Source organism: Pseudomonas imrae, assembly GCF_046352735.2.
GTDB lineage: Bacteria > Pseudomonadota > Gammaproteobacteria > Pseudomonadales > Pseudomonadaceae > Aquipseudomonas > Aquipseudomonas imrae.
The window spans coordinates 748,791-864,133 of sequence record NZ_CP110853.2 but is presented as its reverse complement, the minus strand read 5'-3'; the positions used below and the strand labels follow the sequence as shown (position 1 = coordinate 864,133).

Genomic DNA, 115,343 nt, shown 5'->3' with positions numbered 1-115,343 from the left:
CCTGGGAGAAATCATCAAGGCCTGGTCGCCGTTCCTGATTCTGACGGTGCTGGTTACGATCTGGACCCTGAAGCCGTTCAAGGCAATGTTCGCCGCTGGCGGATCAATGTACAGCTGGGTGTTCAACTTCGCGATCCCGCACCTGGACCAGTTGGTGGTCAAGGTCGCGCCGATTGTCAGCAACCCGACCGCCATTCCAGCGGTGTTCAAGCTGGACCCGATTTCCGCCACCGGCACCGCGATTTTCTTCTCCGCACTAATCTCCATGCTGGTGCTGAAAATCGACTTTAAAACTGGTCTTACCACTTTTAAAGAAACTTTCTACGAACTGCGTTGGCCAATCCTGTCCATCGGCATGGTGCTGGCGTTCGCGTTTGTCACCAACTACTCCGGCATGTCATCCACCATGGCCCTGGTATTGGCCGGTACCGGCGCGGCATTCCCATTCTTCTCGCCATTTCTCGGCTGGTTGGGCGTGTTTCTTACAGGCTCGGATACCTCTTCCAACGCATTGTTCAGCTCCCTACAAGCCACGACCGCGCACCAGATTGGCGTCAACGACACCTTGCTGGTGGCAGCCAATACCAGTGGCGGAGTGACTGGCAAAATGATTTCCCCACAATCGATCGCCGTGGCCTGCGCCGCGACCGGCCTGGTGGGCAAAGAATCGGATCTGTTCCGCTTCACCCTCAAGCACAGCCTGTTTTTCGCCACGATTGTCGGCCTGATCACGCTGGTCCAGGCGTACTGGTTGACCGGCATGCTGGTGCATTAATCACACCCAGGTAAGAACCGGCGCCGCACAAGACTTGCGGCGCCAGCTATTTATCACCTGATCGGCAGGTCCGGCGCAGGTGCTAGCCTATGGCAGCGCCCACGGCTCCCAAGACCTGGCGCTGCTGATTCTGGAGGACCAATGAGTCTGCCCGTCACGTTCCTTGATGCTGTCGCACGACTGATCCCGAAAGATCGGCGCTTCGACGATCCACTTTCCACTCTAGCTTTCGGTACAGACGCCAGTTTTTACAGACTGATCCCACAACTAGTGATCCGGGTCGAGTCGGAAGATGAAGTGGTCGACCTGCTGAAGCTTGCTCAACACGACCAGGTACCGGTGACCTTTCGTGCGGCCGGCACCAGCCTCTCCGGGCAAGCCATCAGCGACTCGGTCCTGATCGTACTTGGCGATAACTGGAACGGCCGCGAGATACGTGGCCAAGGCACACAAATCCGCCTGCAGCCCGGTGTGATTGGCGCCCAGGCCAACGCCTGGCTTGCGCCGTTCGGACGCAAGATCGGTCCAGACCCGGCGTCGATCAATGCCTGCAAGATCGGCGGCATTGTCGCCAACAACGCCAGCGGCATGTGCTGCGGCACCGCACAGAATACCTATCACACCCTGGCCGGAATTCGCCTGGTGCTGGCCGACGGGACACGTCTCGACACAGAAGACGCTGCGAGCGTCTCGGCGTTTCGCCAGCAGCACGCCACACTGCTTGAGCGCCTGGCGACTCTTGGGCGAGAAACCCGCGCCAATGCGCAGTTGGCAGCAAAAATCCGCCATAAATACCGTCTGAAAAACACCACCGGCCTGTCGCTCAATGCCTTGGTGGATTTCGACGAGCCGCTGGATATCCTCAGCCATCTGCTGGTCGGCTCCGAAGGGACCCTGGGGTTTATCAGCGCGGTGACCTATGACACCGTGATCGATCATCCGCATAAGGCCTCGGCGCTCATTGTGTTCCGCGATGTGGAAACCTGCTGCAACGCCGTCACAGTACTGAAGACCCAGCCAGTCGCGGCGGTCGAGTTACTGGACCGACGCAGCATGCGCTCGGTGCAGGACAAGCCCGGCATGCCAGCTTTCGTACAGCATCTATCGGAAAACGCCTGCGCTCTATTGATCGAGTCCCGTGCGGCTTCATCTTCACTGCTCCACGAGCAACTGGCGCTGATCATGGCCTCACTGGCCCACTTCCCAGTCGAGCAGCAGGTCGACTTCACCGAAGACCCGCTGGAAAACGCCCGCCTGTGGGCAATCCGCAAAGACACCTTCCCAGCCGTCGGCGCCGTACGTAAAACCGGTACAACAGTCATCATCGAAGACGTGACCTTCCCGGTTGAACAACTGGCCATCGGCGTGAATCGTCTGATCGAGTTATTCGACAAACATCACTACAGCGAAGCCATCCTTTTCGGACACGCCTTGGAAGGCAATCTGCACTTTGTGTTCACGCAAGGCTTCAACAGCGCGGAAGAAGTCGCACGCTATCAAGCATTCATGGATGACGTTGCACAGTTGGTTGCGGTGGAGTTCGGCGGCTCACTGAAGGCTGAACATGGAACGGGCCGCAACATGGCGCCATTTGTCGAACTGGAATGGGGCAGCGAAGCCTATCAGTTGATGTGGCAACTCAAGCGCCTCCTCGACCCGAATGGCATTCTCAATCCGGATGTGGTTCTCAGCGAAGATCCGCAAATCCACCTGAAAAATCTCAAGCCACTGCCGGCTGCCGACGAGATTGTGGATAAGTGCATCGAATGCGGTTTCTGTGAACCTGTGTGCCCATCCAAGGGACTGACCCTGAGCCCGCGCCAACGCATCGTGATCTGGCGCGATATCCAGGCTAAAAAGCACGCAGGCATCGACACCACCAAATTGGAAGCCGCTTATCACTATCAGGGCATCGATACCTGCGCTGCGACCGGGCTTTGCGCCCAGCGTTGCCCTGTAGGCATCAATACCGGTGACCTGGTGAAAAAACTGCGCAGCCAAGAAGCCGACCGTACGAAAAGCGCTGAATGGCTCGCCGCGCATTTCGCCACTGCGTTGCAAGGCGCCCGCTTCACCTTGCATGTGGCCAACGGTGCGCGAATGCTGTTGGGCGCGCCACGCCTGGCAAAACTGTCCGCCGCGCTGACCAAGCTGTCCAAGGGACATGTCCCGCAATGGAACAACGCCATGCCGCAGCCGGAAAAAGCCATTCGTTTCAGCCCGGCCGTCAGCGATGAGCGCCCGCGCGTGGTTTACCTGGCAGCCTGTGTATCGCGCGTAATGGGGCCATCGCCAGGAGATAACGAACAGACGTCGTTGTACGAAAAGACCCGCGGCCTATTGGAAAAAGCCGGTTATCAGGTAGTCATTCCCGACAATCAGGACAGCTTGTGCTGCGGCCAACCCTTTGCGTCCAAAGGTTATGCCGAACAAGCGGAGCACAAACGTCAGGAACTACTCGGCGCCCTGCTCCACGCCAGCCGTGGCGGCCTCGACCCGATCTATTGCGACACCAGCCCTTGCACCTTGCGCCTGGTACAAGACTTGGGGCAGACGCGCCTGGACCTCTACGACCCGGTACGTTTCATCCGCACCCACCTGATGGATCGCCTCGACTTCACACCGCAAGAAGCGGCCATCGCGGTGCATGTCACCTGCAGCACCCAACATCTGGGCGAAAGCCAGGCCCTGATCGATCTAGCCCGGCGCTGTAGCAAAAACGTAGTGATCCCCGAAGGCATCCATTGCTGTGGTTTCGCCGGAGACAAAGGATTCACCACCCCGGAACTGAATGCTCACTCACTGCGCTCGCTCAAGGACGCCGTGCAGTACTGCAGCGAGGGCATCTCTACCAGCCGCACCTGTGAGATCGGCCTGAGCCAGCATGGCGGGATTGATTATCACGGGCTGGTGTACCTGGTAGACCGGGTGACCCAGGCAAAAGCCCTATGACCACGCAATAAAACCGAACCCCTATGCGCCGGCGCAGTCACTTGCATAACCCCCCGACAACGGGGCTGACCAATGACCTCGCCGGCTGCCCGCACGTACCGCACAGCATCGAGGCCTCTTTGCACAAGGAGATACCCATGAAGCGTTCCGTACTTGCTGGCGTATTCGTTACCGCTGCGATACTGGCATCCCCCGTATTTGCCGCAGGCAGTGACAAGGACCTGTGCCAGATCAATCTGGATAAAATCAACAACGGCAAGGCGCTGCTCGCCACCGGCTCCAGTGGTATAAGCGGTGAGATTGATACAGCCGTCTCCCAAGCCAAAGCTGCCCATGCCGCAGGTGATGAGAAGAAGTGTATCGAGATCACCTCCAAAGCCCTGCAACAGTTGCAGAACACCGATAAAGGCGGCAACCCGTAAACCCGCCAACCGCTCAAGACCAACCTTCGGGTTGGCCTTCTGTGACGGTTTGGCGTACACTGCGCTGGCTTGTCGCTCATGATGATACCGAGCAACAAGCACGGGGCCGTTTAGGATTCGACGCCGGTTGCGAACCTTTAGGTGCATGCCGAGTTGGTAACAGAACTCGTAAATCCACTGTTGCAACTTTCTATAGTTGCCAATGACGAAACCTACGGGGAATACGCTCTCGCTGCGTAAGCAGCCTTAGCCCTTCCCTTCTGGTACCTTCGGGTCCAGCAATCACGAGGGGATGTCTGTAAACCCAAAGTGATTGTCATATAGAACAGAATCGCCGTGCAGTACGTTGTGGACGAAGCGGCTAAAACTTACACAACTCGCCCAATGCACCCTGCCCGTCGGGCGGCTGAGGGTTAACTCAATAGACACGGCTAAGCATGTAGTACCGACAGCGGAGTACTGGCGGACGGGGGTTCAAATCCCCCCGGCTCCACCACTTGATCATCTAAAGACGTCCACGGACGTCTTTTTTTGTGCCTGAAACCCAGTAAATACAGGACTTTAGCGGCTATTGATGTCTCTCTAGCTTTTGGGCGTTCCAGAAGTTCTGGTATTCCAAACAGTATTCCAGCCCATCCGGTGATAACCTCTGGAATACCAAATCAGTGTCTGAGGTAAATCTCATGCCTGCTCAAACCCTACGTCTCTCCGATCGACAGCTTAAGGGAGTCAAACCCGCGTCCAAGGACTACGTCCTCACCGACGGGGACGGTTTGCAACTCCGAGTACGCAGCAACGGCTCTCTGCTGTGGAATTTCAACTACCGTGAACCGGTGACTAAAAACCGAATTAACATGGGCTTGGGTACCTACCCAGAGCTTTCGCTGGCGAACGCCCGAAAGATGGCAGTGCAAGCCCGCGAGCTGCTCGCCCAAGGCACCGATCCGAAAGTGCAGCGCGATACGCTAAATGAGGCCAAGCGCGCAGAAACGAAACACACTTTCGAGAACGTAGCCACTGCCTGGTTCGAGCTTAAGAAAGACTCGGTCACGCCGGCCTACGCCGAGGATATTTGGCGGTCGCTCACGCTGCATGTGTTCCCCGATTTGAAGACGACGCCACTCGCGAAAATCACCGCGCCGATGGTGATCGAGCTGCTTCGTCCAATCGAAGCGAAAGGCAGCCTAGAGACGGTTAAGCGCCTTAGTCAGCGGCTTAACGAGATCATGACCTACGGCGTAAACTCCGGCCTGATCTTCGCCAACCCACTCAGTGGCATCCGGGCGGTATTCAAGAAGCCCAAGAAAGAAAACATGGCCGCGCTCCCGCCCGAAGAGCTACCCGAGCTCATGCTGGAACTCGCAAACGCCAGTATCAAACGCACGACCCGCTGCCTGATCGAATGGCAGTTGCATACCATGACTCGCCCTGCAGAAGCGCGACCACTCGCTGGGCAGACATAGATTTTGAAAGACGTATCTGGACCATCCCTCCGGAGCGGATGAAAAAGCGCCGCCCACACAGCATCCCGTTAAGCGATCAAGCCATGGCATTGCTGGAAATACTCAAGTCCCATAGCGGTCATCGAGAGTATGTCTTCCCGGCAGACCGAAACCCACGTACTCACGCCAATAGCCAGACCGCCAACATGGCGTTGAAGCGCATGGGTTTTCAGGACCGCTTGGTCAGCCACGGCATGCGCTCAATGGCCAGCACCATCCTAAACGAGCATGGGTGGGATCCGGAACTGATCGAAGTCGCGCTGGCGCATGTCGATAAAGACGAGGTTCGAAGCACCTACAACCGGGCGGATTACATCGAACGCCGGCGTCCGATGATGGCCTGGTGGAGTGAACATATCCAAAAGGCGGCCACCGGCAGCCTGTCGGCAGCCGCGATCAATCACACCCGAGACCTCAACGTCGTGCCGATACGCTGAGCATCCAGGGACTGGTGGTGCCGGCGAAAAAACCTGTAACCGAGTCGTGCAGCATGGCGACAGACTTCACAACTATCACCAGATTTCTCGCAAGCCTGCGCTCCTAAGTCAAAGTCCCTGAGTATGGGAAGGCTCTGCATTCCCATACTCAGGGACTCACGCTTAAATGATCTATCAGCCAGCCACGATTTGCGCCTTTCTGCGACGGATCAATTCTGCCGTTAACTCGTAGTAGTAGACGGTCGCAGGCGCTGAACAACGCAGAGAGTGTTCCAAAAACCATCTCACGTGCTTTTCCTTCCAGGACCAAGGAGTCGCGCAACCCCAGCGCTCACGAATCGCCTCTTGCATCTTTTCCGCTTGCCTGATGTGCCGCTGCCGAGTGGAATGCGCGCCTTTGAGCACCGGAGTCAGAAACAACGCCATATCGAACTCGGACCTCATCGCCGACCACCGATGTAGGCATTCACCACATCGATGCGACTGTGTCCCAACTCATGGCTGATTTGCTGGCGGGCTCGTAGATCAAGCTCTCGATCTTCTCGATGGCCACGACCGCCATTGACGGGGGCATGGAAACCGGTCAGTTGCTCATAGCGCTCACAGGCGTACGCAGCCCGCAGTTCATGAAAGCCTTTCAATCCATGCTCATGCAGAATGTCCCGCGCAGGTCGCACAACTGTCTGTAAGAAGACTTTGTAGCTTTCGTCGGGCGCTAATAGATTCCGACTGCCGTTGGGTGAGGCTTCACTTGCTCTGTAGAGGGCATCGCGAACTTGATCCGTGACCGCAATCCAACGCGGCGCGGATGCGCCTGATCGACCGCCTTTGGTGCCGTCCTGGATGTTGATTTTGCCCAGTTGCCTGGCCTCTCGTTGCAGTCGGGGCAGGTCCGCTAGGATCACTTCACGCAGACGCATGCCGATCTCCCGGGCCAGGTGCACAATTGCGCTTACTCGTTGCTGGCCGTGCTCTGACAACGCCTGTGCGATCTGCTCGACCTGCACACGGTCTTGGCCCTGCGGTGCCTCACTGCGCACGCCTGAGCGCTGAAGGCCCAACACCTTGCTCGGACTGGGAATTTTGACGTACTGATCACCGCGTAGCGCGGCCATCGTTCGGTTTACACTGGACAGGCGGTTCTGCGCGGTGGCAATACCGACGTTGCCCTGATCAACCTGCTCACGCACGTGGCCGGCGTACCGCATGAGGATCTCGCGATCAATCTGTCGCGCATCATTGAGCCTCGGTCCTTCATCGGATCGACACCATTGCACAAATGCCTGCCAGCGATCGCTATGGGCTTTGACCGTCGCGAAATGGCCGTCGCCAAACAGATCTTTCAGGGCTTGAGGTCCGGCGTAGCTCAGCTGACGACCGAAGCCGAAATTGCGCCCCGCTCGCTTACCGACCCGAGCCATTTTCCTGCTCCTGATCGACTGCAGCGAGCTCATGCAAAAGCGCTCGCCAGTTCCCACCCACGGCGGCAAGCTGGGCCCAATCAGTAGGGCGAAAACACAGCGTGTTGCCGGCGACGTAAAGATGCGCACCCTCCTCTTTCAAACATTGAATAATGGCTGTCAGCGAGGCGCTAGCTTCATGGGTAGTGGCGACATCGGCGACAGCGGCGACAACGCTTGTTCTGCCTGGCTTTGAGCGTGGCGACAAAGTGGCGACTCCGGCGGCGACAAAACGCGCTTTCGGCTCCTTTTGGCGTTGAGCCAGGTGGTTGCGCAGTGCTTCATCAAGATTGAACATTGCGCACCTCGAACGTCTGGCCGTCAGTGATCAGCCACTGATGATCAATCAACTCGACCAACAGCTTGGTGGCATGGAGGCTGCTCTTACGCGCAAAGCGGGGCCCGTTGCGATTTAGCTCTCGAACACTGAAACGCTTCCACCCCTTGACCTGAAGCCAACGCAGCAACCGATCCGCTTCTTCCTTTACCCGACACACCGGCTCCTGTTCGGTCAGGCGCTGAATCTCGGTGAGGTAGTAGCCCATCAAGGTCGAGGCGCGCTGGATATGGTCAACCTCCACCACACTGCTCTCCTCCAGAACCGCAAGGATGCCGGCGACACGCAGTAGGTTATCGGCGGCCTTTGATCCACTGGGCCGCACATTGGCCAGCTCGCCAAACTCACCCAACTGAGCCTCGATGGCATCATGCAGATCAATCCAGCGACGACGAGCTAACGAACTGAGAGTCAGCGGTGACAGCAATAAAGCACCGTCAGCGGACAGTGACCACGGCTGATGAAAGAGGGCGGAAAGGCGGTGGTGATATCGCTTCAGGGCGGGATCTTTGGACAAGTCGACAGATTGATAGCTACGTTGCCCGGCAAGGCTAGTGGGCCAGGTCATCAGGCAGCGACCAAGTATGCCTTGCCCTTGCAGCAATGGATCTCCGAGTAACTGCATCGCCAAATACGGTTGGAGCATTAAGTGCAGGCTCAAGCGTCGGTCGTAGGCTCGCAAGCTTTCACCAACCATAGAGCGCGCGCGATCTATCGGACTGCCATCCCAGAGTGACGACAAGGTCGTAACCGCTTTCAAACGGTTATCCCGACTCATGGTGCTGCTGCCGAGGAATTGTCCGCCTTCGTCACAGAACAGGCCCATGCTCGGTAGGTCATGACAGAGCCCCTTGATCAGCGCCTCGATAGTCGGATCCGTGGTGATCAACCTAGGGGCCGAGGGCTCCTCTTCTAAGAGAACGCGGTTTGCGGAGTCAGGATCGCCAGGGGTACCAGGCTGAGCCTGTTTTTGTACGGCACGGTATCGAGCAAGCTGTTCACGGTAGCGTTGCCACTGTTCACGCTCCCACTGCCTTGCTGGCAGCAAGGCAAATCGATCTGCTGCTGTCTTACGATCACCTGACGCGGCCACCGTGATCAGGAACAGCGACAGGGGATAATTTCTTCCGTCGAGCTGTAAGCCCGCATGGCCCTGGGTGGCCAGTGCTGAGGCGGCCAACACCGATTGTGCGGCCAGCGCCAGGGGCACGCCGATGACTTCGGCCATGCGCTCGACCGCAGGCCCAAGAATCCCACCCAGTGCCTGGACCGGATAAGTCTCGGCGACAGGATTCAACTCGATTAACGGTCGAGGTGGCCGTGGTAGCTCAAGCTTCGGATCTAACTGCTGCATGGGTCCTCTCCTCGTTCATTGCTGGTTGTCCTCACGTAGCCCCGCCACGGGTGTTGAGTGTTATCAGGGATCAAGGCCCCTGCGGCCTGTGAGGTGTTCACTGGCGCGGAACGAACGGCTCCTTACGACCGGGAGAGAGGGCATGAACCCATGAATCTGGCCTCCTTGACACATCCGAAGATGCGGGCGGGTGTAGGCTGTGCCGACTGACTAGTTCGGCACCTGGAGATCCTGGGTGGGAGAAAGCAAAGACCTGGACAACTCGTGCATGCCTGACTGTCAGTCAGGTGCAGCCCTTCCGTAGGCTGCGGCACCGGTGCCTATGTCGTTGCGGATGGCGACGAATCGGATTTGTCAGTCCGATTGTCACGAGGAGAGTTGCGGCAATGCCATGTACGACGGAGCTTGCAGCAATGGTACGAGCGCCCGTCTCTTTCCAGGAGAAAGAGACGGGCGAGGTCTGTCGCAGCGAAGTGTGCCAAGAGGTGAGGTTGCTGCAATGCAGCGAGGTAGGTCCATCGTCGGCCGCAGTGGACAGATTGGTCGAGTAGGCATCCATCACTCTTGGGGAGTGACCGTGCGAGCCGCCGGACGCTAATCGCACTTGGGGAAGAACCACCACGCGAGGCGCGTAGCCTTAAAGGTTCTGGCTACCTGGGCAGGTGCTGTCAACGACAGCGATCCGTGCACCAATTTTTATACCCACTCGAAAAGGTGGTCAAGCGTCACAGCCAATGCGCTGAGAAAGTGGCGACTGTCGCCACTTCTGTCGCCATCCCCCAGACCACGTTATACGTGGGTTGTCGCCGCCGTCGCCGCTGTCGCCACACCTACATCCATGCCCAACGAAAAGATTCGGACACACACTGAATAACGTTGCGCTCGATGGAAATCGTGGGGAAATACTGATGGTGGAAGTAGGCGTGGTGTGAATTAAATTTGAGCATGGAGGGTGGAACGCGGCGGCTTCGAGAAAAAGCGAGTGAACCCTCCGATCGGCGCGATCAAAGATCGCTTGATCGGAGGGTTTGGCGGGAAAAGCAAATCTCAAACGTCAATTACAAACTCAGGCATCGAAGCGGGTTGATTGGGAAGTGACGGCCTCACGTCGCATGATCAGCGTCTGCTGCAACCGCAGCAAAAAACCTGCTTCAAATGCCTCTTGTGGATCACCTGGACGATGACGTTTTCGGTTCTGAGACAGCGCCCACCATAACGGTAATGATGATCCCTCAAGCCAAGTCTCTGCGCAACGAACGCCCTCCTTGATTACCGGAGCGAACTCATCGCCCCACGGAGTTTGGATCGCGGGAGCCCCTTCAACTGACGGGACAGAGACATATTCATGGATCTGTTGATGGACACTTTGAGCTGGGATGCCAGTCAGATTCCGGAACGCCCTGTCGTACAACACCGCGGCGTCATCCAACAGCTCTACTGCCAGCTCAACCTCTTGCGGAAAATGAAGCAGAATACTCTGGGCTCCGTTAAGCCGGAGAGTGGCAGCCTGCCGCAGTTTAATCGCAGCATCTTCAGGGGTAAGCACTGAAGTATCGATGCTGTTGGGTTGAGGATCTTTCATGCAGCACAAAGGCGATTTGATTGTCACCGACCATCAGCAAACGTCCGGGCAGATCACCTCCAAAGAACCGGGGGTAGCAGCTATCCAATTTGCTTTACGAACTGACGACGGGATGCGGTTCTTGCGGATGTTTGATGAGCGCGACTTCGACGCTATCCGGCGCGAGTGGCCAGATGCACCGACGACGATTTTTGGCGGTGTTTAACCTCCGCACAAACCAGCCTAATTGTTCAGGGAAACTCGGTGCCGCCCAAGCTCAGCCATCCGCTGGGCCGAGGCAATAAAGACGCCGCGTCGGCGCCCAGCAACCAATCGAGGCCACGGCCATGAGCGCAGCAGTAGAGTTTGAAGCACAGATTGACAGTGAACAGATCAAAGGTTGGTTAGTGAAGGACGGAAGCTCGTACCGGGCGTATGGAGACTTTCGTAGCGAATTGATCGAGGCCCGCTGCACTACCCAGTCGGGAGCTACGAGTAAATGGCGTGAAAAGGCCAATCACAAGGCGAACGAGTAGGAAGAATATGGGACGCCAGATCTACGCAAAAACCACGAGGGAAATCCTCAAGGACATGCTGTTGGAGTGGGACATCCAGCCTGGTCAGGTATTCACTGTTGCTAGGGCGCTGCAGTGGTTTACTGATCGTTGGCCTCTGTTGGCTAAAGGAAGCATTCGCGCTCATCTGGTTCAAGCCTCGACGAATGACCCGAGCAGGCTGCATCACCCGTCAACGAAAACGTCAGATGATCTTCTTTTCAAGGTGGGCCCCGGCCAATACAGGCTTTATGTAGCCGGTCAGGACCCCGCACCGATCCGCGAGCTCGTGAAAGGCGATGCGGTACAACAGATTGAGCAAGGGGAAGAGCAGGAAGCCGAGTCAGATCTGTCAGAGTCCGAAGCCGAGCCTGGATCAAGTGAATTCTTGCTGGAGAGAGATCTACAGCGCTACCTCGCCGAAAACTTGTCAATCATCGAGCATGGGCTGCGCCTTTACATCGATGAGGATGACGTGCGTGGTATCGAATACGATGCTGACGGCCGTCGTATCGACATTTTGGCTGTTGATCGCGACAACAGTCTGTGCGTTATCGAACTGAAAGTGAGCAAGGGTTATGACCGCGTGATAGGCCAGACTCTGCGATATGTGAACTGGGTTAAGCGCGAGCTTGCTGAGCCAGGTCAGAAGGTGCGTGGTCTTATTATCTGCCGCAAAATGAGCGACGACATTCGCTTGGCCGCAGCCGGCATTCCGGGAATTGAACTCTATGAGTATGAGCTCAAGGTGGCCGTATCCAAGGTTGCTGCTATGGACCTTCCACAGTAAGCCCCCCAGCATTGCTGGCGAGTTCAACGAAAACCCCGATGAGCCCGCGGCTGGCCATCATCGCATGAAATGCTTTTGCATCACCTCACTCGGCCCAGGCGCGCAAGCGCTGGATGAACTCAGCCAGCGGCACCCGTACTTCCGGCCAGTCCGCCACGTGGTGGTGGCGCAGCACGGCGGTGTCCGCCACGAAGGTCACTAGGAAGGCGTTGCCACTGTAGGTAACGTCGGCCGATCCGTAGCGAACGGCTTCTGCCTTTTCCAGCAGGGTATAGATACTTTCGCGAGTCACCTCTTCGGCGATGAATGCCTGCAAGCCATCGGAAAAGGTCATGGGCGTACTCCTGTCGCAGAGTGAAAAACAGTCGCCACGGGTACCTGCCCCGTGGCGACGAGTGGATGCAATCAGGGTTTAGGATAGGCGGTATTGATCAGATCGCCGTTCAGATAGAACACGATATCGAACGCAGCGGCAGGTGTGCCCGTCTGGCACTCGGTCCCCGAGGAGCCGACATACTTGCTCTTGTTCGAGGCATCCTGAACCTTGGTCGCGTAGGCATTGCGCACCGCAGCGATCACCTGGGTCTCGGTGCAGCGATCGGGGAACATCGTGGAAATGCTCTTCGTCCCGCTTCTCGCACCTTCGGCGATAGTGAAGTTTTTCAAGGTGTAGACATCACCCGCGCCATGCGTCCCCGCCGGTGCATTGCTGACGCTGTCGGGGTTGATCCCGCCCGGACGGCTGTGGAAGCCCTTGGCAACGTCGGGTGCACTTACCTCACCGCAGAAGATGTGCTGGGCATTGATCCGCGGAGTGCCGGCCAGGGTTCCCTTGCTGCAGGTCGGGTCGGCTTGGGCGGCACCGATGCCGGCCAGGGTCACCAGGCTGACAAAGGCTAGGCGCGTGCAGTTTCTGACAATACGCTTGTTCATCGTGAAGCTCCTTTTCGTTGGGTTGAATCATTCATGCATTGCTCGGGCGAATGCCCGGCAAACCGGTCACAGCCCCAGCAGCCACTTGGCGCGGGTCAGGTAGGCGATGCGGTCGTCGAGGCCGTTGAAGCCACCGTTGATGCGGCGGGTGACTTCCTTCACGTCGTCCTTGTCGGCGTAGGTGTTGAGCTTGCGGCTGTCCCAGAACCAGCCGGCGACATCCACCGCCAGGAACGGGTCGGTACTGACCAGGGTGGGCGCGTCCTTGAGTTCGAAGTCGCGCCCGCAGGCCTGGCCGTAATGGCGATAATTGGCCCGCCCGGTCAGCTGGATCAGACCACGTCCCTTGAAGCGCTTGCCGTCGCCCGACTGGGTGTTGCCCAGGTCCTTGCGCCCTTCATAGGCGCTGCCGCTGGCGATTTCCTCGGTGTAGAGCAGGCACCCGCTTTCATGGGCGATCTGCGCCAGGAAGTGCGCCTGGCGCAATGGCGTGTCGATCTTGTAACGGGCGAACACATCGAGGATGGGCTGTCGAAACGCCTCGACCTTCGCGCCGGTGGCATCGATCAGCACCGCCCACAAGGTCGCCGTGCCGATCGTCGATGGCAGGCCTGCCCGCAGGGCCTTGATGATGTCGTCGTTGGCGCTGACCGTCTTGCTCTGGGCAATGCCCTGGAGTTCCTGGTAGCGCTTCAGGGCCGTGCGCGAGCCCGGCCCCCAGAGTCCGTCGGTGACGAGGGCACAGACGAATTCGCCGCGCCCGCTGTTCATGTTGAGCAACAACTGCACGGTGCGGACATCACCCTTGTCGTTGTTGCCACCTTCACCAACCGATTGCTTGATGCACATGCTTGCCTCCTTGCAGCGGGCACGACTTTCCCGTCGGCGACGGCCAATGCCTGCCTTGCGCTGGTTTCGATAGGGGTTGCGGTGGTCGAGCGGGTCTGGGCGCTACTTGCGAACGAGGTTCAGCCGAGTGCCGAACCTGTCCTTCTTGTAGCGATTGAACACCTGGATCTGAAGGTTCTTGCCGACCTGCCAGCCAAGTACGTAGCCCTTGTCCAGGTCGGCGCAAAGGCCAGCATCAGCCTTGATGATGGGATAGCGGGTGGCATCGGCGACCGCTGCTGGGGATGGTGAGCCCAGTGCCAGGTTGCACGACCAGGTCTCGATGCGCAGTCGGCCTGGCCCTTCACGTCCCTCGTCGGGAATGACCAGGATCAGGTCAAGGAACTCGTCCTCGGTCTCGAACTGCCCTATGTACTTCTGCTCGGCGAACGCCGGCAGCAGTGTCGCCAGTGCCAGTGCTCCGACCAGTGTTGCGAGGGTGGATTTCATCTCGACTCTCCTTTTTGAATGAATGCACATGCTCAGAACGCCAACAGCAAGCCCGCCCATTCGGCGATGGCGATCGACAGCTCCGGACGCACCAGGCCCAGCGCCATCAGCGCAACCAGCAAGCCGGCACCGATACCGATCACCAGTCGCCTGGGGCCGGATATCCTGCGGTTGCGAACCGACTGCAGATCGATGATCGATTTCAAGGCACTGCCCTCCTCCTGGGATAGAACCAACAGCATCGAACGGTCATTGCGCCTGCTCATCGCCTGGCCTCCTGTAGATACCCAGCAACTCGCCATCCACGCGCACGACGATGGCCTCGTTGCCACAGCCCGGCACCTCGAGGCTCAACGCATGGCTGCGCTGTCCACGTGTGCGCGTACCGCCGACACGCAACGCCAGACCTTCCCCGACCGGCTCAACCGTGGCGTCCACCACCATGTTCAACGAAGCCACCTGGGTGCCTGGCCATAGACGGTCGCAGGCTTGCTGCGCACGCTGTATCTCGGCCCCCAGCGACATCACGAACTGTTCCAGGCTGTCCATCACGATTGCTCCGTTTCGTCCGTCAGCCAGTAGGGCCTGCGGGCGAAACCGACGTGGTAGGTCAACGCCTGCAGCACGACCTGGTGCTCGCCGATGTTGAGCAGCTTGAAACTCTTCTCGATGCCCAGCACCCGCCCGCGCGGCGTGCCGCTCAGGCAGCGGTTGAGCAATGCGGCCTGGGCCTCGACCTCCTCCTCCGGGGTCAGTTTTTCCGGATCGAGGCTGCCGACCACGATGCGCTTCACGTATCCAACATCCGTCAAATCAAACATCACGGCATTCCCTCTCCGGAAAAACTGGTTGCCAGCGTCGGCCTGCGGATCAGGCCTCTCCCTCGCCAGCGTGTCGCTCAGGACATCCGCGCGTCACGCGGCGATCTTGGGCGTGACCGACTGGGCGATGATGTCCATCACCCGTGCCAGGCCTTCAGGCATACCATCGTCGACGGCATGAACCTCGACGTGGTACTTCGCCGACTGGTCGGTGGAGCGGGTGTTCTCCTTGTGCGAGGCCACCGAACCGGACACGTTGACCTTGGCGCTGAACGGTCCCCAGCCCAGCTTGGCTTCGGCGGAGAAGCTGCCGGAGCGGTCTTCGGTGTCGCGTGACTGCTCGGAGTTGCGTACCTCCATGTCGAAGGTGATGTCCACCTTGTTGATTGCAAGGTTGGGCACCTTCACCACCGCCAGCAGCGGCAGCTGCAGCTCGACTTTCTCGATGGCGGCCGGATCATCTTCGGTCGGTGCCGAACGGTCGTAGCGGAACGACACGTTGCGGATGTCGCCGACGTCATTGGGGCCGGCGTTGGCCGGGTCGGCCGGGGGCAGGAAGCCAATCACCTTGATGAAGTTCGCGGTGGCATTGGCCAGGCGGACCTGAGCGTCGCAGGCGGCGCTCAGGGGGGCACCGATCAGGTCTGCCATCGGCAGGCCGCTGAATTGGTTACCCATTACAAAGTCAGACATGATGTCTCTCCTAGATCAATTTATCGAGGTTGTGGATCAGTCGCGCCATGCCCTCGGACGAGGGCTGGGTTTCGACTCTGATGGTGACGCGCGCCAGTGGCCCGCTTTCACCATTTCGGAGAACGCCCATATCGACGTTCAAAGGCGTGTGTGTATCGGTCGGCCACGGCGAGTCGGGGTCGACATCGCCGGCCTGTGCCGCACTCGGTTCACGGTGATCGGCATACAGGCCGACCTCGAAGTCGATCTGCATGTCCTTGACGGTCAGCAAGCGCGAGCCGACCAGCGACAGCAGGGGCACCCGTACCAGGCGTTCCTCGCCGTCCTTGGCGTCGGGCGACTGCAGCGGCAGGCGCACATCGACGCTGACCGGACGGTTGTCGTCATCGAAGTACTGGCGCACGGTCGCCATCTGGAAGCGCTGGATCTTGTCCTGGGCCTCGGCCACGGCACCGGCAATGCTCTGGATCAGGTGATGAAGGGAGTGATTCGCCACGACAGACGCTCCTTGTCGATTGTCGGTGCCGGGCGCGGGCCGTCACGGGAACGGGCCATCATCGGCTGACACCTGTTGTGGTTGGTGAGCTCAGGTTATGGCCAGGGGCACGTGCCGTCTCGGTATCGGCGTCCCGAATACCTGGATGTGCGTCCCAGGTTCATCCGGCCGCTCACTCAGCCATGGATCAGTTCCCTGACCCAGTGATCGAGCACGGGCCGCTCGCCCTTGGCCGGCACCAGGCAACAGAATCCAGAGACCCCACCATTGTTCAGCGCCGTACGGGCAGCCCGCGGCGAGAGACCGAACGCCTTGCGGAACAGGCGACTGAAATGGGTTTCGTCGACAAAGCCATGGTCGTAGGCCAGGTCGCCGATGCGCCGATCGGCGTTGGTGCTATCGCACAAGGCGAGCAGGCATCGGCGCAGGCGGCGTTGCAGCAGGTAGTGGCGCACGCCGCCGAAGCGCTTGAAAGAGCGGTACAGCTGGCTACGCGAGGTGCCGACCTCCTTGGCCAGTACCGCGGGGGTGAGGTCTTCACGGTGCAGGTTGCGCTCGATGTGCAGGCGCACACGGCGCCCCAGGTCAGCCTGGCCTGCGACCTGAACCTGCGTCTGGCCAGCCATGGGCTTGGCTAGGCAGGCCGCGACCATCCCCAGCAGCGGCAAGGCCAGACGCAGTGCTTCATCCATGCCCAGGTGCGGCGCGGTGGCCGCCAACGACGACAGCAGGCGGGCCAGCAACATGCCCGCGGCCGTCTCCCGACGTAGCACTAGACCATGCAACTGACCAGCGTCGAACAACAGCAGCGACAGTGCCGTACGCGGCATGAGCAGGCTGATTCCTTCGCTGGCCGCCATGCTAAACGTGGCCGGTTGCGCCAGGTCGAGCAACACCACGTCCCACGGGCGTACCCGCAGGCCGTTGGCACAGGCCAGACCGCGCTGCAGTGGCAGGTGCACAAGGTAGTGATCGAGGTCGCACCAACTCAGGCGCGTGGTATCGCGTCGATAACGGGCAGCGTCCAGATAGCCGCTGCAGAACAGAAAGCGGCTAAAGTGGTAGACCGTCAGGGAGGTGCAAAAAGGCGTTGGTGTGCGGGCACCGACATCGAACAGCACGCTGGCGATCAACTGCCAGTGGGCCAGGTCCTGGGCCGCAGTGTGCGTGGCAGAACTGCTGAAGGTGGGTAGCGACGTAGTGTCCTGCGCCGCTGCAAGGAGGGATTGCGGGGTGAAGGTTGGTTCCATGGTTCCGACTCACTGTCCATAGTGGAGCCGGTAAGTTGATTTACTTCCGAGGGGCCTGCATCATTTTGCCATTACCGCTTCCTGGCTCATTCGATCCGCGGATACTGCTGAATCAGCACCTTGCGCTTGTGGAAACAAGTTGGACTGGGTTGAGTGGAATGAAGACAACTACATGACCCTTCTTGGGCGCAACGTAGATGCGTTGGCAGGATTCAAAGCCTGGTCTGATGACCAGGCGTCGAGTTAAGGGAAATCGCCATGGCTATCCAGTTGCCATCTAAGGCTAAGATCAAGCAGGAATGCCGGCACAGTGATAGATGAGATCGCCATCAGATTGCGCCAAGAGATAGACCGCAGCGGGCTTAGCCTCGCGGCCGCGTCACGAGCTGCAGGTGAACCTAGTCCACAACGTCTTAAAGACGTGGTTTCTGGACGTCAGAAATGCACGGCTGAGTTGCTTGCAGGACTGATCAGCATCGGCGTGGATAGCTGCTACGTGTTGTCTGGGCGAAGGTCAGCAGCAGCCAGCAACTCGGAGGAATCGCGACTTTTGGAGTTGTTCAGGGCAGCAGATAGCCAGGTTAAGGGTGCTGTTCTTCGAGCGTTGAATTTCTCCGATCAGGTCAACTAGGAAAAAGTTGGTATGCAATTTTTAATGAACGCTGTGGTTTGCGCGTCAATGGCCGTCGGTGCCCCATGCCACACAGTAAACTCAAAAGCGGGTACGCCGTACCCGACACGCGAGGCATGTGAAGACATGGTCTACGTCTACAACAACGAGGTGTTTCAGTTGACGTCTGAAAAGCTCGATGCCGATGGCCAGCCTAGAAAGGTTTGGACTTACTACTGCCGAGCAGTCACGGATCAGCCGTCATAGGAAAAACGAATATGAACAGCTTTGGCCCACTTGCCATTTTCGCGATAGGAGTAGCGGCTTTTTACCTCTACCGTTCTCACAAGCGGAAGGTAGATTACGAGTCTGTATGTGAGGTAAGCCAAGCCTTGAGTAGCTTGGCTGATAAAGCTGGGGCGTACCGAAGTGAAAAGGCTATCGTGAGAGTCATTTTAGCCTAGGGGCCAAACTCCCTACGCTAAAATGGCACCATATAATTCTAACGATCTTGACTTTCTAGACACATCTAACTGGCCGGTTTTTGCCATTCACCACTTTCAGCCTCTTATCAAGCGTCACCTGTGTCCTGAGAGCGGCAGGAAGATCACCCCTGATCATAGATGAGAAGCAAGGCCGTAAAATCGATTACGAGCGACGTGTCAGAGCATGGATATGCTCGTTGGGCATTCCAATTGGTATTCCAATGAAAATAAAAAAATAAATTTAAATATAGTAATCAATACTATAGGAGGCCAGTTCAGATTACCCCGGCACAAACGTCTTTTTTTGTGCCCGAAATCAAGGACCTCAAGGCCATTGGCTTCCGTGAGCGAACTTTGAGTTCCAGTGGTTTTGGTATTCCCACACCCTCGTCCCAGATACCACAGATCACCTGCAAGCGCTTGCTACGAAGAAGGTTTCTGGATTGATCTATGAAAATCAGAATCCGGCTCCCCCACCGAGTGCCGCTATCGCATGGGCTATTTCGCTGCAGGGCAGTTGTTCATCAATTCAGGCGCTGGCTCATGTCCAGTGCATTCCTCCCCTCCCGCCGACCAGTCCCTCCCACGCTTCACCGCATCAAGAACGCAACGCAGGTCGGCATACAGCGCCATTTGATTGGGCGCGCGCAGTATCACCGTGACGATGCGACTGCCATTCGGTGCCTCTGACACAACCGCGACGTTGTAACAGCCGGGCAGGAGCGTTCCTGTCTTGCCGCCCAAGACGTCGTAGTCGCTGATGACCTTGAGGGTCGATGTGATCTTTTGTTGCCGGGAGGTCGGTCCAAGCACCTGCATGACATGGCTCGGTTTGCCCCAGCTTTCTGTGATTTGCGGATATTGCAGCGCTGTCAGCATCAGCTTTGCCATATCGGCTGCGGTCGTCAATTGCCCGCGTGCCGATTGCCCGCTCGGGTTCTGGAACTGCGTATCGTGCATTCCAAGCTGTGCGGCCCGGGCATTCATCTGGGCAACGAACGGCTCTGAAGCGCTGTCTCCCGGGCTGTCCTCGCTCTCGACAAGCAAGCGGTCGAATGCACGTGCAATCGCGTTTGCAGTGACGTTGGAGGACGGCAGCATCAGATTGAGGATCGCATCGCCAAACGTGATCTTCTCGCCTGGCTTGACGTTGGTACCGGACTCTCCGACGACGTCCGTCTCATCGATGTCCAGATAATCGGTGAGAGACTTTCCGAACCTTGGCATCAGTTCGAGCATGACGAGCGCAGTCATCAGTTTCGTCAGCGAAGCCGGCGGCAACCGCTTGGCCGGAGCCTTGTCGAAGAGCAGTTCATGCTCACTCTCTGTGCCCTGTGCAGCGTTCAGGCTGATGGCGCTCGGCGCGTCGATATCGGGAGGCGAATACCGCTCGAAAGGACGACGCGCAGCCGCATTTTCGTTGCAGGCTTGCTCCCGGTCGAGCTTGTTGAGCTGGGTGCGAATCGCCTGCGGCGTTGCGCCTTTGGCAATCAACGTGGCCGCGCGCCGCGCATGGTCGGTAAGGACATGGTGTGCGGGCGCCTTCGCATGGGCGAAGACATGTTGCGGCTTGAGTTTGGCTTTGCGCAGGTGGCGCACATAGCGCAACTGCGTGTTGAAGGGGACTACCTGATCCTCGGGATCGGAGATCACATAAATGATCGGCGCCGGCGCCTGGGGGATGCGTTCAATATCATCGAGGGGATCGTAAAAGCGCGTGGAATCCTGGTGGAGCCGTGCCGGGATATCCCGCTGATATTCCCAGTAAGCGGCTACTTGCCTGACCGAAAGCAGGGATGAGGCCAGTACGGCAGCCGTGATGTCCTCGCGCCGGCTGAGCAGCGCGGCCACGATCAGGCCGCCGCCGGACTGTCCGGCCAGGATGAAGGCGCCGATATTGTATTGCTGCTTCAACCCATCGAGTGCCTGATCCATCAGGGCAATCTCGAGCGGTTGCCGCCGCATCAGATGACTGCCCGAGGAGCCGTACAGACCGGGACGCGCAAGGAAGATGGCGGGGGCGTTCGCCTCGCAGGACCATTCGGCCGTGGCCGCTTCGATCTTGGCCGGGCTCTGGGACTGATAGGACGTTGAAATATGGCGTACACCCTTGGACGACGTAAGCAGGGCATCGCCACCGAAATAGACCAATACCCGCGAGTTATCCTGGCTCGCCAGGCCGTATGCATAATATCTGATGCAATAGCCCTGGCCCTCGACTTCGACCCATAGTCCATTGGGGACTTGCGCACACAGTGCTTCGCTGGCCACTGTTCCATGAAGTGCTTCGTCAGCCGGAAATGGGGTATCGCCCGTTATGACACTGAGGGCTTTCGGCTCAGGTTTCTCGAAGGGGCCAAGGATGGGCTGGTTTGGGAGATGCGGAAGTGCAACCCGTGGTCGCCCCGTAACCTTGTAGCAGTATTTGAGACATTTCCATTTGAAGACTCGCCAGAGCCTGTTCCAGGATATGGCCAGCGATCTTGTGAGAATGCCCAATCTCTACTCCTCTTTATATTCATATGGCGACGACCTCGTTAGTTCTGCGGAGCAAACAACCGGGTGTCCATGTCGATCAGACTCTTGACTCTTTGGTCTTTGAAACTGCCTGGCGAACTGCTTTGCTGCAAGGCCCTCATAACTGCGTGAAAAATCTCTTCATTATGCGCAGGCGATTTCTGGTCGGCTTCTTTCCAGTTGTATCTGCTCCACCCATTGCGAGATGAGACGCTGATGCTCAGGTTTTCCAGCTCTTCGAAAGTTGCCCGGATGAAAGCGGAGCCGTGAAGAAGATCGTCGTGGATGACGGCGCTTCCATCCACATAGGTCGTCCCGGCAAGATCTTTGGGCAAGCGCAGGCGTCCGGGCGGATCGGTAATCGCGGCCAGGCGATTCCACAAGCCACTGGCTCGGTATGTCTGGGAGAAAACCTGGGCCTGGACGGCCTTCCCTGTGGTAGGCAGCGGTGTTTGCGGCCCGGCGCCGGGTTTCAGGGCATATTCGACCCACCGTGCGGTTCCCTCCAGGAACCAGCGCGCCTTGAACATGGAATAGCCGTATTGATAAAGGTGAAACAGCTCATGTGCCGGCGATACGTTTTGCCTGGGAAGGCTATTCTTGAGGTCGATCCGCAAGGTGCATCGACCATCGTTCCCATCAAAGCCCAGCCGGTAGTTGATCGCCTCGTCATAGGCCAATCCGTTCCCCTTCTTCATATCGAGAAGAAACACATCGACTGATTTCACACGGGCGTAGCGCGGCATGCTCAGCGGATGCTTGAGGCCGATCGCCTGGGAATAAATGCGCCGCGCCGTGACCATCTGAGTGGCGATATCTTCCACCTGGTCGGGAATACCGTTCTCATTGAGATCATCGCCGCTGGGAAGAGCATGTTGCCCGTGGGTGGCATAGATGATCCGGAACTCGTCACGTACATAAATGCGGTCCAGCCCGGACAGCACGCGCGACTTTTCATTTCGACAATAACCGGCTGCGTCCTTTTGGCTGGGCAGCGGATCAGCACCGAGGGCGAGCCCAGAAGCCAGCGCAATAGCAACCGCAACGGCATAGATCGCGAGCAGCCGGTCAGGAACGGACGAAAGGAAAGGCATTAGGCTGGTGCCGCTCAATAACTGAGCGACGGATTCCAGCAGCGCCACGGTTGCGTCACTTGTCGGCTCCTTCCAATAACATCTTCACGATCTTTTCAAGACGAGTACCGTGTGAGGCCTTGATGAGCACTACATCCCCGTCATGAATCCATGATTTCAGCGCTGGCGCCAAGGCTTCGACATCGGCAAACCACTCGCCCTTGCCCTCACGCAGCACCCGCTCGGCAACAGCCTGCATCAGAGGACCGCAAAACAGTATTCGGTCCGGCCTTGCAGCCAGAATGTCGCCTTCCATACCCAGGTGCATGCCCTGTGCGTCAGGGCCCAGCTCGAGCATATCGCCCAGCACCAGGAGGCGAGATGACGGCGCAATGGCGGTCGAGGCCTGCATCGTCTGGAGCGCAGCACGCATGGATGTTGGATTGGCATTATAGGAATCATCCCAAACCTCGATCCGCTTGCCGTCAAAGGTGGCGTTGCTGCGCTTGCCTCGGCCTGTCAGGGGTTTGAAACTCGCGAACTGCCGAGCAGCCACAGCCACATCGAGCCCGAGCGCAGCGACAGAGGCGAGTACCGCGATGGCGTTCATTGCCATATGGCGCCCCGGCGCGCCCAGCTCGAAAACATGAGTCTTGCCTAGAACAACTGCGCGAACGCTGTTGCCGTCCAGTTCGAGGAATCTTGCATCACAATCCTCGGTGCTGCCGAAACTCACGATCCGCAACTGCGCGGCAAGTGCGATCGCCTCGAATATATGAAACTCCGGCATGTCCCGGTTGATGACGGCTATCCCACCGGGCTTCATGCCCTGATAGATCCTGGCTTTCAGCTTGGCGATATTGTCAGTGTTGCTGAAGTCTTCCAGATGGGCGGGAGCAATAGCCGTCACGATTGCAACGTCGGGTTGGACCAGAGCGCTGCAGATGTCCATCCGGCCGATCGCCATTTCCTGGACCCAGAATTGCGCATCCCGGCTCATCGATGCGAGGTTCCAACCGATCCCGTAAGGGGAGTTGGCGGAGGTCCGGCTACGGTCGCTTTTACCGATGCCGGCGAGCGCGTGTGCTGCCATTGCGACCGTAGTCGTTTTGCCGACACTGCCCGTTACGGCAAGGATAGTCCCCTGAAAGTCCAGACGGGCGGCCTTTGCGAGGGTTGTCACGGTCTTGCGCAAATCGGGAACCTTCAACACCGGCAAGCCAGAGCGGACATATCCGCTGCCATCTTCGGCGATGATACCGAGCGACTGCGGTGCCAGGCGCTCAACGACAATAGGCCTGAGACCGGCAGCCCCGGCAGGCGCGAGAAGCATCTGGCCCGGCCCGAATTGTGTGGCCTCTGCGCATATACCTGTAGTGCTCCAGCCCTCATCCGAGGGTGCGACAAGCCATTCCCCCCCGGTCAACTGCGCCATTTCCGCAGCCGACCAACCTGCACCTCTAGGCGTTGCGCTCATTCCTTGAACTCCTTCAGATCTTGATAAATGGCTCTGACAGCATGTCGGTCTTGAGACCCTCGGCGCACCCCATGAGCAGATGAACCCTGCTCGCACTTCCCGTGTTTTTATTGACCGCGCGATGGTGGACATCGACCCGAACCAGCCACGCCGAGCCGTCAGCGGGAAGATGTACGGACTCAATGGTCCCGTCATCCCTTTGCCATTCGAAGAAGCAGGCAGGGTTGGTCGTGATCGGTATATGAAGGCGCCACGTTTCCTTGGTTGCGTCAATATGGAACGGCATTTCTTCGCCTTCGCTTTCCAGTTGCATCATCCGCGCGCGGTAGGGAGCGACGCCTGCGTCCCTCAGGCCGTCCATCACCTCAAGCAGATACCCCGAGCACACCTTGGTCGGCGTCACCCCGCGAACGCTGGCGGTCTTGCCCGATATTCTCTTGACGCCATCGTCGATGCTCCCATCGCGACTGGTGACAGCCCACCCATAATATTTAACGTTATTGTCCTTGTATAAGATGGGCTCGGTTTTCGTGACCTCCTCAAGAAAATGCTTCCTCAACAAGTCAACATCCGCTGAAAAACCCTTGAGCTTAGCGAACATGTAATCACCGGGTTTCATACTGTAGCCTCCGCCTTCCTGACGCGATTGGAATTTCCAATAAGCTTGCTTCGGTAAGCCACCATTCCGGAGAGGTAATGCTCCACATCGTCGATGCGGACCCGGAAGGCATGGTGCCGAATGAAGAACGAACCGACGATGCGCTGCGGCTTTGCGTAGAACATCGCCAGTTCCGGCCAGAAATAGCCGTTCAAGAGGTAACGGGCACGGAAATGCAGTGCCCGATGGAATTTGGACAGATCGATCTCACCGAGCAGATGGCGCATGTCGGGCATGGCCTCGATCCGCGCCAGCATTGCCTCGCTGGCCATCATCAATTCCAGCAGGGTCGGAAAAGTGGTGATCCGGTTCAGGACGAAATCGAGATGGTCGCGCACATTCTCGATGCCAAAGCGCAGGTAGCGTTCCTGCGGCCTATAACGCGTGAGTTCATTGACGCAGTAGCTCAGCCAATGGTCGTTGTGCCGCCAATGCTCCTTCGCGATAAAATGGTCGAAGGCTTTTTCCACGGCGCTCAGCCAGCGTTCATCGCCAGTCAGGCTGTACAGACGCATCAACCCAAAGGCCGCCTCCCCTTCGTAATAAATCGTACGGAAGGCCTCTTTCACAGTGAGGTCCGGATAGTTCAGTACATGGACGAATGATCCGTCCTTGCTCTGCTGCATATGCAGGACGCCCTGGGCCAGCTTTTCGAGCAACGGCAGGTGGTCAATGCAGCCGCCCACCACCGCGTGCTGTGTGAAGGCGAGAATCGCGACGGCATTGGCACCCAGCTTGATCTCATTGCCGACATCAACCAGAAATGCAGCTTCAGTTCCGTCAGGCAGGGTTACGGTGCAGATTGCCTCCCGCAGGAGCCAGGCCAGCGAGCGCTCGATGGCGGCCCACAGAGCAGCGTCCTGTGTCACCTCCCACGCTTCGATCATTGCATACGTTGTGCTGGCATGCCGAAGGCTGTTGTAGGCCTGGATTTCCCGGTCAAAGCAGGGGTGCCATCCATAAATGAACCGGCCGTCGTCGCCCACTTGCCCGGTCAAAAACGTGCTGCTGCTTTTGATCACCTTGGACAGTAGGTCGTCATCCAGCGCTTCGACGATGCGACAGCCCGCCGACCTGCCCGGCCCTGCGATTTCGTGCACTTCATCGGGCCTTTCCTTGTCGAGGAAAAAACCACGGGATGAAAACATCCAGACCAATGTGGCGTCTTTCAGGTCCACATCCCCAAGGCCATGGCGAAGCTTGGCGTAAAGGCGGAAGTTCTTTTCGTTGACCACACAATGAGGATATTCGACGCCGCCATAGAACATGGCATTGGCGTTGATTTCGGTCTCCAGGAAGGCATGACGACAATTGCGGTCAAGGGAAATACCCTGACGGCAATAGTTACGCTTGACCTCGGTAAGCTGGCGCTTCAGCTCTGCCCAATTACTTCGACGCATTTCGTCAACGGTATCCACGCGCAGCCAACGAATCATATCCGGATGCTTTGCCACCACCTTGCGTAGCCGTGCAAGCCCTCGGTGCCAGGCATCGGCAAAGGTCGGCCCGCGAAATGTCTCAACCCGCGCACGGTTGCGGCCATCGGTATAGGAGAAAAAGAGGATGTACTCCGATCCCGCCCCTCCCGCGGGAACAGCAGTTTCCTGCAAACGAACATAGATCGGATGCAACAGTGCAGAAACAACATCATCAGTCATGTCCACCTCATTGAAGTCATCTCGACGGGCAATTCCATCCCTCAACAAGGGGCGGCACGGCTAATCGTTCGCGCGGCGCCACACGGGTGCGGGGCGTTGGCTTGGGGAGTATAGCCAAGTAATGGCTTACTGCCGGTGCGTGCTTCGAGAGTGGCGGACCTCGTCACGAGGCCAGCCAAGGGCAGGGTGTTTTTTCGTTTGGCGTCGTAGGTCTTTTCGAAATGAGTTGTAAAACTCTCTGCGAAATACCTCACGTTTTTTTCACACCATGATCGATAGCCTGATCCCATCAAGATAGTGACCCAAACGCGCAAACTTGCCTGACAAGGGACTGCAGGTGTCTTTTCGTGCGTGCGACTTACGCCCGCAGTTGATTAATCCGAGTAATCGAGTATGAGAACCTCCAGTCCTTTATCCAAAGAACATCCAAGCTACAGCATCGTTCTAGTCAATTATAAGACGCTGGGCATCACCAAGATCTGCCTCGAGTTGCTCAAGCAGCATGTCGAGAACAAGCCCGTCACCGTGTGGGTTGTGGATAACTACTCTGCCGATGAGAGCACTGAATATCTTCGGTCATTGGACTGGATCAATCTGATTGAACGCCCCCCGTCCCAGCCCGAGGCAGGCCATATAGCGCATGGACGGGCACTGGACCTGGCCTTGGAAAAGATCCACACCGACTATGTATTCTTGCTGCACACCGATACATTTGTATTCGACAAGACTGTATTTTCGATGATGCTCGACCGCAGCCTGAGTAATCCGAATATCGCCGCAGTCGGCTGCGTAGAACAGCTCGACAGGGGATTGCTCAGAACGGCGTGGCGCTTCAGTTCGCGCCTGTGCAAACACTATTTCAGACGTACAAAGCGGTCTTTTGGCCTGCGCACCAAAGACCCAAAGCCCTATAAAGAAGCGCATTTGAAAAGCTTTTGTACGCTGTGGAACGCCAAGCTTATAAAGCTGCATGGTTTGAACTTTCAGATGGGCAATGACGTACCGGGCTATGCACTACAGGATCGCATGGTGGAAATGGGGTACTCCATTGACTTCCTGCCGCCACGCAAGATTTTCCAATACCTGGATCATATGCAATCCGGAACGGTATCAGCTGCAGGTGGCTATGGTGCCAATCATCGCAGGACCAAGATGTACAACGACATCTTGCAGCGTTTGAATGCCGGTGGGTATGGGAGCTAGTCTGCATAACGGCAGCGCGATCTGCGCCATATATCAGTTTTCCATCTTCAGGTAGATCATTAACGATGTCCGCAGATACCAGGCTTCCCATTTCCTTGCACCCTGAATTGCAGTTTGATTACGAGGCCTCGGCGGCGCTTGGCAGTTCGTTGGCCGACACCTATTCACAGGCCTTGCCTTTTCCTCATGTTGTAATTGACGACTTCCTTGCGCACGACCTGATCGAGAGCATTCGCGCAGGGTTTCCGGAGGACCAGACGCGTCACGAAATGCAGTATGAGCGCGGCTACAAAGGCCACCACAAAAGGCAAATCAACCCAAATCAATGCGCCCCTCATCTGGTCAAGATCTTTAACGCGTTCAATTCGGCGCCCATGCTGCAGTTCCTTGAAAAGCTCTCGGGTATTCAGGGCTTGATGCCCGATCCGTATTTCCAGGGCGGTGGTCTGCATGAGACGAAAACCGGCGGATTCCTGGGAGTGCATTCTGATTTCAGATTGAATAAAAGCCTGAATGTGGTGCGCAGGATCAATGTGATCATTTATCTGAATATTGACTGGCGCGAAGAATACGGTGGGCACCTGGAGTTGTGGGATACCGGGATGAAGCGTTGCCTGAAACGAGTCCTGCCCGAATACAACCGGTGCGTCATCTTCAATACAGACAAGGACAGCAATCATGGGCATCCCGAGCCGTTGACCACGCCTGACGGGGTTTTTCGACGCTCCATCGCTCTTTATTACTACACCGCGACTGCCACTGAATTACCTTCTGGAGACAGGAATAAAACCCACTACAAACCCAGGCCCAAAGATCGCTTCAGCTTGAAGTATTACCTGCGCAAGTTTCGCAAAACCAAATAGGTTCGTATTTTTTACCATGCCCGCCCGAGCTCCCGAGGAGCTCCAGTGGTGCCTGCATCGATTTGCCCCTCCTCCCGCTTTCTATAAGCCCCCGCTGCAAGCTTTATCGTTCAGACAAATCCTGAGATACTAATTGCGAATCATTCTCGAAATCACTAGTAATTCAGGATCCGCCCATGTCGACTCGTGCCACACCGCCGCGTTATTTCAATCCTGCCCGCGACCTTTTAGCCATGGCAATTTGCATGACCACCGCGGCTCCAGCCTTTGCCGATGACAACGGCGGCACGACACAGCCCCTCCCATCAGGCACCCTGGAACTAGGCGCGACCGAAATCACCAGCAGCTATATGGGCAGTACTACCGAAGGCTCCAACTCCTACACCACTGGCGCGATGTCGACGGCAACCAAACTCCCGCTGACCATGCGGGAAACCCCTCAAGCCGTGACTGTCATTACGCGCCAGCGCATGGATGATCAGGCCATGACCAGTATCAACGACGTGGTCAACGCGACCCCCGGGTTGTTCCTGAACTTTTCCGGCGGGCCTGGCCGGCAGAAATATACTGCGCGCGGCTTCGATGTCGACAACCTGATGTATGACTCGATCCCGTCTGGCTACAACGGTGTATCGGTCGGCGCCCAGCCTAACCTGGCAATGTTTGATCGAGTCGAGATCGTGCGCGGCGCTACCGGCCTGGTGACGGGTGCAGGCAACCCTTCGGCTGCCATCAACCTGGTACGCAAGCGGCCGCTGGACGAGCAGAAAGTCACTCTGACCGGCGCCGTTGGCAGTTGGGATGACTACCGTGGCGAGGTCGATGCTTCCAGCCCGCTCAACGACAGTGGCACTTTGCGTGGCCGGGTCGTGACGTCTTACCGCGACGCCAACAGCTTCATCGACAAGGCCGAGGAAGATCACGGTCTGTTCTATGCGATCACCGAAGCGGACCTGAGCGAAGACACGACCCTGAGCCTTGGCTTTTCCCATCAGAAGGACAAGACCAATTACTTCTGGGGCTCTTCGATGGTCGGCGTGGACGGTCGTCACCTGAACCTGTCGCGCTCTTACAATCCGGGCAGTGACTGGGAGAACAAGGATCAGGAGATCAATACGGTATTCGCCGAACTCCGTCAGCGCCTGGTCAATGACTGGAATCTTCAGGTCAACGCCAACTACTCCGAACAGAACGCGTTGTTCTCCGGCTCTTACCAAACGCGCAAGGCCGACAACTCACTGACCCGCACGGTTTACCAGGCCAGCTACGATGAAAACCAGGCTGGCGTAGACGCCTTTGCCAGCGGGCCCTTCGAGGCATTCGGGCGCACGCATGAACTGGTGGTGGGCGCCAGCAAGCGCATCTACGACATGACCACCCACAACTACAACCCGTACGACGCCAACTGGCCGATCAATGCGGGCAAACCGGACTTCGTGCATACCAACAACAAGCGCGAAGTCACCACTCAGGATGGCGTGTACGTCACCACACGCCTGAGCCTGGCCGATCCGTTGAAGCTGATCCTCGGCGGCCGCCTGGACTGGTACGACTACGACAACCGTGATGGCGACGGCGACTACAAGGTCACCCGCAACCTCACCCGCTACGCAGGCTTGATCTACGACCTCGACGATCATCACTCGGTCTACGTCAGCTACAGCGACATCTTCACGCCACAGACCTCCAAGGATCTCACCGGCAACCCGGTCAAGCCGATCGTCGGCAAGAACTACGAAGTCGGAATCAAGGGCGCATACCTTGATGGAGCACTGAATGCGAGCGTAGCGTTGTTTCGCGTAGACCAGGAAAACCGCGCCGTGAAGCTGCCCAAAAATCCAAGCTGCCTACAAACAGACTGCTATGAAGCTTCCGGCGAGATCCGCAGCCAGGGTATCGACTTCGAACTGCAAGGCGCCTTGACCGAAAATTGGCAGGTAGGCGGTGGTTATACCTACGCGCGTACCCACACCGTCAAGGATGCCGCCAACCCGCAGAAGGTGAACAAGCAGTTCGACACTGACACTCCTGAGCATCTGTTCAAGCTGACCACCCGCTACCAGTTCCAGGGCCCCCTGGAAAAACTGCGCGTAGGTGGCAACGTCTCTTGGCAGAGCCGCATGTACAACGACATAGCGCTGGCTGATGGCAGTAAATACCGCCTCCAGCAGGGCGGGTACGCTGTCACAGACCTGATGGCCGGCTACCAGGTCAACCCGCACCTGGACCTGCAGCTCAACGCCAACAATATCTTCGACCGCACGTACTACTCGTCCATCTCTAATTCCGTGAGCTATGGTGGTGACAACTACGGCAGCCCGCGCAACATGATGCTGACTGCCAAGTACAGTTTCTGAGTTGCCCAGGCACAGGGACAGTCGCATTTGACTGATAGCGACCGTGTTGTGGGGGTAGTCGAGCATTAAAAAATGCTGTGCTTGCAGTGAAACAATGAGCCCCCCTTCACCCTAGCCGTCAACGCAGTATTTTTTAATGCTCGATTCCACGATGTGTTTTTACTTCGCAAGCAGATCTTCGTCTATCGACGGACCGGTATCAGCGACTCTAAGAGCCTCGAATAACTTGTGCCAATCGACCCGCCATCGTCCAAGCCTGCTCAGCACTGGCAATGTTCGTGAAGCCAAGCAACAGGCCGCACTTGGGTTCGGCTTCCAGGTACCACTGCGACAGCGGTTCGACGGCGATGCCAACAGCCCGGGCACGCTGAGCGAGCTCAACATCATCGCCTTCGCGAAGCCCCGCGACCAGGTGCATGCCTCCCGCTTGCAGGTTGATCAACATACGCTCGCCCAGATGTTGCTGCAGAGCGTCGAGCAGCCACTGCCGGCGGCGTGCGTAAAGGCTTCGCATTTTCTTTAAATGCCGCGCGAAGTGCCCTTCATAGAGAAATACACTGACAGTCGCCTGAAGCAGCTGCGGGCAATGGTTGTGCAGGCGATCTGCCTGACGGGCGAACGCGTCGCCCTGCTCGGCCGGCACAACCAGATAGGCCAGGCGCAGGCCTGGAAACAGTACCTTGCTGAAGGTCCCGGTATAGAGCACTCGGCCTTGCAGGTCGAGGCTCTTGAGAGCAGGCAAGGGCCGACCCTGATAGCGGTATTCGCTGTCGTAATCATCCTCGATGATCCAGCTACCTCGGCGGTTTGCCCAATCCAGCAGTGCCAACCGACGCGGCAGTGACAGCGACATGCCCAGCGGGCTCTGGTGGGTCGGCGTGACCACTGCGAAGCGAGCATCCGGGGAACGGGCGATGCCTTGCGCGACGTCCAGCCCCTGCTCATCCACTGGAACCGGCACCAACTGCAAACCGGCTTCCAACAGGGCATTCCTGGCCATGAAGTAACCGGGCTCTTCCAGCCAGCAGGCATCGCCCTGGCGCATCAATGTGCGGCTGATCAGGTCCAGGCACGCGCGATAACCCGCGCACACGAACACCTGCTCCGGGTGGCACGCAATGCCCCGTGAAATCCCCAGGTAAGTGGCAATGGCCGCACGCAAGGGAGCATGGCCTCGCGGATCCGGGTAGACGAGCCCTTCGAGGCCGGCCTGGCGCAGCTGTCGGCCCGCCAGTTTTGTCCAGAGTTTGCGGGGGAAGGCATCGAGCGCGGGCAGCCCCATCTGCAGGCCGAGTGGAAGTGCCCCGCAATGGTTGTACTGGTACCCCGGCGAAGCAACCGGGTCGTCAAGGACGGGCGAAGAAACGACGACCAGTTGCGGCGAAACCACTGTCCCGGCGGCTCCGCGTGCGATCAAGTAGCCCTCCCCCATCAGTAACTGATAAGCCGCTTCCACAGTGCCACGGGCCAGGTTCAACTGCGCTGCCAAAGCGCGAACCGCAGGCACTCGGTCGCCCGGCCGCAAGCGGCCGTCGGCAATGGACTCACGAAAGCGCTCATAGATCTGACGATAGATCGGCACAGAGTGGCTGCGATCAGGCTTGAAGGGATGAATCATGGCCCAGCCATTTATGCATTTTTCGGCCCTGTAGATTATGCCAATACCCGCCTAAGGTCAGCTATATCTATAGAGCGGATGATGGACATGACTTACACACTTCAACACCTCGAAGATCAGCAGGCTTTCCAGGCCAGTTTCGACCTGATGCGCGTTTTGCGGCCGCACATTGCCAACCCGGCCAGTTATGCAGCGCAACTGGCTCGCCAGACTGAGCAGGGTTATCGTTTGCTGGCGGCGTGGGACGGTGACTACATGGCCGGCCTGGCCGGCTACCGCGAACTGGAAAACCTGCTCTACGGACGTTTCATCTACGTCGATGATCTGGTGGTCAGGCCCGAGCTGCAACGCAGCGGCCTGGGGGGGCAATTGTTGGCGGCGGTTCGCCAGGAGGCCGAGCAGTGCCATTGCGATCACTTGGTGTTGGATACCGGCCTGCATATGCCATTGGCCCAGCGCTTCTATTTTCGCCAGGGGTTGTTGGCCCGTGGCATGCATTTCATCCAGGACCTTCGGGTAGAGAGTCAAGTATGAACAATGTTTTGCTGATCAATGCCAGCCCGAATGGCCAGGTTTCCCATGCGAATCAGTTGGCACTGGAGTTAGTAGCGTCACTGCGACACAAGTACCCAAGACTCGAACTGGTCGAGCGCGACCTGGGCACACATCCGCTGCCACCGCTCGGTATGGACTACGCCCGTGCCTTGGCGACCACCACACCGTTCAACTCACCCGAGTTCGGCGTCTCCGAAGCGCTGATCAGCGAACTGGAACAGTGCGACATGCTGATCATCGCGACCCCGATGCACAACTTCACACTGCCCGCCGCGCTCAAACTCTGGATCGACTACGTCCTGCGTATCCACCGCACATTCAGTTCAGGCCCGGACGGCAAGACCGGTCTGTTGAGCAACCGTGCGGTGTACGTGCTGGTCGGTTCCGGTGGTTTTCACCAGGGCCAGTCGGCACGGCAACCGGATTTCCTGACGCCTTACCTGTGCCAGGTACTCAGCACCCTCGGGCTGCACGACCCGCACTTCACTTACCTTCAGGGATTGGTGTTCGGTGAGGAGGCTGTACAAACGACCGTCCAGCAAAACCGTGCCCGCCTGGCACAGGAACCACTGTTCAAACATCTGCTGCCCCAACGATCAATGCCCACTGCATAACTGTCAGACGCTGCCTTCAATGCACGGTGACGCCACATCGGCTGGCCTGTTCGCCGACTGAAAGTGGCCACTGCACATCGATCCCCTCCCCTCTTGACCTCATGTTTACCTGAGGTTTTATAAAGGATGCCAGTTTGCCCTGGGAAGCCTCATTCGCGACTGCGCGCAATCTCAAAGTGGAGCCCACATGAGTAAGCATCACGCTTCATCTGATCAATATCCGCAATCGGTGCCAGAGGGGCAGATACCTCTCGAGGGTCATTCTTCAGATACCCGTTGGACAGCCCTGCTGTCTGGTTCCAATGGCGTGCGCTCGCTCGCGCTGGCGGGGGGCGTGGTGCTACATGCAATCAACGTCTACATTGCAACCACGATTCTGCCGTCAGTGGTCCGCGACATCGGCGGCATTGACTACTATGCCTGGAACACCACGCTGTTTGTCGCAGCGTCCATCCTCGGTTCGGCATTGTCGGCCAGGCTGCTGATCGGCGCGGGACCACGCAACGCCTACATCATCGCCACACTGGTGTTTGCGATCGGCGCACTCATCTGTGCGTTTGCTCCCTCCATGTCGATCCTGCTGGCCGGTCGCCTGATCCAGGGGCTGGGCGGCGGATTTCTGTTCGCGCTCTCCTACGCGATGATCCGCCTGGTGTTCAGTGAGGCGTTGTGGCCGCGCGCGATGGCGCTGGTCTCCGGCATGTGGGGGGTCGCAACATTGGTCGGTCCTGCTGTCGGCGGCGTCTTTGCCGAGCTTGGGGTATGGCGGGCGGCTTTTTGGTCGCTGATTCCGGTCGCAGCATTGTTTGCCCTGCTGGCTGCGCTGGTGCTGCCAAAGCGCATCGCTGAACGGGCGCAAAGCTCACCGCTGCCACTTGCCCAACTGGTGTTCCTGACATCGGCAGTGCTCGCCGTTTCGGCAGGCAGCGTCTCGCCAATCTTCCTCTGGAACATCGCGGGGCTTGCCGCAGCCGCTATTCTGACGGCGCTGCTGATAATCACCGAAAGCCACGCTCGCCACAGGCTGCTGCCAGCCAGTGCATTCAAAATCACATCAGCATTGGGAACGCTGTATGCAACGATGTCGTTACTTGCAGTCGCCGTTACCAGCGGCGAAATATTTGTGCCGCTATTCCTTCAAGTCCTCCACCATCAATCCCCACTCGCCGCCGGCTATCTCGCAGCGCTCATGGCTGCGGGCTGGACGCTGGGGTCCATCGCAAGTTCCGGCGCCAGCGGCAAGGGCATCAGTCGTGCGATCCTGACTGGCCCGATCCTTGGGTCAGCCGGCATGGCGGCGCTTGCCGTTTTGATTCGAATCGAAAGCGCAGGCAGCTGGCTGACAATCACGCCGATCTGCCTTGCACTCGGCGCCATCGGTCTTGGCATTGGACTGGCTTGGCCGCACCTGCTGACCCGTATATTCCAGGTCGCGCCGGCTGGCGAGCAGGATTTGGCGGCTGCATCGATTACGACCGTGCAGTTGTTCGCTACCGCGCTCGGTGCCGCTCTGGCGGGCATGGTGGCGAACATTGCCGGGCTCACGGATCCCGGCGGCATCACGGGCATGGCAAGTGCCGCGGGCTGGTTGTTTGGAATATTCGCGCTCGCCCCGGCTCTCGCAATTTTTACTGCACTGCGCGTGGCTCGGCTGCGCTCGAAAACCGCACCTGAGTGAACAACCCGCTCACTGCAAAACCGAGGCAATCATCACGGCAGACAGGTAGAGGCCCACACCAAAAACGCCATGACTGATCAAACTGCGCATGCAATTCATGCCAGGCGTCGGCGTTCTGGACGAAGCAAAACCTGCGCCCATGGCCGGTTGTATAACAAACAGCGGGACGGCCACCGTCGCGACGCCCACAGCAAAAGCCGGCAGGAAGGAGGGCTCCCGCAGCCAGGCAACACCCTGGATGCACACCAGCAACGCCGCGAAAACAACGCCCGTGGCGTAGTGCGCAATCCAGCCCAGGGCCACTTCAAAACGCACTGGTGTCGCTTGGCCAATACTGGGATGTGCGAACGTACCTTGGCACGCATGGCCTACCCAACGCCCGACAAAAGCAAAACTCAGCGTCGGGGCGCCTAATGCCTTCCTGAAAAACATCCACATATCCATGACGACGGTAGCGCCGACGCCCAATAGAAAAACCTGTGTGGCCACCTGCAAAAAAGTCATACCTACCTCTTATCAATAGACCCGTTTAACTTCCGGGGTATGATAAAAGTTGAAGTCAACTTCAAGTCAATGGTCTGAAAATGGATATCACTGAGGTCGTCAAACGCACCGGGCTTGCGGCCCACACCCTGCGTTTCTACGAGAAGAAAGGGTTGATCGCATCCGTCAGCCCGCCCGGAGCCCGCCGCCAGTATGCGTCTACAGTGCTGGAGCAACTGGCAATCATCGCGCTCGGCCAAGCGGGAGGTCTCTCGCTGGAGGAGATAGGGGTGATGCTTTGCCCCAAAGGCGGGGCTGTGGTGGATAGAGACGTGCTGCTGGCCAAGGCCGACGAGATTGATGCGACCATCAAACAACTCCAGGCAATGAGTCGGGGCCTGCGGCACACAGCCACATGCCCAGCAGCGAACCACGCTGAATGCCCGAACTTTCGCCGATTACTCAAGGCTGCCGCGGCGGGGATCTTGAAGCGCGGGCGGCATTTGGTGGCTGCGCCGGGGCGAACTTGAGTACCGACCGCCTCTCGATGTCAGTACTCGGACATCACTACCATCACTTCAGCGTCGCAGCCTTCCTCGCCTTCGGCCAGATAAATATGACCGATCGCGCTGTTGAAATAGGCGGTTTCCCGGCAGCCAATGCTCAGGGATTCGCCTGTTTCGAATTGAATGCGCACGCGCCCTGACAGGACCACAGCGAACTCTTGCCCCGGGTGCCGGATGTAATCTTCGAACTGATCCAGCGCGCGCGCGCAGATCCGCGCATACATGGGCGTCATGCTGCGTCCGGGGAAATCCCCCGCCATCGGGTGATATTCATAGTTACCCGTGCTGTAACCCGCCGCACCGTCAATGGCGGTGCTGACCACCGTGGGCTGTACCAGATTGACGCCCGCCCGGGCCGGGCTGAAAAGCTGGGCAATATCCACACTCAGGGCCCGAGCTGCGGCCGCGAGTTTTTCATAACTTACCGACACCTGCGCCAGCTCCATCTTCGACAAGGTCGACAGCGCCACGCCTGAACGCTCAGACAGCTGCTTGAGCGTCAATTTCTGACTCTTGCGAATCAACCGCAGGCGCGCGCCCACTTGTGCGCGGTCTATCAAGGAATGGGGCGTAGAACCCGAGGCTTGGTCGGAACTCATGCAGACTCTCTGTCGTACAAAACGGTGCCAGGATCTGGGGCCAAGGCATGGCCGGGAATAATACCTCAAGAGAATAGGTTGACTGGCAAATTCTCATATCTTACATTTCTCTTATCTGAGAATTATAAAAACAAGGGAAGAATCATTTCTTCCCATCCCCAGAGAGAGGAGTTACTTGGGCATGCACGACAGCGAATGTTTCGATTTCGCCATCATCGGCGGCGGCATTGCGGGGGCCTCCCTGGCCTATCGCTTGGCCGGGCAAACCAGCGTCGTGGTGCTCGAGCGCGAGAGCCAGCCGGGCTATCACGCCACCGGGCGCTCCGCCGCGATGTTCATGGAAACCTATGGCACACCGCAGATCCAGGCGTTGACCCGTGCCAGCCGGGACTTCTATGAACAACCGCCAAATGGCTTCACCGAGCATGCGCTGCTTGAGCCTCGCGGCTGCCTGTACATCGCGGGCGAGGAGCAGCAGGACCTGCTGAAACAGACTTTCGACCTCAGCCACGCACAAGCTGGCAATGTTTCATTGATCGATACCGAGCACGCCCTCGCGCTGGTACCCTGCCTGCGCCCAGAGGCAGCCGTCGCAGCGATGCTTGAAACCGATGCGCGCGACCTGGACGTGCATGCGCTGCACCAGGGATTTTTACGGGCCATGCGCCGTGCCGGCGGGGTGCTGCAGTGCGATGCGCAACTGAGCGGCGCCACTCGCTCAAGTGGCCACTGGCACCTGACCCTGGCCGACGGCCGCCAGTTGCGCGCGCGCAATCTGGTAAATGCCGCAGGCGCCTGGGCCGACCAGGTGGCACAGCAATGCGGCGTGAAACCCATCGGGTTGCAGCCCTGCCGACGTACAGCCTTTACCTTCGACGGACCCGAGGGGATGGATTTCGCACGCTGGCCGGCAGTGATCGGCATCGACGAAAGCTTTTATTTCAAGCCAGACGCCGGCCAATTGCTCGGCTCACCGGCCAACACCGATCCTGTCCCGCCACAGGACGTGATGCCCGAAGAGCTGGACATCGCCACCGGGATCTACCACATCGAGGCAGCCACCTCCCTGACCATCCGCCGCCCACGCCACAGCTGGGCCGGTCTGCGCTCGTTCGTCGCCGACGGCGACCTGGTGGTCGGCTGGGACAATCAGCGCGAAGGCTTCTTCTGGCTGGCGGCACAGGGTGGCTATGGCATTCAGTCGGCGGCCGGCGTATCGCAACTGGCCTGCGCGCAATTGCTCGATCAGCCCCTGCCCGAATCACTGCGTCGCCAAGGCGTCGAGCCACAACGCCTGGCACCTGGTCGCTTGCGTTAATCATTCATCCCAACGAGGTTCCATGCCATGACCGAACACTTTCAGCGCTACCCCAGCCACCTGCCCTATCCGTTCTCCAAGGCCATTCGGGTCGGCGATTTTTTGTTTCTTTCAGGGCAGGTCCCCATGAACCCTCTGGGCGAGGTGGTGCTCGGTGATATCCGCGAGCAGACCGAGGCCGCCATGGCGCGCATCGGCGAAACCCTGGCCGAATGCGGCGTGGGTTTTGACCAAGTGGTGAAGGCCACGGTGTGGCTGACGGACATGCAACATTTCGCCGGTTTCAACGAGGTGTACAAGCGCTACTTCCAGAACGGTTTTCCGGTGCGCTCAACCGTCGGCGGCAGCCAGTTGGCCCTGGGCGTCGATGTAGAAATCGAAGTTCAAGCGTGGGTTGGCGCCCACTGATCCACTTCTGCTGTCTGCCAGTGCGATGCCCCGGGACGGCCATGGACAGTGGTCTTCCCCACAAGCCCTAACAAAAACAATTCGAGGGAAATCGTCATGAAGGAAAGTCTGAAAATAGCCGGCGCATTTGTCGGTGTGATTGTCGGTGCTGGGTTCGCTTCCGGCCGGGAGCTGATGCAGATGTTCGTCGTTTTCGGCGTATGGGGATTGCTCGGGGCGGTAGTCAGCGCCGCGCTCTTCATCTTTCTCGGGATGGCATTGGCAGGCATGGGCAGCCGGCTGCGGGCAAAGTCCCATAAGGACGTCGTGTATGCATTGTGCGGGCGTTACCTGGGCGCCTTCGTCGACCTGATGATCACCTTTTTCATGTTTGCAGTAACCGTGGTCATGCTGGCCGGTGGCGGTGCCGTGCTGGAACAACAGTTCGCCATCCCCTCCATGCTCGGCAGCGCGGCGGTGACCCTGATCGTGGTCGCCATCGTGTGCCTGGATGTACAGCGGGTTATCGCCATGATCGGCGCCGTCACTCCGCTGTTGATCCTGATGGCGGTAGCAGTGGCGCTGTATGGCGTCGCCACCCGGGGGTTGGGTTTCGGTGAACTCGATCAACTGGCCAGCCAGCAAGAAGCCGGCGCCAGCCATTGGCTGCTGGGAGCATTGTTGTACGTGTCTTACAACATCGTGGCCGGGGTGCCGTTTCTGGCGATCATGGGCGGCGCCGCGAAATCCGAGAAGCAGGCCATGTGGGGGGGTATCCTGGGAGGCACGCTGCTGGGACTGCTGATGCTGGTGATGAGCCTGGGACTGCTGTCGCGCCTGGACAGCGTGGCGGATTTGCCGATGCCTATGCTGTCCATCGCTACGGAGGTTTCGCCGGTCCTCGGCCTGTTGATGGCCGTGATCATTTTCCTGATGATCGTCAACACCGCCGTCGGGACCTTGTACTCCTTCTCGGCCCGAATGTTGCCGGCAGGCACCCGTAAATTTCGCATCGGTTCGGCGGCCGCTGGCGTGCTGGCTTTCATCGGCAGCCTGGCGGGGTTTGTCAGCCTGGTGGGCCAGGTCTATCCATTCTTCGGCTACCTGGGCTTTTTGCTGATCGGCGCGGTAGTCGTGGGCTGGCTACGCGCAGGACGCCTGGCCCAGGCTTGAGCGGGCGACATCGCCGTGCCGAGTTCAAAAATCAGTGCGGCATTCCAATCGACGATAAAGGAGCATTATCGTTATGGCTCAACTTTTCTTTACTCTCTCAATCGTTGAAGGCTCATGATCCGCGACATACAAAACCGTGACCTGGAGCCAGTACTGGATATCTGGCTACAAGCGTCTATCCAGGCGCATCACTTCATACCCGCCGAATTCTGGTGTAACCAGCTTGAAGCAATGCGTGAGATCTACCTGCCCGGCGCCATGTCCCGCGTGTTTGAGGAAAAGGGCTCGGTCGCAGGATTCTACTCTGTCCATCAAGACACGCTCGCGGCGCTATTCGTATCACCCGAGCGCCAAGGACACGGTATCGGCAAGCAGCTACTCACCGACGCCATGGCCTCCAGGTCGATTCTTCAGTTGACGGTGTATTCGGCAAATACTCCCGCCATCGGTTTCTACCAGAGCCAAGGCTTTGTAGTGCTCGACGAACAACCGGACGAACACACCGGCCACCTGGAGAAACTGATGCGCTGGTGCGCCTGACCTGTTTAGCCACCGCAGCGCAATGTGCTCTGGCCGCAGCACAGCTCCCCCCATAAACACAACAAGCATGAGAACTGCCGAGTTGACCTGACAGAAATGTAATCACTCTTGCGCCCGATATATGGCAATTTCATGTTCCCCGCCAACGCCACGATTTGTGCAGTTGCAAACGTCGGCAAAGAGCTATGCGGGACACCTGCCGAGGCCGAGTTATGCAAATACATCAGCCTTGTAATCAGCGACTATCTGACTGACTGGACACAACGGCATGCATAGCAAAACCACTCGGCGATCATTCGTCAAAGGATTGGCCGCCACCGCAATATTTGGTGGATTAGGCATGTGGCGCACGCCGGTCTGGGCCATTACCAGCCCAGGCCAGCCCCATGTGCTGACAGGCACTGATTTTGATCTTTACATCGGTGAACTGCCGGTAAACATCACCGGTGCAGCGCGTACAGCCATGGCGATCAACGGATCGTTACCCGGTCCGGTTCTACGATGGCGCGAAGGTGACACGGTCACCCTGCGTGTGCGCAACCGCTTGAAGCAGGACACCTCGATCCACTGGCACGGGATCATCCTGCCGGCGAACATGGATGGGGTGCCTGGGCTGAGCTTTCACGGTATCGCGCCGGATGGCATGTACGAGTACAGATTCAAGGTCGGCCAAAACGGCACTTATTGGTATCACAGTCATTCCGGGCTCCAGGAGCAGATTGGCGTATACGGAGCGCTGGTCATTGACGCCAGGGAGCCCGAGCCGTTCGCCTATGAGCGGGACTATGTAGTGCTGCTGAGCGACTGGACTGATGAAGACCCGGCCAAGGTAATGTCCAAGCTCAAAAAGCAGTCTGATTACTACAACCACCATAAGCGCACGGTCGGCGACTTCGTCACTGATGTGAGTGAAATGGGCTGGTCGGCCGCACTGGCAGATAGAAAGATGTGGGCCGAAATGAAGATGAGCCCGACCGATCTGGCAGATGTCAGCGGCTCTACCTACACCTACCTGATGAATGGCCAGGCGCCGGATGGCAATTGGACCGGCATATTCAAGCCGGGCGAAAAGGTACGCCTGCGCTTCATCAACGCCTCGGCCATGACGTACTTCGATGTGCGTATTCCAGGCCTGAAGATGACGGTAGTCGCTGCGGATGGACAGTACGTCAAACCGGTAAGGATCGACGAGTTCCGCATCGCCGTGGCGGAGACCTACGACGTCATCGTAGAACCCGAGGATGAACAGGCCTACACCATCTTTGCGCAATCGATGGACCGCACCGGTTATTCCCGCGGCACTTTGGCTGTGCGCGAAGGGCTGCAAGCGCCCGTTCCGCAGGTCGATCCGCGCCCACTGATTTCAATGAACGACATGGGTATGGATCACGGCAACATGGGAGCAATGGACCATAGCGCCATGCCGGCCATGGACCATAGCAAGATGACGGGCATGGATCACTCATCCATGTCAGGCATGGGGGCGACCATGCAGGCTCACCCAGCTTCCGAGACCAATAACCCTCTGGTCGACATGCAGACAATGATGCCAACGCCGAAATTAAGCGATCCGGGAATCGGTCTGCGTGACAACGGTCGCCGCGTGCTGACCTACTCGGACCTGCGCAGCACTTTCCTTGATCCAGACGGTCGCGAGCCTGGCCGCACCATCGAACTGCACCTGACAGGTCATATGGAAAGGTTTGCCTGGTCATTCGACGGGATCAAGTTCTCCGATGCTCAGCCCCTGCTTCTCAAATATGGCGAGCGGCTACGCATCACGCTGGTCAACGACACCATGATGACGCACCCGATCCATCTGCACGGCATGTGGAGTGACCTGGAGGATGAGAACGGTAACTTCCTGGTTCGAAAACACACGATCGACATGCCACCGGGCTCCAAACGCAGCTATCGCGTCACCGCTGACGCCTTGGGGCGTTGGGCCTATCACTGCCATCTGCTCCTGCATATGGAAATGGGCATGTTCCGGGAAGTCCGTGTGGACGAGTAAAGGAGATCGCAAATGAGCCATCAGATGAAACAAAGCGCACTGTTCTGCGCTGCCACAATGACAGGGCTGCTTGCGGTATATGCGCCCTCTTCGCTAGCGGCGCAGAAAGCCCAAGAGATGGATCACTCGGCGATGGGTCACGGTTCCATGCAGATGGACCACGGCTCACCCCAAGGCAGCATGAAGGGGATGGATCACGGCGCCATGGATCATTCGAAGATGAATCACGGCGCCGCTCAAAAGCCACCCACTACCAGTCGCACGCCTATCCCGGTGCCGACAGATGCTGACCGCAAGGCGGCTTTTCCACCGCTGCCCGGGCACCAGCTACACGACAGCGGCATTAATAGTTTCTTTTTGCTCGATCAACTCGAGTATCAGGACGCGGATGAAGGCAGCACCCTGGCATGGGATGCCTCTGGCTGGGTGGGCGGCGATATCAACCGGCTCTGGTTTCGCTCTGAAGGCGAGCGCACAAATGGCGTAACCGAGCATGCCGAGTTGCAGCTCCTCTACGGACGAGCGATTGGCCCCTGGTGGGACGTGGTCGCCGGTGTGCGCCAGGACTTCAAGCCTGAATCACCTCAAACATGGGCTGCTTTTGGCATCCAGGGCATGGCGCTTTACGCCTTCGAAACCGAGGCGACCGCCTTCATTGGTGAAAATGGGCAAACTGCAGCGCGACTGGAGGGCGAATACGACATTCTGTTGACCAATCGCCTCATCCTGCAGCCAACTGCCGAAGCGAATTTCTATGGCAAGAATGATCCCCTGCGCGGCGTCGGTTCCGGGCTTGCCAACACCGAGGTCGGATTACGTTTGCGCTACGAGATCGTCCGCCAGTTCGCCCCATATATAGGTATCTCGTGGAGCCGCTCCTACGGCAAGACTGCGGACCTGGTTCGTGACGAGGGTGGGGATGATGACCAAACGCGTTTCGTCGCGGGTGTTCGTATGTGGTTTTGACCCTCGCAAATGACTCCGGCTCCTGGTGATGCCCTTCAACACTGCTCTTCGCCATATGGCTATATGCATCACCCTCAGGTTATCTCCGGGTTTCTTGTTACTTGGCCTGCATGCTCCTATCCGGTGAGCCAAGCTCTGGAGATAACAGCTCTTCAACAGGCCGAGCCAGCCTCCACCCATGCGTTGATTTCGACTACAGTAGGAAGACTCTGCATAAAGCCATAACAAGACGGAGCTCTTTCCATGCGCATAAAAAAACCCCTCAGCCTCCTGGCCGCCACGGCTGCGTTGACAATCTCGTGTGCAGCCAATGCCGCACCCGTGTTCATAAACATCCTGACAGGGGGCACCAGCGGGGTTTATTACCCTATCGGTGTCGGGCTGTCACAAATCTACAGCGAAGGGATTGAAGGCTCGAAGACCTCAGTCCAGGCGACCAAAGCCTCGGTTGAGAACCTCAACCTTTTACAAGCCGGTCGTGGCGAGCTGGCCTTTGCGCTTGGGGATTCTGTGGCTGATGCAAAAAACGGGGTCGAAGAAGCCGGGTTCAAGACGCCGCTGACCAAGCTGCGGGCCATCGCAGGTGCCTATCCGAATTACATCCAAATCGTTGCGAACAAAGAGTCGGGCATCAAGACCCTGGCCGACCTGAAAGGCAAGACCATCTCCGTCGGCGCCCCGAAGTCCGGTACCGAGCTGAACGCTCGTGCAATCTTCAAGGCCGCAGGCCTGACTTACGATGATATGAAAAAAGTCCAATACCTGCCCTTTGCCGAGTCGGTCGAGCTGATCAAGAACCGTCAACTGGACGCCACATTGCAGTCCTCGGGGCTGGGGATGGCGGCCATCCGTGACCTGGCTTCAACCATGTCACTGAACTACGTCTCCATCCCCGCGCAGGTCGTGACGAAAATTGGCAACGCCGCCTATCTGCCCACCCAGATTCCCGCCAACACCTATGACGGCCAACCCGAACCCGTGCCGACGGTGGCGATCACCAATATTCTGGTGACACACGCCGATGTGCCAGATGAAGTTGCCTACCAGATGACCAAGCTGATGTTCGACAACCTCAAGCGCCTGGGTAACGCCCACTCGGCAGCCAAGGACATCAACCTGCAAAACGCTGCGAAGAACCTGCCTATTCCCCTGCATCCCGGCGCCGAGCGCTATTACAAGGAAGTGGGTGCGTTGTAACCCAACAACCCGCCACGGGGATGGTCGCTGCAGCGACCTCCCCTTCCCTGTAGTTTTCTAAGGCAGGTTCCCAATGAGCGTAGATCATCAAGGCATCGCGGCGAACCCGCGCGACTGGCCAAAAACGCTGTTCTATGTAGCGTTGCTGTTCTCTATTTTCCAGATAGTCACTGCGGCATTTGCGCCTGTTTCCAGCCAGGTGCTGCGCGCGGTGCATGTCGGTTTTTTGTTGTGGGTCGTGTTCCTGAGTTATCCCGCGCATGGGCAAGCCCGGCCCTGGCAGCCGCTGGCCTGGCTATTGAGCCTCGCCGCGATTGCCACCGCCGCGTACCAATGGTACTTCGAGGCGGATTTGATCCAGCGTTCGGGGGACCTGACGCCTGCAGACATGGTGATTGGGCTGATACTGATCGTATTAGTGTTCGAGGCCGCTCGCCGGGTGATGGGGATCGCATTGCCGGTTATCTGTGGCGTGTTTTTGGCTTATGGCCTGTTGGGTGAATACTTGCCAGGTGACCTGGCCCATCGCGGCTACGGCTTCGATCAAATCATCAACCAGCTGTCATTCGGCACTGAAGGCCTGTACGGCACACCGACCTATGTTTCGGCGACCTATATTTTCCTGTTCATTCTGTTCGGTGCCTTTCTCGAACAGGCGGGCATGATCAAGTTATTCACTGACTTCGCGATGGGCCTGTTTGGCCACAAACTGGGTGGGCCGGCCAAGGTATCGGTGGTGTCATCGGCCTTGATGGGGACGATAACGGGCTCAGGCATCGCGAACGTCGTGACGACCGGCCAGTTCACGATTCCATTGATGAAACGCTTCGGCTACAAGGCAGCGTTTGCGGGCGGCGTGGAAGCGACGTCCAGCATGGGCAGCCAATTGATGCCACCTGTGATGGGGGCGGTGGCCTTTATCATGGCGGAGACCATCAATGTACCTTTCGTGGAAATCGCCAAGGCAGCGCTGATTCCCGCCTTGCTGTATTTCGGTTCGGTGTTCTGGATGGTTCACCTTGAGGCCAAACGCTCCAACCTTAAAGGACTGCCCAAAGACCAGTGCCCCAGCGCCTGGGGCGCGGTAAAGGAAAGCTGGTATTTGCTGATTCCGCTTCTGGTGCTAGTCTACCTGCTGTTTTCCGGACGTACCCCGCTGTTTTCCGGCATGGTCGGGCTGGCATTGACGGCCATCGTCATTCTCGGCTCGGCCATTATTCTCAGGGTCTCCAGCTTTGCGTTGCGGTGCGCGTTCTGGATTGCCCTGGGGATTCTCTGCGTCGGATTCTTCCAGTTGGGGATCGGTGTGATCTTTGCCGTCATCGCCACACTGGTGCTCATTTGCTGGTTCATCAAGGGCGGTCGGGAAACCCTGAATATTTGCCTGCACGCGCTGGTCGAGGGTGCTCGGCATGCCGTGCCGGTGGGGATTGCCTGCGCGTTGGTGGGGGTCATCATCGGCGTGGTGTCATTGACCGGAATAGCATCGACCTTTGCCGGCTACATATTGGCCATCGGCAGGGACAACCTGTTGCTGTCGCTGATACTGACGATGATTACCTGCCTGGTGCTGGGCATGGGGATCCCGACGATCCCCAACTACATCATCACCAGTTCGATTGCCGCGCCTGCCCTGCTGGAACTGGGGGTGCCGCTGATCGTGTCGCACATGTTCGTGTTCTATTTCGGCATCCTTGCCGACCTCACTCCGCCAGTTGCGCTCGCATGCTTTGCCGCAGCGCCCATCGCCAAGGAAAAAGGCTTCAAGATCAGCCTGTGGGCGGTGCGTATTGCCCTGGCGGGGTTTGTCATTCCATTCATGGCGGTCTACAACCCAGCACTGATGATGCAAAGCGACAATTACTGGATGACGGCCTACATGCTGGTGAAGACCACACTGGCCATTGGCCTCTGGGGCATGGCGTCCACCGGCTATCTACAACAGAAAATGCCGGCATGGGAGCGCTTCTTGTGCTTTGCCGCAGGTGCTTTATTGGTCGTCGCGCTGCCGATAACTGACGAGATCGGTTTCATGCTGGGTATCTTGCTGATAGTTCAACATGTCTGGCGGGCGCGCCGGGCCGGGCTTGCCCAGGCATGATGGGTTTGTGCCTGGGGCTGGCGGGCGTGGTGTGGGCGCAACTCCCCGTCTCCAGCTTCACCCTGGGCTGGGATCACACGATAGAAAAAGTTCGTTGGGAAGAAGACTACAACGTTTCGCAACAAGGACTGGTGCTAACGCAAGCCAGGGTCAAGGGAAATGGCGCAGGCATGGAAATCCCCCCTGGGGCCAGGCTGGAAAACGGCAGTTGGCACTATCAGCGCCAACTGCCGCCCTTGCAGCCTTTGAAACTTGGACGCACCCCGCAGGCAGGTGACTACCAGTTGTGCTTCGCTCAGCGCTGCCACGCGATGAGCGAATGGCTAGGCCCTCCTGTCAACAACCCATCCTCAATAGAGCTATGGAGTTGCTGGATGGGCTCTTGAAGGCATCAGTTCATACCCAGCCAGTTTGGTAGCGCCAGGGAAATCCACGGCACGTAGGTAATCAGCATCAGGAACGTCAGCAGAATCATCAGCCAAGGCGCAGCAGCCCTGATGGTTTGCGGCAGTGTCATCCCTGTCACGGCAGAGGTCACGAACAGGTTCAGCCCCACTGGAGGTGTGATCAAGCCGATCTCCAGGTTCACCACCATGATGATGCCCAGGTGAATCGGGTCAATACCCAGCTGCATGGCGATGGGGAACAGAATCGGTGCCAGGATCAGGATGATTGCCGAGGGTTCCATAAACGCCCCGGCAATCAACAGCACGATGTTCACGACCAACAGGAAGGTCACCGGAGTCAGACCTGCGTCAATCACCCACGCGGTGATCTGTTGCGGCAATTGCTCGGTGGTCAGCACATGAGCAAACAGCATGGCGTTGGCAATGATGAACATCAGCATGATGCTCAGCTTGGCCGATTCCAGCAGCACTTTCGGGGTTTCGCGAATGGTCAGGTCTTTGTAGACGAACAAGGCGATAAACGCCGAATACACGGCGGCCACCGCAGCGGCTTCGGTGGGGGTGAACATTCCCGAATAAATTCCGCCGAGGATGATGACCATCAACAACAGGCCCCATATCGCCTTGCGCGCCGTGCCGAGCCATTCACGCAATGTCGCACGTGGCATGGCGGGCAGGTTTTTCTTCACCGCGACAATGTAGATTGCCACCATCAACGCCAACCCCAGCAGCAGGCCGGGAATCACGCCGGCCATGAACAACTTGCCCACCGAGGTTTCCGTCGCAGCGGCGTAGACCACCATCACGATCGACGGTGGAATCAAGATGCCCAGGGTACCGGCGTTACACACGATGCCCGCGCCAAACGCCTGTGGATAACCCGAGCGCACCATCCCGGCAATGGCAATGGAACCGACCGCCGCCACTGTTGCCGGGCTTGAGCCCGACAGCGCGGCAAACAGCATGCAGGCCAGCACCGCCGCAATCGCCAGGCCGCCGCGGATATGTCCGACGCACGCGTTGGCAAAGTCGATCAACCGCCGCGCCACGCCGCCGGTGGTCATGAACGCACCGGCCAACAGGAAGAACGGAATCGCCAGCAACGTGTAGTGTTCGGATGTTTCGAACAGCTTGATCGCCAGGGAGCGCACCGAGTCCGGACTGAAGAAAATGATCGTCAGCGAACCGGCCAGCCCCAACGAAATAGCGATGGGCACACCGATAAACATCAGCACGAACAGCGCTACGAACAGGAAGGCAATAGTCATGGCTTGTCTTCCTCGTGTTCAGTCAGCTTGATGGCTTGAGCCGCTTCATCGGCCAGGCCCAGGCCTGTCTGACGATTCATCAGGATGCGTACGAGAATTTCGGCAAACCGGATAAACACCAACGTAAAGCCCACCGGCACGATCAGGCCGATGTGCCATTGCATGATGCCAAAGTGGCCCAGATCTTCGGCGCCGATCTGAGCAATCATCAGGGTATTGATCCACTCATAACTGGCGACAGCGAGCATCCCGGCGTAGGTCAGGCAGCACAGGCACGCGATGACGCCGATAAAGCGCTGTACCGGCTTGCTTGCCAGTTTCACCAATGCATCGACGCCGATGTGGCCAGCCGTGCGCACGCCGTACGACAAGCCGAAAAAGATCAGCCAGCCAAACAAGGCCTTGGTCAGCGAGCTGCTCCAGGTCATCGCCTGGGCCAGGCTCATGATGCCGTCGCCAATGGCAAACGCCGGCTCGCTGGCGGCTGGCCAGTTGTCGCCGAGGCTATAGAAAACGGTGTAGAGGTTGTTAAGCACCACGTAGACGAATGTAACCAGGGTCATGGTGGCCAGAAGGAAAGCAATGAAACCTTCCTCGAAGTGTTCCCAGATGCGCCGAAGGGCGTTCATGGATGACATCTCCTGCAGGGGGACGACAGGCCGGCACTGCCAACGCGGCAGCACCGGCCACCCATTACTGAGCCTTGTTGGAGGCTTCGGCGGCTTTGATCAGATCGGCACCGATGTCACCTTCAAACTTCTTCCATACCGGCTTCATCTTGTCGCGCCATTCGCCGCGCTCTTGAGGCGTGAGGGTGATGATCTGGGTGGTCTTGGCGTCGAGGATGCGTTGTTTGTCTTTCTGGTTCAGTTGAGCCGCCTCGTTGTTAACGTGAGCGGTGACTTCAACCAGGATCTTGTCCAGCTCGGTGCGGATGTCGGGTGGCAGGCCATTCCAGAACTTGGTGTTGGTGATCAGCATGTAGTCGAGTACACCGTGGTTGGATTCGGTGATGTACTTCTGCACTTCATGCATTTTCTGACTGTAGATGTTCGAGTACGGGTTTTCCGCACCGTTGACCACCCCCGTCTGCAAGCCCTGGTACACCTCGGCGAAACTCATTTTGCGCGGGTTGGCGTTAACCGCCTTGAATTGCTCTTCCAGCACCGCAGACGCCTGCACCCGGAACTTCAGGCCACGGGCATCCTTGGGCAACCGCAGCTCCTTGTTCGCAGACAGTTGCTTCATCCCGTTGTGCCAATAAGCCAGGCCAGTGATATTTTTGTCTTCCATGGACTTGAGCAGTCCCTGGCCCTGGGGGCTGAGCTGGAAGCGATCAACTGCGGTGATGTCGTCGAACAGGAAGGGCAGGTCAAACAATTGAACGGTCTTGGTGTAATGCTCGAACTTGGCCAGCGACGGTGCAATCATCTGCACGTCACCGAGCAACAGGGCCTCCATCTCCTTGCCATCGCCAAACAAGGAGGAGTTGGGGTAGACATCGACCTTGACCTTGCCCGGCAGCCGCTCCTCCACCAGTTTTTTGAACAACAGCGCCCCCTGGCCCTTGGGCGTCTGCTCTGCAACGACGTGGGAGAATTTTATGACGATCGGGTCTGCGGCCATGGCCGGGCCCATGGCGCCAAGCGCCAGGGCGCAGACGACTGCTTTCCACATAGGTTTGAACATTGGGAAACTCCTGGTGTTTTTATTTTTGTGCCGTTAAATGCTCTGGAAGCATATGCACGACAGACGAAGCAAGTCTAGGCAGAAAACGGCCACTTGAGCCGTGACAAGTGGGTTAGTTATAAGACTTGCAGTTGTGCGGCACCGCCATTGCAATATTTTCTTACAACATAGGCAAGCGAAGCCCTGGAGACCACCCGCGGCTAAAACCCGTTGCAAATATCTAGCGGATGGGGCCAGATCGCGGTGAAACTGCTGCCCTCTCGCTCCTCTCAGGTACCAAGCATGCCGCTGAGCTTTCATAAAATGCACGCCAATGGCGACGATTTCGTCATTGTCGATGCGCGGCACTCAGCCAATCCCATGACAGCCGCCCTTGCCCGGCGCATGGGCGATCGAATCCAGGGGATCGGCTTCAATCAACTCGCCGTAATGCTCGATTGCGATGATGCAGCGGCCCGCGTGATGTTCTGGAATGCCGATGGTTCCGAGCTGGAGGTATGTGGCAGCGCTACGCGGGGTGTGGCAGCCAGGCTGATGTGTGAATCAAACAAAACGTCGGTGGTTCTGCGCACCGTCCGCGGCCTGCATACCTGCGAACGCGCTGCAACCGGCACGATTACTGTCAGCATGGGCGAGGCGCGTTTCGGATGGTCGGACATTCCCCTGGCCCGGCAGCTGGATACCGCGTTCCTGCCACTGGAAGGCACGCCCGCCGCGTGTAGCATGGGCAACCCGCACTGCACCTACTTTGTCGATGACCTGGCGGCCCTCGATATCGCGAACATCGGGCCGGCTATCGAAGCCCACCCTTTGTTTACGCTCAAGACAAATGTGCACTTCGTGCAGATCATCAACCGCCGGCATGTTCGGCTACGTATCTGGGAACGCGGCGGTGGCATACCGCAAGGCTCAGGCTCCTGTTCGTGTGGCGCAGTCGTCAACGGAATCCGTCGTGGTTTGTTGGATGATTGCGTTGAGGTCCAGTGCGATGGCGGAACCGTGACGGTCCAATGGAGCGGCACCGGCCCGGTATTGCTCAGCGGCCCGGTTGAGGCGACGTTTTCGGGAACATTTATCCACAGCTGATTGCAGGGGATGCAATGCTTATCGTCTTCAGCGGTCTTCCGGGCACCGGAAAGACCACGATTGCGCAAAACCTGGCGACTCAAATAGGCGCCGTGTATCTGCGGATCGACACCATTGAACAAGCCATCCGCAATGCCGAGGTGCTGGCGCAGGACGTAGGGCGCAGCGGTTATCGGGTGGCCAATGAGCTGGCCCGAAGCAACCTGCGAATAGGTAACCGGGTCGTGGTCGACTGCGTTAACCCCGTAGCTGAAAGCCGACAGGCCTGGCGCGATATAGCCGCAAGTTGCGGGAGCTCGTTGTTGAATATCCAGGTGATCTGCTCCGATCAACAGGAGCACCGACGACGCGTGGAAAACAGGCAGGGCGATATTGCAGGGTTGGTGCCTCCTACCTGGCAATCGGTATTGGAACATGACTATGAAGCCTGGGATAACGCGCCGCTGACGCTAGACACGGCCGTGACGTCCGCAGCCAAGGCGGTGCAACTGATTACCCGACGGTGTACATGACGTCACGGCGCTCTTTGTCACATAACGTGTTGAGCATCTTCCCTTAACAAACGTGAAAAATGATTGTGGGAGTGGCAAGCACCCATCAGTCCAAGGCGACCTTTTGCCCACCGTGAATCAGCACATGCACCAACAATCCCGCCGCCAACCCCCAAAACGCACCCCCGACTCCCAGCAAGGAGACGTTGGCGGCTGTCGCCAAAAAAGTGATCAGCGCCGTTTCCCGCGTGCGAGTGTCGGCCATCGCACCGGCCAGGCTCGAACCGATTGCGCCGAGCAAGGCCAGGCCTGCCAACGTCGTGATAAAGGTACGCGGCAGAACCATGAATAACGTTGCGAGCGTAACGCCGAAGATGCCGACGGTGATATACAGCGCGCCGCACACCAGCCCCGCGATATAGCGTTTGGACGGATCTTCATGGGCGTCGCGGCCGGTGCAGATCGCCGCCGTGATCGCGGCAATATTGAAGGCGTGCGCGCCGAACGGCGCCATCAGCAGCGAACCCAGCCCGGTAGCGGTGATGATCGGATTGGCGCTGGTACTGAAGCCGTCGTTGCGCAGCACCAACATGCCGGGGATGTATTGCCCGGTGAGGGTGATTACGAACAGGGGTAACGCAACGCCCAGCAATGCGCCGACGGAAAAGTGCGGCATCTGAAACACCGGTGCCGCCAGCTGCAGTTCGACGCCGCTCAAATCAATGCGCTGCTGACCGATAAGCAATGCCAGGCCAATCAACAAAATCCCGACCATCGCATAGCGCGAAGTGAAACGCCGCAGCACGGCGTAAGACACCACCAGGATAATCACCAGTACCGGATCGGCGCTGGCACCGCCAAACGCTGCCACGCCAAACTGCAACAGGATACCGGCCAGCAAGCCAGCGGCAATGCCGCCAGGGATCAACCGCACCAACCGATCAAAAGCGCCGCACAGGCCCAGCACCACAAAACCGGCAGCGCACATGACATATGCGCCGATCACTTCAGCGTAAGGCGTAAAGGGCATGACCGTCGCCAGGAAGGCCACGCCCGGGGTCGACCATGCCGTGATGATTGGCGCGCGGTAGCGATAACTCAACCACGCTCCGGTCACGCCCACCCCGATGCTTACCGACCAGACCCAGGACGCGGTTTGCGCTGCACTGAGTTGCGCCAATTGCGCGGCCTGGAACACCAGGATGAAGGTCCCGGCGTAGTTGACGATCACCGAAATCAGCGCGCTGATGGAAGGGGAAATGAAGTCACTGAGAAGCAGTCTTTTAGCTGGTTGGCTCATGAAGGCGGCCTTGGCTGGGAGGATTGAGGGCGCCAAGGCTAACTCTCGATGGATCACCCTTTCAGTCCACTTCCTGACTATCTACCAGACCACATCCCGTTATCTGAGCGCCTTGGCCAGCGTCCGGGCAGCCACCTCGATTTCACTGGGCGCCAGCGCCGAAAAGCCCAATAGCCAACCGCCTGTGGCAGGTGGCTTGGCGTAGAGACGACTGAGCCCTGGTAACTGGATACCCACCCGCGCCCCTTGGCGAATGGTCTCGAGCTCTGTCCATCCCTCGTTCAGCAAACAGGGCAGCTGTAAACCTCCCGGCGGCAAACTGGCCGTGACGACCGCGCTCAAATGGCGCTGGACAGCGTGCGCCATTGCATCGCGGCGCTCGCCGTAGATTTTGCGCATTGCACGGATATGGCTGCCGAAATGCCCGTCGTTCATAAAGCGCGCCAGCGTCAGTTGGGCGATCTGTGGGGTGTGCCCATCGAGAATGCTGCGCGCGTAGGTCATCGGTTTGACCAACTGCGGCGGCAACACCATGAACCCCATGCGCAAGCCGGGGTACAGCGACTTACTGAACGTGCCCAGGTAAAGCGTGCGCTGGTAGCGGTCCAGCCCCTGCACGCAGGCCGTCGGCAAACCCTCGTAGTGAAACTGGCTGTCGTAATCGTCCTCGATAATCCAGCCTTGGCGCTCGGCGGCCCAGGCCGTCAGTTCAAGCCGTCGCTCCAAGGCGAGGGTCGCTCCGGTGGGATATTGATGGGACGGCGTCACGTACACGGTGTTGGCGCCGCTGCGGTCGGCGCGCAGTTGATCGATGCACAAGCCCTGCTCATCCACCGCAATCGGCACGACCTTGAGCTGGGCCATTTCGAAAGCCTTGCGTGCGCCAAAGTAGCCTGGGTCTTCCATCAGGATCGGCTGGCCGGCATCGACCAAGACCTGGGCGCACAAATACAGGGCCTGGCGCGTACTGGACAACACCAACACCTGGTCAGGCGTAACCCGTGCCCCACGCTCCAGGTTCAGGTAATTGGCGATGGCCTGGCGCAGAGGTTCGGCGCCTTGCGGGTCGCCGTGCAACAACAGGCCTGGCGGGTAGTCCTTCAGCGTCTGGCGGTGCAGCCGCTCCCAGGTACCGACGGGAAAGGTGCGGGTTTCCGGCAAGCCCGTGGCAAAGGCCTTGACTACTTGCTGGTCGTTGACTCCACCACTGGCAAGAATATCCGCGCCCCGGACACTGAGCGTGGGGGCCACGTTCACTGACACCGGTTTGCGCTGGCGCACACCCCGCAGGCCAGGCCCGATCTTTTCCGAAACAAAGCTGCCCGAGCCCTCGCGCCGACAGAGGTAACCGTCCAGTTGCAACTGCACATAGGCAATCTCTACGGTGTCCCGCGAGATACCCAGCGAGCGTGCAAGCGTACGCGTCGCGGGCAGGCGGCTGCCCGGCGCAAGGACGCCTTCCAGGATCAGTTGGCGCAGCACACGCTGCACACGCACACGTAAATCCAGCGCGGCGATTTTCGGCTCGGCGAGACGAATCTTGAGGGTGTCCAACTCGAGGTTTTGAGTCATGTAGTTGCCAGGTATGAAAAAGACGGCGCGCCAAACCCCACATCTTTGTTCGGCATCGCCGATATGTCCATGTGCAATATCGGCGGTGCAGGACGAGCGTTGCGTTACAACGTCATGCGGTACTCGATAAAGCCCGAATCCTCGGCGACCCAGTTGTAGAGTTTTTGCGCGCGCTTGTTGGTCTGGTGGGTATGCCAATACAGGCGTGAGCAACCCTGTTGCCGAGCGAAATCGCGGACCTGTTCGATTAGCATCTTGCCGCTCCCGCCACCACGGACAGTGGGCGCGACATACAGGTCTTCCAGATAGCAGTAATCGGCAACCGTCCAGGTTGAACGATGCAGGACGGCATTGACCAACCCCACCAGATCCTCACCTTGAACAGCCACGAAACCCGACACCGGCTCATCCGGATCGAAAAAGCGACTGAACGTACACCGTGATACGGCCTCTTGCAGCGTGACCTCATAAAAGTCCTGATACGCCAGCCACAATGCCAGCCACTGCTCGTAGTCGTCGGGCCGAATCGCTCGCACGGTCACGGTCTGTAGATCATTACCCATTGCACTCTCCTGCTGAAAAAACCGAAACCGGGGCCGGATCGGGACAGTGCAATGGTAGGTTCTGCAGCCTGCTCGCAACCGACCACTTCAGTTGCCTCGAGCAGGCCAATCCCGCGCGCGCGCTGAAATGCCGGGCCAAGCGAAACTTTACTTCAGTTGACGGTTTTCTAGCCGATACCTCCTTACACCGTTGTGCTGGGTCTTAAAAACAAAAACCTCCAGCGACACAAACCGATAACAACTGCGTGCCTGGAGGCATTCGATGAACAACTGGTTCGCCAACCTCAGCGTCAACTTGAAACTGGGCCTGGGCTTCGGCCTGGTGCTGACCCTTACCTCGATCCTGGCACTGACTGGCTGGACCAGCCTGGGCGGTCTGATCGACCGCAGCAACTGGATGAGTGACATCACCCAGCTCAACGCCTCGCTGACCAAACTGCGCATCGTGCGTCTGCAGTACATGTTGGCCAACGGCGACGAAAGCGTGGCTCAAGACGTGCAAGCCAGCCTCGACAGTTTTTCCGCCCAGCAGCAGAAGCTGATCAACCGCTTCAAGAGCCCGGAAAACCTCAAGTTGCTCAACGAGCAGAAAGACATCATCACCGCCTACCAGCAGTCGTTGACCAAAATGCGCGAGGCATACCGCAACGGCAATGCCGCACGCCAGACCATGGGCGACCGCGCCGACGCCGCCAGCCTGGTGATCACCGCCCTGGAGCGCAATGTGCGTCAGTTGCCAGAAGGCACCGAACGCTCTGCCCAGTTCGAGGCCCTTGCCCGTGCCAAGGAACAGTTCCTGCTGGCCCGCTATGAAGTGCGCGGCTACACCGGCAGCGTCAATCCGGACACCGAGGCCCGCGCAGCGGCACAGATCGAGACCGCGATCACCAGCCTGAAAGCCCTGGACAGCGTATTCGACGCCAGCCAGCGAACCGAGCTGGCGGCCCTGGAAAATGCCCTGGGTGCCTATCGCAACGCGGTGCAGGCATATAAAGCGGCCAACGCCAATATCGTCGTCGCCCGCCAGGAAATGACCGTACAGGGTGCCGGCATTGTTTCGCGCAGCAACGCGCTGTATGACATTCAAGTGCAACGTCGCGATGCCGAAAGCGTCCAGGCTCGCAGCCTGCAACTGATCAGCACACTCCTGGCATTGCTGGTGGGCATCATCGCCGCCGTGATCATCACCCGGCAGATCACCCGTCCACTGCAAGAGACCCTTGCCGTGGTCGACCGCATCGCCTCCGGTGACTTGAGCCACGACATCCAAGTCACCCGACGCGACGAGTTGGGAGTGCTGCAACAAGGTATCCAGCGCATGGGTACCACGCTGCGCGAGTTGATTTCGGGTATCCGTGACGGTGTTACCCAGATCGCCAGCGCCGCCGAAGAGCTGTCGGCCGTGACCGAACAGACCAGCGCCGGGGTCAACAGCCAAAAGATCGAGACTGATCAAGTGGCTACCGCCATGCACGAGATGACCGCCACCGTGCAGGAAGTCGCGCGCAATGCAGAACAAGCCTCCCGCGCCGCATCGGATGCCGATGGCGAAGCCCGCGCAGGCGACAAGGTGGTGGCCGAAGCCATCGCCCAGATCGAACGCCTGGCCGCGGAAGTGGCACGCTCCACCGACGCGATGGCGCACCTGCAACAAGAGAGCAACAAAATCGGCAGCGTGATGGATGTGATCAAGGCCGTGGCCGAACAGACCAATCTGTTGGCGCTCAACGCGGCGATCGAGGCTGCCCGTGCCGGTGAGGCCGGGCGTGGGTTTGCCGTGGTCGCCGACGAGGTCCGTGGCCTGGCCCAGCGGACACAGAAATCCACCGAGGAAATCGAAGGCCTGGTCGCCGGCTTGCAGAACGGCACCCAGCAAGTCGCCAGTGTGATGAACAACAGCCGCAGCCTCACCGACAGCAGCGTCGAACTGACCCGCAAGGCCGGCCTTTCACTGGAGAGCATCACCCGCACGGTGTCGAATATCCAGTCAATGAACCAGCAGATTGCAGCGGCGGCCGAACAGCAAAGCGCCGTGGCCGAAGAGATCAGCCGCAGCATTGTCAACGTACGCGACGTGTCGGAACAAACCGCCACCGCCAGTGACGAAACGGCCAAGTCGAGCGTGGAACTGGCGCGCCTGGGCAGCCAGTTGCAGCAGATGGTCAGCCATTTCCGGGTGTAGATGCCCTGGCGCAAAACGCAAAAAAGCCGCCCTGGCCAAAACCGGGGCGGCTCCCGCTGATCAGACCTTTACGGTCATCAAAGCTGTCCCGCAGGTACTTCCACACGTGATAAACACGCAGGGAGTTCACTACGAGGTTCCACGTACGTCGTGCAAACTTAGACATACTCGGCCCTCCATCAGTTGGGCCTTACCTCCAGCACACTTACCGGAACACGTGGGCCTTCGGATTCAGGTCGTTGTTTCCTGTGAGGTGGCCAGGTGGGTGGTCCTTCCGCATGACTCCGGCACGGATTACAAGCCCGTGGCGGTCGGTCCAAATTTTGCGCGCGACCCCAGCCAACTTACATAACAACGAACGCAGAACGGGGAAGATACTAACTCGACCTCTGGGCTTAAGGTGTTACAGGCGGGGACCAAACGCACTGTTTGGTTCCTTGAAATCTGTTGCCATTTTTTGCAAAACACAGTTCAGTAGAATTTAATTACTACTCATCTTCATGGCTTGCACGAAGCCTGAAGCGACAGTAATATCGCGTTCATGTCGTTGTTTCCTGTGAGCATGCAAGCTCAGCCAAAAGCTGGGACTGCAATAAAAAACCGCCCTACTAAGGCGGTTTTTTATTGCCTGCAACTCCGCGATCAGCCCTTGCCCTCCTCGACAAACACCAGCCGATTGCCAAACGGATCCTTGATGCTCATCTCCCGGGTACCCCAGGGCGTTTCTTCGACCTCGGGCTTGGCATAGCGGTAATCCCTGGCCAACAATTGTTGCTGGTACGCGTCGATGCCTTCAGCCTGGATCCGCACCGCTGCCCCCGGCGAAGCATCGCCATGGTGCTCGGACAAATGCACTACACACGCCCCCGACGACACCTGCAGGTACAACGGGAAGTTTTCTTCGAATCGATGCTGCCAATCGACCTTGAACCCCAGGAAACCGACGTAGAATTCAAGGGCCTTGGTCTCGTCGAAGATCCGCAGGATGGGGGTGATGCTTCCTAAGTGCATAGTGATGGCTCCCTGTTTATGAGCGGCCACTATAGAGCCTTGAAACCCTGCCGCAAATCCCCGCTGCGCGCCAGGAATCGCCCCGGTCGCTGACCGTTGGCCTGACCGTCGCGATAACTCAACACCCCGTTGATCCACACACCATCGATGCCTTCAGCGGCCCGCTGGGGATCTTTGAAGTCAGCGACATCCCGCACCCGCAACGGGTCGAACAGCACCAGGTCAGCCCAATGTCCTTCGCGGATCTCACCGCGCTGCGACAAGCCAAACCGCGCCGCCGACAGACCGGTCATCTTATGTACCGCCGTGTGCAACGGGAACAGCCCCAGGTCACGACTGAAATGGCCGAGCACCCGTGGAAAAGCGCCCCATAACCGCGGATGAGGAAACGGGTCCTCTGGCAGGCCATCGGAACCCACCATCGACAGCGGATGTGCAAGGATGCGTTGCACATCGGCTTCATCCATCCCGTAATACACCGCCCCTGCCGGTTGCAGGCGGCGGGCCGCGTCGATCAGCGGCACGTCCCATTGCGCGGCGATGTCCTGCAAGTCCCGCCCGCCCATATCCGGGTGCGGTGTCGACCAGGTGATGGTGATACGAAACGCATCGGTGACTTGCTTGAGGTCAAGCGTCGAGGAACTCGCCGCATAGGGATAGCAATCACAACCTACCGGATGGGTTTTCGCCGCCTGCTCCAGCGATGCCAGCAACTGCGGGCTACGCCCCCAGTTTCCGGCGCCCGCGCATTTGAGGTGGGAAATGATCACCGGCGCCTTGGCGTGACGGCCGATCAGGAAGGCTTCGTCCATGGCCTCCAACACCGGTTCGAATTCGCTGCGTAAATGGGTGGTATACACCGCGCCAAACGCGGTCAGTTCTTCGCTTAGTTGCAGCACTTCATCCGTCGCGGCGCTGTAGGCACTGGCGTAGGCCAGCCCGGTGGACAAGCCCAGGGCGCCGGCCTCCAGGCTTTCTCGCAACTGCTCGCGCATCGCGGCGATTTCTCCGGATGTGGCGCTGCGATACAGATCGTCCATATGGTTGCTGCGCAATGCGGTGTGGCCGATCAGGGCGGCCACATTCAGCGCTGGACGAGCGTTTTGCACCGCGGCGCGATAGTCGGCAAAACGCGGGTAGACGAACGCCTCGGCCTGGCCCAACAAGTTCATCGGGTCGGGTGGATCGCCGCGCAGACTTACCGGTGAGGCACTGATACCGCAGTTACCGACAATCACCGTGGTCACGCCTTGACTGAGCTTGGGCAGCATCTGCGGCTGGCGGATCACTACCGTGTCGTCATGGGTGTGGACGTCGATAAAACCTGGGGCCAGGACCTGCCCCGCAGCGTCGATCTCATGCTCGGCGCTGGCACCCGACAAGTCGCCGATCCTGGCGATGCGCCCATCCAGCAACCCCACATCGGCGACGTAACCCGGCGTATTACTGCCATCAATCACCCGCGCGTTACGGATCAGCGTGTGGTACTTCATCTCAGTCTCCAAGCGGCAGGCAATCGGCGCCGCCGCGATAATCGTCAAGGGCCAGCTTGATCCGACGCAGGCGCTCCTGGTTGTCATCCGGTTTGTCCAGCGCCAGCTCGGTGGCGAGCACATCGATGGCCAACAACATGCCGTAACGCGCCGCCGTGGGTTTGTAGATAAAACTGGTTTCGGCCGGTTGCAGCGCCAACAACACATCCGCTAATTGCGCCAGCGGCGAATCGGCCAGGGTGATAGCGATAATCCGCGCGCCATAGTTGCTGGCCAGTTCCACCACGCCCAGCAGTTCAGGCGTGAGGCCAGTCAGGGAACACACAATCAACACGTGCTCCGGCCCCAGCGTGGCGGCCGTCACGCGCATCATCACCGGGTCGTGACAGGCGGCGATCGGATACCCCAGGCGCACCAGGCGTACCTGTAACTCCTCGCTGCACAGGTTGGATGGCCCACCCATGCCAAAGGCATGAATCATTCGAGCCTTGCCCAGCAAGCTCACGGCGTCGATAAAGCTGCTCTGGTTAAAGCCCGACAAATGCTGGCGCAAGGTCACTTCGATATCACCGAGGATCTGCCGATGAAACGCCGACTGCTCAGGCAATCCCGCCGGGTCCAGGAAGCGACTGCCGACGCCGCTGGCCTGGGCCAGTTGCAAGCGCAGGTCACGCAAGTCACGGCAGCCCACGCTGCGGGCAAAGCGCGACAAGGTGGCGGTACTCACCTCGGCCCGTTGGGACAACGCTTCGAGACTGGCGGACGCGGCAAAGCCGACATCCTCGAGCATCAACCTGGCGATGCGCCCTTCGCCGGCGCTGAACGAATCCTGGCGGGCGCGGATCTGGTAGAGGATATCCATGAGGTCTCCGATTACAGCAGGCAGGACAGACCGTAAGTCAGACCGAACGCGACCAGTGAGATCAGGGTCTCCAGCACGGTCCAGGTTTTGAAGGTCTGGATTACCGTCATATTGAAGTATTCCTTGATCAGCCAGAAGCCGCCGTCATTGACGTGGGAAAAGATTACCGAACCAGCTCCGGTCGCCAGCACCAGCAATTCCGGGTGCGGATAACCCAGGCCCAGGGCAACGGGCGCGACAACACCTGACGCCGTGGTCATGGCCACCGTCGCGGAGCCCGTGGCAATCCGCATCAATGCCGCAAACAGCCAGCCCATCACCAGCGGCGATAAGTTGAAGGCATTGGCCAGGCCGAGAATTTCATGGGTAACGCCCGCATCCACCAGAATCCGATTGAGACCACCACCAGCGCCCACCAGCAAGGTAATGCTGGCGGTCGGCGCCAGGCATTCGTTGGTGAACCTGAGGATCGATTCACGATTGAAGCCTTGGGCCAGACCCAGGGTCCAGAAACTCACCAGCGTCGCCACCAGCAAGGCGATCACCGAGTTGCCGATAAACAACAGGAACTGGTTGAACGCCGTGCCGGGTATGGAGATGAGATTGGCCCAGCCGCCAATCATCATCAACACCACCGGCAACAGGATAGTGCCCATGGTCAGGGCGAAACTCGGCAGGCGGGTACGCGGCTCGCGATCGATGAACTGGCGTTCCAGCGGGTTTTCGGCGGGCAGGTGGATGCGTGGCACGATGAACTTTGCATACACCGGGCCGGCAATGATCGCAGTCGGGATACCGATCAGGATCGCGTAGAGCACGGTCTGCCCGACCGAAGCGTTATAGGCCAGTACGGCCATCATCGCCGCCGGGTGCGGCGGCACCAGCGCGTGTACCACCGAGAGACCGGCAACCATCGGCAGGCCGACCATCAGGATCGACACGCCCACACGCCGGGCCACGGTAAAGGCAATCGGCACCAGCAGCACGAAACCGACTTCGAAGAACAGCGGCAGACCCACCAGGAACGCGATGCACACCATGGCCCAATGGGCATTGCGCTCGCCGAAGCGGTCGATAAGCGTGCGCGCCACCTGCTCGGCGCCACCGGACTCGGCCATCATCTTGCCGAGCATCGTGCCCAGGGCCACCACCAGCGCGATATGTCCCAGGGTCTTGCCGACGCCCGCCTCGTAGGAACCCATGATCGTATCCGCCGGCATTCCGGCCAGCAGCGCCAGGCCAATGGACACCAGGGTGATGACGATAAACGGGTTAAGCCGGTAACGTGCGATCAGCACGATCAATGCAATGATGGCGATGGCAGCGTATGCCAATAACCAAACGCCCGGTGATGCGGCCATGCGGTACTCCTCGGAAAGGGTCACGTCGAATACGTCGTGAAACTCTTAAAGCATTACCGATGAGCACTTTCAAACTTTATGAAAGTAATTTTCGCCTTCAGGCAAGTACTGTCGCGTCGAGATATGCCTGCAGACAAAAGATGAAAATCAGGGGACCGTTCTTACATGAGGGTTGGCAACAACACAGGAAACTCGAATGCCTACGCCAGGTCATACCTTGCGTACCGAATCACCCTAAGGATTAGCAGCCATGAAACCTAAAGCCCTCGTCGCCAGCGCGCTACTGCTGGCCTTATGCGGCCCTACATCAGCCGCGGCCAGCAACCCGGCGCTGCAAAAATGCATGGACAGCGCCAACACCACGGCCGCGATGGTCGGCTGTAACGCCAATGAAACCAAGGTTCAGGACAAGCGGCTGAACACGGCGTACAAAACCGCCATGGCCGCTCATGAAGGCGCGCGCAAACAGCAATTGCAGGATGTGCAGCGCTTGTGGATCAAGTATCGGGATGCCAATTGTGCGTTTGCCGGCTCCGCCACGGGCGGCAGCATCGATCAGGTCAACGGCTCCAGTTGCTTGCTGGACATGACCCAGACCCGCGCCGATGAACTGGAAAACCTCGTCGGACCATAACCCGCGACATTCTGCAGGAGCGAGGGGCTGTGGTCAGTCGTGGCCCACTCGCGCGCGCTTGAGCAGTTTCTTGCAACGCTCGGACAGATACAGCACCCGCAGATGCTTGCCGGCCTTGGTGTAGCGCTCGCGCAGGGTCATCAGCGCCGCAATGGCCGAGTAGTCGACAAAGCTCAAGTGACGACAATCCAGGGTCACCTGCTGCGGATCGTTGGCCGGGTCGAACTGATTGAGAAACGGCGTGGTCGAGGCAAAGAACAAGGTGCCGTGCAGCCGATAGAGTTTGCTGCCATCAGCCTCCAGATGTTGGTCGGCGTACAGCTCGCGGGCCTGTTGCCAGGCAAAATTAAGTGCGGCAATCACGATCCCGCAGAGCACGGCAGTGGCCAGGTCGGTGAATACCGTGATCACCGTCACCGCGATGATCACCAAAACGTCGTTCAGCGGGACCTTGTTGATCACCCGCAGAGAGGCCCAGGCAAAAGTCTGCTGGGACACCACGAACATCACCCCGACCAGCGCTGCCAGGGGTATCCGCTCGATCAGCGGTGACAGAAACAGAATGAACAACAGGATCATGACCCCGGCCAAAACCCCGGAAAACCGCCCGCGCCCACCGGAACTGAGGTTGATCACGGTTTGCCCGATCATCGCGCAACCGCCCATGCCGCCGAACACTCCGCTGACCATATTGGCGGCTCCGAGGGCCACGCTTTCACGATCAGGGTAGCCGCGGGTCTCGGTAATTTCATCGGTGAGGTTCAAGGTCAGCAGGGTCTCCAGCAGACCGACCATGGCCATCAGGATCGCATAGGGTGCGATGATCCCCAGGGTTTCCAGGGTCCAGGGAATCTGCGGCAATGCGAAGCTCGGCAGCCCCCCGGCGATATGCGCCATATCACCCAGGGTGCGCGTGGGCAGGCCCAGCAAGTAAACCGCCAGGCCCACGCCAAGGATCGCCACCAAGGCCGGCGGTACCGCACGCGTCAGGCGCGGCAGCAGGTAGACGATAGCCATGGTCGCGATCACCAGCCCGCTCATCACATACAGCGGCGTACCGCTGAGCCAGGTTTCGCCGCTCTTGAAGTGCTCGAGTTGGGCCAGGGCAATGATGATCGCCAAGCCATTGACGAAGCCCAGCATCACCGGGTGCGGCACCATGCGTATCAGCTTGCCCAGGCGCAACAGGCCGAAGACAACCATGATCAAGCCGCCCAGCAACACTGTGGCCAACAAGTACTCAACACCGTGCTGCACCACCAGGGCAACGATCACCACGGCCATCGACCCTGCGGCACCGGAGACCATGCCCGGCCGGCCGCCGAACAACGCGGTCAGGGTGCAGATGATGAATGCGCCATACAGCCCCATCAGCGGATTGAGGTGGGCCACCAAGGCAAAGGCGATGCATTCGGGCAACAAGGCAAAAGACGTGGTGAGTCCGGCCAGGGCGTCAGCGCGCAGACGAGCGAGTTTCATGGAATTACCGGGGAGTTGCGGGAAATGAGCGGCGGATGGTACGGAATTGAGCGAAGTGCGGCTAGTGCGGCCGATCGCGCGCGCCTCAGCAAGCGTAACGAGCCAGTTTGTCCTGGATGAAGTCCAGAAAACACTGAATGCGCAGGGCCAGTTGCGAGTTGCGGTAGTACACAGCGTTGATCGGCTGACGATAGCCGCTGTTGAACTGCGCCAGGATCACCTGCAGGCGCCCGGTCTGAACGTCGTCGTTGGTCATGAAATGCGACAGGCAGGCGATCCCCTGTCCTTGCAGCGCCAACTGGCGCACCGTTTCACCGCTGGAGGCGGCAAGGCCTGGCTGGATCTGCCAGCGATCGCCCTCGGCATGGCGCAACGGCCAATGATTGAGGGTTTCGGTCTGGGTGAATCCCAGCAGCGTGTGGTCCGCCAGCTCCGCCACCGTGGTCGGTATACCGTGCTGCTCCAGATAAGCGGGGCTGGCCAGAATATGCAGAGGACTGCAACCCAGCGAGCGGGCGTGCAGGGTCGAATTTGCCAGGGTGCCGATGCGGATCGCGATGTCGGTGCTTTGCTCCAGCAGGTCGATGATCAGATCGTTGCTGTTGAGCTCCAGCTGGATGTGCGGGTACAAGCGCCGAAACTCGGCAACATACGGCACGATGGCGTGCAGCATGAAGGGTGAAGCCGCGTTGATCCGCAGCCGCCCCGAAGGGGTTTGCTGGCGCGACGACAAGCGCTCTTCCAACTCGTCCATTTGCTCCAGGATCACCTTGGCCCGCTCGAAGAAATACTTGCCCTCCTCGGTCAGGTCCATGCGCCGGGTGGTGCGGTTGATCAACGTGGTGTCGAGCTTGGCTTCCAGACGCGACAATGTGCGGCTGACCGCCGAGGGGGTTTGCCCGACCTGTTCGGCAGCGGCGGAGATCGATCCGCACTCAATGACGCAGACGAATATCTGTAGCTCATCGGATCGGGCTTTCAAGGTGAACTCTCTTTAATACGCCAGCCTGGATACTAGCCGTATTACAGACTCAGGTTAAACACCTGGGCCAGATGTTGCTCGTAACGGGCCACATCGGCCTCGATGGCCGGGCGCTTCATCACGTCCACACAGAGGAAGGTCGGCAAGCCGGTCATGCCCAGGAACTGGTTGGCCTTGTGGAACGGAAAGTACACCGCATCCACACCTTTGGCTTCAAAGAAATCGCTGGGGTCGTCGAATGCTGCCTGCGGGGCGTTCCAGGTCAGCGACAGCATGTATTGCTTGCCCTGGATCAAGCCACCGCTGCCGTATTTCTGCGAGGCATCGGAGCGGGTGCGGCCATCGCTGGCATACAGGCTGCCGTGACCTTCGGTGAAGACCTCATCGATGTATTTCTTGACGATCCATGGTGCGCCCATCCACCAGCCGGGCATTTGATAGATGATCACATCAGCCCAGAGAAACTTCGCCACTTCTTCAGCCACGTCGTAACCCTGGTCGATGTGGGTCACTTTCACGTCGATGCCACCACGGTCCAATATCGCCAGCGCAGCATCGTGCAGGGTGTTGTTATAGCGACCGTCCGAATGGGCGAATTTTTTGCCGCCGTTGAGCAACAGTACTTTTTTCATGGGAAACGAACCTGAAGTCGAGAATGTATGGACTCAGGTTATCGACGACGCCACGGCAGAATAAGCCTCGACGGGGTAAAATACTTTTGACAAAAACGCACGAATCAAAAGTCGATTATTGCACGACATGCCTCAAGCGTTTAGCAACAAATGTCCGCCCAACGCAGCCATGCCGATGAAGAACATGCGCTTGAACAGTACCGCGCTGATGCGCTGGCGTAGGGTTTGCCCCAGCCACATACCCAGCAGCGCCGGTGCCAGGGCCAGGAACGAGGCGTTGAGTTCGCTGGCGCCCAGGTTGCCGCGCCAGTACAGGCCGATCGCCAGCGCCAGGGTAGATACGGTGAAGGATAAGCCCAGGGCTTGTACCAACTGATCGCGACTCAAGCCCAGGGCTTGCAGATAAGGCACCGCCGGGATCACAAACACACCGGTGGCCGAAGTGATAAGCCCTGTGACAAGGCCGCACATCGGTCCCAGCCAACGTTCGGTCGCAGGCTTGAGCTTGAGAGTCGGCAAAAACAGCCCGCTCAGGGCATACAGCAACAAGGCGGCCCCCAATGCCCGCACCACCTGCTGCCCACCGTTCATGCCCAACCATAAAGAACCAAGCACTGTGCCGAGAAAGACCAACAGGAGCATGGGCCACACGCGTTCGATCAATCCCCTTAAATGGCCACCGGACGCCAACTGCCAAAGATTGGTGATCGTCGAAGGAATGATCAGCAAGGCAGCAGCCTGCGCCGGCAACATAGCCAAACCGAGCAGGCCCATGGCGACGGTGGGCAGGCCCAGGCCGATCACACCCTTCACGGTGCCGGCCACCAGGAAGGTGCCGAACACCAGCAGAGTCAGGGCTGGCCCCAGATTTTGGTAGAACGCGAGGAAGGTGGTCATGGGACGATTCTGCGGGTTTGGCGCGGGGTTGGAAATTCACCATATACTGAGACAGCCTCTTGTTTTATGTGAGGCTGATGGTTTCATCGCAAGCAAGCCCGCTCCCACATTTTTATCCGCGAACACATTCAAAATGTGTGCGGGCTTGCCCGCCCCGGCATCCGAGAACTCAAGCCATGCACTTTGACCTGACCGACCTGCGCCTCTATCTGCACATCCTCGACACCGGCAACATCACCGCCGGTGCTGCCCGTAGCCACCTTTCCCTGGCCGCCGCCAGCGCGCGCATCCGGGCAATGGAGGCGTCATTGGGCATTGAGTTTCTGCAGCGTGGCCGCCGTGGTGTGACCCCGACTGCCGCAGGCAAGGCCCTGGCTCGCCATGCGCAGTTGCTGTTGCAACAGGCCGCGCGCATGCAACAAGACCTGGCGGAATACGCCAATGGGGTCAAAGGCCAGGTGCGCTTGCTGAGCAATACCACAGCCATCAGCGAATACCTGCCGGAACGGCTGGCGGATTTTCTTTGCCAGCACCCCAACCTGGAAATCGACCTGCAGGAGTTGCCAAGCCTGCGTATCACCCACGCCCTGCGCCAAGGCGCGGCTGACCTGGGGATCATTTCCGATGCGGTAGATACCCACGGCTTGCAGACCCGACCGTTTCACGATGACCCGCTGGTATTGATCGTGCCCAATGCTCACCCGCTGAGCGCGACACCCACCCGCTTTATCGAGAGCCTGCAATACGACTATGTGGGTTTAGCCGCAGGCAGTGCGCTGGCGGTGTACCTGGAAGAGCAGGCGCTGCATGCCGGCTTTCGCTTGCAGACGCGGATTCGTGTCGATGGCTTTGATGGATTGATTCGCATGGTCGCCCGTGGCGCAGGCCTGGGCATTGTGCCGCAGGCCGCGCTGCAGCGCTGGCCTCATCCACAAGGCTTCAAGGCCCAGCCCCTGACTGAGGACTGGGCCTGCCGCACCTTGCTGTTATGCGCCCGCTCGTTCGAGCAATTGCCGGGTTACGCCAAGGCCTTGCTTGACGCCTTGTCCGCACCCTTGCGGAAAAATGCGTAATACACCGCCGAAAGAATCACCAAAAATGGCACTCCAAACACCAGGGTCATCTTGAAGGCGTCGGTAAAAAAGGTGGTGATCATCACCGCGCCCATCAACACCAGGCCCAGCAGTGTGCTGTAGGGAAACAACCGCAGCTCGAATGACAACTTCGGTCCGCCGTGGCGCTTGCGATAGCGGCGGAAAAAGAAGTGGGTCAGGAAGATCATGAACCAGGTGAAGATCGCGCCAAACATCGAAATCGCCATCATCAGCGTGAACGAGCTTTCCGGGTACACCACGTTGAGCAAGGTGGCCAGGGCGATACCCGAGCTGGACAATAACAAGGCGTTCAGCGGGATCCCGCTTTTGCTCAGCGCCCCCATGGATTTTGGCGCGAAACCGGCGCGGGACAGACTGAACATCATCCGGGTAGTGATGTAGAGCTGGCTATTCATCGCCGACAGCGCGGCGATCAGGATCACGAAGTTCATCACCCCGGTGGCTCCCGGAATGCCAATGGTCTGCATCACCGTAACGAATGGGCTTTGGGTGTGGCCGGCCTGGGTCCACGGCACGATGGCGAGCATCAGCGCCAGGGTCAGCAGGTAGAACACCACCAGGCGCACGATGGTTGCGCGGAAGGCTTTCTTCACCGCCTGCTCCGGGTCTGCTGCCTCACCGGCCGCCACCGCGATCATCTCCACGCTCAAGTAGCTGAAGATTGACACGATCACCGCGATCCACATGCCGCTCAAACCGTTGGGGAAAAAGCCGCCGTGGGCAGTGTAGTTCTGTACGCCGTACTCTGGATTGCCAGAGCCGAATACCACATACACCGCGAGGATGATGAAGCCGACGATGGCACTGATCTTGATCGTGGAGAACCAGTATTCAAAAGTGCCAAACGTCTTCACACTGATCGCATTAAGTACAATCAGCACGCTGGAGAACGACACGATCCATACCCATTCCGGGACGTTGGCGAACCAGTATTTCATGTACATCGCCACCGCCGTGACCTCGGCGCCCACCGCCAGCACAATCGCCGCCCAATAGGCATAGCGCACCAGAAAACCGGCCAAGGGGCTCACGTAGAACTCGGCATAGGCACCGAACGAGCCAGAGGTTGAATGCGCCACGGTCATTTCCGCCAGGCAGCCCATCAACAGCAAGGTGATGAGCGCGCCGATGGCGTAGCTGACCAACACGCTGGGCCCGGCATACCCGATAGCGTATGCACTTCCCATGAACAGCCCGGTGCCGATGGCGCCACCGATGGCAATCATGCTCATTTGCCCGGAGGTGAGCTGGCGCCGCAGGCCCAGTTCGCGATTGGTGATTTCTGCAAAGCCGTTGTCTGGCGTGGTCACGTGGCGTGCCCCTTTATTATTGTGATTGCACTGTTTACTGCACGATGGAAACACTCAATCCCACATGAGGGTTGTGATGTTTTCAGGTGACGCTGTGGCGCACTTTGAATTGCGGTTGGTCCCAGGTTTCGCCATCAAGGATTTCGCCAAGGATGTCTACCGCATCCCACACCTCGGTGAAGCTGGTGTACAGCGGAGTAAAGCCAAAACGCATGATCTTCGGCTCGCGATAATCGCCAATCACGCCACGGGCGATCAGCGCCTGGACGATGGCGTAGCCTTGCGGATGTTCAAAGCTCACATGACTGCCACGCTTGGCATGGTCGAGCGGGGTAATCAGCGTCAGGCCGTGGGCGGCGCAGCGGCTTTGCACCAGTTCGATAAACAGGTCGGTCAGCGCCAGGGACTTGTTGCGCAGGCTGGCCATGTCGGTCTGGGCAAAAATATCCAGGCCACATTCGACCATCGCCAGCGATGTAATCGGCTGGGTGCCGCACAGATAGCGGGTGATGCCCTGTCCCGGTGCGTATTGAGGCTCCATCGCGAACTGCCGGCTATGCCCGAACCAGCCCGACAATGGCTGGCGCGCAACCTCCACCAGTGCCGGGTTGACCCAGACAAACGCTTGCGATCCCGGGCCGCCGTTAAGGTATTTATAAGTGCAACCGATGGCGTAATCCGCGCCAGCCTGATGCAGATCAATCGGCACCGCGCCGGCCGAATGCGCCAGGTCCCAGATAGCCAGCGCGCCACATTCGTGACTCAGGGCCGTCAGCGCCTGCATGTCATGCATGTAGCCGGTCTTGTAATTGACATGGGTGATCATCACCACCGCCGTGTCCTGGTCGATAACCTGGGGCAGTTCCTCAGGACTGTCCACCAGACGCAGGGCGTAGCCCTGTTGCAGCAGCTCGGCCAGGCCCTCGGCAATGTAAAGATCGGTCGGGAAATTGCTCGACTCGCTGACGATCACCTTGCGCTGCGGCTGGCGCTCGCGCTGCACGGTCAGGGCCGCGCTGAGGACCTTGAACAGGTTGATGGAGGTGGTATCGGTAATCACCACCTCACCGTCACCCGCGCCGATCAGCGGCGCCAGGCGATTGCCCAGGCGCTGGGACAGGTCAGCCCAGCCGGCACTGTTCCAACTGCGGATCAAACCATCGCCCCACTCCTGGGCAATCACTGCCTGCGCTCGCTCCAGAGCCGCCACCGGGCGCGCGCCGAGTGAGTTGCCGTCAAGGTAGATCACCCCGTCAGGCAGGGCGAACTGGTTGCGCAGCGGTGCCAGAGGATCGTGTTCGTCGAGGGCCAGGCAGTGGTTTCGGGTAGTCATGATCAATCCTGTTCTTATAGTGACAATGAGCCAAATAATGAACGAAGCTTTGCAGAATTTTCGTGCAAAGTGCGTTACAACTGGCTTAATAAGCCGTAGGAAATTCGAATTTAAACTCTAAAACCGCGGATTAATTCAAACCATGATTCTCGACGCCACCGACCTGCGCCTTCTGCATTTCCTGCAACAGGATGGCCGTATCAGTAACCAGGAACTGGCGGAGAAAGTCGCCTTGTCACCCTCAGCCTGCCTGCGCCGCCTGCGCTTGCTGGAAAGCGAAGGCGTGATCAGTGGTTATCGCGCAGTGCTCAACGCCGAACAGTTGGGCATTGAGCTGGAGGCCATCGTCCATCTGTCATTACGCCAGGATGCGACGGACTGGCACGAGACATTTATCAAGAAGGTCCAGGGCTGGCCCGAAGTGGCGAGCGCCTATGTGATTACCGGTGCCAGCAACTATGTGCTGCGGGTGCAGGCGCGCAATCTCAAGCACTTTTCGGACTTTATCGTGAACCACCTGAACCGTACGGCGGGGGTGATGGATATACGTTCAGAGATTGTGCTGCAGAAGATCAAGGACCGGGATGAACTGCTGGACTTGGTGGTCCGCAAGTAAGAAGGGGCCCTCTCCCCATAGGGGAGAGGGTTAGGGTGAGGGCCGGCCTAAAGCCCGGCACCAACCCCACATCACTCCTCCAGTGCCCTGACCCGCTCCATGCGCGTCTGTTCCAGCGCCACCACTGCCGGCTGCAACTCAAAGTCAAAATCAATCTGCGCAAACCGACCCTGCACGCCAAACTCCCGTGCCAGGTCCTGATCCTCGCTGAAACGAATCTCGGCAATCAGCTCATCGCGCGTGGCATAAGCAAAGTCATCGTGCAGGTACGGATCGCCCGACAGGTTGATCTGGGTCGTCAGGTGCCGATGGCCCGGCGCCGAGATGAAGAAGTGGATATGCGCCGGCCGCTGTCCGTGGCGCCCCAATTGATCAAGTAATTGCTGCGTCGGACCATTCGGCGGGCAGCCGTAGCCGGACGGCACGATGCTGCGAAAACGGTAATTGCCCTGGGCATCGGTTTCGATCCGACGTCGCAGGTTGAACGCCGATTGAGTGTCGTCGAACCAGGAGTACGTGCCGCCGGTATTGGCTTGCCACACATCGACAACGGCTCCAGCCACCGGTTTGCCCTGGATGTTCCGCACCTGGCCGCGCATGAACAGCGGCACGCCCGGGTCGAGCCCGTCATCCAGCCGCGCCTCGTATTTGCACAGCGGCGCGCCCGCTACATACAGTGGCCCTTCGATGGTGCGCGGTGTACCGCCGGTCTTGCCGGCCTCCTTGTCCGCCTCATCCATCAACAGGTCCAGATAATGCTCCAGGCCCAGGCCTGCGACCAGCAACCCGGCTTCCTGGTTTTTGCCCAACTCGTTGAGGTAGTTGACCGCCTTCCAGAATTCTTGCGGAGTGACTTCAAGGTCTTCGATGATATTTACCGTGTCCCGCAGGATTCGATAGATCAGCGCCTTGGCTCGCGGGTTACCGGCATCATTGAGGTTACCGCTGACCTCTTCGAGAAATTGTTGGGCATGGGCAGTCTGGGACAGTCGGATAGACATGGTGCAATCCTCATCTTGTAGTTATTGGGGGCTAGACAGACTCAGCGATCATCCTCATGGATCGAGGAGGGATGCCGGCACAGGGCATTCACTTCGATAGCCATGTAGGGATAGAGCGGCAGTTGCATCAGCAGGTCATGCAGTTCTTGCACGCTGTCGACGTCAAACACGCTGTAGTTGGCGTAGAGCCCGGCGATACGCCACAGGTGCCGCCATTTGCCTTGTTGTTGCAGGCGTTGCGCGAGGGCTTTTTCGTCGGCCTTGAGGGCAGCGGCGCGCTCGGGGTTCATGTCGAGGGGCAGGTTCACGGTCATTTTTACGTGGAACAACATCGCAGGCGTCCTCTTGTTATTTGTCACGACGAAAGAACGCCAGGCGCTCTTCATCGATAGCCAGGCCCAGGCCGGGCGCGGTCGAGACATGCAGCTGGAAATCGCGGTACAGCAGTGGCTCGGTAAGAATGTCTTCGGTGAGCAGCAGCGGGCCAAACAGTTCGCTACCCCACGCCAACTTGTTCAGCGTGAGGAAGGCATGGGCCGATGCCAGCGTGCCGATACCGCCTTCAAGCATGGTCCCGCCATACAGGCCGATGCCAGCCGCTTCGGCAATTGCCGCCGTGCGTAGCACCGCGCGCGGGCCACCGTTTTTCGCAATCTTCAGGGCGAACACCGAAGCAGCGCCCTCGCGGGCCAGATTGAAGGCATCTTCGACACTCTCGATGGACTCATCAGCCATGATCGGCGTCGGGCTCGACAGGTTGAGCCGCGCCATGCCGCCGCGGTTATTGCGAGAGATGGGCTGTTCGATCAGGTCGATTCCGTTATCCCCCAATACCTTGCAGGCACGTAGCGCAACGGCTTCGTCCCAGGCCTGATTCACGTCAACCCTGACACTTGCGCGCTCGCCCAGGGCTTTTTTGATCGCAATGACATGTGCCAGGTCCTGCCCCACTTCTCCGGCACCAATCTTGAGTTTGAAAATGCGATGGCGGCGCAGGTCGAGCATTTTTTCGGCTTCGGCAATGTCTTGCCCGGTGTTGCCGCTGGCCAGTGTCCAGGCCACGGGCAAGGCATCGCGCACGCGTCCGCCGAGCAGTTCGCTGACCGGCAGGTTCAGGCGTTTGCCGAGGGCATCGAGCAAAGCGCTCTCGACACCGGATTTGGCAAATGTATTGCCGCGAATGCAGCGCTCCAGGCGCAACATCGCCGCGTTGATGTTGTTGGCGTCCTGGCCGATCAACAACGGGGCGAAGTGTTGGTCGATATTGGTCTTGATGCTGTCGGGGCTTTCGTTGCCGTAGCTCAGGCCGCCGATGGTGGTGGACTCCCCCATGCCTTCGGTGCCATCGGCGCAGCGCAGGCGAATGATTACCAGCGTCTGGTTCTGCATCGTGTGCATCGCCAGTCTATGCGGGCGGATGGTGGGGAGATCGACGATGATGGTCTCGATCGATTCGATGGCACAAATCGGCATGACAATACCCATTGGGTTCTTTATTGATTGAGGTCGATTCTGTTCCGGTTCTTTTGCGGGTTCCAATATAGAATGGGTCTCGAACAATACCCTTGAGGTATGGAAGGAGTCCGCATGGAGCTGCGCCATCTGCGTTACTTTCAGGTGTTGGGAGAAACCCTGAACTTCACCCGTGCCGCTGAACGCCTGCACATCGCCCAGCCGCCATTGAGCAGGCAGATCCAGCAATTGGAAGACGAGTTGGGCGTGGTATTGCTGGAACGTGGCCGGCCGTTGCGGCTGACCGAAGCCGGGCGTTTTTTCTATGAGCACGCCAATGTGCTGCTGGAACAACTGGGCAAGGTTTGCGACAACACCCGACGCATCGGCCTGGGGCAGAAAACCTGGCTGGGCATCGGTTTTGCGCCGTCGACGTTGTACGGCGTCTTGCCTGAGCTGATTCGTCGCCTGCGCAGCCATGACGTACTGGAACTGGAGCTGGGGTTGTCGGAGATGACCACCCTGCAACAGGTCGATGCACTCAAGGCCGGGCGGATTGACGTGGGCTTCGGGCGGATTCGCATTGACGACCCGGCCATCGTCCAGCGGGTATTGGTGGAGGACCGCCTGGTGGCCGTGTTGCCAGCCGGCCATTCGCTGCTGGGCGCGCCGGTGACCCTGGCGCAACTGGCCGGCGAGCCACTGGTGCTCTACCCCGGCAATCCACGGCCCAGCTATGCCGACCATGTGATCGCGTTGTTCGACACCCATGGCCTGCCGATCAAGGTCGCGCAATGGACCAATGAATTGCAGACCGCTATCGGCCTGGTCGGTGCTGGCATGGGTGTGACACTGGTACCGGCCTCGGTGCAGATCCTGCATCGGGCGGACATCGACTACACGCCGATTGTCGAAACCACCGCGACCTCGCCGATCATTCTCAGCCGACGGGTCAACGACCAGTCGCTGGGCCTCAGTCACTGCCTGCAGTTGGTCGAAGAGTTGATCTGATACTTCCCTCGACATCGCGCCGAACCCGCTCCCACATTTTTGTCTTCAGTGTGTTCATGTACCGCGCATGCGCCGGGCATCGTTGCGTTGCAAGGTCTGGCTGGGCGACTCATCGAACAGCTTGCGGTACTGCGCAGAGAACCGTCCCAGGTGGGTGAACCCCCAACCCAGGGCAATTTCGGAAATGGTACGAATGGCGCCGTGTTCAAGGATCTCCTGACGCACGGCGCTCAAGCGGTACTTCTTCAGATAGGCCATCGGCGACAGGGCGAAGTATTTACGAAACGCATCGAACAGCTTGAACCGCGACACCCCCGCGGCGATTTCAAGGTCTTCCAGATGCACGGCGTCGCGTGCATGGTCATGGATGTACTGGCGGGCGCGGATCAGATAATGCGGCAACTTGGCCCCCAACACGCTGATCAGCTCTTCGGAGTAGTTGTTCGGCTGGGCGAGGATCAGCCCTTTGATCAGCGAACTTTCCAGATCACGGGTAAACGCCGCCTGCTCATACAGCTCACTGCCCAGCTCCAGCTCGGCAATAAAGTAGCGCGCCATGCGCCACCACGCCGCTGAAGTGCCGCCCACCGCGTCCATCACCGACTCGAAGCGCAGCGGCGCATCAATCGAGCGTTGCAACAACCCTTCCAGCGACTCACTCATCGCGGCACGGGTGATCACCACTTGCAGCTTGCGGCAGTCACCGGAGATCGCCAGCACCTGATGTTCGTTGGGCGAAATGATCACGCCCTGGTCGCGATTGGAACTCAGGCGTTCACCGCCCTTGCTCAGTTCCTGCTCGCCCACCAGCGGCAGGCTCAAGCTGTAGCTGCTGAAGTGCTCGGCGTCTTCAATGTCGATGGTGACGTCGGTACCGTATTCAATGATCCCAAGCGTAGTCGCACGGGACTTGAACACATTGGCGCTGTGGTGGAAGCGCAGGCGCTCGGGCGTCGCGGTTTCCAGGCGGTGCGGCCCGCAAATGCCGGACATCCAGGTGCGGGCGCCCTCAAGATCGAAACGTTCAATACGTATATCGCGTGTATGGCTACTCATCAGGCTGCACTCACGGCGGTTGTGGCCAGCGCGCTCTGACGGCGCGTCCGTTGGATCAAGGCAAGTTCTGCGCCATGCCAGCGGCTTGGCCACTGAGTGGATAGCAATCGCAGACTATCTGGATAAGAAAACGACTCTTGCGACAATTGCCTGGCAAGACAGTAGCGCATAGCGTCACCGCCCTGCACCACCGTGGGTATTTGATCCCCAACTATCCGGCCCACCTTCCCCCACTAACCGGATAGCCCCACACCCTTGCCCGCCCGCTAAATGAGCCACCGATCAGCCACACAATAAAAGGTGCCTCCCATGAGTGGTGCAAGAAGCGTCGAACAGTGGAAAACATTTATCGAAAGTTGCCTGGATTTCCGGCCGGCCGACCAAGTGTTCCGCATTGCCCGTGACATGTTCACCGAACCCGAACTGTTCGATCTGGAGATGGAGCTGATCTTCGAAAAGAACTGGATCTATGCCTGTCACGAAAGCGAACTGGCCAACAACCACGATTTTGTGACCATGCGCGCCGGGCGCCAGCCGATGATCATCACCCGTGACGGCGAAGGCCAGCTCAACGCCCTGATCAATGCTTGCCAACATCGCGGCACTACCTTGACCCGCGTCGGCAAGGGCAACCAGTCCACCTTCACGTGCCCGTTCCATGCCTGGTGCTACAAGAGCGATGGCCGCCTGGTGAAGGTCAAGGCGCCGGGGGAATACCCGGAAGGGTTCGACAAGGCCACCCGCGGCCTGAAAAAAGCGCGGATCGAGAGTTACAAGGGTTTTGTGTTTATCAGCCTCGACGTGGCGGGCACCAACAGCCTGGAAGACTTCCTCGGCGACGCCAAGGTGTTCTTCGACATGATGGTCGCGCAATCCGCCACCGGGGATCTGGAAGTGCTGCCGGGCAAATCTGCCTATACCTACGACGGCAACTGGAAACTGCAAAACGAAAACGGCCTGGACGGTTACCACGTCAGCACTGTGCACTATAACTACGTGGCCACCGTGCAGCATCGCCAGCAGGTCAATACGCAAAATGGCACAGGCGCAGGCACGACCCTGGACTACAGCAAGCTGGGCGCCGGAGATGCCAACACCGACGACGGCTGGTTCGCCTTCAACAACGGGCACAGCGTGTTGTTCAGCGACATGCCCAACCCCAGCGTGCGTTCGGGCTACGCCACGATCATGCCGCGCCTGGTACAGGAACACGGCCAGCAAAAGGCCGAGTGGATGATGCATCGCCTGCGCAACCTGAACGTCTATCCCAGCCTGTTTTTCCTCGACCAGATCAGCTCCCAGTTACGAATCATCCGTCCGGTGGCCTGGAATAAGACCGAGATCATCAGCCAGTGCCTGGGGGTGAAGAACGAGAGCGACGCCGACCGCGAAAACCGCATCCGCCAGTTCGAAGACTTCTTCAACGTGTCCGGCATGGGCACACCTGACGACCTGGTGGAATTTCGCGAAGCCCAGCGCGGCTTCCAGGGGCGCCTGGAACGCTGGAGCGATATCTCCCGCGGCAGCCACCGCTGGGAAACCGGCCCGACGCCCAACAGCGAAGCAATCGGCATCCAGCCGGCCATGACCGGTACCGAATTCACCCACGAAGGGCTGTACGTCAACCAGCACCGCAACTGGCAGAAGTTCCTGTTGGACGGACTCGACGCTCAGGCGCTGAAACTGCAGGAGGTGAAATGATGAATGCGCAATTGCAGTACCAGATCGAGCAGTTTTTCTACCGCAAGTCCGAGCTGTGTGACGCCCAGGATTGGGACGCCTATGTGCAGCTGTTCGACCCGCAAAGCGAGTTCCATTTGCCGCAGTGGGATTCGGAACACGTTTACACCCATGATCCCAAGCGCGAGATGTCGCTGATCTACTACGCCAACCGCTCGGGCCTTGAAGACCGGGTGTTTCGCCTGCGCACCGGTAAGGCCGCGTCAGCCACCCCCATGCCGCGCACCCTGCACTTGATCAGCAATGTACGTATTGCCGAGCAGGCAGACGGGCAACTGCAAGTACAGTTGAACTGGCACACGCTGTTTTATCGGCTGGCCACTTCGGAGCAGTTCTACGGCCACGCCACCTATAGCCTCAAACCTGAAGGCGAGAGCTGGGTAATCACCCGCAAGCACGCGCTGCTGCTCAACGACACCATCAACTCGGTGCTGGATTTCTATCACCTGTGACGGTGGCTTGCCCCTACAGGTATTACCCCCAACTTCGGAGAATGGTGGATGAATCATAAAGTGGCCTTCAGCTTTGCCGACGGCAAGACCTTGTTCTTTGCGGTGGGCGCCAACGAAATCCTGCTGGACGCCGCCTTGCGCAGCGGCATCAAGATCCCGCTGGACTGCCGTGAAGGCGTATGCGGCACCTGCCAGGGACGCTGCGAATCCGGTGACTACAGCCAGGATTATGTAGATGAAGAGGCCCTTTCCAGCCTAGACCTGCAACAGCGCAAAATGCTCAGTTGCCAGACCCGGGTCAAATCCGATGCGGCGTTTTACTTCGACTTTGATTCAAGCCTGTGCAACGCACCGGGGCCACTGCGCCTGACCGGCAAGGTGTGCCAGGTGCAACAGGTTTCGTCCAGCACAGCAATCATGCATATCCAGCTCGAGCAGCCATTGGACTTTTTGCCTGGCCAATATGCGCGACTGTCGATCCCCGGCACCGAGCAACAGCGCTCGTACTCTTTCGCCAATCGACCGGGTAGCCGCTTGCAGTTTCTGATCCGCCTGCTGCCTGACGGGGTTATGAGCAATTACCTGCGTGAGCGGTGCCAGGTGGGCGACGAACTGCAATTGGAAGCACCGTTGGGGGCATTTTACTTGCGCCACGTGACCCGGCCGCTGGTGCTGGTTGCAGGTGGAACCGGGCTTTCGGCCTTGCTGGGCATGCTCGATCAATTGGTCGAACGTGGGTGCGAGCAGCCGGTGCACTTGTACTATGGCGTGCGCGGGGCCGAAGACCTGTGCGAAGCCGAGCGCATCCAGGACTACGCCCGAACCCTGCAGGGTTTTCGCTACACACAAGTGCTCAGCGACCCATCGCCGCAGTGGACCGGCAAGCGCGGCTACCTGACCGAACATTTCGACATGGCCGAATTGCGGGATAGACCGGCCGATATGTACGTATGCGGCCCACCTCCAATGGTCGAATCCATCAAAAACTGGCTGCTGGATCAGGCACTTGATGGCGTTCAACTGTATTACGAAAAGTTTACCGAGAGTAATATCTGACCCCTCAGCAATGAGGGGCGGGTCTGGCGTGCAGGATCAACCCTGAAAAAAACAAGTAGAAGGGAATGTTAATGGCGGATGACATGGTTAACCCGGTGGGCCTCAAGCGTGGCCTGAAAAACCGGCATATTCAGCTGATTGCCCTGGGAGGGGCGATTGGTACGGGCTTGTTCCTCGGTTCGGCCGGGGTGCTGAAGTCGGCGGGGCCGTCGATGATCCTGGGCTATGCAATAGCCGGCTTCATTGCCTTCCTGATCATGCGCCAATTGGGTGAAATGATCGTCGAGGAACCGGTTGCCGGCTCCTTCAGCCACTTCGCCCACAAGTACTGGGGCGGCTATGCGGGCTTCCTGGCCGGCTGGAACTACTGGGTCCTGTATGTGCTGGTGGGCATGGCCGAACTGACGGCAGTGGGCAAGTACATCCAGTTCTGGTGGCCGGAGGTTCCGACCTGGGCCAGCGCCGTGGTGTTCTTCATCGCAGTGAACCTGATCAATACGTTGAACGTGAAGTTTTTCGGCGAGACCGAATTCTGGTTCGCGATCATCAAGGTGGTGGCAATTGTCGGCATGATCGTGCTCGGCTGCTACCTGCTGTTCAGCGGCACCGGCGGCCCGCAAGCGTCAATCAGTAACCTGTGGGACCACGGCGGCTTCTTCCCGAATGGCGGCATGGGGCTGTTGATGGCCATGGCGTTCATCATGTTCTCGTTCGGCGGCCTGGAACTGGTGGGTATTACCGCCGCCGAAGCCAGCGAACCGCGCAAGGTGATCCCCAAGGCGATCAACCAGGTGGTGTACCGGATCCTGATTTTCTACGTCGGTGCGCTGACCGTGCTGCTGTCGCTGTATCCATGGGACCAGTTGCTGCAAACCTTGGGCGCGTCCGGCGATGCCTATAGCGGCAGCCCGTTCGTGCAGATCTTCTCGCTGATCGGCAACGACACCGCTGCGCACATCCTCAACTTCGTGGTGCTGACTGCGGCCTTGTCTGTGTATAACAGCGGCGTGTACTGCAACAGCCGCATGCTGTTTGGCCTGGCCGAACAAGGCGATGCACCCAAGGCGCTGATGAAGCTCAACAAGCAAGGCGTGCCCTTGCGTGCGCTGGGCATCTCGGCCGCCGTGACCTTGCTGTGCGTGGTGATCAACTACGTCGCCCCGCATGACGCCCTGGAGCTGTTGTTTGCCTTGGTGGTCGCGTCGCTGATGATCAACTGGGCGCTGATCAGCCTGACCCACATCAAGTTCCGCAAGGCCATGGCCGAGCAAGGAGTGGTGCCGTCGTTCAAGACGTTCTGGTTCCCGTTCAGCAATTACCTGTGCCTGGCGTTCATGGCGATGATCATCTGCGTGATGCTGGCGATTCCGGGCATTCGTTCATCGGTGTATGCGATGCCGGTGTGGGTGGGGATCATCTTTGTCGCGTACTGGCTGCGCATGAAGAAAGCCCGGGCCGTAGCCACGGCACAATGACCCGCGCTTATCGCTGAATAAAAAAGCCCCGGCATTCGATGAATGCCGGGGCTTTTTATTGCAGCCGGGTTACAGCGAAGAGCGCACTCGCCACAGTTCGGGGAACAGCACGGTGTCGAGCATCTTGCGCAGGTAACCCACGCCTTCGGTACCGCCGGTACCCGGCTGGAAGCCGATGATCCGCTCCACCGTGGTGACGTGGCGAAAGCGCCACTGGCGGAAGGAGTCTTCGAGGTCGATGAACTTCTCGGCCAATTGGTACAGGTCCCAATAACGGCTCGGGTCGCGATAAACCTCGCGCCATGCCGCCTCTACCGAATCATCATGAACAGTGGCTGCCGTTGGATCGCGCTGCGCACGTTGCGGGTCAATCGCCAGCCCGGCCTTGGCCATCAGGTTGATCGCCTCGTCATACAACGACGGTGTGGCAATCGCCACCTGCAGTTCCTTCAACAACTCCGGGCGATGGGCATGCGGGCGCAACAGTGCCGGGCTTTTGTTGCCGAGGATAAATTCGATTTCACGGTACTGGAACGACTGGAACCCCGACGACTGGCCCAGGTACGGGCGGATCGACAAGTACTCCGACGGCGTCATCGTGGCCAAAACCGCCCAGGCGTGTACCAGTTGATCGAAGATCCGCGAGACCCGCGCCAGCATCTTGAACGCCGGCGGCAGTTCACCCAGGCGCACATGTTCACGGGCGGCCTTGAGTTCGTGCAGCATCAGCTTCATCCACAGCTCCGAGGTCTGGTGCTGGATGATGAACAGCATTTCGTTGTGGTCCGGCGACAGCGGATGCTGGGCGCTCAGCACGCGGCCCAGGTCGAGGTAGTCGCCGTAGCTCATTGACTCGGAAAAATTCAGCTCGGCGTTATGCCACTCTTCCGGTGGCTGGTAATCGGCAGAGAAAGGACATTGGCTCATCGCGTGGGCTCCTTGAGCGGGCGCAGGATTGCTCGTACCGGGCTGGCATCGAGGTTGGCAAAACGTAGCGGCAGCGCGATCAACTCGTAATCGCCCTCGGGCACATCGTCGAGGACGATACCTTCGAGAATTGCCATGCCGTGACGGGCTACGGCGTTATGGGCATCCATCGTCTTCGACTGCTGCGGGTCCAGAGAGGGGGTGTCGATGCCGATCAAGCGCACGCCGAGGCTGGCCAGCAACTCGACCGATTCCTTGGCCACGGCGGTAAAATCCGCATCCCAGGTGGTCAGAGGGGCCTGTTGATACGTACGTAGCAGGACCCTCTCCGGCAGGTTGTCCAACCGCCCCCGCAACTGCTGCGGTTGCACCAACGCGCCACTGCCCAGGCAGTGCAATACCCGGCACGGGCCGAGATACACATCCAGCGAAACCTCGCCGATGGGCGCGCCGTCGGCGCTGTAATGCAGGGGCGCATCGACATGGGCGCCGGTGTGGGGCGACAAGGTAATGCGCCCGACATTCACCGGGCATTCAGGACCGAACTGCCAGACGCGTTCTTCCTGGAACGGCGTATCTCCCGGCCAGGTCGGGGTCGCGGCACTCAAGGGCGGGCTGATATCCCACCACGTTTTTATTGGATTCATACAAGGCTCTCGGTTGTCTCTGTAGTGAATGATACGAGGGCCAGCCGTGAATAATCTTGCGAATTCCAGCGCATTGCCTGATTTTTTTCGAACTTACTGCGGAATAATCGGGTTTTCATGGAGGGATATTTCACAATGCCAAGGGTACTCAACAGCAGCGCTCCTGAGCATATGGATGTCGAGTTCAGACCACTGGCAAACAGGCAGGCGCTATAGGGTTCCAATTCCCTTTTTCTGCCTCGGAGTCATCATGTCCCAGCCGATCACCGTTCTGCGTGATACCCATCCCCTGCCGGTGCTGGACGCCTGCAAATGGGAAAAGCTCGAAGGCGACCCGCACACCGTCAACCTCAACGCCTACACCAGCGAAGACGGCAGCAAAATCATGGGCACCTGGATCTGTACACCCGGCAAATGGCGAGTGGAATATGTGAAATGGGAGTATTGCCACTTTCAGGAAGGCTACTGCGTGATCACCCCGGATGGCCTGGAGCCGATTCACTTGAGAGCCGGTGACATTTTTGTGGTTGAACCTGGAATGACGGGGACGTGGGAAGTGGTCGAAACCGTGCGCAAATATTTCGTTTTCGCCTGAAGAACACCTGCAAGAACGAGGGGCCGCAGAGGCTAATTCCAGTCAGTTAAGAAGCAGAACCTGTGGGAGCGGGCTTGCTCGCGATAGCGGCGGATCAGTCAACCAAAATGTCGACTGACTCACAGCTATCGCGAGCAAGCCCGCTCCCACAGGAATTTTGCTTAACTGATCGGCATTAGCCGCAAAGGCCCCTTTTTTTATGCGCCATTTATGGGCTCAGGCCAATAAACCATCACAAGTCGAACACCACTACTTTAGTGATAAATAGTATTTCATTTTGACATCATTGAACGTCTCGTCTAACTTCATTAAAACCGAGTTAACGAACTACGCACATGTGATTATAACAAAATTATAACGATTGCCGCAGCGAAAGGTGGTTGACTTCACAGTCTGAAAACTTTCCTGCAGCCTTCGTGGAAAACGGCTAGTGATTGAATTAGACTTTGAGCCGATCAAGTTACAACTACATAGGCTTAGGTTTAACACACATCACTTTATTTAGCAGTTACTGTACGTGGCAGTTGAGACCGCGCTTTTGCAAAAGGATCAAGAAAATGTCTGAAAAAACTACGCGCCTGACAATACTCATCGACTCTCCAACCAAACAGAGACTGGAGCATTTGTCAGAAGAAGTTGACCTTACAATTTCTCAGGTTATTCGCAAGCTGATCAGGGACCATCTACAGCAATATGAAACGCAGATCAAGCCTGCGACCACAGAGCATTCGCGTGAGGATTCATCCACGTACTCCTGATACATTTAGTTTGAACTAATACTTTCGTATATCAATATACGCATTGGCTTGCCTGTACCGCTTATTGATCGAATGCTCAAATAAATCGCATTCACCTTCAACTACTTAATTGATAGGTTCGCCATGCCTATGGAACAGCAATTACTCGCTTGTTATACACTGCTGAGTAACGATGCCAAAGACCAGGACGTCTCATCTAACATGGTACGTTCGTGCACTTTATTTTTCTCGTTCAGCGACAGCACAAAACGCGCACAGACTTTCCATATTACCGCCGACAACTTCGAAAACGCGTGGCAAACAGGTGCAGCCGAACTACAGAGATTGCATGACAAGCGGGTAAAACAATCGGGCAATGCGCTCGAACGTACGTGGATTCGTATCGAACGTGCGATTAACGTGAAACCCCAGACCTGGGCAACCTTCAATGAGCGCCTCAAGCAACACAAGCGCAATTATTTCAGGCGCGGCATTGCCTTCGACAGCGGCCTGCACATCGCGCTGACCGAACAGGAACTGAACGCCAATGCCATTCTCTATGGCGGCGGCAACATCGTTCATGCAACCTTCAATGCCGGGAATTTTGCTGTCTACGCCAAGCGCCGCTTTACAGGCCCGTCAGCCCTCGATGCATTGGCTGCGCTACAGCCCGACAGCCTGATTTATCTATTCGATACAGCAGGGGTGTTCTGCGCAGAAGACGGCGTGGCTCACCGGCTCAACAGCAGCGGTACGCAAGTGGGCTGGCGTACCCTGGCAGCCCTGGAGCCAGGCGACGTCAAGGCACGCATCTGCAGTGCAGCCACTTACCTGAGTGCACAGGTGCAGGACAGCGGCCAATTCGTCTACGGTTATTTCCCCTGCTTCGATCGCCCCATCCAGAATTACAATACTCTGCGCCATGCCAGCAGCACTTACTCGATGATCGAGGCATGGGCACTCAACGGTGATGAAACGTTGATGGCCGCAATCAAACGATCGCTGGACTTCCTGACCCAGACACTGATCAAGCCCAGCCTGCTGCCCGACGGCAGAGTGGCAGCCTTCCTCGTGGACACCGGCGATGAGATCAAACTGGGCGGCAACGCGGTCTGCCTGTTGGCCTTGGTCAAATACAGCGAGGTAACTGGCACCCGCCACTACCTGCCACTGCTCGAAGCCCTAGCCAATGGCATGGCCTCGATGCAGGACCCGGCGTCCGGCGCTTTCGTCCACGTCTTGCACGCCAACGATCTGAGCGTCAAAGAGCCTTTTCGCATTATTTACTACGATGGCGAAGCCGCGTTCGGGCTAATGCGCCTCTACGGGCTGACCCGCAACGAGCGCTGGCTCAATATCGTGGAAAAGGCCTTCGATCACTTCATCCTCAAAGAACATTGGCGCGAGCATGACCACTGGCTCAGCTATTGCGTGAACGAGTTGACGCGCTATCGCCCACATGAAAAATACTTCCGTTTCGGCCTGAACAACGTCGCCGGTTACCTGGGGTTCGTCCAGCAGCGCATCACCACCTTCCCCACGCTGCTGGAGTTGATGATGGCCGCCCAGCAAATGCTTGAGCGGATCGCGCAACAGCCCTCCTTGCAGCACCTGCTCGAGGAGATCGACCTGCACGCGTTCTATCGGGCCCTGCACCATCGCGCCCGCTACTTGCTCAACGGTTATTTCTGGCCGGAAATAGCGATGTTCTTTGCAAACCCGGCACGTATCGCTGGCGCTTTTTTTATTCGACATCACGCGTTCAGGGTTCGTATCGACGACGTCGAACACTACCTTTCCGGGCTGATTGCCTATCATCGATACCTGCTCGATGGCGCCCCGCAAGTCAACCTGCCCCCGCGGGCCGAATCCCGGCCCGACTGGATCTGGGATGCCGAAACCCTGGCCCGTGCAACGCAGGGTACCTGGGCCAGGCAGCCACCATCGGGCTGGCGGGCCGCTGGCCTGTCACCTTCGATGCAGTTCTTCAAACCACAGCGCATGCTTTGCCGCCCGCCCACCAAGGTCGGTCCGAACGAAGTGCAATCGGCCACGCGCTGGGCGCAAGCCAGTCCTGAACGACGCCCCTCGGCCTTTTTGTGCGTGGACCCGACACCCTATCTGGACAGCGGTTTGCCGGTGCTGCAGGTGGCTGACACCAGCGAAGCGACAATGCAATTGGGCCGCTATGCCCGGCAGCATTTCACAGGCCAGGTGTTCGGTGTGACCGGCAGCTCGGGCAAGACCACGGTCGTCTCAATGCTGACTCATGCCTTGAAACACTGGGGCGAAGTCGGGCAAACCGAAGCCAATGCCAACCTGCCTCCGGGTATTGCCTGGAACCTGGCGTGCATGCCACCGACCGCAAAGTTCTGGGTCCTGGAAATGGCCGTGGGACGGATGCCGATCAACTCGGAGCTGGTTCGCCCGCAATTCGCCATCGTCACCGGCCTGGCTCCTGCGCATCTGGAATACCACGGCACGCTGGAAAACCTGGCGCGCAAGAAAAGCGCGATCTTCCGCTCCATGGCGCCCGGAGGCCATGCCATCCTCAACCGCGACATGCCGTATTACGAGCTATTCGCCCAGGCGGCACAAACCGCACGCCTGAAAGTCACCAGTTATGGTGAGCACGCCGATGCGGACTTGCGGCTGCTGGATTGGCACAACGAGGCGAACCTGGTGTACGTCAGGGCGCAACGAGGTTCACAGACACTCGAGTTCACCCTGCGAGCCCGCGGCCGGCATATGGTGCTCAACGCCTTGTCGGTGTTGGCCTCACTGTTTGCCGCAGGCCTGCCAGCCGGCGAAGCGCTCAAGGTCCTGACCGGGTTCGAGCCCGTCGACGGACGGGGTAATGTCATGCAGATCCAGTGCCCAGGCGGTCATTTCCACCTGATCAACGATGCCTACAACGCCAACCCCGGCTCCATGACTGCAGCGCTGCACTCTATCGCCGACCTGCCCGTCACTTCCCGCCACCGGGTGCTGGTCCTGGGGGACATGCTGGAGCTAGGCCCGGATGCCCAGCGTTATCACCTGGAACTGATAACTCCATTGCGATTGGCCGCCCCACGGCGAGTATTGCTGTGCGGCCCGTTGATGCATGGGCTTTACCTGGCCCTGCGTGACGAGCTGTCGGTCCAGTGGTTCGAGAATGCCAAGGCGCTGAACCAGGCCTTGATGCAGGATCCGGCGCAGTGCTTTCAACCAGGGGATTGGGTGTTGGTGAAAAGCTCGGGAGGCACGGGTCTGTCGCAGGTTTGCGAATGGCTCCGGGCGACAGAGCAAGCAGCGCTCACCCGGTAAGCAACCTCTTACGTTGCACAGTGGATCAAAGCTACGGCCGTAGCCTTGAATCCACTGTGCGCCCCTCCTCTAACGCTCGCGCAGCGCCTCACGCGCGCGGTTCATCGGTTTGATCAAATAGTCGAGAATGGTTTTCTGCCCGGTCTTGATGTCCACCGACGCAATCATCCCCGGAACAATGGAGAAAGACTTGCCGGCCTTGTTTTTCAAGGTATCGGCGTCGGTGCGGATAAATACCCGATAGTAGAAAACCTCAGGCTTGACTTCATCCTGGATGGTGTCGGGCGAGATGGTCACCACCTTGCCATCCATGCCGCCATAAACCGCGTAGTCGTAGGCGGTGATCTTGACCTTGGCCACTTGATCCGGATGAATGAAGGCAATGTCCCTCGGCGATATGCGAGCCTCGATCAACAGTTGCTCATCCAGCGGCACAATCTGCATCAGGCGTCCATTGGGCGGAATGACCCCGCCAATGGTGGTGACTTCGATGTCTTTGACGATTCCGCGCACCGGAGAGCGCAGGGTCAAGCGCGTCACCGAGTCAGAGCGCCCGCGCATGATCGATGACAGCGTCTCGACGTCGGCGTTGGCCTTGGCCAGGTCTTCACCGGCGCGCACCATGTAGTCGGAGCGGGCCTGGGTCAACTTCATCTCCAGCTCTGCTTTCTGGCGTTTGAGACGCAGCACTTCGACATTGCTGGCGGCGCCGACCTTGGCCAGGTTCTCGGTAATCTGCAGTTCGCTGCGTACCAGGGATAGGGATGAACGCAAGCCCGACTGGGTGTCTTCCAGGCCTCTGCGACGGGAGTTGAACAAATCGGTTTCGGCCAGGATCAACTCCGGATGGGTTTTTAGCTCGGCCGGAAACGCCAACGGCTTGCCGTTCACTTCCGCTTGCAAACGCGCAACGCTGGCCAGGGACGCCCGGTATTTGGAAGCGCTTTCGTCAAAGTTGGATTCAGTCTTGGTCGGGTCGAGCTTCGCCAATACCTGCCCGCTCTTGACGATATCGCCCTCCGCCACGTTCAGCGCAGTGACGATACCGCCTTCCAGGGATTGGATAATCTGTTCACGGGAAGTGGGGATGACCTTGCCGCTGCCGGTCGAGACTTCATCGATTTCAAAGATGTATGCCCAGGCGCCAAAGGCGATCAATAGGACAAACACCCAGAAGACCACCCGCGTCGAGCGCACCACAGTGTTGTCGTCGATACCGTCGTTGTAATGGCGGGCGCCTTCGTCCTCGGGACCCAGCAGGGGAATTCTTTTGCGCTCATGGGTTTTCACTGTTTCTTCCCCTTGGGTTTGGAAAGCCGGGCGATCGCATTGTCCTTGCTGTCATCGACAATGATCTGCCCGTTGTCGACGACGATGATCCGGTTCACCAGACTCAATACGCTCATGCGATGGGTGGCGATGATCAGCGTGCGGTGGGCCGCCCATTTGTCCAGGTTCTGGATGAACTGGCGCTCGGTCGCTTCATCCAGGGATGCCGTAGGTTCGTCCAGCAGGACAATATGCGGCTGGCGGATGATCAAGCGCGACAACAGCAATGACTGGCGCTGCCCGCCGGACAATCCGAGGCCGCCTTCCAGAATCATGTGGTCCATGCCGTCGGGGAACTTGCCGATAAAGTCTGCCGCGCCGGTCAATGCCAGGGCCTGGAGTATTTCCTGATCGGACGCATGGGGCGCGCCCATGATCAGGTTGTCCCGCAGGGTGCCGTGAAACAGGCGCGAGTTTTGGGTCATCAGGCCGACATCGCGGCGCACGTCCGCCGGGTCGATGTGGCCCAGGGCAACCCCGTCGAGGCTGATGCTGCCGCCCTTGAGGTCGAGCATGCCGGACAGCGCTTGCAGCAACGTCGACTTGCCCGCGCCATTGCGACCCAGAATGGCTATGCGCTCGCCCGGCTGGATCTGCAGGTCGGCCACCAGCAAGGCGGGTACCGGGGCGTTGTCGTTATATTGAAAGGCCGCCTGGTTGAGCACGTAATGGCCACGCACCATGGGTAAATGCACTCGCTTGCTGCCTTCGGCATGATCCACCGGCAGTTCCATCAGCCCGTTCAAGCTTTTCAGCGCCACCTTGGCCTGCTGCCAGCGGGTCATGACCTGGGTAATCTGAGACATCGGGGCCATCATTCTCGACGCGAGAATCGAGGCCGCCACCAGGCTACCGGTGGTCATGTCGCTGGCCATGACCATGGGCGCGCCGAACACCACCACGACGGCGAACACCGAACCCTGCACGCTATTGCTCCAGGTCACCAACTTGTTGGTCAGCATGCGCAGCCGCAGGCTGGCATCGCCACACGTGGTGTTGTAGTGGTTCCATTGGTGCTGGAAGCGCTGTTCAGCCTGCAATGCCTTGATGTCGTCGAGCCCCTGGACGGTCTCCACCAACATGGCACTGCGCAACGAACTTTCACGCATTGACTGGCTGGCCAGTGACGCGAGCTTCTTCTGCGCCAACAAACCCGGCACCACCAGAAACAACACCGCCACCATGGGAATCGCCACCAGTGGCCCGGCAATGATCCAGTAGATCACCAGGAACAACAGGAAAAACGGCAAGTCCGCCAGCGCCGACGCCGTGCTTGAAGTAATCAGCTCACGCAGTTGTTCCAGCTCCTTGAGCTGGGAAATGAACGCGCCGGTGGACTTGGGACGAACGCTGTTGCGCAGGCGAATGGCGTGTCCGAATACCAGGTCGGACACACGAATATCCGCGCGCTTGCCGAGCATGTCGGTGATCCGCGCACGGGTGATGCGCATGATGTAGTCGAATAACAGCGCCAGCATGACGCCGCCGAACAGCACATATAAAGTGGGCATCGACTCGGCCGGGATAACCCGGTCGTAGACCTGCATGGAAAACAGCACGCCTGCCAGTCCGAGCACGCTGGTCACCAACGACGCCAGCATGACGTAACCGTAGGGCCGCATGTCGCGCAGCACGATGCCTTTGAACCAGCCCTTGTCATAAGGCTTGATGTAGTCGTCCACTCGATTGTCGCGTACGGCACTCATCGGCCGCAGAATCACGGTCTTGCGTGCCGAGTCGAGCAGATCCTGCTGGTTGAGGCTGCTTTGCAGGCCGCCGTCGCCGCTGTAGGCAATGCCGACGTGCTCGCCATCACCAAGGGTTTCCAGAACGCCAACCTGACCATCGCTGAATTGCACAATGATCGGCAGTTGCCGTTGCATCAAGGTCGAGGGGCTGAAGTCGGCTATCACGCAATTCAACCCGGCCTGGCGCGCCATCTGCCGCACCACGTCCTCCACCGACGCACCTTCGGTCCACTGTGCGGCGAGCCGGATCCCTTGCGCCGAGCACTCCAGACGATAATGTCGGGCCACGCACAACACTGCTTCCAGCCACACCTCATAATCAAATCCGGGCACAGGGTTGAGTACAGGCGCCACTGGGCCCATGTCACCCTCAAGCATCACGGCATCATTCATGGCCGAATCTCCACACCTTGCAAGGTGCTGTTATCCAGGTGGAATGCCGTGCGCAATCCACCGGTGTTGTAAAGGCAATCGATTTTCAGGCGACGCAGGTCAGCCGCAGTGTTTTCCCGGTCCATGCGTGCCTGGTGGATTTCCTGCTCGGCATTGAGCAAGTCCAGCAGCGGCCGGGTGCCCAGCTCGAGGTACTGCTGGCGGTAAAGGTCACGGGTCTCGGAGATACTGCGCTCACGAAAATCCAGGGTAGACAGGCGTTGGGTCAGGCTGGAAATCTGATCCCGTGCCTCCAACAGGCTCTGGCGCACTTCAAGACGGGCAGCATCGTTGGCCGCTTCGGCCGAGCGCAACGCTTGTTGGGCGGCGGACTTGCGCGCCGTGATAGCGCCACCCTGATACAGCGGCATCTTCACGTTGAGGAACACACCGTAACGGGTCCGATCCCGACCGCCAGGGATGTTGCTGTCGTCGTTGTTGTCCAGGTACTGAGTCACCGATGGATCCAACGATACGGTGGGCAACGCTTCGGCCCGGGCCTGGGCGATCAGCGCCAGGGCGTCGATCCGTTGCGCCTGGGCGATCAACAGTGTTGGCGTGACCGCTTCATCAGGCACTACGCCTTGGCAGGACTGCTCCAGGCTCGCCGGAAAATCCTGCGAAACACTCACCGGTGACTGCGATCCCAGTAAACTGCTCAACGTGCTGCGCCAGCGATTGAACTGCGCCTGGAACTGCAACTGCGTTGCCACCGACGCCTCGACTCGCGAGCGCGCCTGGATCAGGTCGGAACGGGTGCTGGCGCCCATGTCGCTGCGTTTCTTCGCCAGCTCCGCAATCGCCGAAATACCGTCGATCTGCTCGCCCGCCAATGCCACCAGCAGTTGCGAGCGCTGCAGTTCGATCATGGCGAACGAGGTATCGCGCGACACCTGATCGATCGACAGCAGGACCGCCGCCTGGCTGCCATTGACGCGAGCCAGGGCACTGTCCACGGAGCTGGACACCTTGCCAAAATCGTAAAGCATCTGTGATGCCGACACGGAAAAGGTCCGGCTCTGGCCATTGCCACTCAGGCCGCTATCGTAGCCAGTGTTGAAGCCGCCGCTCACTTGCGGGTAATAACCGGAACGGGCGATGTTCACGTTCTCGTTTTGCTGGTATAGCCGACCGATCGCCTCTGAAATGGCTGGATGCCATTCCACCGCTAATTGAATAGCCCGTGGCAGGTCGACATTCTTCGGTATAACGCGTTGCGGTGGTACCGGGGCACTGACGCCCGTGGACCCACCCGGTAAATTCGTGCCCAAATCACTGGGGCTAATGATGTTGACGCTTTCTTCGTCGTCGCTAAACGACGCGGCCATGACCTGCTCATGCGCCGGTGCGGTCACTGCCGCGATCAGCAAAACTGCAGACAACTGTCTGACCAAACTCTTATGCCTCACTACAAGTCCCCTGATTATTATCAAACCTGATGGGTACAACCATAGACCGTGCCTGAGAACAGGCACGGTCCATCGTTGAAATAAACATTGGTGAGGAAGCCGGGCCTGACGGCCCGGCCGTTGGATGCGTGGTTAAACCACGCTGATGCCGCTTTGTACCCACAGCTGATGGGCTTGATCTTCCTGGCTTGTGTAGATCACGTACTCCAGACCGTTTTCTACCTGGGTCGCACCGGCGGACCAGTCGCCTGTCAGATGGACACTGTCCTGATCGTCGCCCTGGATCATCAAGTAATCCGACGCGGAGCCTGTAATGGATACCAGGTCCTCCAGGCTCAACGTCAGGTCAACCGCGCTGACGTTGTTCAGGTCAATGCTCTGCACACCATTGGCAGTACCGATCAGGTCGCCCAGGTTGATGGCTGCATCACCACCCTCCCACAACAACCCATCTGCACCCGCGCCACCATCGACGTGGGTGAAGTCAGTGCCGTCGGCCACCACAGGGTGTTCGCTGCCACTGTCTGTGCTGCCTTCAGAGCCCGCACTGTCATCACCAGCCGGATCCACCATGAAGCTGGCGGCGGCGAAACCGGCGCCCTCAGTGGCAGGTGAGCCAGGGTTGGCGTCGTCCCAGACCAGGTCGCGGTCTGGTGAGTCGATGCGGATGTACAGATCAGCGGTGTCCTCCTGACCGCCTGGTGTGGTGAGTTTATAGGTGAATTTATCCACCTGGCCGACGTTCTCCAGCGCCAGCCCTGGGGTTGGCGTGTAGGTGTAAGCACCGTCCGCATGCAACGTCAGCGTGCCATAGAGCCCCTGGACAACCGCTCCATTCTGGCCCGGTATGACATAGTCCCCATTGCTCAGCACCGTCAGTACGGTCAGCGTCGAGCCGAGGCTGTCTGCTGGCGATAGATCGCTGAGCTCAAGGACGTTGCCCGTTGCGGCAACTGCAGCACCCGTGACGAACTCCGTCAGGTGGGTAGTGACCAACGTCTGGTTGACCGTCACACTCCCGACCGATGCAAGCGCGCCAGTCGTCGATATCACTCGATACTCACCCGCATCCAGCCCAGTGAAGGTATGAGTTTCCGTGGTCGTGGTTTGCTGCGTGGTCCAGGTACCGTCGATCAGTTTCTGCAGGTTGATCGTCGTCGTAGGCAGCAAGCCGATACCTGAGAAGCTGCGGCTAATCTCCAGCTCTGCCGTCGCGTCGGCAGCCACCACAAAGCTCTCACCCGTCCCCTGACCATTACCGAAGAGCAATGGCGGCGAGTAGACGATTCCCGTCAGGCTTTGCGTTTCGACCAGGTTATCGATATCGACCTGTGCAGCGCCGATATCATCCGTGGCAACAACATCCACGACACCCGGTGCCGACGGATCGGTAGGGCTCCAGACAATCGTCGTATCGTTGCTGTCTATGCGGATGTACAGGTTGGCCGAAGCCACACCGCCTGCCGCCGTCACCAGTTGATACGCGAAGCTATCGACCTGGCCAATGCTCGCCACATCGCCATTTGGCGTGTAGCTGTAATCGCCATTGGCAAAGATCGTCAGCTCACCGTACAGCCCTTGCAGGACCGTACCGACCGTGGTGCCTGCATCGACAAACACGCCGTCGACTTCTACCTGCACCGTCGCATCACCCAGAGGCCCCGTGGAGTCCGGCTGCCCATTGAAGCCTGGATCGGTGATGACGTTACCTTCAACGTCAGCGCCGGGCTCGACAATGAAGTCGGTCAGGCTTTCGTTATCGACACTCAAGCCGGCTGTTGCACTGGCGCCAATCGATACCAGGTTAGGGTCGAGGGTGAGCGTGAAGCGATACTCACCTGCGGCCAGGCCTTCGATTTGCGCGGTAGTACCCGAACCGAACAGCCCCAGCAGATCGAGCAGGCCCGAACCGCCGCTGGCCTGGTCGATAGGAGTCCAGCCGCCAGCTCCATCGCTGACTTCAAGCTTCCCGGTAAAGCCGCCGCCCAGGACAGACAGCAGATCTGCCTGACTGAAGGACAGGTTCAACGTCCCGGTGCTTCCAGCATCCACCGTGAATTCCTGCGCCAGCGAAGGCACCCCGAGCTGGATACCACCTACTCCCAGCAACGTGAATACGCGCATGTCGTCCAGCGCTGTCTGCGTAGTGACGGGAGTGACGGTTAGTTCTGCAGTGGCGACGTCGTCGGTTGCTTCTAGGTCGGCGTCCGCATCGGCATCAGCATCCGCGTCGGCATCGGCATCGGCATCGGCATCAGCATCAGCATCCGCGTCGGCATCAGCATCGGCGTCGGCGTCGGCGTCGGCGTCGGCGTCGGCGTCAGCATCGGCATCGGCATCCGCGTCAGCATCGGCATCGGCATCGGCATCAGCATCAGCATCAGCATCAGCATCAGCATCAGCATCCGCGTCGGCGTCCGCATCCGCATCCGCGTCGGCATCAGCGTCGGCATCAGCATCGGCGTCGGCGTCGGCGTCGGCATCGGCATCGGCATCAGCATCCGCGTCGGCATCGGCATCGGCATCGGCATCGGCATCGGCGTCAGCATCCGCATCCGCATCGGCGTCGGCGTCGGCGTCGGCGTCGGCGTCGGCATCAGCGTCAGCATCCGCATCGGCATCCGCATCCGCATCGGCATCGGCATCGGCATCGGCATCGGCATCAGCATCAGCGTCGGCGTCGGCATCAGCGTCAGCGTCAGCATCCGCATCGGCGTCGGCATCCGCATCGGCATCGGCATCGGCATCGGCATCAGCGTCGGCATCGGCGTCGGCATCGGCATCGGCATCGGCGTCAGCATCTGCGTCGGCATCAGCATCCGCGTCGGCGTCGGCGTCGGCGTCGGCGTCAGCATCGGCATCGGCATCGGCATCGGCATCAGCGTCAGCATCAGCATCGGCGTCGGCATCGGCGTCAGCATCTGCGTCGGCATCAGCATCCGCGTCGGCGTCGGCGTCGGCGTCGGCGTCAGCATCGGCATCGGCATCCGCGTCGGCATCGGCATCAGCATCAGCATCAGCATCAGCATCAGCATCGGCATCCGCATCCGCATCCGCGTCAGCATCTGCGTCGGCATCGGCATCCGCGTCAGCGTCGGCGTCGGCGTCGGCGTCGGCGTCAGCATCTGCGTCGGCATCAGCATCAGCATCAGCATCCGCGTCAGCATCGGCATCCGCGTCAGCGTCGGCATCGGCATCGGCATCCGCATCGGCGTCGGCATCGGCGTCGGCATCGGCGTCGGCGTCGGCGTCAGCATCGGCGTCGGCATCCGCATCGGCATCGGCATCCGCATCGGCATCCGCATCGGCATCGGCATCCGCATCGGCATCCGCATCGGCATCAGCATCCGCGTCGGCGTCAGCATCGGCATCGGCATCGGCATCGGCATCGGCATCAGCATCAGCATCAGCATCGGCATCGGCATCGGCATCGGCATCGGCGTCAGCATCTGCGTCGGCATCAGCATCCGCGTCGGCGTCAGCATCGGCATCGGCATCGGCGTCGGCATCCGCATCGGCATCCGCGTCGGCATCGGCATCGGCATCGGCATCAGCATCTGCGTCGGCATCCGCATCCGCATCGGCATCGGCATCGGCATCGGCATCGGCATCGGCATCGGCATCGGCGTCAGCATCTGCGTCGGCATCAGCATCAGCATCCGCGTCGGCATCAGCATCAGCATCAGCATCAGCATCCGCGTCGGCATCAGCATCAGCATCCGCGTCGGCATCGGCGTCGGCATCGGCATCGGCGTCAGCATCTGCGTCGGCATCAGCATCCGCGTCGGCGTCGGCGTCGGCGTCGGCGTCAGCATCGGCATCGGCATCGGCATCGGCATCGGCATCAGCGTCAGCATCCGCATCGGCGTCGGCATCGGCATCGGCGTCAGCATCTGCGTCGGCATCAGCATCCGCGTCGGCGTCGGCGTCGGCGTCGGCGTCGGCGTCGGCGTCGGCGTCGGCGTCAGCATCGGCATCGGCATCCGCGTCAGCATCCGCATCCGCATCCGCATCGGCATCGGCATCGGCATCAGCATCAGCATCAGCATCAGCATCAGCATCGGCATCCGCATCCGCATCCGCATCCGCGTCAGCATCTGCGTCGGCATCGGCATCGGCATCCGCGTCAGCGTCGGCGTCAGCATCTGCGTCGGCATCAGCATCAGCATCAGCATCAGCATCCGCGTCAGCATCGGCATCCGCGTCAGCGTCGGCATCGGCGTCGGCATCGGCGTCGGCATCGGCGTCGGCATCGGCGTCGGCATCGGCGTCGGCATCGGCGTCGGCATCGGCGTCGGCATCGGCGTCGGCATCGGCATCGGCGTCGGCATCGGCGTCGGCATCGGCGTCGGCGTCGGCGTCGGCGTCAGCATCGGCGTCGGCATCCGCATCCGCATCGGCATCCGCATCGGCATCGGCGTCGGCATCGGCATCGGCGTCAGCATCTGCGTCGGCATCAGCATCCGCGTCGGCGTCAGCATCGGCATCGGCATCGGCATCGGCATCGGCATCGGCATCGGCATCGGCATCAGCATCAGCATCGGCATCGGCATCGGCATCAGCATCTGCGTCGGCATCAGCATCCGCGTCGGCGTCAGCATCGGCATCGGCATCGGCGTCGGCATCCGCATCGGCATCCGCGTCGGCATCGGCATCGGCATCGGCATCGGCATCAGCATCTGCGTCGGCATCCGCATCCGCATCCGCATCGGCATCGGCATCGGCATCGGCATCGGCATCGGCGTCAGCATCTGCGTCGGCATCAGCATCAGCATCCGCGTCGGCATCAGCATCAGCATCAGCATCCGCGTCGGCATCAGCATCAGCATCAGCATCGGCATCGGCATCGGCATCGGCATCCGCGTCAGCATCTGCGTCGGCGTCGGCATCGGCATCGGCGTCAGCATCTGCATCTGCATCGGCATCGGCATCGGCATCGGCATCGGCATCAGCATCAGCATCAGCATCAGCATCCGCGTCGGCATCAGCATCAGCATCCGCGTCGGCGTCGGCGTCGGCGTCGGCGTCGGCGTCAGCATCAGCATCGGCATCGGCATCGGCATCCGCGTCAGCGTCAGCATCGGCGTCGGCGTCGGCGTCAGCGTCAGCGTCAGCGTCAGCATCGGCATCGGCATCGGCGTCGGCGTCGGCGTCGGCGTCAGTATCATCAATGTCGATGGCAACTACCGTACCCGGCAGGGATTCGTTCCCCTTGGCGTCCGTCAATGTCACTTTTAGCGTTTCGCCATTGATCTGAGGCGGATTCAGTGTGACCTGGAAGGTACCGTCAGTACCGACTTTACCGGTGCCGATCACGTTGCCGTCGGCATCCTTGATCGTCACCGTAGAACCAGGCTCACCCTTGCCGGTGACCGTGGTCCCGTTTTCGTTGACAACCAGATTGGTCGGCGCGTCAGGCGCGGTCGTATCACCGGCAACAACTGTGGCGGGGGGCGATGAATTGCCGGCGGAGTCCGTGAGGACAACTTTCAGGGTCTCGCCGTTGGTATGGGGTGCATTCAGGTCGATCTTGAAAGTACCGTCAGCACCGACTTTGCCGGTACCGACCACGAGGCCATCGGCGTTTCTGATATGCACCGTGGTACCTGGCTGTCCTTTACCCAGGACGCTCAGGCCGTCGGCACTGACCGATAAGTCAGTCGCAGCACCCGGTGCCGCGCCATTGCCACCACCACCTCCGCCGCCACCACCGTCAAGTGCGGCAGCCGCAATGCCCACGCCGAGAAGCCCCAGACCCCAGAGTACCCAGCTCGGGGTCGAGTTTTCTGCCAGTATCACAGCCCCGGCCAGATCGTCGAGTGAGGAAATCTCTTTGAACGTAAAGCCCGAGTAAGGCGATGAATAGTTGCCCAACAACAACGTTCCGTCGGCGTTCGTCATGACCAGCTGGCTGGTCGCACCGTCAGCGCCAACTACAAAAAAGTTTTGAATGGTGATGGTTTCTCCAGACTTGAGAGTGACCACCAGGTTTTGCCCGGACTGCTGAAAAGACTGCACGCTTTCAGGACCGAACGGCAATTTCACAATCCCTGTTTCTTTCAGGATGACGTCACCGAAAGCATATTCTGCCGTCGTTCCCGTTGCTTTATCGACAATTGTTATATTTTCCATTTTGCACCTGTTTTCTCTTCGATAAACATGGACATATAGTTTTTCCAGCGCGAACAAATGCCTTCTGCGGTATTAACCGCCGAGCATTAAATCTAAATTCGCGTTATTGAAAGACTAACCAGGAGTTAGTCGTCAGCCCACACCGGTCTCTTCGCGCAAGTGCAAGCGCGTCACACATCGACTGCGCGGAGCATCGATCCTGTAGCGTGAAATCTGAGTGGCTTGCGAAGGGGTTTTTGTCAGGGCTTTTGAGGTATGGCGCGCCATTGTCATGAGGTCACGCAGAGACACGTCAGACTGCGCAGGCGCCAGGGAGGCGGGGCGGCCACACGACCAGAGGTAGAGCAATGAGCAGAGGCTACGAGCCAAAATGGGCGCCCCATCGAGCTGCCTGGCCCCGGCGGCCTGATCGGTCGCAAGCCTGGAAAGACTTGAGGTACGCATCCATTCATCCGCCATTTCGAACACACCTGCACAACTTGAAAGGTACAGCTAGTCAGTGACCATTCATCGAAGTGCCACAATAGTGGCACGCTCGCAAAATCGATACTAACGGGGCGCAACTCAACATCAAAGAGGAAAATACCGACGGTAAAAACACTCACTACTTGTCAGTGTTTGTTCTGTGAACTCACTGCATATTCATGTCAAATAACTCAGGCACACATTATCACTGCATGATAATTCCACACACATTGAACTTTACTTTAATGATTGCCACGTGAGAAAAACTGCAGTTTTAAGCGCCATTCCGGCAATTTGTAAATAATTATTTCGAGACTTTAACAACTCACCAAATTCACTTCGAATTGAATAGTAAATTAGTGATACCGACCTTATATAACACTCGTAAACGTTATATGAATAACCAGCGACAAGTAGCGTGGGTTTTAGTTCTTCAGGATGCTCGGCGACAAGCCGGCACGGCTCACAAGAGCGCTGCGGCGAGTACTGATCAGGATGGGGGCCTATCGTGCAAAGACGACGGAAATCGAGGATATCGGGGGCAGCGTACAAGCACTGAAAAACCCGAGAGCCCGCCCGACACGGGCTCTCGGAAAAATCCCCTATTGGGGTTTGCGATAGCTGTTGATGATCGCCGAGAAGTCCTTGCCTCCTTCTCCACGTTGGCTCATCGACTGATACAACTGCTGCGCCACCGCGCCAAGCACCACGGGTTGATGTACCTGCCGTGCAGCTTCTGTGGCCAGGCCAAGATCCTTGAGCATCAGGTCCGCGCCGAAACCGCCGGTATACCCCCTGGAAGACGGCGCGGTTTCGATCACGCCCGGCCAAGGGTTATAGGTATCGGAACTCCAGCAACGTCCGGTAGAGCTGTTGATGATGCCAGCCAGCACTTGAGTATCGATCCCGAGCGCATTGCCGAGGGCCATGGCTTCGCTGACGCCGACCATGGTGATACCCAGCAGCAGGTTGTTGCAGATCTTGGCGATTTGCCCGGTGCCGACTTCGCCGCAATGAACAATGTTGCGGCCCATTTGCGCCAGCACCGGCTGCAGGGTCTCGAACAGTTGCGGGGTAGCGCCGACCATGAAGGTCAGCGTACCGGCCTGCGCACCGCCGGTGCCACCGGAAACAGGTGCATCCGCCATCGCCACGCCTTGCCTGGCGGCTGCCGCAGCCACGTCGCGGGCGGTTTGTGGGTCAATGGTGCTGCAATCCACCGCCGGTACGCCTTGGTCGATGCCAGCAAGTACGCCGTCTTCACCCAGCCAAACACTGCGTACATGGGCCGCAGCCGGAAGCATACTCAGGACCAGCTCGGCGCCTTGCGCCGCCTCGCGTGGCGAGGCACTGATGCTCCCGCCCAGGGCGGCCAGCTCTTCGAGCACAGCCTGGTTCAGATCGAACAGATTCAGTGCGTGGCCGGCCTTGATCAGGTTGCGCGCCATCGGCGCGCCCATGTTGCCCAGGCCGATAAATGCAATCTTCATGATTGTCTCCTCGATCAGCGCAAGTTGATGGTGGTGTTGACACCGTCGTTGACACTGTCATCGTCAAACCAGCGACTGGTGACGGTTTTGGTCTGGGTGTAGAACTGCACCACTTGCTTGCCATACGGGCCCAGGTCACCGAGTTTCGAGCCACGGGAACCGGTGAAGCTGAAGATCGGTACCGGCACCGGGATCGGGATGTTGATGCCGACCTGGCCTACATCGATTTCGCTTTGGAACTTGCGCGCCGCTGCCCCGCTTTGGGTAAACAAGCCGGTGCCGTTGCCGAACGGATTGGCGTTGACCAAGGCAATAGCTTCGTCCAGCGTGTCAACTTCCAACACCACCAGCACTGGGCCGAAGATTTCCTGGGTGTAGATCTGCATGTCTGTGGTCACGCCAGAGAACAGCGTCGGGCCGACGAAGTTGCCTTGCTCGAAGCCCGGTACCTTGATGTCGCGGCCGTCGAGCTCCAGTTTGGCACCTTCTTTCACGCCGCTTTCGATCAAGTCGAGGATGCGCGCCTTGGCTCGCTTGGAAATCACCGGGCCGACATCGGTACCGGCTTCGCTACCGGCATTCACTTTGAGTTTTTGCGCCAGCGCCTTGAGATCCGGCAGCCATTGTTTGGCTGCACCCACCAGGACCACCACCGAGGTGGCCATACAGCGTTGACCGGCCGCACCAAAACCGGCACCGACCAGCGCATTGAGGGTTTGCTCGCGATTGGCGTCCGGCAGCACCACGGCGTGGTTCTTGGCACCCATCATCGATTGCACGCGCTTGCCGTGTTTGCCGGCCAAGTCATAGACATGCGTGCCGACGGCCGTCGAGCCAACGAACGACACGGCCTTGATATCTTTATGGGTACAGAGGGCGTCCACCACATCCTTGCCACCGTGGACGACGTTCAATACGCCAGGCGGCACGCCGGCTTCGAGCGCCAGCTCCACCAGCATCAGGGTCGACAGCGGATCCTGTTCCGACGGTTTGAGCACGAACGTGTTACCGCAGGCGATGGCCATCGGGAACATCCACAGCGGAATCATCGCCGGGAAGTTGAAAGGCGTGATGCCGGCACATACGCCGATGGGTTGGCGCAGGGTGTAGGTGTCGACACCACCGGCAACGTTCTCGGCAAATTCGCCCATTTGCAGGGTGCCGATGGAGCAGGCATGTTCGACCACTTCCAGGCCGCGGAAGATATCGCCTTCGGCATCGGCAATGGTTTTGCCCTGCTCGGCGCTGAGCACCACGGCGATACGCTTGGAGTGCTCGCGGATCAAGGCTTGTAGCTTGAGCATGATGCGCATGCGGGCGCCGATCGGCGTCAGCTTCCAGCTCTGGAAAGCGCGCTGGGCGGCCTCGATGGCCGCATTGACTTCATCAGCGGTGGCAAACGGGACACGTGCCAGCACTTGTTGGGTCGCCGGGTTGACGATGTCTTGCCACTCGGTGGTCCTGGACTCGACCCACTCACCATTGATCAACAGTTTGGCCTGTTGTACGGCGGTATCGGCGGACGTAAGCGATGCGTTCATTAGTGGTCTCCAGATGTTGTAGTTATGCAGAGAGCCGTGGAACGCCATGAAAAGAGGCGTTCGGACAGTTTTTGGAGTATAGATGTGCAAACTTCCAATAAGAACGCACATAAAAGCCGGTCCAACATGCAAAAAAACATCACGTCTTTGGGGTCGCTTAACTGGGATGACCTGAAGTTTTTCCTCGAAGTGGCTCGCACCCGCAAGGCCAGCATTGCCGCCAAGCGCCTGGCGGTGGACTACACCACCGTGTCGCGACGCATCAGTTCGCTGGAGGTGTCGCTGGGTACACTGCTATTCGAAAAATCCCGGACCAACGGCTTTGTGCTGACTACCGAAGGCCAGCGCCTGCTGGGTTATGCCGAATCCATCGAAAGCACCCTGCACATGGCCTGCGAACAAGTCTCCGGCTCTGGCGTGGCGTTGTCCGGGCATGTGCGCATGGGCTGCACCGAAGGCTTCGGCAGCTTCTTCGTCACCCCGCAACTGAGTCACTTCGTCGACACCTACCCGGCGATCTCGGTAGATATCCTGCCCCTGCCCCACTTCATCAGCCTGTCCAAGCGCGAGGCTGATATCGTCATCGCACTGGAGCGCCCGGAGCACGGGCCCTATGTATGCTGCAAACTGTGCGATTACACGCTGCAGTTGTATGCAACCCAGGATTATCTGGAGCAACACCCGCCGATCCAGCGTCCGGCAGATTTGGCCGACCATTCATTTGTCAGTTATGTAGACGATCTGGCATTCAGTTCGGAGCTGCTTTACCTGGCCAATGTGGTACCCGGCGCCAGCGCCAGCTTGCGCAGCACCAGCGTGATTGCACAATACGTGGCGGCGCAGCAGGGGCGATCGCTGGCGATCCTGCCGTGTTTCCTGGCGGCGCAGGATCCACGGTTGCTGCCAATACTGGCGGAAGAAATCACGATCACCCGGCAGTTCTGGATGTACTGCCGGGAGGATCTGCGCAAGCTCAAGCGGATCACCCTGTTGTGGGATTACATCAGGGAGGTGACGGAGCAGAACCAGGCGTTGCTGATGGGGCAAACGCGCACGATGGTGTTTGCCGGTTAGCGCTGCGGGGCCCAGTCGGGTCAGTCGGCAATGACCACGATCGACACCCGCCGGTTCTCGGTACGCCCCGTTGCCGTTGTATTGGGAGCTACAGGCTCGCTGCTGCCCAAGCCGCGTAACTGCACGTTTTCTTCCTTCATGCCGACACCCGTCAGTACCTTGGCTACGCTTTTGGCCCGACGCAGGGACAGTTGTTGATTGTAGGCTTCCCTCCCCGAAGCATCCGTGTGGCCGTCGACGCGCACACGTTCAATGCCCACGCCCGTCAATGCCTTGCCAATACGCTCGACAATTTCGCTACTGGGTTTATTCAGTGTCTCGACATCGCTGCCAAACAGCACTTTGCCCGACAAACCGAAGGCCCAGCCTTCGTCGGTCAACTCGAAACCCTGCTGTTTGAGTACAGCGACTTGCGCCGGTGTCAGCCCCTTGGGTGGGGCGGTCTGGCAACCGCTGAGCGCCAGGAGCGCCACAAACAAGGTGATAAATAAAACACGTGCATTGGAAAACAAGGGATCAACTCCTGTGTTGAACATTGGCAGCAGAGTGCTCCGACTCCGCCGTTTGCTGGCCGCCCTGGGAAAGGCGCTTGGCCTGGTACATCGCCGCGTCGGCGGCGTTGAGCAGGGCGCCGGGAGTGGCGCCATGATCGGGGTACATGGCGATGCCGATACTGAGTGAGGTCAATACCTGGGCATTGCCCGGCAGCTGGATTGGCTGGTCCATGCTGGCGATGATTTTTTCGGCGATTCGCTGGGCATCTTCAAGCTTGTTCAAGGGTGACAGCAGGATGGCAAACTCGTCACCACCAAGGCGCGCAACCAGATCGTTTTCCCGTAGTTGCGCACGAACCCGTGAAGCGACGGCCACCAGCACGGCATCGCCGGCAGAGTGGCCGAATTTATCGTTGATGTCTTTGAAACGGTCGCTGTCGAGAAACAGCACGGCTACCCGCTCATTGAATTTGGCGGCGCTGCGCAAGGCACGAATCAACCGCCCCTGGAAATAGGCACGGTTGGGTAACCCGGTCAGGCTGTCGTGAGATGCCTGATGCGCGAGGGTTTCGTTTTCACTCTGCAAGTGGGTTTGCCAGGCTTCCAGCTCATCGAGCAAGGCATTGAAGTCATTGCCCAGGCTGTCGAGTTCGGCAATCTGCGCCGGTGGCACACGACGGTCGAAGGCTCGTTCGCTACGGGCTGCGTGAGCCACGGAGGCAAGGCTGTGCAAGGGGCCGGTGATATCGCGCAACATGCGCCGCGCCAGATAAATCGCGACCCATCCGCTCAAGGCCGTGCATATGAGGATCCCTGCCAATCCACTGAGCAGGAACCGCAACAGGCTGCCACCGTGGCCACTCAACTCAATGGTGCCGATCTTTTTGCCCTGGTGCAGGATCGGCTGGTTGATCGGCTCCTCCAGCAGCGCATGGGCCAGCTCCAATTCCACCTGGGACAACACCCCTGTCTCCGGACGCATCCAATGGGCCAATAGCACACCATTGGCATTCAGCACACGGGCTTGCGCGACCTCTTCAGTGGAGGCGATCAAGGCCAGGGCCTCAGTGGCTGCCACGCGGTCGTTGAACACCACCGCTGCTTCCACGGTGTAATTGATAGAGCGTGCGATCAGGTGCAGGTTGTGGTCGGCATACACTCGCAGCGCCAGCACGCCGAGCAGCGTCAAGGAGACACTGGCCATGGCCACCGCCACCAGCGCCACACTCAGGTGCCCTCGGCCAAGGACCGAACGCAGGGAGGGGCGAACTGTTGCGTTATCTGGCCTCATTGCCCGGGCGCCCGGCGACGGGACAACTGCAAGACACTAGGATGAATGCGTACGCCACTGCGGGCGACAGAATCGAGGTTGACCTCGAACGACACTTGCTCGTCACTGACGCGCAGGCAGAACAGGCTGCCTACCGTACATTTGTCTTTGCCTTCGCTGATGCTCAGTACGGGTCGGCCGATCAGCGATGTGAAGAAGCGACTGCGTTCGTCCTGGGTCAGTTCGCCTACGTACACCGCGTCGCAGGTACTGGCGATGCCTGGGTTATCAACCAACAGGCGCTTCACTACCACGGGTCGGCCGGTAGCCTGGGTCGTGCCCTTGACCAAGTCATCGGTGTATTGGGTGGGTCCGACAATGCACAGGCGCAGTTGCGCAGGCTCTACCGGCCAACGAGCGTAGCTGAGAACCCCCAGCACCACTTGGGTCACGGACTTGGCGCGCTGCTCAGCCATGCTTGCGGCAGTCGACTGGGCAAAAACCAGAGGCGTGACACTGCACAGAACGGCCAACAGCAGCATTCGTCTCCAGCTCCAACTACGCTCTGCGGGCGAGACAGCCACGTTCATGCAGCGATTCTCTTTGATCTTCTCGGGATGATGCCGCAACGATAGCATATTGGCAGAAACTCCCGTGAGACGAGGCCTGGGTAAATCTGCCATTTATCAAGGATAATTTCGACACATCGGTCAGGATTCGTTTATGGCACTTCACGGCGCTGTTTAATCCTCAAGCCCAAGCTCCAGCATCAGCCCACTCAAGCGTTTCACCTTACGCCGAACAGCCTCTTCGAACACCCCACCGCGCGGTTCAATCAGGCTGAACATGTCCCTGGCGCGAGTGATTCCGGTGTAGATGAGTTCCTTGGTCAGCACCGGGTTCAAGGCGTCCGGCAAGATCAGCGCCGTATGGGTGAACTCCGATCCCTGGGACTTGTGTACGGTCATGGCATAGACCGTTTCCACATCGTTGAGTCGGCTGGGCAGGACAAAACGCACGCCACCCTGGCCGTCGTTGCGCGGGAAAGCCACGCGCAACACCTGCGGCCCGCCGTTGCTTTCAGGCAGTTTCAGGGCGATGCCGATATCGCCATTCATCAGCCCCAACCCATAGTCATTGCGGGTCATCAATACCGGACGCCCTTCGTACCATTGCTGATCGCTGTCAATCAGCCGGGTCTTGAGCAACGCGGCGGTGATGCGCTGGTTCAGGCCTTCGACACCCCACGGGCCCTTGCGCACGGCGCACAGCAATTGGAAGGCATCGAACGCCTGCAGAAGTTGGCGGGCCCAGTCGGCCCAGCGTGAATCATCGCGTGGTGTATCTGCAGGCGGACGCGTGGTGTGCAACAGATTCAGATAGTAGCGATAACCATGGGCGCCTTCGCCCTGCCCATCCAGCACCAGACGTTCCAGGGCACGGTCATGCTCGCCCTTGAGGCTGAGGTAGAACAGGTCGCCATGCGTGCGGCCGGCGAGCAGTTGTCGGGCTTGCTCAGGGTTTTGCTGATTGACCCAGCGTGCCAGTTGGCCGATGCCGCTGCCTTCGCCGAAACGTCGGGAGTAACGCAACATCACCACTTGCTGCGCCAGCGGGTGGCTACCGTCGAGGTCTTCGTGCAAACCGCTGGCCGCCAACGATTCACCGCTGACACTCTCCAGCCATTCGCGGGTTTGCCGGCTGTACCAGCCAGCCTCGGCATCCCGGCATAAATCACCGAGCACCGCGCCGGCTTCAACAGAGGCCAGTTGATCCTTATCGCCTAGCAACACCAATCGAGCATGGGGTGGCAACGCGTCCAACAGGTTGGCCATCATTTCCAGGTCGATCATTGAAGCTTCGTCGACCACCAGCACATCCAATGGCAACAGGTTGCCAGCGTGATGACGAAAATGTCGGGTACCGGGGCGGCTGCCCAGCAGGCGGTGAACAGTGGTGACTTCGGTAGGGATTTTTTCCCTTACGCTGTCGGACACTTTAAGCGAGCGTACTTGTTGGCTGATGGACTCAGTCAAGCGTGCCGCGGCCTTGCCAGTGGGCGCTGCCAGACGAATGCGCAAGGCCGCGCCGCTCTCCACGGCCGGCGCCTGCAACAAGGCCAACAATCGCACTACTGTCGTGGTCTTGCCCGTGCCAGGGCCGCCCGTGACGATGCTAAACGCACCGCGAGTGGCCAAGGCACAGGCGAGTTTCTGCCAGTCGATCACCCCGTCCGGCGGTGCCTGGTCAAACAAACCGTCCAAGCGCTGAGGCAGATCCACCGCCACTGGTTCCCGGGTGGCAAGCCGCTGGCGCAAGGCATTGTCGATGCGCCGCTCATAAGTCCAATAACGGCGCAGATACAAGCGCTTGCCCGACAACACCAAGGGCCGGCTTTGCGCCGCCGCACTGCCGTCTACAGCCAGCGCGACCAGTTGGCTGGCGGCCAGGGTGCGACACCAATGGGCACCGTCCAGGCCACCGAGCAATTGCGAAGGCAGCAGCATGGCACTGCCCGGCAAATCTCCTTCGGGCGGCAAGGACAAGGCGAAGTCCGGCGCCTTCAACGTTTCGAACAGGTCTAGGCAAACGTGACCATGGCCAAGTTGATGGCTGGTAAGGGCTGCCGCCAGCAATACCAGGGGATCGGTGTGTGGCTCGAGCTCGTGGAGAAAACCAACAAAGGCTTTATCCAGCGCCCGCAGCCAGCCGCGTTCCACCCAACACTCAAGCAGTTCAAGCAGATCGGCAGCGTGATTGAGAGGCGCCAAGGGGGTCTCGAGGCTCATAGCAAAGTTCCTTGTTCCCAGGCGGGCTCGACCCTGGGCGGTTGCGATTTGCCTTGAAACAGCAGATCCAGGCGTTCGATCAGCTCCCGCGGCGGCCGGGTGAAATACGCGCCCTGACTTGCGGACCGAGTACCGCGCAGGAACAGATAAAGCGCCCCCCCGACATGCCGGTCGTAATCGTAGTCGGGCAATCGGGCTTTGAGCTGGCGATGCAGGGCCAGCAGGTAAAGGACGTATTGCAGGTCATAACGATGGTCGAGGATCGACAGCTCCATGGCCTGCCAGGTATAGGCTTGATCGTCGACGCCCAGCCAATTGGATTTGTAGTCCGCCACGTAGTAGCGGCCCTCGTGTTCAAACGTCAGGTCGATAAAGCCCTTGAACATGCCGTTGAGCAGCACGGGTTCGGCAGCCACCCGGGCCACACCAGCGTGAGTGTATTGGCACACCAGTTTGTCCAGGGCGAGAACATCGACTTTATGGCTGGCGAACCAGAACTCCATTTCGATCTGATACTGCTGCAAGCCGTTCAAGATGAGCGGTGCCTGCCCATTGCCAAGGCTCATTGGCATTTGCAACAAATGCTCCAGCCAGCCGCCGAGCGTGCTGATCCAGCCTTCCCAACCGCGCCGGTTACAGCGCCGTGCGATAGCGTCTTCAAGGGTTTGGGGGGAGACACGGAAACCTTCGTTGCCTGCCCACTCCAACAGACCATGAAGAAACGTCCCGGGACCGGGGCCACGGGGGAAACGGTGGATATCACCACCTGCAGCCGGTACTTCCCGAGGGGCGTCCGGGTCCAGGCGTTCATCGTCGAACAGTTTCTGGGCTTGCGGGCTTTCCGGAGCCTCAAGGCTGGCAGCGCTCATGCTTTCGCCGATCCGCAGTGCGCTGTAGGAGGCAATCCACCAGTTTTCTGCGGCCCTGCGCTTGGGCAACAACGGTGCCGACAGCAGGGCTTCGTTGTGTGGTGGATCGTACGACGTCCCATCGGCTTCGGGCATTTGCCCGTAGTCAATGGCCGGGCAGCCGTCCGCCAGCGCCAGGAGCCAACGCACCAGACCGGCAGACTCGCTCAATACAGCGCCGCCACCGAGCAAATAACCGAGAGCCGACAGGTGCAGCACCGAACTGTTGTTACTGCCGCGCTTAAGATCTGCCACACCGAGCCAGCAGGCATGTTTGGCACGCGTGAGCGCAACGTAAAGCAAGCGCAGGTCTTCAGCCAGGCGTTCGTTGTCGGCTTGGGCGATCAACTCGGCTGTCGGCTTCAGGCTGACTTGGGATTTGCCGTTTTCATCGTGGTAATGCAGCGGCAGGCGACTACCATCCACAGGTTTTGCCGAACAGATGAACGGCAGGAATACCAGGTCGTATTCCAATCCTTTGGATTTGTGGATGGTCACCACCTTGACCAGTTGCTCATCACTTTCCAGGCGCAGGATTTGCTCTTCACCCGCCTGGCCCGAGAGCGCCAAGTGTTCAGCCAGATGGCGGATCAGGGCTTGCTCGCCATCCAGTTCAGCAGCCGCTTGTTGCAGCAGTTCAGAAAGGTGCAGCAGGTTGGTCAGCACACGCTCGCCATCACTGCGAGCAATCAGGGTTTGCGGCAACTTGAAGTCGTGGAGCAGGCGCCGCAGCATTGGCAACACGCCTTGGGTCCGCCAGACGGCACGGTAGTCGCGAAACTGCATGACGCGGGTTTCCCAGGCCAACTCGTCCTGGTTCAGTTGCTCGAGCTCCACCAGCGACAGGTTGAGGGTGATGCAGGCCAAAGCGGCCCGCAAAGGACGCTCGACGTCCGGTTCGGCGCAAGCCTTGAGCCAGGCCAGCAAGTCATGTGCTTCCTGGGCCGCAAATACCGAGTCCTTATCGGAGAGGTACACACTGCGCACGCCACGCGTGGCCAGTTCGGCGCGCACGGCCTGAGCCTCCTTGCCGTCGCGCACCAGAATGGCGATGTCTGATGGCAGGACCGGTTTGAACGTATCGTCCGTGATAAATCCTGCTGTACCCCGTTGCCCGCCATTGAGCAACGCAGCAACCTGGCTGGCACACGCACCGGCCAGTTGCTGGCGATAGAGCACATTGGAGATCGGCTGATCGGTGGGTAAATGCCAGATATTCAGGGCCGGCAGTGTGTGGCCGTCGACCTGAAGTTGCTCCTTGCGGCCTTGAGATGACACCGCCTTGAAGGGCACCGGATTTTCGCCATCGGGCTCGCGAAACAGAAATGCCCCCCGACCGGTCTCCGCACGCTCGAACACATGATTGACCGCCGCAACCATGCAATGGCTGGAGCGAAAATTGGTGCCCAATGTGTGCAGGCGCCCTGCGGTGGCCTGACGGGCGCGCAGGTAGGTGTAGATATCGGCGCCACGAAAGGCATAGATCGCCTGTTTGGGATCACCGATCAGGAACAGGCCGCTTTCGGGTTGGTTTTCTTCGATGCGGTAGATGCTTTCGAAGATGCGGTACTGGACCGGGTCTGTGTCCTGGAATTCGTCAATCAGGGCCACCGGAAACTGTTCACGAATCACACTGGCCAAGCGCTCGCCGCCGTCGGCCTGCAGAGCCGCATCGAGGCGGACCAGCATGTCGTCAAAGCCCATCTCGGCGCGTCGACGCTTCTCTTCTTCGAAACGTTTGCCAACCCAAGCGGCAGCGTGTTGCAACACTGCGGCGTCGGGCGTGGGCAAGGCATCAAGGCTGGCTTTCAATTGCGCCATGGCATCCAGGCCTGGATGACGCGGGCACTCGCCTTTCCAGGCTTCGGCCATTCCATCGGGCGTCAAACGCGTGAAGCCGGTACCGATGTCCAATTGTTCGAGGGTTTCATCGGCGGCCCAGGCATTTATCTTTTCAAACCACGGCTCGAAGTAACGGGCCTGCATCTTGCGACCATCTACCGCTTTGGACGCAACGGCCTGCAAGCAGATGTCGCGCAGCTCTGTCGCCCATTGCTGCCAAGGCGCCTTGAGGGCGACCAGGGCTTCGCGGCGCTCCTGCATGCAGGCGTTGATCAACGCTGCCGGCTCGCGATGTTCATCTCCAGGCCGCTCGCTGCCGAACAGCGCGCGCACTTTTGGCAAGAGCGCCGCCGGGCCGCCCCAATTGCTGCGAACCCAGTTCAACGCATCGCCCTGCATCGGGTAGCAGTAAAGACGCCAATAGTCGCGCAGCACTTCGCCCAACAAATCGCTGTGGTCGGTTTCCAGAGTCTGGGTAAACAGGCTACCGCTATCGAATGCGTGTTCGCGCAGCATGCGCTGGCACCAACTGTGGATGGTCGAAACGGCCGCTTCATCCATCCATTGCGCGGCGATATCGAGCCGATTGGCGCAGCCAGGCCATTGTTCGGGTGTGTATTGATCGCGTAGCTCGGCGATCAAACCATCCGGCTGTTGGATCTCTTCGCGGAAAAAGCGCGCGGCTTCCGCCAGTCGGGTGCGGATGCGTTCGCGCAGTTCTTTGGTCGCTGCATCGGTAAAAGTCACCACCAGGATTTGCGGCGGCAACAGTTCCCGGCCAAAACCCGAATCATCGCCACCGTGGCCCAGAACCAAGCGCAAATACAATGCAGAAATGGTGAAGGTTTTCCCGGTACCGGCGCTCGCCTCGATCAATTGGCTGCCGTGCAGCGGAAAGGCCAGGGCCAAGGGTTTTTCGGCGCTCATGAACGGGCGTCCTCGCTGTTCAAAGATCGCCATGGGGCGGTTATCAAGGGTCGATACAAGGTGTCGCACCAGCCTTCGAAATCTTCACTGGCAACCAGCGCAGCGTAATCGGGGAATTGCCGAGTAAGCGCCGGGCTTTCCCGGCGTTCGCCATCACTGGTCAAGCCATCGCCCTCGTAAGCTTTGCGGGCGGCGGCGTGGGCTTTGTCGGGGTCCGTTTGGCCAAGCCAGGCAAAAGCGGTTTTGACCGCCACCGGTAACGGCTCGCTCATGCCAGCCCTCCAGGCCAGCAGCAGATTACCGAGAATCTCCTGGGCGCCACTTTGCTCCAGCGGAGCGAGCAGCAGGGTGTCGTCACTGGCCACCAGGCCCGTGCTCAACGGCAGGCCGCAGGCACAGGCCGCCAGATGATTGACCCAGGGGCGAATTAGGCGGTGCCATTTGCGGGTCTTGATTGAACCGATACTGTTGGGGATCGTGGTTATGCTGAGGAGGCCGCCATCACTGCGCTGATGCAAACCGCTGCTGATCCAGCCGTCGAGTCGAACGCCCTGGTGTTCAAAGCTGACCGGCTCGGCGCTGGTGTAAGGGTTCGGCCAGAGTGCCAGCAGTTGCTGATAGCGCTGCAGCAACTCGGGCAGGGGCTCAATCAGTTCGTTGCGCAGGCACTCGCCAAAACCAACCATGGGTAGCAGACCGCTGCCTTGCAGACGCAGTGCCTGGGCATTAAGGGCATGTTCCGGATTAGCGGGCTCGGTCAGCGCCGCAGCCAATAGGCTGTCACTCAAGGTGTAGCGTTGTAGCGCATCAAGGACAAACGGTTCTTCATCGGCCATGGGCACTTCGGCGGCCTCGAAAAACACTTTGAGCCGCTGGCTGAAAAAGTGTTTGACCGGGTTGCGCAGGAAATCTTGCAGTTGGCCGAGGCTCAGCGGCTCCTCCTGAAGATAAGGCGCCAGGGTAATGGCTTCAGGGAGCCGCTCGTGCGTTTCGTGCAACAACTGCCATTCGCGGGCGTAGCTGAACAACGGGTCGCCTTCATGAAAATAGCGGGCGCTGAAGGGTTGCAGTGGATGTTTCTGGGTCATCGCATCCACGAGCGGTTCGCCTTGGGTGTGTCGCCAGCCGCTGGCGAGATGGTCGCGCAGTTGGCCGATCAACACCGACGCTGGACGGTCACTGTTGTCGCGGATACTGCGACCGACCCAACTGATGTAAAGCTGGTCGCGGGCCGAAAGCAGGGCTTCAAGCAACAGGTAGCGGTCGTCTTCACGGCGAGAGCGATCGCCGGGGCGATAGTCACTGCCCATCAGGTCAAAATCCAGCGGCGGCTGGGCACGCGGGTAGTCACCATCGTTCATGCCCAGCAAGCAGACCAGCTTGAAGGGAATGGCACGCATCGGCATAAGGGTGCAGAAATTCACCGCCCCGGCGAGAAAGCGTTGGGACAGGCGCCCCTCGTCCAGGCCTGCTAGCCAGGCCTCGCGCACGACAGTCAGCGGCAACTCGTCGTACAGACCGACAGAATCACAGGTTTCCAGCCAGTTTGCCCTCAGTTGCTCAAGCTGGCCGAGCAAGTAGTCGTCGTGCTCGTTGTCGGCAAGAAAGAATCCCTGCATCAGGCTTTGCAGCCGTTGGCCCCATGCTTGAGGTGTAGCAGGCTGCGATAGTATTTGGTGGGCGTCGCGCAGCGCATCGAGCAGCGCAACCAGCGGTCCGATCAAGGCGGCATCAAGACCCCCGATTTCATCATACGGCTCAATGCCAGCGCAGGCAGAACCGCTGCCAACCGCGTAGCCCAACAACATACGGCGCAGGCCGAATCGCCAGCTGTTCTGTTCCAACTCACTCGGCAGCCCCAGGCCGGCACGCTGTTGCGCGTTGAGTCCCCAACGGATGCCCGCGCCTTCTATCCAGCGGTGCAGGGTAGGCAGGTCGCGTTCCTTGATAGCGAAACGCTCACGCAAGGCCGGAACATCCAGCAAGTCTAGAATTTCGCTGACGGGAAAGCGGCTATCCGGAAGTTTGAGTAGGTGCTCGACGGCGATAAGTAGCGGATCTCGACCGCGCTGGCCCTGGTCTGTGAGGGTAAATGGGATGAAGCGCGGGTCCTTTTTGTCCAATTGCCCGAATACTGCGCGGATATGGGGTGCATAGCTGTCGATATCCGGGACCATCACAATGACATCCCGTGGGCGCAGTGTAGGGTTCTCGCTGAAGCGCTGGAGCAATTGGTCGTGGAGGATTTCGACCTCCCGCTGGGCGCTGTGGGCGATATGAAAACGGATCGAAGAGTCTTGCGCCAGATCCACCGCTGGCCAGTGCCCACGTGTCTCATCAAGCGGGCGCAGTTCGAGAATATCGTCCTGCAGTTGGTTGAGGATCGTGGTGGGCTGGTTGTCGCTGAACAGGTCGATCCGACCATCGCGAAAAGCTGAGCGGTAGCTGTTCGGATCATCGTAGCTGTCCAGCAGGTTGATGTAGTCGCGCCCTTGTTTACCCCATGCTGCAAGCAGCGGATGAGCATGTTGGTGCAGAGTTTGCGGGTCGATGGCAACAGGCATCCCAGCCTTGCGCGCCTGGCGTTTGTACTCGTTTCTCAGCAAGTCCTTATCGGCCACGATGTCGGACCAATGATGGCGACAAGGGTTGTGCACACACAATAATACCTGGCTGAAACGAGACAGGCCGGCCAGTGCCTCCAAGGCCTGCGCAGGCAGCGAGGAAATGCCAAAGACGATGACTCGCGAGGGCAAGCCTGTGGGTGCCGTGTCCAGACTATTGATGCGTTCGATGAAGCGCTGATGAACGCCGGCACGGCTTTGCGCCATCCCTTCTTCACCGACATCCAACAACAATGCACGCCACAACTCTGCCTGCCAGCAGTTCGCCGGGCTCAGGGGCCGGGAATCACCTCGAACGTTGCGCAGTTGATGACGAGCGGCGGCCCAGTCCTCCAGCCAATCCGCACGATAGACTTGATACTGGTCAAACAGGTCAGCCAGGCGCTCCGCCAGTTGGTAACGCTTACGCATATCCGTATCGTGATCAAGGAAGCGCTGCAGCGGCTCGAAGTGTGGCTGATCAATGAGTTCAGGCAGCAGGCGCATGAGACGCCAGGTCAGCGGGGCTTTATCCAGTAGGGACTTGAGCGGAATTTCATCCCGGCCCAAAACCATACGATAAAGTTGCCACATAAAACTGCCGGGGAGTTGAACATCAATGGCCGCTGCAATGCCGCAACCGCCCATGTTGTCCTCTTCAGGGTCTTCGGCGAGGGCCAGCTTCAGCCATTGGGCGATACCGTTGCTTTGTACCAGGGCGATTTCGTTTTCCAGGGGTGCCAGCGGATAACGGCGCATCCAGCTCACGACCAAGCTGCGCAGTTCATCCAGGCGATTGCCATGAACAACCATGAATCCGGCACTAAGGGACATCGCATCCGGCATAACGGCTTCCTTGGAAAAAGCAAAATCGAGGAGAGGACTTTAACATCGAAGGCAGTTGCAGGCTGCAAGCGAGGTACGCCCTGCTCGTAAGGCTAGCGGCTTGAAGGCAACCGCCGCACTTTTCGACCGTCCAAAACAAAACCCCATCTGCTTTCGCAAATGGGGTTTCGGAATTTAATCTTGACGATGACCTACTCTCACATGGGGAAACCCCACACTACCATCGGCGATGCATCGTTTCACTACTGAGTTCGGGATGGGATCAGGTGGTTCCAATGCTCTATGGTCGTCAAGAAATTCGGGTACTGAGTCGTGACCAGATGGCCTCGCTTCAGCAAATTGGGTATGTGACAGCGTTCGGTGTTTTGTGAGCGCAAACTTTCGGTTTGTATCGTCTTCACACACCGCAATCTGATGCTCTTTCGAGTACTCAAATTGCTTGGGTGTTATATGGTCAAGCCTCACGGGCAATTAGTATTGGTTAGCTCAACGCCTCACAGCGCTTACACACCCAACCTATCAACGTCGTAGTCTTCGACGGCCCTTCAGGGAACTCAAGGTTCCAGTGAGATCTCATCTTGAGGCTAGTTTCCCGCTTAGATGCTTTCAGCGGTTATCTATTCCGAACATAGCTACCCGGCAATGCCACTGGCGTGACAACCGGAACACCAGAGGTTCGTCCACTCCGGTCCTCTCGTACTAGGAGCAGCCCCTCTCAAATCTCAAACGTCCACGGCAGATAGGGACCGAACTGTCTCACGACGTTCTAAACCCAGCTCGCGTACCACTTTAAATGGCGAACAGCCATACCCTTGGGACCGGCTTCAGCCCCAGGATGTGATGAGCCGACATCGAGGTGCCAAACACCGCCGTCGATATGAACTCTTGGGCGGTATCAGCCTGTTATCCCCGGAGTACCTTTTATCCGTTGAGCGATGGCCCTTCCATACAGAACCACCGGATCACTAAGACCTACTTTCGTACCTGCTCGACGTGTCTGTCTCGCAGTCAAGCGCGCTTTTGCCTTTATACTCTACGACCGATTTCCGACCGGTCTGAGCGCACCTTCGTACTCCTCCGTTACTCTTTAGGAGGAGACCGCCCCAGTCAAACTACCCACCATACACTGTCCTCGATCCGGATAACGGACCTGAGTTAGAACCTCAAAGTTGCCAGGGTGGTATTTCAAGGTTGGCTCCACGCGAACTGGCGTCCACGCTTCAAAGCCTCCCACCTATCCTACACAAGCAAATTCAAAGTCCAGTGCAAAGCTATAGTAAAGGTTCACGGGGTCTTTCCGTCTAGCCGCGGATACACTGCATCTTCACAGCGATTTCAATTTCACTGAGTCTCGGGTGGAGACAGCGCCGCCATCGTTACGCCATTCGTGCAGGTCGGAACTTACCCGACAAGGAATTTCGCTACCTTAGGACCGTTATAGTTACGGCCGCCGTTTACCGGGGCTTCGATCAAGAGCTTCGCGTTAGCTAACCCCATCAATTAACCTTCCGGCACCGGGCAGGCGTCACACCCTATACGTCCACTTTCGTGTTTGCAGAGTGCTGTGTTTTTAATAAACAGTCGCAGCGGCCTGGTATCTTCGACCGGCATGAGCTTACGGAGCAAGTCCTTCACCCTCACCGGCGCACCTTCTCCCGAAGTTACGGTGCCATTTTGCCTAGTTCCTTCACCCGAGTTCTCTCAAGCGCCTTGGTATTCTCTACCCAACCACCTGTGTCGGTTTGGGGTACGGTTCCTGGTTACCTGAAGCTTAGAAGCTTTTCTTGGAAGCATGGCATCAACCACTTCGTCATCTAAAAGATGACTCGTCATCAGCTCTCGGCCTTAGAATCCCGGATTTACCTAAGATTCCAGCCTACCACCTTAAACTTGGACAACCAACGCCAAGCTGGCCTAG

General features: G+C 58.9%; 94 protein-coding genes, 2 rRNA genes, 1 other RNA gene and 2 pseudogenes (2 of these 99 cut by a window edge). 39 read left to right on the top strand and 60 right to left on the bottom strand.

The annotated features are described in order from the left end of the window. The 5 genes and pseudogenes from OQ460_RS03810 to OQ460_RS03790 all read left to right on the top strand — a co-directional run. Window positions 1-775 carry the 3' end of a lactate permease LctP family transporter gene (locus tag OQ460_RS03810; RefSeq protein WP_410020568.1) on the top strand. 920 nt of this gene lie to the left of the window's left edge, so the window shows 775 of its 1,695 coding nt (coding positions 921-1,695); the start codon falls outside the window, past its left edge; the stop codon is at window positions 773-775. 141 nt (window positions 776-916) lie between these two features. Continuing rightward, complete coding sequence (locus OQ460_RS03805; RefSeq protein ID WP_410020567.1) at window positions 917-3,727, top strand: FAD-binding and (Fe-S)-binding domain-containing protein; 2,811 nt, start codon at window positions 917-919, stop codon at window positions 3,725-3,727. Between the two features lie 137 nt (window positions 3,728-3,864). Beyond that, window positions 3,865-4,149, top strand: coding sequence for a hypothetical protein (locus OQ460_RS03800; RefSeq protein ID WP_410020566.1), 285 nt, complete (start codon window positions 3,865-3,867; stop codon window positions 4,147-4,149). Window positions 4,150-4,251: 102 nt separating this feature from the next. Then, window positions 4,252-4,645: a transfer-messenger RNA gene (ssrA, locus tag OQ460_RS03795) on the top strand. Between the two features lie 187 nt (window positions 4,646-4,832). Then, a pseudogene (locus tag OQ460_RS03790) lies at window positions 4,833-6,088 on the top strand (integrase domain-containing protein). 174 nt (window positions 6,089-6,262) lie between these two features. Here the strand turns inward: OQ460_RS03790 and OQ460_RS03785 are convergent. From OQ460_RS03785 to OQ460_RS03765, 5 genes are all read right to left on the bottom strand, one after another. Next, entirely contained in the window at window positions 6,263-6,532 is a 270-nt protein-coding gene (locus OQ460_RS03785; protein WP_054896120.1) for a hypothetical protein, read from the bottom strand. Continuing rightward, on the bottom strand, window positions 6,529-7,509 hold the full coding sequence (locus tag OQ460_RS03780) for an integrase domain-containing protein (protein WP_410020565.1): 981 nt from the start codon (window positions 7,507-7,509) through the stop codon (window positions 6,529-6,531). Before OQ460_RS03780 ends, OQ460_RS03785 begins: the two co-directional genes overlap by 4 nt. After that, window positions 7,493-7,846, bottom strand: a complete 354-nt coding sequence (locus OQ460_RS03775; protein WP_410020564.1) for a hypothetical protein — start codon at window positions 7,844-7,846, stop codon at window positions 7,493-7,495. The genes OQ460_RS03780 and OQ460_RS03775 overlap by 17 nt, the downstream gene beginning before the upstream one ends. Further along, a complete protein-coding gene (locus tag OQ460_RS03770; protein ID WP_410020563.1) occupies window positions 7,833-9,239 on the bottom strand; it encodes a YfjI family protein in 1,407 nt (468 codons plus the stop codon). The genes OQ460_RS03775 and OQ460_RS03770 overlap by 14 nt, the downstream gene beginning before the upstream one ends. A 1,066-nt stretch (window positions 9,240-10,305) precedes the next feature. Further along, window positions 10,306-10,821 (bottom strand): LasR-specific antiactivator QslA, encoded by a 516-nt coding sequence (locus OQ460_RS03765; protein ID WP_410020562.1) that lies wholly within the window; start codon window positions 10,819-10,821, stop codon window positions 10,306-10,308. Between OQ460_RS03765 and OQ460_RS03760 the strand changes: the two genes are divergently transcribed. Next, complete coding sequence (locus OQ460_RS03760) at window positions 10,820-11,026, top strand: hypothetical protein (RefSeq protein WP_410020561.1); 207 nt, start codon at window positions 10,820-10,822, stop codon at window positions 11,024-11,026. The genes OQ460_RS03765 and OQ460_RS03760 overlap by 2 nt on opposite strands. A 317-nt stretch (window positions 11,027-11,343) precedes the next feature. Then, window positions 11,344-12,144 (top strand): endonuclease NucS domain-containing protein, encoded by an 801-nt coding sequence (locus OQ460_RS03755; RefSeq protein WP_410020560.1) that lies wholly within the window; start codon window positions 11,344-11,346, stop codon window positions 12,142-12,144. 85 nt (window positions 12,145-12,229) lie between these two features. Here the strand turns inward: OQ460_RS03755 and OQ460_RS03750 are convergent, their stop codons facing one another. The 15 genes from OQ460_RS03750 to OQ460_RS03680 all read right to left on the bottom strand — a co-directional run bounded on the left by OQ460_RS03750 (window position 12,230) and on the right by OQ460_RS03680 (window position 26,153). Beyond that, a complete protein-coding gene (locus tag OQ460_RS03750) occupies window positions 12,230-12,478 on the bottom strand; it encodes a hypothetical protein (RefSeq protein ID WP_410020559.1) in 249 nt (82 codons plus the stop codon). 71 nt (window positions 12,479-12,549) lie between these two features. Beyond that, window positions 12,550-13,077, bottom strand: coding sequence for an EndoU domain-containing protein (locus OQ460_RS03745; RefSeq protein WP_410020558.1), 528 nt, complete (start codon window positions 13,075-13,077; stop codon window positions 12,550-12,552). Between the two features lie 66 nt (window positions 13,078-13,143). Beyond that, the gene (locus OQ460_RS03740; RefSeq protein ID WP_410020557.1) at window positions 13,144-13,926 is read right to left on the bottom strand and encodes a glycoside hydrolase family 19 protein; all 783 of its coding nucleotides are present in this window, start codon (window positions 13,924-13,926) and stop codon (window positions 13,144-13,146) included. 102 nt (window positions 13,927-14,028) lie between these two features. Continuing rightward, complete coding sequence (locus OQ460_RS03735) at window positions 14,029-14,415, bottom strand: hypothetical protein (protein ID WP_410020556.1); 387 nt, start codon at window positions 14,413-14,415, stop codon at window positions 14,029-14,031. Window positions 14,416-14,447: 32 nt separating this feature from the next. Then, a complete protein-coding gene (locus tag OQ460_RS03730) occupies window positions 14,448-14,681 on the bottom strand; it encodes a hypothetical protein (protein ID WP_096114390.1) in 234 nt (77 codons plus the stop codon). Then, window positions 14,665-14,964 carry a hypothetical protein gene (locus OQ460_RS03725; protein ID WP_410020555.1) on the bottom strand — a complete coding sequence of 100 codons (300 nt, stop codon included), beginning with the start codon at window positions 14,962-14,964 and terminating at the stop codon, window positions 14,665-14,667. Before OQ460_RS03725 ends, OQ460_RS03730 begins: the two co-directional genes overlap by 17 nt. Next, entirely contained in the window at window positions 14,964-15,236 is a 273-nt protein-coding gene (locus tag OQ460_RS03720) for a hypothetical protein (RefSeq protein ID WP_096114392.1), read from the bottom strand. The genes OQ460_RS03725 and OQ460_RS03720 overlap by 1 nt, the downstream gene beginning before the upstream one ends. A 93-nt stretch (window positions 15,237-15,329) precedes the next feature. After that, window positions 15,330-15,929: a DUF2589 domain-containing protein gene (locus OQ460_RS03715; protein ID WP_096114393.1), complete on the bottom strand. Its 600-nt coding sequence runs from the start codon at window positions 15,927-15,929 to the stop codon at window positions 15,330-15,332. Between the two features lie 10 nt (window positions 15,930-15,939). Beyond that, entirely contained in the window at window positions 15,940-16,425 is a 486-nt protein-coding gene (locus OQ460_RS03710; protein WP_096114394.1) for a DUF2589 domain-containing protein, read from the bottom strand. A 176-nt stretch (window positions 16,426-16,601) separates the two neighbouring features. Beyond that, a complete protein-coding gene (locus OQ460_RS03705; RefSeq protein WP_410020554.1) occupies window positions 16,602-17,675 on the bottom strand; it encodes a helix-turn-helix domain-containing protein in 1,074 nt (357 codons plus the stop codon). 1,593 nt (window positions 17,676-19,268) lie between these two features. Next, a complete protein-coding gene (locus OQ460_RS03700; RefSeq protein WP_410020553.1) occupies window positions 19,269-21,269 on the bottom strand; it encodes a serine hydrolase in 2,001 nt (666 codons plus the stop codon). Window positions 21,270-21,307: 38 nt separating this feature from the next. After that, a complete protein-coding gene (locus OQ460_RS03695; RefSeq protein WP_410020552.1) occupies window positions 21,308-22,429 on the bottom strand; it encodes a hypothetical protein in 1,122 nt (373 codons plus the stop codon). A 7-nt stretch (window positions 22,430-22,436) separates the two neighbouring features. Next, the gene (locus OQ460_RS03690; RefSeq protein WP_410020551.1) at window positions 22,437-23,837 is read right to left on the bottom strand and encodes a UDP-N-acetylmuramoyl-tripeptide--D-alanyl-D-alanine ligase; all 1,401 of its coding nucleotides are present in this window, start codon (window positions 23,835-23,837) and stop codon (window positions 22,437-22,439) included. Between the two features lie 13 nt (window positions 23,838-23,850). Beyond that, complete coding sequence (locus tag OQ460_RS03685; RefSeq protein WP_410020550.1) at window positions 23,851-24,456, bottom strand: hypothetical protein; 606 nt, start codon at window positions 24,454-24,456, stop codon at window positions 23,851-23,853. Beyond that, window positions 24,453-26,153: a hypothetical protein gene (locus OQ460_RS03680; RefSeq protein WP_410020549.1), complete on the bottom strand. Its 1,701-nt coding sequence runs from the start codon at window positions 26,151-26,153 to the stop codon at window positions 24,453-24,455. Before OQ460_RS03680 ends, OQ460_RS03685 begins: the two co-directional genes overlap by 4 nt. 393 nt (window positions 26,154-26,546) lie before the next feature. Here OQ460_RS03680 and OQ460_RS03675 point away from each other — a divergent pair, with 393 nt between their 5' ends. The 3 genes from OQ460_RS03675 (at window position 26,547) to OQ460_RS03665 (ending at window position 30,576) form a co-directional block, all read left to right on the top strand. Continuing rightward, complete coding sequence (locus OQ460_RS03675; protein WP_410020548.1) at window positions 26,547-27,356, top strand: glycosyltransferase; 810 nt, start codon at window positions 26,547-26,549, stop codon at window positions 27,354-27,356. Between the two features lie 65 nt (window positions 27,357-27,421). Then, a complete protein-coding gene (locus OQ460_RS03670) occupies window positions 27,422-28,219 on the top strand; it encodes a 2OG-Fe(II) oxygenase (protein WP_410020547.1) in 798 nt (265 codons plus the stop codon). 176 nt (window positions 28,220-28,395) lie between these two features. After that, window positions 28,396-30,576 carry a TonB-dependent siderophore receptor gene (locus OQ460_RS03665; RefSeq protein ID WP_410020546.1) on the top strand — a complete coding sequence of 727 codons (2,181 nt, stop codon included), beginning with the start codon at window positions 28,396-28,398 and terminating at the stop codon, window positions 30,574-30,576. Between the two features lie 208 nt (window positions 30,577-30,784). Here OQ460_RS03665 and OQ460_RS03660 read toward each other — a convergent pair whose 3' ends face one another. Continuing rightward, complete coding sequence (locus OQ460_RS03660; RefSeq protein ID WP_410020545.1) at window positions 30,785-32,194, bottom strand: PLP-dependent aminotransferase family protein; 1,410 nt, start codon at window positions 32,192-32,194, stop codon at window positions 30,785-30,787. A gap of 87 nt (window positions 32,195-32,281) precedes the next feature. Here OQ460_RS03660 and OQ460_RS03655 point away from each other — a divergent pair, with 87 nt between their 5' ends. The 3 genes from OQ460_RS03655 (at window position 32,282) to OQ460_RS03645 (ending at window position 35,041) form a co-directional block, all read left to right on the top strand. Further along, window positions 32,282-32,728 carry a GNAT family N-acetyltransferase gene (locus OQ460_RS03655; RefSeq protein ID WP_410020544.1) on the top strand — a complete coding sequence of 149 codons (447 nt, stop codon included), beginning with the start codon at window positions 32,282-32,284 and terminating at the stop codon, window positions 32,726-32,728. Beyond that, window positions 32,725-33,363 carry an FMN-dependent NADH-azoreductase gene (locus OQ460_RS03650; protein WP_410020543.1) on the top strand — a complete coding sequence of 213 codons (639 nt, stop codon included), beginning with the start codon at window positions 32,725-32,727 and terminating at the stop codon, window positions 33,361-33,363. Before OQ460_RS03655 ends, OQ460_RS03650 begins: the two co-directional genes overlap by 4 nt. Before the next feature lie 187 nt (window positions 33,364-33,550). Beyond that, window positions 33,551-35,041 (top strand): MFS transporter, encoded by a 1,491-nt coding sequence (locus tag OQ460_RS03645; RefSeq protein WP_410020542.1) that lies wholly within the window; start codon window positions 33,551-33,553, stop codon window positions 35,039-35,041. Window positions 35,042-35,050: 9 nt separating this feature from the next. Here OQ460_RS03645 and OQ460_RS03640 read toward each other — a convergent pair whose 3' ends face one another. Then, entirely contained in the window at window positions 35,051-35,545 is a 495-nt protein-coding gene (locus tag OQ460_RS03640) for a DUF2938 domain-containing protein (RefSeq protein WP_410020541.1), read from the bottom strand. Window positions 35,546-35,625: 80 nt separating this feature from the next. Between OQ460_RS03640 and OQ460_RS03635 the strand changes: the two genes are divergently transcribed. Continuing rightward, window positions 35,626-36,054: a helix-turn-helix domain-containing protein gene (locus OQ460_RS03635; protein WP_410020540.1), complete on the top strand. Its 429-nt coding sequence runs from the start codon at window positions 35,626-35,628 to the stop codon at window positions 36,052-36,054. Window positions 36,055-36,074: 20 nt separating this feature from the next. Here the strand turns inward: OQ460_RS03635 and OQ460_RS03630 are convergent, their stop codons facing one another. Continuing rightward, on the bottom strand, window positions 36,075-36,689 hold the full coding sequence (locus tag OQ460_RS03630) for a helix-turn-helix domain-containing protein (RefSeq protein ID WP_410020539.1): 615 nt from the start codon (window positions 36,687-36,689) through the stop codon (window positions 36,075-36,077). 181 nt (window positions 36,690-36,870) lie between these two features. On the opposite strand from OQ460_RS03630, the gene OQ460_RS03625 reads away from it, so the two are divergent. The 9 genes from OQ460_RS03625 to OQ460_RS03585 all read left to right on the top strand — a co-directional run bounded on the left by OQ460_RS03625 (window position 36,871) and on the right by OQ460_RS03585 (window position 46,771). Beyond that, complete coding sequence (locus OQ460_RS03625; RefSeq protein WP_410020538.1) at window positions 36,871-38,007, top strand: NAD(P)/FAD-dependent oxidoreductase; 1,137 nt, start codon at window positions 36,871-36,873, stop codon at window positions 38,005-38,007. Window positions 38,008-38,034: 27 nt separating this feature from the next. After that, complete coding sequence (locus OQ460_RS03620) at window positions 38,035-38,415, top strand: RidA family protein (protein WP_410020537.1); 381 nt, start codon at window positions 38,035-38,037, stop codon at window positions 38,413-38,415. Between the two features lie 96 nt (window positions 38,416-38,511). Beyond that, window positions 38,512-39,567, top strand: a complete 1,056-nt coding sequence (locus OQ460_RS03615; RefSeq protein ID WP_410020536.1) for a hypothetical protein — start codon at window positions 38,512-38,514, stop codon at window positions 39,565-39,567. A gap of 114 nt (window positions 39,568-39,681) precedes the next feature. Beyond that, entirely contained in the window at window positions 39,682-40,107 is a 426-nt protein-coding gene (locus OQ460_RS03610; protein ID WP_410020535.1) for an N-acetyltransferase, read from the top strand. A gap of 268 nt (window positions 40,108-40,375) precedes the next feature. Continuing rightward, complete coding sequence (locus OQ460_RS03605; protein ID WP_410020534.1) at window positions 40,376-42,121, top strand: copper resistance system multicopper oxidase; 1,746 nt, start codon at window positions 40,376-40,378, stop codon at window positions 42,119-42,121. 57 nt (window positions 42,122-42,178) lie between these two features. Then, window positions 42,179-43,087 carry a copper resistance protein B gene (locus tag OQ460_RS03600; protein ID WP_410021920.1) on the top strand — a complete coding sequence of 303 codons (909 nt, stop codon included), beginning with the start codon at window positions 42,179-42,181 and terminating at the stop codon, window positions 43,085-43,087. Window positions 43,088-43,330: 243 nt separating this feature from the next. Next, the gene (locus OQ460_RS03595; protein WP_410020533.1) at window positions 43,331-44,284 is read left to right on the top strand and encodes a TAXI family TRAP transporter solute-binding subunit; all 954 of its coding nucleotides are present in this window, start codon (window positions 43,331-43,333) and stop codon (window positions 44,282-44,284) included. A 73-nt stretch (window positions 44,285-44,357) separates the two neighbouring features. Beyond that, a complete protein-coding gene (locus OQ460_RS03590; protein WP_410020532.1) occupies window positions 44,358-46,385 on the top strand; it encodes a TRAP transporter permease in 2,028 nt (675 codons plus the stop codon). Further along, the gene (locus OQ460_RS03585; protein WP_410020531.1) at window positions 46,382-46,771 is read left to right on the top strand and encodes a DUF1850 domain-containing protein; all 390 of its coding nucleotides are present in this window, start codon (window positions 46,382-46,384) and stop codon (window positions 46,769-46,771) included. The genes OQ460_RS03590 and OQ460_RS03585 overlap by 4 nt, the downstream gene beginning before the upstream one ends. Before the next feature lie 5 nt (window positions 46,772-46,776). On the opposite strand, the gene dctM is transcribed toward OQ460_RS03585, so the two are convergent. The 3 genes from dctM to dctP all read right to left on the bottom strand — a co-directional run bounded on the left by dctM (window position 46,777) and on the right by dctP (window position 49,749). Further along, window positions 46,777-48,060: a C4-dicarboxylate TRAP transporter large permease protein DctM gene (dctM, locus tag OQ460_RS03580; RefSeq protein WP_410020530.1), complete on the bottom strand. Its 1,284-nt coding sequence runs from the start codon at window positions 48,058-48,060 to the stop codon at window positions 46,777-46,779. Next, window positions 48,057-48,689, bottom strand: coding sequence for a TRAP transporter small permease (locus OQ460_RS03575; RefSeq protein ID WP_410020529.1), 633 nt, complete (start codon window positions 48,687-48,689; stop codon window positions 48,057-48,059). Before OQ460_RS03575 ends, dctM begins: the two co-directional genes overlap by 4 nt. Before the next feature lie 64 nt (window positions 48,690-48,753). Next, window positions 48,754-49,749, bottom strand: a complete 996-nt coding sequence (gene dctP / locus OQ460_RS03570; protein ID WP_410020528.1) for a C4-dicarboxylate TRAP substrate-binding protein DctP — start codon at window positions 49,747-49,749, stop codon at window positions 48,754-48,756. A gap of 282 nt (window positions 49,750-50,031) precedes the next feature. On the opposite strand from dctP, the gene dapF reads away from it, so the two are divergent. Both dapF and OQ460_RS03560 read left to right on the top strand, forming a co-directional pair. Further along, window positions 50,032-50,835: a diaminopimelate epimerase gene (gene dapF, locus OQ460_RS03565; protein ID WP_410020527.1), complete on the top strand. Its 804-nt coding sequence runs from the start codon at window positions 50,032-50,034 to the stop codon at window positions 50,833-50,835. 14 nt (window positions 50,836-50,849) lie between these two features. Then, window positions 50,850-51,347 carry an AAA family ATPase gene (locus tag OQ460_RS03560; RefSeq protein ID WP_410020526.1) on the top strand — a complete coding sequence of 166 codons (498 nt, stop codon included), beginning with the start codon at window positions 50,850-50,852 and terminating at the stop codon, window positions 51,345-51,347. Between the two features lie 85 nt (window positions 51,348-51,432). Here the strand turns inward: OQ460_RS03560 and OQ460_RS03555 are convergent, their stop codons facing one another. The 3 genes from OQ460_RS03555 to OQ460_RS03545 form a co-directional block, all read right to left on the bottom strand. Next, window positions 51,433-52,626, bottom strand: coding sequence for a benzoate/H(+) symporter BenE family transporter (locus OQ460_RS03555; protein WP_410020525.1), 1,194 nt, complete (start codon window positions 52,624-52,626; stop codon window positions 51,433-51,435). Between the two features lie 99 nt (window positions 52,627-52,725). Continuing rightward, a complete protein-coding gene (locus OQ460_RS03550; RefSeq protein ID WP_410020524.1) occupies window positions 52,726-54,198 on the bottom strand; it encodes a PLP-dependent aminotransferase family protein in 1,473 nt (490 codons plus the stop codon). A 104-nt stretch (window positions 54,199-54,302) separates the two neighbouring features. Continuing rightward, window positions 54,303-54,761, bottom strand: coding sequence for a GNAT family N-acetyltransferase (locus OQ460_RS03545; protein WP_410020523.1), 459 nt, complete (start codon window positions 54,759-54,761; stop codon window positions 54,303-54,305). A 262-nt stretch (window positions 54,762-55,023) separates the two neighbouring features. Between OQ460_RS03545 and OQ460_RS03540 the strand changes: the two are divergent. Next, a pseudogene (locus OQ460_RS03540) lies at window positions 55,024-56,088 on the top strand (methyl-accepting chemotaxis protein); the annotation flags it as partial. After that, window positions 56,080-56,943, top strand: coding sequence for a methyl-accepting chemotaxis protein (locus OQ460_RS03535; protein ID WP_410021919.1), 864 nt, complete (start codon window positions 56,080-56,082; stop codon window positions 56,941-56,943). The pseudogene OQ460_RS03540 and the gene OQ460_RS03535, both read left to right, overlap by 9 nt. Here OQ460_RS03535 and OQ460_RS03530 read toward each other — a convergent pair. From OQ460_RS03530 to OQ460_RS03510, 5 genes are all read right to left on the bottom strand, one after another. Then, a complete protein-coding gene (locus OQ460_RS03530; RefSeq protein ID WP_410020522.1) occupies window positions 56,924-57,109 on the bottom strand; it encodes a hypothetical protein in 186 nt (61 codons plus the stop codon). The genes OQ460_RS03535 and OQ460_RS03530 overlap by 20 nt on opposite strands. A 476-nt stretch (window positions 57,110-57,585) precedes the next feature. Then, entirely contained in the window at window positions 57,586-57,954 is a 369-nt protein-coding gene (locus OQ460_RS03525; RefSeq protein ID WP_410020521.1) for a glyoxalase superfamily protein, read from the bottom strand. Between the two features lie 29 nt (window positions 57,955-57,983). Continuing rightward, the gene (locus OQ460_RS03520) at window positions 57,984-59,447 is read right to left on the bottom strand and encodes an N-acyl-D-amino-acid deacylase family protein (RefSeq protein WP_410020520.1); all 1,464 of its coding nucleotides are present in this window, start codon (window positions 59,445-59,447) and stop codon (window positions 57,984-57,986) included. A gap of 1 nt (window position 59,448) precedes the next feature. Further along, a complete protein-coding gene (locus OQ460_RS03515; protein ID WP_410020519.1) occupies window positions 59,449-60,309 on the bottom strand; it encodes a MurR/RpiR family transcriptional regulator in 861 nt (286 codons plus the stop codon). Window positions 60,310-60,320: 11 nt separating this feature from the next. Beyond that, window positions 60,321-61,670 carry a gluconate:H+ symporter gene (locus OQ460_RS03510; protein ID WP_410020518.1) on the bottom strand — a complete coding sequence of 450 codons (1,350 nt, stop codon included), beginning with the start codon at window positions 61,668-61,670 and terminating at the stop codon, window positions 60,321-60,323. 250 nt (window positions 61,671-61,920) lie between these two features. Between OQ460_RS03510 and OQ460_RS03505 the strand changes: the two genes are divergently transcribed. After that, window positions 61,921-62,304, top strand: a complete 384-nt coding sequence (locus OQ460_RS03505; protein ID WP_410020517.1) for a lysozyme inhibitor LprI family protein — start codon at window positions 61,921-61,923, stop codon at window positions 62,302-62,304. A 33-nt stretch (window positions 62,305-62,337) separates the two neighbouring features. Here OQ460_RS03505 and OQ460_RS03500 read toward each other — a convergent pair whose 3' ends face one another. From OQ460_RS03500 to OQ460_RS03485, 4 genes are all read right to left on the bottom strand, one after another. Further along, window positions 62,338-63,783 carry a SulP family inorganic anion transporter gene (locus OQ460_RS03500; RefSeq protein WP_410020516.1) on the bottom strand — a complete coding sequence of 482 codons (1,446 nt, stop codon included), beginning with the start codon at window positions 63,781-63,783 and terminating at the stop codon, window positions 62,338-62,340. Between the two features lie 85 nt (window positions 63,784-63,868). Further along, window positions 63,869-64,765 (bottom strand): LysR substrate-binding domain-containing protein, encoded by an 897-nt coding sequence (locus OQ460_RS03495; protein ID WP_410020515.1) that lies wholly within the window; start codon window positions 64,763-64,765, stop codon window positions 63,869-63,871. A gap of 41 nt (window positions 64,766-64,806) precedes the next feature. Continuing rightward, on the bottom strand, window positions 64,807-65,397 hold the full coding sequence (locus tag OQ460_RS03490; protein WP_410020514.1) for an NAD(P)H-dependent oxidoreductase: 591 nt from the start codon (window positions 65,395-65,397) through the stop codon (window positions 64,807-64,809). A 132-nt stretch (window positions 65,398-65,529) separates the two neighbouring features. After that, window positions 65,530-66,294, bottom strand: a complete 765-nt coding sequence (locus OQ460_RS03485) for a sulfite exporter TauE/SafE family protein (RefSeq protein WP_410020513.1) — start codon at window positions 66,292-66,294, stop codon at window positions 65,530-65,532. Window positions 66,295-66,470: 176 nt separating this feature from the next. On the opposite strand from OQ460_RS03485, the gene OQ460_RS03480 reads away from it, so the two are divergent. Then, a complete protein-coding gene (locus tag OQ460_RS03480) occupies window positions 66,471-67,367 on the top strand; it encodes a LysR substrate-binding domain-containing protein (protein WP_410020512.1) in 897 nt (298 codons plus the stop codon). Here OQ460_RS03480 and OQ460_RS03475 read toward each other — a convergent pair. Both OQ460_RS03475 and kynU read right to left on the bottom strand, forming a co-directional pair. After that, window positions 67,313-68,719 (bottom strand): amino acid permease, encoded by a 1,407-nt coding sequence (locus tag OQ460_RS03475; protein WP_410020511.1) that lies wholly within the window; start codon window positions 68,717-68,719, stop codon window positions 67,313-67,315. The genes OQ460_RS03480 and OQ460_RS03475 overlap by 55 nt on opposite strands. Before the next feature lie 82 nt (window positions 68,720-68,801). Continuing rightward, window positions 68,802-70,052, bottom strand: a complete 1,251-nt coding sequence (kynU, locus tag OQ460_RS03470; protein WP_410020510.1) for a kynureninase — start codon at window positions 70,050-70,052, stop codon at window positions 68,802-68,804. A gap of 142 nt (window positions 70,053-70,194) precedes the next feature. Here kynU and OQ460_RS03465 point away from each other — a divergent pair, with 142 nt between their 5' ends. Beyond that, window positions 70,195-70,668 (top strand): Lrp/AsnC family transcriptional regulator, encoded by a 474-nt coding sequence (locus tag OQ460_RS03465; RefSeq protein ID WP_410020509.1) that lies wholly within the window; start codon window positions 70,195-70,197, stop codon window positions 70,666-70,668. 71 nt (window positions 70,669-70,739) lie between these two features. Here OQ460_RS03465 and catA read toward each other — a convergent pair whose 3' ends face one another. Genes catA through OQ460_RS03450 form a run of 3 tightly spaced genes read right to left on the bottom strand, consistent with a single transcriptional unit; the run spans window position 70,740 to window position 73,142 of the window. After that, on the bottom strand, window positions 70,740-71,669 hold the full coding sequence (gene catA / locus OQ460_RS03460) for a catechol 1,2-dioxygenase (protein ID WP_410020508.1): 930 nt from the start codon (window positions 71,667-71,669) through the stop codon (window positions 70,740-70,742). A gap of 41 nt (window positions 71,670-71,710) precedes the next feature. Continuing rightward, complete coding sequence (gene catC / locus OQ460_RS03455) at window positions 71,711-72,001, bottom strand: muconolactone Delta-isomerase (protein WP_410020507.1); 291 nt, start codon at window positions 71,999-72,001, stop codon at window positions 71,711-71,713. A gap of 16 nt (window positions 72,002-72,017) precedes the next feature. Further along, window positions 72,018-73,142, bottom strand: a complete 1,125-nt coding sequence (locus OQ460_RS03450; RefSeq protein WP_410021918.1) for a muconate cycloisomerase family protein — start codon at window positions 73,140-73,142, stop codon at window positions 72,018-72,020. Window positions 73,143-73,256: 114 nt separating this feature from the next. Here OQ460_RS03450 and OQ460_RS03445 point away from each other — a divergent pair, with 114 nt between their 5' ends. After that, on the top strand, window positions 73,257-74,132 hold the full coding sequence (locus OQ460_RS03445; RefSeq protein WP_410020506.1) for a LysR family transcriptional regulator: 876 nt from the start codon (window positions 73,257-73,259) through the stop codon (window positions 74,130-74,132). Window positions 74,133-74,186: 54 nt separating this feature from the next. On the opposite strand, the gene OQ460_RS03440 is transcribed toward OQ460_RS03445, so the two are convergent. Further along, window positions 74,187-75,188: an AraC family transcriptional regulator gene (locus OQ460_RS03440; RefSeq protein ID WP_410020505.1), complete on the bottom strand. Its 1,002-nt coding sequence runs from the start codon at window positions 75,186-75,188 to the stop codon at window positions 74,187-74,189. Between the two features lie 309 nt (window positions 75,189-75,497). Here OQ460_RS03440 and antA point away from each other — a divergent pair, with 309 nt between their 5' ends. From antA to OQ460_RS03420, 4 genes are all read left to right on the top strand, one after another. Then, on the top strand, window positions 75,498-76,889 hold the full coding sequence (antA, locus tag OQ460_RS03435; RefSeq protein ID WP_410020504.1) for an anthranilate 1,2-dioxygenase large subunit: 1,392 nt from the start codon (window positions 75,498-75,500) through the stop codon (window positions 76,887-76,889). Further along, a complete protein-coding gene (gene antB, locus OQ460_RS03430) occupies window positions 76,889-77,380 on the top strand; it encodes an anthranilate 1,2-dioxygenase small subunit (RefSeq protein WP_410021917.1) in 492 nt (163 codons plus the stop codon). Before antA ends, antB begins: the two co-directional genes overlap by 1 nt. 48 nt (window positions 77,381-77,428) lie before the next feature. Then, the gene (gene antC, locus OQ460_RS03425) at window positions 77,429-78,436 is read left to right on the top strand and encodes an anthranilate 1,2-dioxygenase electron transfer component AntC (RefSeq protein WP_410020503.1); all 1,008 of its coding nucleotides are present in this window, start codon (window positions 77,429-77,431) and stop codon (window positions 78,434-78,436) included. A 71-nt stretch (window positions 78,437-78,507) separates the two neighbouring features. Continuing rightward, entirely contained in the window at window positions 78,508-79,911 is a 1,404-nt protein-coding gene (locus OQ460_RS03420) for an amino acid permease (protein ID WP_410020502.1), read from the top strand. A gap of 69 nt (window positions 79,912-79,980) precedes the next feature. On the opposite strand, the gene kynA is transcribed toward OQ460_RS03420, so the two are convergent. Continuing rightward, window positions 79,981-80,838 (bottom strand): tryptophan 2,3-dioxygenase, encoded by an 858-nt coding sequence (gene kynA / locus OQ460_RS03415; RefSeq protein ID WP_410020501.1) that lies wholly within the window; start codon window positions 80,836-80,838, stop codon window positions 79,981-79,983. Further along, entirely contained in the window at window positions 80,835-81,485 is a 651-nt protein-coding gene (gene kynB, locus OQ460_RS03410) for an arylformamidase (RefSeq protein ID WP_410020500.1), read from the bottom strand. The genes kynA and kynB overlap by 4 nt, the downstream gene beginning before the upstream one ends. A 250-nt stretch (window positions 81,486-81,735) precedes the next feature. Here kynB and OQ460_RS03405 point away from each other — a divergent pair, with 250 nt between their 5' ends. The 3 genes from OQ460_RS03405 (at window position 81,736) to OQ460_RS03395 (ending at window position 86,126) form a co-directional block, all read left to right on the top strand. Then, window positions 81,736-82,080, top strand: coding sequence for a cupin domain-containing protein (locus OQ460_RS03405; protein ID WP_410020499.1), 345 nt, complete (start codon window positions 81,736-81,738; stop codon window positions 82,078-82,080). Between the two features lie 557 nt (window positions 82,081-82,637). Next, window positions 82,638-82,838: a hypothetical protein gene (locus OQ460_RS03400; RefSeq protein ID WP_410020498.1), complete on the top strand. Its 201-nt coding sequence runs from the start codon at window positions 82,638-82,640 to the stop codon at window positions 82,836-82,838. A 399-nt stretch (window positions 82,839-83,237) separates the two neighbouring features. Next, window positions 83,238-86,126, top strand: a complete 2,889-nt coding sequence (locus OQ460_RS03395; protein WP_410020497.1) for a UDP-N-acetylmuramoyl-tripeptide--D-alanyl-D-alanine ligase — start codon at window positions 83,238-83,240, stop codon at window positions 86,124-86,126. Between the two features lie 69 nt (window positions 86,127-86,195). Here the strand turns inward: OQ460_RS03395 and OQ460_RS03390 are convergent, their stop codons facing one another. The 6 genes from OQ460_RS03390 to OQ460_RS03365 form a co-directional block, all read right to left on the bottom strand. Beyond that, window positions 86,196-87,383, bottom strand: a complete 1,188-nt coding sequence (locus OQ460_RS03390; RefSeq protein WP_410021916.1) for an HlyD family efflux transporter periplasmic adaptor subunit — start codon at window positions 87,381-87,383, stop codon at window positions 86,196-86,198. A 29-nt stretch (window positions 87,384-87,412) separates the two neighbouring features. After that, window positions 87,413-89,596 (bottom strand): type I secretion system permease/ATPase, encoded by a 2,184-nt coding sequence (locus tag OQ460_RS03385; protein ID WP_410020496.1) that lies wholly within the window; start codon window positions 89,594-89,596, stop codon window positions 87,413-87,415. Next, window positions 89,593-90,963, bottom strand: a complete 1,371-nt coding sequence (locus tag OQ460_RS03380; protein WP_410020495.1) for a TolC family outer membrane protein — start codon at window positions 90,961-90,963, stop codon at window positions 89,593-89,595. Before OQ460_RS03380 ends, OQ460_RS03385 begins: the two co-directional genes overlap by 4 nt. A gap of 213 nt (window positions 90,964-91,176) precedes the next feature. After that, complete coding sequence (locus OQ460_RS03375) at window positions 91,177-97,176, bottom strand: BapA/Bap/LapF family large adhesin (RefSeq protein WP_421096172.1); 6,000 nt, start codon at window positions 97,174-97,176, stop codon at window positions 91,177-91,179. 1,067 nt (window positions 97,177-98,243) lie between these two features. Further along, on the bottom strand, window positions 98,244-99,131 hold the full coding sequence (gene mmsB / locus OQ460_RS03370) for a 3-hydroxyisobutyrate dehydrogenase (protein ID WP_410020493.1): 888 nt from the start codon (window positions 99,129-99,131) through the stop codon (window positions 98,244-98,246). 14 nt (window positions 99,132-99,145) lie between these two features. Continuing rightward, complete coding sequence (locus OQ460_RS03365) at window positions 99,146-100,672, bottom strand: CoA-acylating methylmalonate-semialdehyde dehydrogenase (protein WP_410020492.1); 1,527 nt, start codon at window positions 100,670-100,672, stop codon at window positions 99,146-99,148. A gap of 126 nt (window positions 100,673-100,798) precedes the next feature. Between OQ460_RS03365 and OQ460_RS03360 the strand changes: the two genes are divergently transcribed. Beyond that, the gene (locus OQ460_RS03360) at window positions 100,799-101,746 is read left to right on the top strand and encodes a LysR family transcriptional regulator (RefSeq protein ID WP_410020491.1); all 948 of its coding nucleotides are present in this window, start codon (window positions 100,799-100,801) and stop codon (window positions 101,744-101,746) included. A 20-nt stretch (window positions 101,747-101,766) separates the two neighbouring features. Here OQ460_RS03360 and OQ460_RS03355 read toward each other — a convergent pair whose 3' ends face one another. The 8 genes from OQ460_RS03355 to OQ460_RS03320 form a co-directional block, all read right to left on the bottom strand. Next, entirely contained in the window at window positions 101,767-102,258 is a 492-nt protein-coding gene (locus OQ460_RS03355; protein ID WP_410020490.1) for an OmpA family protein, read from the bottom strand. Between the two features lie 4 nt (window positions 102,259-102,262). Beyond that, entirely contained in the window at window positions 102,263-103,531 is a 1,269-nt protein-coding gene (locus tag OQ460_RS03350) for a diguanylate cyclase domain-containing protein (RefSeq protein ID WP_410020489.1), read from the bottom strand. Next, a complete protein-coding gene (locus OQ460_RS03345) occupies window positions 103,528-104,100 on the bottom strand; it encodes a YfiR family protein (RefSeq protein WP_410020488.1) in 573 nt (190 codons plus the stop codon). The genes OQ460_RS03350 and OQ460_RS03345 overlap by 4 nt, the downstream gene beginning before the upstream one ends. Before the next feature lie 153 nt (window positions 104,101-104,253). Next, window positions 104,254-106,299: an exodeoxyribonuclease V subunit alpha gene (gene recD, locus OQ460_RS03340; protein ID WP_410020487.1), complete on the bottom strand. Its 2,046-nt coding sequence runs from the start codon at window positions 106,297-106,299 to the stop codon at window positions 104,254-104,256. After that, on the bottom strand, window positions 106,296-109,976 hold the full coding sequence (gene recB / locus OQ460_RS03335) for an exodeoxyribonuclease V subunit beta (RefSeq protein WP_410020486.1): 3,681 nt from the start codon (window positions 109,974-109,976) through the stop codon (window positions 106,296-106,298). The genes recD and recB overlap by 4 nt, the downstream gene beginning before the upstream one ends. Next, window positions 109,973-113,425 (bottom strand): exodeoxyribonuclease V subunit gamma, encoded by a 3,453-nt coding sequence (recC, locus tag OQ460_RS03330; RefSeq protein WP_410020485.1) that lies wholly within the window; start codon window positions 113,423-113,425, stop codon window positions 109,973-109,975. The genes recB and recC overlap by 4 nt, the downstream gene beginning before the upstream one ends. Before the next feature lie 178 nt (window positions 113,426-113,603). Beyond that, window positions 113,604-113,719: ribosomal RNA gene (gene rrf, locus OQ460_RS03325) — 5S ribosomal RNA — on the bottom strand. A 156-nt stretch (window positions 113,720-113,875) separates the two neighbouring features. Then, a 23S ribosomal RNA gene (locus tag OQ460_RS03320) occupies window positions 113,876-115,343 on the bottom strand; it runs 1,426 nt beyond the window's last position.

What these genes read in the sequence shown, in the direction of transcription:
- OQ460_RS03805 (WP_410020567.1), top strand. Translation starts at nt 917, where the DNA reads ATGAGTCTGCCCGTCACGTTCCTTGATGCTGTCGCACGACTGATCCCG.
- OQ460_RS03680 (WP_410020549.1), bottom strand. Translation starts at nt 26,153, where the DNA reads ATGACTGATGATGTTGTTTCTGCACTGTTGCATCCGATCTATGTTCGT.
- kynB (WP_410020500.1), bottom strand. Translation starts at nt 81,485, where the DNA reads ATGAATCCAATAAAAACGTGGTGGGATATCAGCCCGCCCTTGAGTGCC.
- dapF (WP_410020527.1), top strand. Translation starts at nt 50,032, where the DNA reads ATGCCGCTGAGCTTTCATAAAATGCACGCCAATGGCGACGATTTCGTC.
- OQ460_RS03685 (WP_410020550.1), bottom strand. Translation starts at nt 24,456, where the DNA reads ATGAAACCCGGTGATTACATGTTCGCTAAGCTCAAGGGTTTTTCAGCG.
- OQ460_RS03350 (WP_410020489.1), bottom strand. Translation starts at nt 103,531, where the DNA reads ATGAGGCCAGATAACGCAACAGTTCGCCCCTCCCTGCGTTCGGTCCTT.
- dctM (WP_410020530.1), bottom strand. Translation starts at nt 48,060, where the DNA reads ATGACTATTGCCTTCCTGTTCGTAGCGCTGTTCGTGCTGATGTTTATC.
- OQ460_RS03655 (WP_410020544.1), top strand. Translation starts at nt 32,282, where the DNA reads ATGACTTACACACTTCAACACCTCGAAGATCAGCAGGCTTTCCAGGCC.
- OQ460_RS03650 (WP_410020543.1), top strand. Translation starts at nt 32,725, where the DNA reads ATGAACAATGTTTTGCTGATCAATGCCAGCCCGAATGGCCAGGTTTCC.
- OQ460_RS03450 (WP_410021918.1), bottom strand. Translation starts at nt 73,142, where the DNA reads ATGCCGATTTGTGCCATCGAATCGATCGAGACCATCATCGTCGATCTC.
- OQ460_RS03480 (WP_410020512.1), top strand. Translation starts at nt 66,471, where the DNA reads ATGCACTTTGACCTGACCGACCTGCGCCTCTATCTGCACATCCTCGAC.
- kynA (WP_410020501.1), bottom strand. Translation starts at nt 80,838, where the DNA reads ATGAGCCAATGTCCTTTCTCTGCCGATTACCAGCCACCGGAAGAGTGG.
- OQ460_RS03675 (WP_410020548.1), top strand. Translation starts at nt 26,547, where the DNA reads ATGAGAACCTCCAGTCCTTTATCCAAAGAACATCCAAGCTACAGCATC.
- OQ460_RS03745 (WP_410020558.1), bottom strand. Translation starts at nt 13,077, where the DNA reads ATGAACAAGCGTATTGTCAGAAACTGCACGCGCCTAGCCTTTGTCAGC.
- OQ460_RS03725 (WP_410020555.1), bottom strand. Translation starts at nt 14,964, where the DNA reads ATGGACAGCCTGGAACAGTTCGTGATGTCGCTGGGGGCCGAGATACAG.
- OQ460_RS03690 (WP_410020551.1), bottom strand. Translation starts at nt 23,837, where the DNA reads ATGAGCGCAACGCCTAGAGGTGCAGGTTGGTCGGCTGCGGAAATGGCG.
- OQ460_RS03490 (WP_410020514.1), bottom strand. Translation starts at nt 65,397, where the DNA reads ATGAAAAAAGTACTGTTGCTCAACGGCGGCAAAAAATTCGCCCATTCG.
- OQ460_RS03770 (WP_410020563.1), bottom strand. Translation starts at nt 9,239, where the DNA reads ATGCAGCAGTTAGATCCGAAGCTTGAGCTACCACGGCCACCTCGACCG.
- OQ460_RS03520 (WP_410020520.1), bottom strand. Translation starts at nt 59,447, where the DNA reads ATGAAGTACCACACGCTGATCCGTAACGCGCGGGTGATTGATGGCAGT.
- OQ460_RS03720 (WP_096114392.1), bottom strand. Translation starts at nt 15,236, where the DNA reads ATGTTTGATTTGACGGATGTTGGATACGTGAAGCGCATCGTGGTCGGC.
- recB (WP_410020486.1), bottom strand. Translation starts at nt 109,976, where the DNA reads ATGAGCGCCGAAAAACCCTTGGCCCTGGCCTTTCCGCTGCACGGCAGC.
- OQ460_RS03755 (WP_410020560.1), top strand. Translation starts at nt 11,344, where the DNA reads ATGGGACGCCAGATCTACGCAAAAACCACGAGGGAAATCCTCAAGGAC.
- OQ460_RS03665 (WP_410020546.1), top strand. Translation starts at nt 28,396, where the DNA reads ATGTCGACTCGTGCCACACCGCCGCGTTATTTCAATCCTGCCCGCGAC.
- OQ460_RS03555 (WP_410020525.1), bottom strand. Translation starts at nt 52,626, where the DNA reads ATGAGCCAACCAGCTAAAAGACTGCTTCTCAGTGACTTCATTTCCCCT.
- OQ460_RS03615 (WP_410020536.1), top strand. Translation starts at nt 38,512, where the DNA reads ATGAAGGAAAGTCTGAAAATAGCCGGCGCATTTGTCGGTGTGATTGTC.
- OQ460_RS03485 (WP_410020513.1), bottom strand. Translation starts at nt 66,294, where the DNA reads ATGACCACCTTCCTCGCGTTCTACCAAAATCTGGGGCCAGCCCTGACT.
- OQ460_RS03645 (WP_410020542.1), top strand. Translation starts at nt 33,551, where the DNA reads ATGAGTAAGCATCACGCTTCATCTGATCAATATCCGCAATCGGTGCCA.
- OQ460_RS03360 (WP_410020491.1), top strand. Translation starts at nt 100,799, where the DNA reads ATGCAAAAAAACATCACGTCTTTGGGGTCGCTTAACTGGGATGACCTG.
- OQ460_RS03670 (WP_410020547.1), top strand. Translation starts at nt 27,422, where the DNA reads ATGTCCGCAGATACCAGGCTTCCCATTTCCTTGCACCCTGAATTGCAG.
- OQ460_RS03640 (WP_410020541.1), bottom strand. Translation starts at nt 35,545, where the DNA reads ATGACTTTTTTGCAGGTGGCCACACAGGTTTTTCTATTGGGCGTCGGC.
- OQ460_RS03600 (WP_410021920.1), top strand. Translation starts at nt 42,179, where the DNA reads ATGACAGGGCTGCTTGCGGTATATGCGCCCTCTTCGCTAGCGGCGCAG.
- recC (WP_410020485.1), bottom strand. Translation starts at nt 113,425, where the DNA reads ATGCCGGATGCGATGTCCCTTAGTGCCGGATTCATGGTTGTTCATGGC.
- OQ460_RS03590 (WP_410020532.1), top strand. Translation starts at nt 44,358, where the DNA reads ATGAGCGTAGATCATCAAGGCATCGCGGCGAACCCGCGCGACTGGCCA.
- OQ460_RS03505 (WP_410020517.1), top strand. Translation starts at nt 61,921, where the DNA reads ATGAAACCTAAAGCCCTCGTCGCCAGCGCGCTACTGCTGGCCTTATGC.
- OQ460_RS03500 (WP_410020516.1), bottom strand. Translation starts at nt 63,783, where the DNA reads ATGAAACTCGCTCGTCTGCGCGCTGACGCCCTGGCCGGACTCACCACG.
- OQ460_RS03515 (WP_410020519.1), bottom strand. Translation starts at nt 60,309, where the DNA reads ATGGATATCCTCTACCAGATCCGCGCCCGCCAGGATTCGTTCAGCGCC.
- OQ460_RS03560 (WP_410020526.1), top strand. Translation starts at nt 50,850, where the DNA reads ATGCTTATCGTCTTCAGCGGTCTTCCGGGCACCGGAAAGACCACGATT.
- catC (WP_410020507.1), bottom strand. Translation starts at nt 72,001, where the DNA reads ATGTTGTTCCACGTAAAAATGACCGTGAACCTGCCCCTCGACATGAAC.
- OQ460_RS03740 (WP_410020557.1), bottom strand. Translation starts at nt 13,926, where the DNA reads ATGTGCATCAAGCAATCGGTTGGTGAAGGTGGCAACAACGACAAGGGT.
- OQ460_RS03400 (WP_410020498.1), top strand. Translation starts at nt 82,638, where the DNA reads ATGTCTGAAAAAACTACGCGCCTGACAATACTCATCGACTCTCCAACC.
- OQ460_RS03345 (WP_410020488.1), bottom strand. Translation starts at nt 104,100, where the DNA reads ATGAACGTGGCTGTCTCGCCCGCAGAGCGTAGTTGGAGCTGGAGACGA.
- OQ460_RS03635 (WP_410020540.1), top strand. Translation starts at nt 35,626, where the DNA reads ATGGATATCACTGAGGTCGTCAAACGCACCGGGCTTGCGGCCCACACC.
- recD (WP_410020487.1), bottom strand. Translation starts at nt 106,299, where the DNA reads ATGAGCCTCGAGACCCCCTTGGCGCCTCTCAATCACGCTGCCGATCTG.
- OQ460_RS03445 (WP_410020506.1), top strand. Translation starts at nt 73,257, where the DNA reads ATGGAGCTGCGCCATCTGCGTTACTTTCAGGTGTTGGGAGAAACCCTG.
- OQ460_RS03715 (WP_096114393.1), bottom strand. Translation starts at nt 15,929, where the DNA reads ATGTCTGACTTTGTAATGGGTAACCAATTCAGCGGCCTGCCGATGGCA.
- OQ460_RS03760 (WP_410020561.1), top strand. Translation starts at nt 10,820, where the DNA reads ATGCAGCACAAAGGCGATTTGATTGTCACCGACCATCAGCAAACGTCC.
- OQ460_RS03605 (WP_410020534.1), top strand. Translation starts at nt 40,376, where the DNA reads ATGCATAGCAAAACCACTCGGCGATCATTCGTCAAAGGATTGGCCGCC.
- OQ460_RS03530 (WP_410020522.1), bottom strand. Translation starts at nt 57,109, where the DNA reads ATGTCTAAGTTTGCACGACGTACGTGGAACCTCGTAGTGAACTCCCTG.
- OQ460_RS03595 (WP_410020533.1), top strand. Translation starts at nt 43,331, where the DNA reads ATGCGCATAAAAAAACCCCTCAGCCTCCTGGCCGCCACGGCTGCGTTG.
- OQ460_RS03510 (WP_410020518.1), bottom strand. Translation starts at nt 61,670, where the DNA reads ATGGCCGCATCACCGGGCGTTTGGTTATTGGCATACGCTGCCATCGCC.
- OQ460_RS03800 (WP_410020566.1), top strand. Translation starts at nt 3,865, where the DNA reads ATGAAGCGTTCCGTACTTGCTGGCGTATTCGTTACCGCTGCGATACTG.
- OQ460_RS03610 (WP_410020535.1), top strand. Translation starts at nt 39,682, where the DNA reads ATGATCCGCGACATACAAAACCGTGACCTGGAGCCAGTACTGGATATC.
- OQ460_RS03585 (WP_410020531.1), top strand. Translation starts at nt 46,382, where the DNA reads ATGATGGGTTTGTGCCTGGGGCTGGCGGGCGTGGTGTGGGCGCAACTC.
- OQ460_RS03420 (WP_410020502.1), top strand. Translation starts at nt 78,508, where the DNA reads ATGGCGGATGACATGGTTAACCCGGTGGGCCTCAAGCGTGGCCTGAAA.
- kynU (WP_410020510.1), bottom strand. Translation starts at nt 70,052, where the DNA reads ATGACTACCCGAAACCACTGCCTGGCCCTCGACGAACACGATCCTCTG.
- OQ460_RS03465 (WP_410020509.1), top strand. Translation starts at nt 70,195, where the DNA reads ATGATTCTCGACGCCACCGACCTGCGCCTTCTGCATTTCCTGCAACAG.
- OQ460_RS03545 (WP_410020523.1), bottom strand. Translation starts at nt 54,761, where the DNA reads ATGGGTAATGATCTACAGACCGTGACCGTGCGAGCGATTCGGCCCGAC.
- OQ460_RS03440 (WP_410020505.1), bottom strand. Translation starts at nt 75,188, where the DNA reads ATGAGTAGCCATACACGCGATATACGTATTGAACGTTTCGATCTTGAG.
- OQ460_RS03660 (WP_410020545.1), bottom strand. Translation starts at nt 32,194, where the DNA reads ATGATTCATCCCTTCAAGCCTGATCGCAGCCACTCTGTGCCGATCTAT.
- OQ460_RS03385 (WP_410020496.1), bottom strand. Translation starts at nt 89,596, where the DNA reads ATGAATGATGCCGTGATGCTTGAGGGTGACATGGGCCCAGTGGCGCCT.
- OQ460_RS03765 (WP_410020562.1), bottom strand. Translation starts at nt 10,821, where the DNA reads ATGAAAGATCCTCAACCCAACAGCATCGATACTTCAGTGCTTACCCCT.
- OQ460_RS03550 (WP_410020524.1), bottom strand. Translation starts at nt 54,198, where the DNA reads ATGACTCAAAACCTCGAGTTGGACACCCTCAAGATTCGTCTCGCCGAG.
- OQ460_RS03620 (WP_410020537.1), top strand. Translation starts at nt 38,035, where the DNA reads ATGACCGAACACTTTCAGCGCTACCCCAGCCACCTGCCCTATCCGTTC.
- OQ460_RS03575 (WP_410020529.1), bottom strand. Translation starts at nt 48,689, where the DNA reads ATGAACGCCCTTCGGCGCATCTGGGAACACTTCGAGGAAGGTTTCATT.
- catA (WP_410020508.1), bottom strand. Translation starts at nt 71,669, where the DNA reads ATGTCTATCCGACTGTCCCAGACTGCCCATGCCCAACAATTTCTCGAA.
- OQ460_RS03750 (WP_410020559.1), bottom strand. Translation starts at nt 12,478, where the DNA reads ATGACCTTTTCCGATGGCTTGCAGGCATTCATCGCCGAAGAGGTGACT.
- OQ460_RS03785 (WP_054896120.1), bottom strand. Translation starts at nt 6,532, where the DNA reads ATGAGGTCCGAGTTCGATATGGCGTTGTTTCTGACTCCGGTGCTCAAA.
- OQ460_RS03380 (WP_410020495.1), bottom strand. Translation starts at nt 90,963, where the DNA reads ATGGCCGCGTCGTTTAGCGACGACGAAGAAAGCGTCAACATCATTAGC.
- OQ460_RS03405 (WP_410020499.1), top strand. Translation starts at nt 81,736, where the DNA reads ATGTCCCAGCCGATCACCGTTCTGCGTGATACCCATCCCCTGCCGGTG.
- OQ460_RS03525 (WP_410020521.1), bottom strand. Translation starts at nt 57,954, where the DNA reads ATGCACTTAGGAAGCATCACCCCCATCCTGCGGATCTTCGACGAGACC.
- mmsB (WP_410020493.1), bottom strand. Translation starts at nt 99,131, where the DNA reads ATGAAGATTGCATTTATCGGCCTGGGCAACATGGGCGCGCCGATGGCG.
- antA (WP_410020504.1), top strand. Translation starts at nt 75,498, where the DNA reads ATGAGTGGTGCAAGAAGCGTCGAACAGTGGAAAACATTTATCGAAAGT.
- antC (WP_410020503.1), top strand. Translation starts at nt 77,429, where the DNA reads ATGAATCATAAAGTGGCCTTCAGCTTTGCCGACGGCAAGACCTTGTTC.
- OQ460_RS03365 (WP_410020492.1), bottom strand. Translation starts at nt 100,672, where the DNA reads ATGAACGCATCGCTTACGTCCGCCGATACCGCCGTACAACAGGCCAAA.
- OQ460_RS03625 (WP_410020538.1), top strand. Translation starts at nt 36,871, where the DNA reads ATGCACGACAGCGAATGTTTCGATTTCGCCATCATCGGCGGCGGCATT.
- OQ460_RS03730 (WP_096114390.1), bottom strand. Translation starts at nt 14,681, where the DNA reads ATGAGCAGGCGCAATGACCGTTCGATGCTGTTGGTTCTATCCCAGGAG.
- OQ460_RS03735 (WP_410020556.1), bottom strand. Translation starts at nt 14,415, where the DNA reads ATGAAATCCACCCTCGCAACACTGGTCGGAGCACTGGCACTGGCGACA.
- OQ460_RS03780 (WP_410020565.1), bottom strand. Translation starts at nt 7,509, where the DNA reads ATGGCTCGGGTCGGTAAGCGAGCGGGGCGCAATTTCGGCTTCGGTCGT.
- OQ460_RS03375 (WP_421096172.1), bottom strand. Translation starts at nt 97,176, where the DNA reads ATGGAAAATATAACAATTGTCGATAAAGCAACGGGAACGACGGCAGAA.
- OQ460_RS03535 (WP_410021919.1), top strand. Translation starts at nt 56,080, where the DNA reads ATGGGTACCACGCTGCGCGAGTTGATTTCGGGTATCCGTGACGGTGTT.
- OQ460_RS03775 (WP_410020564.1), bottom strand. Translation starts at nt 7,846, where the DNA reads ATGTTCAATCTTGATGAAGCACTGCGCAACCACCTGGCTCAACGCCAA.
- dctP (WP_410020528.1), bottom strand. Translation starts at nt 49,749, where the DNA reads ATGTTCAAACCTATGTGGAAAGCAGTCGTCTGCGCCCTGGCGCTTGGC.
- OQ460_RS03630 (WP_410020539.1), bottom strand. Translation starts at nt 36,689, where the DNA reads ATGAGTTCCGACCAAGCCTCGGGTTCTACGCCCCATTCCTTGATAGAC.
- OQ460_RS03705 (WP_410020554.1), bottom strand. Translation starts at nt 17,675, where the DNA reads ATGGAACCAACCTTCACCCCGCAATCCCTCCTTGCAGCGGCGCAGGAC.
- antB (WP_410021917.1), top strand. Translation starts at nt 76,889, where the DNA reads ATGAATGCGCAATTGCAGTACCAGATCGAGCAGTTTTTCTACCGCAAG.